Origin of the sequence: Brevibacillus sp. HB1.4B (assembly GCF_013284285.1) — a bacterium.
Lineage (GTDB): Bacteria > Bacillota > Bacilli > Brevibacillales > Brevibacillaceae > Brevibacillus > Brevibacillus porteri.
Map to the genome: position 1 here is coordinate 115,343 of NZ_JABSUT010000011.1, position 115,343 is coordinate 230,685.

Consider the following 115,343-nt stretch of genomic DNA (forward strand, 5'->3'; position numbering starts at 1 on the left):
AAAATTCGCCAGGCGTTTTCGTATTCTATCAACCGACAGCAATTGGTGGATAACATCCTGCAGACCGGTGTCCCGCCCGCTTATGGCTGGGTTCCCGTCTCCATGGGGTTGAATCCGGACGGCTACTTTAAGGAGGATGTGGCGAAGGCCAAGCAGCTCTTGGCAGAAGGCATGGAAGAACTCGGGCTGTCTCAATTCCCTAAAGTCACGTACTACTATGACACCGGAGAAACGGACAAGAAGTTGGCTCAAGCACTCCAGGACGAGTGGAAGAAAACACTGGGAGTCGACATTGACATTCGCACCTCAGAATGGAAAGTGTTCAACGAGGATGTCCAAAATGGCAAGTATGACTTCGGCATCTGGCTATGGGGAGCCGATTTCAACGACCCGATCAATTTCCTCGAAATGTACAAGGACTTGGGTGGCAACAACGTCGTTCGCTTCAACAACAAGGAGTACCGCGATCTGCTGAATAAAAGCTACTATGAGACCGACGAGCAAAAGCGCAAGCAGCTGTTGTTTTACTCTGAAAGAATTCTCATGGAGGAAATGCCGCTGGCACCACTGCACTTCCGCGGCAACGCTTATGTGAAAAACGACAAGGTGAAGGACTTCGTGATCTTCCCTCTCGGCGGTTCCTACTTTAAATACGCGTATATTGAACAATAATAGAGCGCGGGCGTCCTCTCTATGCGAAATAGATAGAGAGAGATGCCCGCGCTTCCATCATAAATACCGAGCGATCATCCGAACTAACTTTGCAGGGAACTCATGCAAATTGGTAATATCCAAAAATCTTTCATTCCCATAGATTTCACTTATCACATCCTTGTCTTGACCGATTGCCGCTGCTAGAAAAGTAACTCCTTTTCGTTCATATTCCTGTATGGTCTGTTTCATATCTGTAACAGCGTAACTTCCGGTATAGTCATCCATTGCTTTCGGTTGTCCGTCACTTATGCTAATCAACAGTTTTGTTTTTTGGGGGGACGCGGCTAATCGTTCCGCCATCAATCTAAGAGCCATTCCATCGCGATTATTACTTCTCGCATGAATTCTCATTAACCTGAAGCGATCATTGGCATCCGTTTTATCGAAGTCGGCATAGGCAAAGATCGACATTTGCTCTAATCTGGAAACATCCGCCGTATCGCCGTAGATCAAAATGGGGATATGACAAAGCTGACAATATTCATATACGGCGATCACTGCTCGTTTTGCTGCTTCTAATCTCCCGTAAGCTGACATCGATGCGGATTCATCAACCCTTAGGCCAACCACAAGCGTAGGGGATTCCGTTGGAGGGCGTTTCTTGGCAAAATACTTGTAATCCCTGTAAGCAACGCTGTCTGCTTGAAATTTGCTGCCATAGTAACGATTCCTCGCAAAGTCGGAAGATACCTCATGTTCCAGGTACGGAAGTGTCTTTCTGGCAATCTCTTGCACGATAGGCATGAGTCCTTGGCAAAGACGAACATATTCTTGTTGGTTTTCCTCATCGTAGTCTGGACGGTGAACAATGAGCTTTACTTTTTTATGAATCGAATCGGAAATGACCTCTCTTGCCTCTCGATTCAGCTTTTTACGGAAATCGCGTTCCTTTTGTTTCGCTTCCTCTGACATGGATTCAGGATTTGCCTGATGATAGTTAGGAGAGCCATCTTCCCCCAAACCTGAACGCTCCATATGGGTAGAATCATCTGAGACACGGGAAGAGCTTTCGTCACTATCGGCAGATTTTTTCAATGCAATTCCCTTTTCCTCTCCATGGTTGTCTTTGCCAAAACCAGTGTCGTCTATATCTCCCCATGTCCTGATCTCTATGGCGTCGTCAGATTTTCGTTTTTTTTTTAGCTCAATCTCGGCTTCTTCCAAGCTGGCAAACAAACCTTGACTTTTTAGTGCTTCTTCCAAAAGCTTTATTTCTTCCGAATCGGTTGTGATCTTGTAGATGACCTTATGATAAAGGGATTCTTTTGCGGAAGCTCCTCCAGCAATTGCATCTGCCCAGTAGAAAAAGGAACGCATTCCAGCCACGCCCTTGATCGCATTGGCCCGCGCTGTTCTGTCTAAAACCATAATCATGTCCGCTAAAATACCCATCATCTTTCCATCTTGAAAACCAGTTTTGGCTATGACACGTTCGATCATGATTTCTTTGGTCGGCAGGTCCATCTTTTCCGTATGCTGAACCCTGTCGCGCAGCGCTTCGTTTAACGGTCTGGTTCCCGCATAACTGCGGTTTGTTGTGATAACCGCGATGAAGTCTGGGTGCCTGCGTATGATCTCGGTGGGAAGATTGATGCTGCCATCCAGCTCCAAGGCAGAGTTTAATGCCATTAACACCGCAGCATCACGAATCACGTTTGGTTCTTGGATTTCCAGAAGATAACCCTTTTGATAGGCTCTGACGATCTCCGAAGGGTAAAATCGATACTCAATCGCTTCACCATCGGTGTTTTCCGCTGCTGCAAGCTTCAGTAATTGCTTCATTTTTAAAGCTGCCTGTTCCTGTGTAATTCCCAGTGCATCCATTAAAATTTCAGCTATGCTTTGAAACCCATCGCTTTCATATAAAGCTTTCCATACCGTTTGCTCGGCAGGCTCCATTTTCTCTATACGTTCAGAAGAAATTACGGGCAAAATAGCGCCAATAATATCCGATTTGTCCATATCAGCAAAACAAGTCACTTTCGTATACGGCAACCCGAAATCAGCAGATAATGCTTTGGCTAGTTGTGTTTTCCCAGAACCGGCGTCACCTTCTAATAATATATTGGCGATTTTCATTTCCCCGCGATTCCAGTTGCGTTTTATTTCTTTACGAATGCGCTGCTCTTCTTCACTGACCTTATGAGTGGAAGGCTTTTTCCAAACAAGCTTTTTTTCTGCATCCGTCAGCTGTCTTTCGGGTGACAAATCATATTTTTCATTTTCAATCATCACATTTCTACTCCCCTCATAGTGCTGGCCCACTTTGATCTTTGTTCCTTTTCTCACCAAGAAGAGGAAGCAGCAAAGACGCACCGATCATAATCAACACACCGCTCACCACATAGATCCCAACCAACGAGAGCGTCTCCTTCAGATAGCCGGATAGAAACATACCAATCACCATCATCCCCATAAAAACTGGCGTGATCGTACCAGATACCCGGCCAATAAATGCCCCCTCCGTGTTACGTACAATCAGCGTCTGGATTCCGCCTTGAATAAAAGGGAAGAAGAAACCGCTGATCACTAATAGAACAATCATCAACCAAATCGTTGTGGTAGCGCCTACTACCATCGTACATACGGCAGAGACAAGCAAGCCTACTATGAGCAGCATCTGTGGACGTACCTTTTTGGCTATCCCGATTATGATTGCTCCTCCTGCCAACATGGCTAACCCATTGGTCATTACCAACCACTGCAAAAATTGTTTGTCCTGCCCCAAATTCTCGATGACAAGAAAAATCTGAAGCGGTTGTGTCAGACCTGACGCCAATCCGACAGCAGAGAAAGTCAAACAGAGTGTGCGTAAGGATTGATTGGTCCCAATATAGCGCAGCCCCGCCTTCAGCTCCTTTATGAAGCCGCCGGCATAATCAGACTTCGTTTCCTCCGCGTCACGGGGAAGCGTCGCTAATACAAGGGAAGACCCTAAGAACAGAACAGCAGTCAAAATCAGAGAGGCTGTAATTCCAAACTGGATGAAAATAAACGTACCGATGACCGGACCTAAAACCGTAAAGACAGCGACAAGCGTTTGGGACATTGCCATCACGCCTTGTAGTTGTTCAGTTGGCACATGCCTCTTGTACAGTTTCATGGCTGAGGGTTGGGAAAATTGAGACAGGCTGGCGGAAATAAATGTTCCGATGAGAAGTGCCATCCATCCACCATTCATGAGTGCAAGCAGCACAGCCCCGACGGACACGGCAGACAGCAGATCGCTCCAAACCATTGTCCGCTTCGGCAGCCATCGATCCGCAAAGGTCCCACCAATAAGGCCAAATAGAAAGATCGGTGCGAATTCCGCAACCGAAATCAGTGATACATAAACCGGATTATTATTCGTCAATTCGCTAACGAAAAGAAGTACGGCATAATTCCGGATCCAAATCCCCAAATGCAAAAGCACGCGGGAGAGGATAATCGTACGAACATAACGATTGGAAAACATTTCAATACCCCATATCCTTTAATAGTTTTGATAATGTGCGCAGACGTTCGCCGATCATCTCATCGTCGTTGCTCAGCCCTTGGCTAAACAGCTTAATGTCTTCATGAAGACTCTCATTGTCCGTGCATATCGCCACGGTCATTGCATCTCCTTGCAGGGCAACCCGGTCGATGACAGGCTCCTGCGGGTCATAATAATGCTCATATCTGTATGCGTCGCGAAAATGGGCCAACGACCGACAAATCAGTATGGACATATCAAGAACACGATGGAGAGGCAGTTCCTCCGATTGTTTTGACCATTCTTCTCCCGTGTATCTCCATACCTTGGCAGATATATCGACCTTTCTTCTGGAGTTGCCCTCTGCCACTCCCAGAGAAAGTGCTTTCGCATCTGTGTTCCTGGCTAATCGGCCATCAACGCGCTCATAGTTATCCGACACGACAACAGGCTTATGGTTCAAGTTCGTAGGTATTTTCATTTTCTTTCCCTCTTTTCGTTTGATTATTGTTCTTTCTGTTTTTCCTGGTTGTATCCGCGCTCTCCGTACGGCTGGAGCTGGTCGAGCCATTTTTGTTCCAGTTTCTTCAGGGCATCCTTTTCATCAAAGTATCCGTCTTCCTTCTTTTTCAAAATCTCCAACACTTCAAAGACGAATGCCTCTTCTCCGTATTCATTCCATTCCTGTTGAAGCTGCTTGTTTATATGCGAACCCATTTTGAGACTGAACAGCTTTCCGTTCATCGTCTTCAGGTTGCGGGTGGCGCTGATCCAGATTTTTTGGTTTTGGGTGTTTTTGATCTGATACACCCCTGCCTGCGTTTTCGATTCTTTATACAGTTGTTTCAGTTCTTCTCGATTCATGGTTTCTCCCTCACTTTTCCACCGACTAAATTAATAAACAAAATTCATTTTCGTTTGTTATTTAATAAACATAATGATTCATTGTCTTTTAATTGTCAAGTAAACAAAAAAGCACCGGAACATGTCCGGTGCCTAATTTGGGTCGGGTAACAACGAGTACAGGGCCAATGAATCTCCAATAAACAATAGAGAGAAATGTCTACGCTTATGCTTGTTAACTGGATGAAAACCGGTACGTATGGTACGGCGTATTGCAAGGTTGACCCTTGGACAATTCAAACTGTCCTTCTGTCAGATTCATCACGATGGAAAATAACGTGCGACCGACCAGCTCTTCTGCTCCAGTCGACTCCACGTCTCCATGTCGGCATATGGCTTCGGGAAAACTCATATGGTCACGAAAGATCTCCTTGATATGGTCAGCTTCGATCTGTCCTTGCGCTGCCGCCAACAGCTTCAGGGCCCGCCCCATTCGCAGATGCGTATCGGCTTCCCCCATTTTCGCTTGATCATCTACAGCTATACGGGACCCGACAAAATGATTGGCATGCGCGATATACCCTTCCATTGGATAGAGGACGTCGTGCGCTCTTGAAGTCGCTTCCACATCCACCGTCTCTCCTTCCCGATGCGCAAGCAAATAATTGGCTGACGTGCCACGTGGTAGACGGGTGATTTGCCGGATGGCTTGTGAGAGCGTCCCACTATTCAAGATTCCCCGCAATACGATATGAATAGGAACCCCGACGGTTCGCTCCGATATTCGCAAAAAATTCAGACAAACACCCATGCCTTTGTCGTTCATTCCGATCTTACCTACGATCCCCGCTTCGGTAATCATCAAAATGTTCGGACGTGGCTGTTGCTCGATCTCCAGTACAACAAGCCCCTTTTCCATGAGGTGTATCCAATCCCAGTTTTGCCCGATGATGGTCTCTTGGTTTTTCGTCACAGGAGGGACAGCCGCCACACTCGTGCACCCATCTGTTTTTCCAAATGGATCGCCTAAGTTGGTCATGATTTCACTACGAACATTGAGCGTCACAATATCAAGCAGATCCCGCTCCGCCCCTTCGCTAATTCCTCTGATTTCCTCCATAATCTCCTGGTCATACCGCTCGATCCAGGGGATGAACTGAGTAGCATATTCGGTTGCGTCCTTCCAGTGAAGACCTGCTCCATCTCGAAAGGTTCTTTCGTACGCTTCGAGATTGATCCATATTTGCTCTTTGGTGAGTTGGCCCATTTGTTGTCCCCGTTCTCGCGCTGTCCCCCTGATCCGATAGACAGGAAACCGTTCCATCGTAAGCGACTCCCCTCTATAGCGTTTTCACCATATAATAGCGATCGTTTCCACTACCATATTCCGCAATCCGTGTCTCGATAACCGCAAAGCCTGCTTTTTGATAGAGTCCGACTGCACCAGTATTATCAGGGCTTACGGTCAGGCAAATCTGACGAAACCCATCCTCACGCAGCTGCTCTAGCAATCGGTTCAAGAAAGAGAACCCATACCCCATCCCTTTACGATCTGCTCGGATGTAATACCCATACATGTAGCACTTGTCCGGCTGACGAAAATCCCTCAGGAGCTGACATACCCCTACAGGACGCGCCTCCTCTGCTTCCATGAAAAGAGCGACGCAGCCGTGTCGCACAAGCGGTACGAGCACCCATTCATCAATTGCTCCCTGTACGCCAAAAGCCTCCTGCTCCATTGCCTTGATCATCTGAAGCTGGTCTTCCGTCAATGCCTCGACGATTTCTACGCGCGTATTTTGCATTCAGTCCTCTCCCTATACGGGTTGCCGCTTCGCTCCGATGACCTGCTCTGACCTCTCCGTTATGTCGGCAAGCACCGCTTCGTCTAGCTCTACACCTAACCCTGGCTGATCTGACACGACAATTTGACTTCCGTGAACCATAAGCTGGGCTACGTCCCGCGAAATGATCGCTGGTCCTGCCAATTCGTTAGAAATGATGTTCTTTTTCGCAAGCGACAAATGTGCACCAGCTGCACTGCCAATCGAAGACTCCAGCATCGAACCAATCTGACACTCCATCCCGGCCATCTCCGCCTGGTTCACCAATTTGAGAGCAGGATATATCCCTCCACTTTTCATCAATTTGATGTTTACTTTATCTGCAGCTTTCTTCGCGATGACTTCTCGCATTTCCTTCGTCCCGTGCAGTCCCTCGTCTACCATGATTGGAATCGTTGTTTGCCTGCGAATTTCCGCGAGAGCATCGAGATCATCAGCCAGGACAGGCTGCTCCATCCAATCAATGTGACAATCCTCGATCTGTTGCAAAACAAGCAAGGAGTTCGCACGGTTCTCCCAACCTTGGTTGGCGTCCACCCGCAACCCTACGCTAGGACCAACTGCCTGCCGAACAGCCCGGATTCGCTGGATATCTGTCTGAAGATCAGCTCCCACCTTTATTTTGATCGAGCCATACCCAGCTGCCACTGCTTGCCTAGCTTCAGCTGCCATAACCTCTGGCTCTAAAATACTTAACACATATGGGAAGGAAAGAGTCGTGTGATATTTTCCGCCCAAGAAATGATAAACAGGTTGACCAGCCGCCTTTCCCATCAAGTCATAGCAGGCAATATCAATGGCGGCTTTTGCTGCTGGGACTCCCCAAACAGCCTGGTTCATCTTCTCATGGATTCTCTCGATATCAAACGGATTCTCACCGATCACAACAGGCGCCAGATTATGAACGAGCATCGTATAGGTAGACTCCCACGTCTCTCCGGTGACATTTTGATCCGGTACCGCTTCGCCTAGTCCCACCAATCCATTGTCTGTCTCCACTTTTACAATAATGGACGGCATATCCTCATAAGAGGCGTACGCGATAATAAATGGGCGTTTTAGCGGCAGCTTAATGGCATGAACACAAACAGACGTTATTTTCATACTCGACTCTCCTCCGCAGCTGCTACTCGTGGAATGATTCGATAATAAAGGGACATGGCAGTGACAGAGCCGTCTTCGCCTGTTACAAAGCCAACTGTCAGCTCGCTTCCCTCCCTTTCTGTGATAAATTGATGCTCTCCAATTGGTCGCAATAGATAGTTCAGTTGTTTTCCACCAAACGCATCCAACGTCTTATCTATCATCATCAGGACATCCTCTACCACATATACGATGATATCCATTCCTTCCCCACTAGCGTATCGACCGACATACTCTTCTAATTGGGAAAGAGGGACGCTATATGTCTCGAATTGGTACTGTGGCGTATTCAGTGGACGTCCTTCTACGGCATGGAGTGCTGTCAGTGTGGCTTTTTCGACGGGACTTCCGGTTAAATTGGCCAAGGCCATGGATGTAATCCCCCGCTCCGGAACAATCGCTAAATGGGCGGCGACACCTTTGATCGCTCCACCGTGCTTGATCAAGGTACCCCCATAGTAGTCGGGTTGAATGGATAAGCCATACCCGTAGTACCTGCTGTAGCTGTTCTGAACATGCGGATAGATCATTTGTTTGACGCTCTCCTCGGATAAAATTCGTTCCTTACCCACGCATCCGCCCGTACGGAATATTTCAGCATAGTTTAACATGTCTCGTACAGTTGAATTCAAATGCCCCGAGGCGGCTACCAGTAATCCGTCCTCCCACAGTGGATCTGGGTAAATCTCGGACACTCCATTATTCTCTTTCAAATGGTAGATGGTGGTGACATCCGGCAAGTGAGGCAGATCGCTCAGAAGAAAGGTACTGCTCTTCATGTCTGCTGGTTCCAAAATATGCTCTTTGACATAAACGTCATACGACTTCCCACTCACTCTGGCTATGACCGCTCCCAGGAGAGAATAGCAATCATTCGAATAGCTGAACAATTGTCCTGGTGAGCCCACCAACTCATATTCCGCCAGAGCAAGAGCTTCCATCAGCTCTTCGAACGTGTAGATCGGTTTCTGGTACTCCTTTTTCAAGTAACGGTGAATCGGGTGATCCTCTTCAGCCATGTCTTCAAACATGGAGTTGCGGATCGCCAGGTGATCAATCGGCAAGGGCGGAATGCCCGTCGTGTGCGTCATAAAATGATGAATCGTCATCTGCTCCGTTTTTTGACGATCCGGGGTACGAAACTCAGGGAGGTATTTGATCACTGGATCATGAACAGAGAGCTTCTTCGCTTCCTGTAGCTGCATGATCGCCATGCATGTAAAGGACTTCGTAACGGAGGCCAAACCCATCACCGTATCAGGAGTGATTTCGAGCTCCTTTTCACGATCCCGGTAGCCAAAGCTTTTGCGAAACAAGCTCTGCCCATCCAGATTCACACCCATGACGAAACCCGGAACGCTGCCTTCTCTCATTTCTTTTTCAACCAGGTCTTCCCATTCTACTGACCAGCCTTGCTGTCTCATTTCTTCCACCTCTTTCGAATGTTGTCATGCCATGCCCTACTCGTTCACCCACATGTCCTGAATAATCAAGGATGCTAATGGATTTGGCTTGACGCCTTGAATCCGGTTACTGACGACCACGAATGTTTTTGCGGAATAGAGCGGAATCCAATAGGCCTGTTCCACGACTCTTTTTTGAATGTCTGCAAAAACCTGCTGTCGCTGCGCTTGGTCTGTTGTCGTTCGTCCTTTATCTAGCAGGCTATCAAGCTGTTGATCACTGAGGCGAAAGAAATTCAAGCCCCCGATCTGACTCGAATGCAGTAACAAGTGCAAAATATCTGGATCGACACTGCCATGACCCGTTGAGAACAAATCGTACTCGCCCTTCAGTGCCTGTTCAAGAGCTGTCGCTGATTCATACTTTTGGATATGCAATTCGACACCAATCTCTTTGAACATGCTTTGCACCAGCTGATGCCCGGGATTTGTATCTTCGATGAGCATCGTCAGGCTGAGCGTTTTTCCATCCTTTTCCCTTATCCCTTGCGCGTTTGGCTTCCATCCTGCCTCTTCCAGCAGTTGTCTGGCTTGCTCCGCATTGTACTTGTAGCCGTACTGCTCTACTGCCGCATCGTATCCGATCATCGTTGGTGGGATCGGTCCGTAGACAGGCACCCCCTCTCCTTGCAGATCTGCCATGATCAATGCGTCTTTGTTGATCGCCAAGTTCAGTGCTTTTCTCACGCGGACATCCTGCAAGATTTCGTTTTCCAGATTCATCCCGATGAAATACTCTGCAGGCTGCATTCCTTCCAACACCGTAAAATCTTTGTGATCCTTGTATTTCTTCGCGTCTTTCGGGGGTACAGTGGCAATATCAATCGTCCCACTGTCGAGAGCAGCCATCATGGTCTGGTTGTCTTGAATAAATTTCAGAACGAACTTGTCGGGTCTTACAGGTCCTTGATTCAGAGCAAAAGGAGCTGCCCACTTATACTCGTCGTTTCGTACCAGTGTGATCGATTCGCCTGTTTTCCAGCTTTCGAATTTCCACGGACCTACCCCGACAGGATTGCGTCCCAGCTCATTTCCGTATTTATTTCGTGCCTCTATGGAAATGGGTTGCTGGTAGCCGCTATATGTTAAGTTAGAAAGTAACGAAGCGGAGGGCTCATCCAAATGAAAGATCAATGTGGAATCATCAGGAGCTGAAATGGATTTGATCGCAGATACATCCGGTCCCGTAACCGGTGAGGCTGTTTTCGGATCGAGTGCGCGTTCATAGCTTTGCTTAAAAACTTCCGCTGTGAGCGGTGTTCCATCATGGAACTTCACGCCAGGGCGTATCTTGAACGTCATGGTCTTGCCGTCTTCCGAGATCGTGTACGATTCAGCCAGATGCGGCTTCAACTCAAACGTAATGGGATCGAGGATCAGCAGAGCTCCCCCCAACATGCCCCCAACAAAATTTCCCGCTGGCAACGACGTCTTTTGCGGGTCCAGCGTATCTGGCTCCATCTGGTAGCCCATGGTGATCGTCCCACCCTTTTTGGGCTGGGAGTTTTTTGCTGGTTGATTTGCTTGCTTCTCGTCTGTAGGCGGAGTGGAAGCAGAGCTGCAGCCAACGATGGAAAAGACGAGTACACACATAAGTAAAACACTGCGAATTTGGCTCTTTAACCGTTCTGATAGCATGTCGCGACCTCCGTTTTTCGAGTCATTTCCATTTGAAGCTTGCTTTTGTCGTTATATAGTCGCTAATTAGGTCGGATTGCTTCTTACATGAGGGATGTGGGGGTCCCGGATTGCCTTCGCAAACGGAAAACCGGGACAGGTTGATGTTACATGAGGAGAGTCATGAATAATTAAGACGATACACAGCCCGCGGGCGTCCTTGCTGATACGGCTGTTCTTCTCCGACGACCTCTACGACCTGATGATCGATCAGTTTTTTCAAGGTTCTTTCTGAACTGCGGCGACTGATCTGGAGGTACTCGGCTAAATCGGAAGCGGTGAAGCGGTTATCGCGGCGAAGCTTGACATACTGCATGATTTTCGTAATGGTAGCGACACTTGCGCCAGTCTTCTCCGCGATCTCCAGCACTTCCTTGTTCTCGCTTTTTAATTGGAACGTCTTCGCTTCTGTATTCAACGGACCGATCACTTCTTTTTCATCCGTCACCAAATACGCACTGCTTTCTTTTGTTTTCTGGGCATGATAGATCGCAATGCGTGCGTTCGCTTCGGCCTCTTTCGCTGTTAGGCCAAAACCAAACCCAATGGCAACCGTCACTTTGGCAAGCAGATCGACATTGCCCACTACTTGCATGATCTTCCCGTATTCAATCATTTGCTCGATGCTGCCTCTCGTGCCATAGATGATGAATTGATCTAGTCCCAATTTTTGAATGGAAGCGTCCGTCTCTTTGACGAGCTCCAGCAGCTCTTGCAACAAAATAATCGTCGCATCTTGCCATTGTGTTTCTACTGGCGGACCATCATTTTGCTGGATCGCTGCAATCCCCACAGCTATCTGCGAATTTTTGCTAATTTTCAATCGGCCGTAAGCAATAGCTTGATTGACGGCATCGCGAATATTTTTATCGGGACTAACGAGAGAAGCGGAAGGGATATTCATCTCACGTAATCGACTGTATACGTAGTCAACGCCAGTCAAAGCAAAATGGCTCTTTTTCTGTTCCCAGCGCTCCTTGTGGAATTGAATAATCTCCTCCACGTCAAATCTCGTCCCGCCTTCTTCAATAATCTCACTGTAGTCTTTTACATACCATGGCGTAGAAGTAATGCCCAATTCTTCAGCAACCTTCTCAATATACTCCGCTTTTGGCAAATCTATCGAGATGCGGTTCAGTCCTCCTGGAACGTTCAGCAAGGTATGAAACAACGAGAGGGAAATGGTATATTCATCGAGCGGAATGTACACCGCAGGCAGCTTCTTTTGCTCTACCTTTTCCTTGGCAAAAAAATAAGGAAGTGGGCCAGCAAAAAGCAGCACGTCGCAGTCATGGATTTGATCAAGCAACGCAGCACTCTCTTTGGGGTTCTGGTATGTATACGAGGTCAGTTGAATGTAATCGATGGATTGGGTATGCTTCAAGATCCTTGGCAAAAATTCTTCCGAAGAGATTACCGCTATCGTAATGGTCAATGTTCCACTCCCTCATCTCTCTATGATTTCCACACGTCCTTGAACACGCGAATGAAGTTTTTGCCCAAAATACGCTCAATCGCTTCATCCTTGTACCCTCTTTTGGCAAGGGCACGCGCAAGCTCCGGAACCTTGGTATGTCCTTTTACGACATCAAAATCTTTGCGTCCTGCTTGAATAAACGCATCGGGAGAATCGTATTTCATAAATGGCTCGATGATGTCCAGACCCAGTCCGACGTGTTCAATGCCAACCAGCTTCACGATGTGATCGACGTGATTGATCATGTGCTCGATATCAGCCTGGTCATCTGTGTCCGCTACGAACAGATTGACACCATTGATGCCGATTACGCCGTTGGTGAATGCGATCGCCCTGATTTGCTCATCCGTCAGATTGCGCATGGAACTCGCTAATGTCCGGCAATTGGAATGGGAAGCGATGATGGGCTTTCGTGCTACCTCGATCAGATCCCAGAAGCCTTCGTCATTCAGATGACTGACATCAATGATGATTCCCATTGCTTCTGCCTCTTCGACGACGCGGATGCCGAACTCGGTGAGCCCGCCCTTGCGCCCTTCTCGTACCGGACTAAAATGACTACCGTCTCCAACGAAATTCCGCCTGCTCCACACAAGTCCCATTAGGCGCACGCCCAGCTCGTAAAAAACACGGAGCATACTCAGATCATTATATAACGGTTCCGCGCCCTCCAGAGAGAGTACAAAACCAATTTTCCCCATTCGCTTCGCGGTCTCGATGTCTTCCACACTTTTGCAAACCATAATCTTCTCAGGCGATTCATTTGCTTCCGCGTGCAACGCGCTGATTTGTTGCAGTGCTTTTCTCAAGCCCATCTCCGGCAGGAATTTGTTGTCGATATAAATCGCTGCGACAACCGTCTGCACCCCGCCCGCCACGAAATCAGGTAAGTATTCCGATTCTATTACTTTTCGCCTGCCGTGCTCGCGTTGAATAGCGACATCTAGCAAAAGGTCAAAATGCGCGTCGATTCCATGTGTCATGTCTCATGCTCCTCCTACTCTTTCAAGTTTTCCGGATTAAGTGGTGCAAGCTCTGGCAAGAGAAAGCGTCCGTCTCTGCGAATCAAATGGTCATCGAACCAAATCTCACCGCCACCGTACTCTGGGCGTTGAATCATGACCATGTCCCAGTGGATGTTTGATTTGTTACCGTTGGATGCCTCGTCGTAGCATCGTCCCGGGGTAAAATGGAAGCTGCCGTCGATTTTTTCATCGAACAAAATATCCTGCATGGGCTCCCGAATGAACGGGTGCACCCCCAAAGCAAACTCCCCAATGTACCGGGCACCTTCATCCGTATCCAAAATGTTGTTCAAGCGCTCCGAGTCATTGGCTGTGGCGTTAACGATTCTCCCGTCCACAAACTCCAGCCGTACCTTTTCAAAGGTAAAGCCTTGATAAGGCGAAGGCGTGTTAAACGATATGACACCGTTCACCGAATCGCGAACAGGAGCCGTAAATACTTCACCATCTGGTATGTTATAGTGCCCCGGACACGGAATCGCAGGAATACCTTTGATTGAGAAGGTCAGCTCTGTGCCAGGTCCCGTGATTTTCACACGGTCCGTTCGCTCCATCAGCTCCTTGAGCGGCTGCATGGCTTTTGCCATTTTGGCATAATCCATTGTGCAGACATCGAAGTAGAACTGTTCGAACGCTTCTGTACTCTTATTCGCTAGCTGCGCCATCGAAGGCGTCGGATAACGGAGATAGACCCATTTCTTTTTGAGACGCACGATACTTACTTCTTTGAAAAAGGACGTAGCCAGCTTCATCTGCTCATCAGGGACATCAGACACTTCATTGATGTTCAGCCCACCCTCGATAATGATGCACGCTTGCATTTTTTCCATTCGCTCTTTGTCCATCTCTGTTTCTAAACGGAATTGCTCCTCTGTTCCCGCTAGCAATAACTGACGGCTAATCGAGGATTCACGCAGGTTCACAAAAGAATGTCCGCCTGCTCGCGAAACAGCTTTGACAAGCTCCTTTATCAGAGCGGCGTCCACCTCCATCGCATCGATCAGCACGTTATCTCCCGGCTGCACATTCGTCGAGTAATTCACCAGCACATTCGCCAGCTTCGTAAGACGTGGGTCCAACATCTATCTATCACTCCTGCTCCCTTATTTTGTATAGAGATGACACGCAACCAGTCTGCCGTCTGCTTCTGTGAATGGAGGGGCTTCTGTCTTGCACACGTCCATACACGCCCAACAGCGCGGGTGAAACTTGCAGCCCTGCGGCGGATTCGATGGAGACGGCAGATCCCCCGTTAAAATGATCCGTTCTTTTTTCTCGTCAGGATCAGTGATGGGAATGGCGGAGAGAAGCGACTGAGTGTAGGGATGCATCGGGCGCTGAAACAGCTCTTCTTTTTTCGCCAGCTCAATCACTTCTCCCAAGTACATCACCGCTACTCGATCGGCGATATGCTCGACGACACTCAAGTCATGCGAGATAAAAAGATACGTGAGCGAAAACTGCTCCTGCAAATCCTGAAGCAAATTGAGAATTTGCGATTGGATCGATACATCCAGGGCGGACACAGGCTCGTCAGCTATGATGAGCTTTGGCCTGAGCATCAAGGCGCGAGCGATCCCGATTCTTTGCCTTTGTCCTCCGGAAAACTCATGGGCGTATCGCGACAAATGACTTTTGTTCAAACCGACGATCTCCAGCGTCTCTTCGATCATGGCTGCTCGCTCGCGCTTTGGGATACCATGGGCAATTAATGGCTCTGACAAAATGTGCTGGATCGTCAGCTTTGGATTGAGGGTGTCAAATGGATTTTGAAACACCATTTGCATATCACGCCGCAGCTTTTGCATGTCTGCCTTCTGTAAGCTGCGGATATTTTGACCCTCGAACACGATCTCGCCGTCTGTCGGCTCGATCAAGCGCAAAATGCATCTGCCCAGTGTTGACTTGCCACAGCCTGACTCTCCCACGATTCCCAACGTTTCACCTGCGTTGACAGTCACGTTCACCCCATGGACGGCATGCACGTAACTCGGCTGCTGGAACCACCCTTTGCCGACTAGGAACTTCTTATTCAGGTTCTTCACTTGCAAAAGAGGCGTCTTCATCCATTCACCGCCGTGCTTTCCCTGTTCTCTCGATACAGCCAACAACGGCACTCCGACTGTTGATCCACATCCAGCAACGGGGGATTTTGCTCCAAACAGACAGGCATCACCTTCTCGCATCGCGGTGCAAAACGGCATCCCTTCGGATAATGATCGGGGGCCGGCACACTTCCCGCGATACTGTGCAATCTCTTCTGGCCTTTGGCATTATGTGGCGTTGACTTGATCAAGCCCATGGTGTACGGATGCTTGGGGCTTCGGAGCAGTGTGCGAACGTCCGCCGCTTCAATGACCTGCCCGGCATACATCACCAGTACCCGGTCACATGTCTCAGCGACGACGCCCAAATCATGCGTGATCATGATGAGCGACATGCCCAGCTCTCTTTGGATTTTTTTCATGACATCCAATATTTGCGCCTGGATTGTTACGTCTAGGGCAGTCGTCGGTTCGTCCGCTATCAGCAGCTTTGGATGACAAGCAATCGCCATCGCGATCATCACGCGCTGTCGCATCCCCCCTGACAGACGATGCGGGTACTCATGATAGATTTCATTGGCACGTGAAATACCCACCTGCGTCAACAGCTCGAGCACTCTTTGTCTCGATTGAACTCGGTTCATGCCCTCATGCTTTTCCAGTCCTTCGCTCAATTGCTTGCCGATGGTCAGTACCGGGTTTAGCGAAGTCATCGGCTCCTGAAAGATCATAGCGATCTCTTTTCCTCTGATCTTCTGCATCTCTTTTTCGCTATAGCGCAAGAGATCGGCTCCGTTCAGTTGAATACGGCCTGCAATGCTTCCGTTTTTACTGAGCAAGCGCATCATGGATAGAGAGGCAACGCTTTTTCCACATCCTGATTCTCCGACGATCCCGACCGATTCACCTCTTTTGACCTGTAAGCAAAGATTGTCCACCACCTTGAAAGCCCTTTCATTTTTTGAAAACGTGGTAGTCAATCCTGTCACTTCCAACACATTCGTCACGTTACTCACTCCTTTTTCGGGAACGGAAGCTCGCCAACTATGATTTGGGATCAAAGATATCCCGCAAAGCATCCCCGAGCAGATACACCGTAAAAACGACTGCCGTAATCGCAAGACCGGGAAACGTAGCGAGCCACCAAGCTTCTCGCAAGTAATTCTTCCCTTCATTCAGCATCGTTCCCCACTCCGGTGTAGGAGGCTGGGCACCCAAACCGATAAAGCCCAGTGCCGAGGTCCCCAAAATGGCACTGCCAATAAACATGGTCGTATAGACGATCAGCACGTTCGAGATGTTCGGAATGAACTGACGCGTAATGATCCACCAATTCGAGCTGCCGATGGAGCGACTTGCTTCCACATAGCCGGATTGCTTGATGGAGAGTGCCGCACCACGAATCAGAATCGAAAAGGCCGGAATCGATGATATTCCGATCGCGATCATCGCATTTTCCTGACTCGGTCCGAGCACAGCTACAATGGCTAGAGCAAGCACAATACCGGGCAACGCCAGCATGATGTCCATGATTCTCATGATCAGATTGTCAACAATTCCTCCGAGGTAAGCGCATGTCACACCTATCAGCGTTCCTGCTACAAACGTCATGACAGACGCTAGCACGGCTACGGTCAGTGTCACTCGTGTTCCGTACAGCATCCGGGATAAAATATCGCGGCCAATCGCATCTGTCCCTAGCCAAAAGTCTTTCGACGGCCCTTGCATAAATGCTTCGTAGTACGTTTTCGTAGGATCATGTGGAGCTATCCACGGCCCGATGATTCCCAGCAAAACGATGCAGAGCATCATCAGGAAGCTGTATTTCGCTTTCTTTTGCTGCATGATCTTCTCCCATAATTCCAAACGAGGCATGGACCATTGCTTGCTCCAGAACACGCTACACCCCCTCCTTCGCGGCGTAGTCAATACGAGGATCGAGAATCGCGTACAAGACATCAATCAAAATGACAACGAGGACATATACAGCTCCAATAAACAACGTCGTTCCTTGAATCATCGGAAAATCCCGCGAGCTAATCGCTTGAATCGCCAAAGTACCCACTCCCGGCCAGCCAAAAACCTGCTCGACAATCACAGCCCCACCCAGCAAGCCAGCCAGCTCCAGGCCAATGACAGCCACAATCGGAATCATCACATTGCGAAAAGCGTGCCGCAGCAGCACAATTCGTTCATTCATCCCTTTCGCACGTGCTGTTCGGATATAGTCATTGGACAAAACCTCTACCATGCCAGCACGAGTGAGTCGGCTAAGTGCCGTCGCCATCAATGTCCCCAAGGTAAACGCTGGAAGAACCATGTCTTTTAGCCCCGTCCCTCCCGCAATCGGAAACCAGCCCAAATGGACGGAGAAAACAAGGATAACGAGTAAGCCCAACCAAAAGCCGGGTATAGACATACCAAAGGTGGAAAAGGTCATAATCGCTCCATCAATGGGTGTATCCTTGTATTTCGCCGCTAGGACACCCAGCCCGATACCGATCACAACTGCCACCACGAGGCTGGCTACTGCCATTTTTGCTGTCGCGGGAAAACGATCAGCAATTTCTGTGCTGACAGGCCGGCCCGTTTTCAGGGAAGTGCCGAGATCCCCTTTCAAAACGCCAGAAGCATAGTCGAGATACTGGACGACCAAAGGTTTGTTCAAGCCCAGCTCTCCGCGAAGCGATTCGATTTGTTCCACAGTCGCCCGCTGCCCTAGCATGATCCGCACAGGGTCACCCGGGATGAGATGAATGAGCAGAAATGTAAAAACGGAGAGTCCAAACAGGACAATGATGCCCGACAATAAGCGCTTCACTATATACTGCTTCATGAGGTCTTCACCCAGATGTGAGAAACGGTATGAACTAGCTTCTTCCTGTTGCGTTCCGGCACTTTGTTCTCCTCCCTTTTTCATCACTAACGACACTTGTCGTTATAGTGTCGTTATTAGTTAAAAATAGTCTATTTCAAATTTACAGAAAGTTCAACTTGTTTTTTTCTTACTTCATTCAAAAAGAGCATGGTCCCATTCTACCATGCCCCTTCTGAAGAATCGTTCCGTCCTCATTCCTTGCCGTACCTCATCTGTAGCAATACATTTGCCGTTAGCTGTGGATGACTGAGCGGAAAATGATGCGCGACGGAGAGCCTTTCGATCTCTACATTTGCTCCCCTGAATGCATCCTCTGTTTCTTTTGTCAGCTGATACGTTTTATCCTGTGTTCCCCATACGATCTGGACTGGAAAAGGGAAAGGCTGTGTCGCTCCCATTTGCCGGAATTCATTCATCAAATAGCGCAGAACGTCTGTATGTGTCTTGCTGATGCGTGGGGATTGCAGGAGCTTACCTGCCCTGTCTACATAGCCTTTTGGCATTTCCTCCGTGGACTGAAATACCCCTTGCTCAAGCATTGCTTTTTCCAATTTGGCTGGCGTTACCTGCTTTTGCAAAAAACGCTGAAGGAGGGCTGGACTTTTTCCCAATCCCGCCAGCAGCAAAGAATACTTCGGCGCATGCAGGGGCGGCTGCAAAAGGTATAGCTTCTCGATTTTTTCCGGTACTCGCTTTGCTGCCTCCCACGCCAAAAACCCGCCAAATGAATGTCCTGCAAGATGAACCGGGGACGGTAGCTGCCGTAATGCCTCGGCCACTGCCTCGATAAAGCCCTCGATCGGTTTTTCGTGATGGTGATAGGGTGATCTGCCAAACCCGGGCAAATCCAATAACCATACTGCCTGTTCGCCCAGCTGTTCAGCGAGCGGAAGTAAATCGCTCATCTCACTGAAAAGCCCATGCACGAGCAGCCACGGAGTACCCGAGCCTTCTTTCTTGTACGCGGCCATGCCTGCGATTTGCTCTCGGTGAAAGTGAGGAGGCACTTTCTGATCCTTGACCGACAAACGATAGTCCAGATCGGCAATCACACTGGGAAGATAAGCCGCTACGTCGTAATCATCGAGGCCTTTTTTCGCTTTCATTTGCTGAAAGGGAGCGAGCGGGAAGTCTTTCTTTACGATAAAATCCATCGAATTGGCAGGTACCCCGAGCAAGCGGTTGCCGCCGTTATGGAGAATTTTTTTCAAGACCGATACCGGGAAAGGAATCACTGGTGGCTTCATCCGTAATTCTTTGGCCATCAACAAAATTAACTCCGAAAAAGCTGGCGTCGCACTACGCTCATTTAAGGCGTAATACGTTTGATGTTCGATGTAATTTGCCTCTACAATTCCCACAATGACCTCGGCTAAATCGTCGACGGCCAGCAAAGGCAACCACCACTCCTTGCCACCGGGAAGAACAGGGAACTTACCACGCCGCATGGAGCTGATCACGAGCCCCAATCCATCTGTTTGTTCTGTGGTCCCGGTGCTTCTTGGGCCTATGATCGTACTCGGATTCACCACGACCAGCGGCATTCCTTTTTGGTACGCCTCTTGTCTAAGGTATAGATCGGCCAGAAACTTGTATTTCTCGTAGCCCCCTGCCTCTCGTAAAAGATCGGTTGGCGCAAAAACATCTGTCCCCAACTTCCCGCTCTCATCGTCAAACGGACTCATGTAGCCAACGATATGAATCAGCTTTTGCAGACGCTGTTGTTTATGCAATTCGTTTGCTACTGCTGTGAGATGAGTTACTCCTCGTAAAATCACGTCTCTCCCCACCGTTTCATCCATCGAAATATCCATCGGGACACCTGCATGGATGATGACAGTTGCGCGCAATACCTGGCGGTAATCGCTCGCTGATAATCCCAAGCCCTCCTTTCGCAAATCACCCCGCACGGCCTTGCAATTAGACCTCTCTGTAGGTGTCATCTGCATCAGCAATTCATCCCACTTCTCAGGCGAACGAACCAGCGCCAGCACGGTATGACCAGCTCGTGCCAGCTGTTTTGTTACCTCCTTGCCGATAAATCCAGTCGCACCGGTTACAAAAACGACAGCCATTGTTTCTGCCTCCTTTATATTTATAGTACTAATCAGTACTAATTCACTTCAAAAAAATCCTACACTTGAATCAAGTGCAGAAGTGTCTGACCTGCGCCTATGAGTACCTGTGCATGACCCTGCGATTCAGCCATGAGCATCGCTCCCTCCACAATGGTCACGAGCAAGACTGCCGTTTGCTGAATCGAGATATTTTCCTTGAATTCCCCACGGGCGATTCCCTCCACGAGCAGCTTTTCCGCTAGGTTCTGCCATTCGATCAGGAACTCGTTGATTCGCGCTTTGACCTCCGGTATTTGTGCCGACAGCAAGGAAAGGATCGGACAGCCTCCTACACAGGAGCGGCCCTCCAGTTCTTCTGCGATGGTGGTAAAAATCAGCCCTACCCGTGCGGAAACAGACAGGTCTGTCCGTTGCAAAATGGCTTCCAGTGCTCCTCTCAGGACGTTGATTCTGTAGCCGAGTACAGCTACGACGAGCTCCTCCTTGCTTTTGAAGTGGTAGTAAATGTTGGACTTGGAGACTTTGCTATGTGCTACGACGTCATCCATGCTGGTATTCATGAGTCCTTTTTGCAAAAACAAATTGGATGCAGTGGCGATGACATGGTCACGGTTTGAGGTTCGTTTCATGATTAGAACTATATAGTACTAACAGGTGATTGTCAATCAGTGGAGGAGAAGAAAAAGCGCAGTTCTCTTCGACTCTGACACGCCCGCAAGGGAGATTGACTGTTCGTCTCCACTTCAAAAAGGGGACCGTCGAGCCAAAGCCACCCTACGGGCGGAAGGTTCTCGAAGAAGAAGTGTTCGACAAGCGTGGTCCCCTTTTTGAAGTTCCGACTGGGTAGGTGTTGTCAAGGTCTGCGAGCCCTGCGCTTTTTCTTCTCACCAGCTTTGTTGGTTGACCGCTACTTTTAAAACTTAATATAAAAAAGAAAAGGTTGATACCGTCTGTCACGGTATCAACCTTCATCCATTACGTGATCGCAAATCTGTTACATTTCGTTACGGCAGTAAGCATGGCAGCCGCCAGATCATTTTCCCGGCTATCTCGTGCCCTTCTTAGATAAAGACAGCGCAGAAAGTTCTTGCTGTTCACTCTAGCGATAACTTGAGCACGACTTTTTGGAAGCTCGGCACAGCTTGCTAAACTATTGATCCAGTCAGCGAGCTCCTGCTCGGTAAGCAAACCTTTGTCTATCATGATATCTACGATGCTCGCGAGTCGTTCGTCCTCTTCCTCATTGAAAATGTGCTTTTCGTTATGCAGCACGCCCTGGATCGCACGAAGAACGTCTCGCTGTACGGCTTCATCGCTTTCTGGGCACTGTACCAGCTCTACGAATACGTCTGCACCGTGAGCTGTACTGTGAGCCCAGCCTCCCTCGAACAAATAGCCGCGCAAATCCTTCTCCTCTTGAAAATAGCGGAGCATGGCAGTTCTCACGTGTTGGAAATCAGCTAGCGCCAAAAAAGGCTTCTGTCTGTGACGGCGCAAAATCAATGCAATCGGCAACGAAGAGAATGTCCTCGTAAATACGGCTGGGTCACCATCGCTTCCGATCTGATAGAACAAATGCTTTTCGTCGGTCAGTTCTCGCAGGAGGCTACGCAATTGTGCTTCTGTCAGCTGGTTCTCATCGAGAATCCACTCATAGAATGCCGGGTAGATGAGGTTATCCCGCAATTCCGGGTCAGGGTCACCAATATATTGCAGCAATAGTCCGACGAAATCTTGCAGTTGTTCCCCTTCACGCAACTGGTATTGTTCCTGCTCCAATCTTTGCAGATCCAGCATGAGCTGGGTTCTTGTATCGCTGACGTGTTCAACCGCTCTCAACATGATCAAGATTTCCTCGATCACGATATCTGGTTCATCGTGATGAATATAATGCCCGCTGCGAGTAGCCATTCTTTGCTTGCTTGAGGTTGAAAGTCTCTTGAAATCGGCTTGCAGACGTTGTTCAATGGTTAAGATTTCCTCGTTCGGCCATTCCTCGTCCCACACGTCCGGTAAGCCTCTCGTGATAATCGAGACAGGTATGTCACTTTGCCGAAAATAGTCTACGATCTCTTGATAGCTCCGTATCTTATCGATCTTTTCTCGATTGAGCATCGGATTCTCATAATATTCTCTATTGGCTGCGATCAGGTTGTCAGGCAGAACCTTTTCATATGCGAGCTCCTTATATTCGGGAGCAGCATCAACCAAAACTATCCCTGAAACAAGCTGCGGATATAGACTAGCAAACAGTCTAGCGACCAAACCGCCAAAAGAATGTCCGACTAAGATACAAGGCGCCTCCACCTCAATCTCCTGCAACAAATCGTATAGCTCCTCCACCAGATCGCGACAAGTCCGGGGGACGACCGCTACCGCTGGACTCCTGCCAATACCCGCCCGATCGTAGGATAAGGTAGACGCTTCCTGCGAGATGCGGTCTTGAACGATCTGCCATGTCTCACCGCTATCGCCCATTCCTGCTAAGAAGATCACACAAGGTGCTCCACTTTTTCGCGAATATAGCCTATGTATCCGTCGACACATGATCCCAGTCATCCTCCATGTAACGAACCAGCCAATTCAATGCTCTGTGTCTTTCTACGACTACTTCGTCATTCAAACCGCCTGCAACCGTGCGATTGTTGATGCGCGCATCCACGCATGCCCAGTCATAGCGATAGATTAAATCTGCTTGGTCGAGAATCTCCTGTTTGCTTCTCACCACCGCATTGCCGTAAAAGGTGTCATAGTCACCTGCGCTTCTGAGAGCATCAATCGCGGTGTTCACATCACAAATTTTATCAGGGAAATGGAGCTCTTCCACATACCCGAGCGCCCACAGCAGTACCCAGTAGCATTCGTACATCCATACCATCTGAATCATATCGGTTCGGTCTGGCTGAGGATCCTTCAAGAAGTCTCTCTCTTTTTCCGTAAAGAATTCAGCAGCGCCAAACTGCTCAATAATTCCCTCGATGAACTCCCGCTCTTCCTTGATTTGTCCGTTTTCGGCGATCCCTCCGGCATATACCGCAATCAAGCATAGAGCAATCGCTCGCTGGACCATCTCATCCTTGCTCCTGATGACAGCGTCCTCGTCGCCTACGATGACAGGAAGATGCTGGATGTACGGAATGCCTTGCTCCTGCAATAGCTCGATGCTCCGCTCCTTGCGCGCTTCTCCTGACTGGGAGGGCTGAATATGTCCATCGATCAGGTCTACGCTGACCGTCACCAGAAAATCGTCCACTTCGGACTCTCCTGCCGTATTGAGAATCAACCTTCCTTGCTTATCGAGCATGTCTCCGGTAGGGAGAAAGACGATCCCGTGTACTTCTTCGGCAATCGCCATAATGGCCGCAAACGTCTTCTGGTCGATTTCCTTACTCGCTACAATTCCTACCGCCACATTGAGCGCTGTAATTTGGTACAACAGCTTTTGCTGGACCTTCTCGTGGGCCGTTTCAATCTGTGCGAAGTAACCGTACATCCCTTTTTTCATCTGAAGAAAGTCTTCTTGGTCATCATCCTCGCGCATAAGATTGAAGGTGATCTTGCTCTTGCTAAACCATTTTTTATCTGTCACGGTCACGGCCCGCTCGTCTGCGGATACCTCTACCAATTGATCACGAAAAGCCTCGACAATCGCAGCGACGACTTTCTCGCATTGTTGGATGGAGACATAGATGGTGCATTGATTCATCTGGCAACCTCCTTTGCTGAGCAAACATTTTCAAGGTGCTGAATTTTGTAATCAATAGTCAATTATGGTATTCTAACCCTGTTTAATCAAGCACGAATCTTTATAGTTATCGGCGAATCTACCACGATGATTGAAGGTGAAACCTATGAAAAACATCCTATTAGAGGAGTTCTCTCCCATTTGTCCGATTCAAGCTTTTGTCGAAGAGGATGAGAACGGCGTCTTTTTTTATTTGTGGGATTATCCCGGTGAGGAGCATGCCAGCATTCGCTCTTATTTGTGGGATTATCCCGGTGAGGAGCATGCCAGCATTCGCTCTTGTTGGGTAAGAAATTACGGACCTGCACCGGACTCGATCGATTTCGATGCCATGCAGGATGGTCAAGCTCCCATGCTGCCACGCGATTGCTGCGCTCATCCGGATGGAGCAGACAGGCTGGACCCGGAACGGCTCTCGATCGTTTGGCTGGAGGAAGGTGATGCAGCGGCACTTTTGTATGAGGATGAGGTGCTGTGTGTGATTCCCAGCTGGGCTGGCCCTTCCCCGGACGGCTCGCACTATCCTTCGTATGCACGAGATTGCACCGGAGAATCTCATTTATGCTTTCCACTGGGAACACCAGAAACGAACGCCATGTTTGCCCGTATCGAGGCTGCCCAGCATTTTTGGACGAGCTGGGATGGCAACCCTTGGCCTGACATCCAGCAGCAGTTCATGGACGCGATTACCTCGACTCTCGGCCCAGTTAAACAGTATTACGGCATCGACGGCGGTCACTGGCCCCCGAAAGCATTGGTAACCATCGAAAAAGGTGAAGTTACCTATGCGATGACCCTTGGCGTGTCCATATTGCGCCAGCCAAAAGTCGAGCAGTATACAGAAGAGCCAGAGCAATTACGCCGATTCGAGCTAGCCTTTGCCTGCGAAACCAAATGGCTTGCCCAAAACGAACAGCAATTGCTGGCCTACATCAGTGGCCAAACCTCTCTGCCGTGGTCGTATATGACCTTCCTCGCACAAGGTCACACCATTCCGTGCCAGGAAATCAGTCAAATCAACAGCCGCTTCTCCTCCATGCTGCTCGCAAAGCCTGAGGATGCACCAACCATTCCACTTCCGCTCATGGCAGGCGATCCTGTGAATCTGTTATGGATGATCCCGATTACCGCAGAGGAACAGCAGTATGCAGAAATGAACGGTTCTGAGCAATTGTTTCAGCGCTCCGCGGGAGATGGTGCGGAATGGATTTTTAATGGGGTAGCGAAATTTATGAAGTAAGCGTGAAGCTTGAAAACAGTTTCTGCGGAATACATTCTGTGGGGACTGTTTTTTGTTTTCTCAACACTTTGAGACGGGAAGATATTATATGAATCCCCGTGAATCTGCTTTTAAGATGGTTCACAAAAGCCGCATCAGAAGAAGCGCATTTCCAGTCGAAGCGCCTCTGGAGCCCGCCCCAGCGCAGGAATAAATGGCGGGGGTTTTCAGCTTCACTTATGGAATCCTGCATCGAATATTCTACGTTTGAAGCGCTCCCGCCATTTATTCCGGAGCGGACAGTCAATCCCCCCTTGCAGGGCGTAGGCCGAAGCGTAGACTGGAAATGCGCTTCTTCCCCCACAACAGCTACTATTATCAAAACAAAAACCACCCTATTCAGGTGGTTCCAGTAACTACAAATCAAGCAACTCCATTCTCTCCATCTCTTTCTTCCTCTTCGCCTTCATCGCTCTTCTGCCTTCCGACCAAGCCAATGATAGAATCGCGATCCCTCCAATTGCTACCAAGATCAACGTCAGTTCACTGCCTTCTTTAAATAAACCAGTAACATAACCGTAGACCAGGTACGCCAAAAAGAAGCCTGGGAAAATAGCCCCCCAATAAGCGTGATTCAGTCTGCCGAGTAAATTTTGCATCCCCACAATACCGAGCCCAACCAAAAATTGAATCATCCCCGTACTCATCTGTTTTCATCTCTTTCTTGTTTGTATTTTTCAATAACGAGCTTGGCTACCTCTAAACTCATCCGTTCGTCAATGACCAGGTTTTTGATCATTTGCACGAACTCTACTTCCGCTTCCTTGCTATGTAATTCGATCTTTTTAATGATTCGGTCGAGCTTGGCCCTCACTGTTGGGTACGATACACCGTACTCATCAGCCATACCCTTGAGAGAGCCCGAACTGATAATAAACTTCCTGATAAATTCGAGGGTCTCCTTGTCCAGAGCTAACACCCAAGATGGAATTTCGTCGCGTTCCATGAATCGCCTCGCCTCCTGTCTTTCATTATATTAATGAAAATATAAATTTTATTCAAGTATTTTTTAATAAAATGAAAATCAACCATAAAAAAGGAGCATCCTCACCTGATGCTCCCGCTCGTGTCCTCATCCTTCTATTCAACCTTCGTTAATCGAATATCCAGCCAATGTGCCCAACTCTCATTATTGCCCAAATACATTGAGTTCGGCCGCACTTGTCCATGGGTTATTGTTTACCTCGCTTAAGGCACGCAGTTTAATATAGCGACCTGTCTTGGCTGCAAAGCTGACTTCTTTTAACGTCGTATCATTTGCAAAGGTACCTGTGGCTACAGCTGTTCCCCAATTCACTCCATCACTACTGACGTAGAACTCATAGTTCTTGATCGTTCCGTTCACTTGACCATCTTGTCTGGGCAGGTAACTGAATTTGGAAATGCTATACGTTGCACCCAAGTCAATTTGAATCTCGTGCGGCATTGGAGCTACGGGGCTCCATTTCGTGTGCCAAAACGTGCTGTTGTTTCCATCAAAGGCTTTCGGGGCTTCATTGTACAATTCATCGCTGTCTACATATTTTAGCGTCCAATTCGTTTGCGGAATCAGACTAGCTTCTCCTGCTGTGACTGCCACATTCACATTCATGGCAGAATTACTTGTGCTTGTCGTCGTAATCGTTACTCCCGATTTTTCTCCAGTGTAGGTATTACTGTTCGGATTGGTGTCTGGACTAAAGGAAGCAGCATGATTATTATTCGTGTAATAGAATGGGTCTTGGTATTCGCTCACGGATTGCTCTATGTCAATGAAAGGATGAGGATCATTCGTGTTATTATTCATGGATTCATCAATGTGCCAAACCGCGATGCCACCAGAATCTGTTTGCAAGCTAGCATCATATCCAACTTTTTCGCGATTCTCAACTAAAAAATACGTATTATCCTTTAAAGGAACCTTTAAAACATTATAATGATTCGGGATGGCTTGTAGCGTAAAATTGTTAGTGGCATTTACTACAGTTGGTGTGACAAATCCTAATTTTCCTTTTGACCAGGCATCCATATGAGTAGGTGTAGTTCCAGGATCTTCCCCTTGGAGATTATTCCAGGTTCCATTTGCCATTATACTTAGACCACCCACATGATTATTAGCACCATAGAGATCTGGAAGGCCCAAGGAATGACCCAATTCATGAGCAGTGATACCCATCGTTGCCATATGACCAAATTGTTTTTCACCCTGCGTCGTATACATACCTGATACTGTAACACCATCATGATTTGTGTTGGGAGCATACCACTGATGTGCCCAAATATTTGGCACTGCACCACCACTAGCCTCTTCATTACCAGCCAGAACAGTTACAATGTAGAAGCCATCTTTGGAGTCGATGACTTGATCATTATTGGTATCAAAACTAGCAAAGTTCACCTGAGGATCTGCTTTATCCAGTGCATCTGTTATAACCGTCCTAATGTCTTTTCCCGATGTATCCGGATGAGCGTAATCTAATCTTACTTTCACAACTCCATCATTTTGCGTACCATATATTTCGGATGCTGGAGTGATCTGTGCTTTTCCATTACTCACTTCATTATAGTAATGCTTTACTGACTTTTGATTTGCAGAAAAGAATTTGTTGCTCCAATCGTTGGCGCTATATGCGATATCAACATCTGTAAACCCAATTAACAAAACAAGCAATTTTGGGGTTCCTGAAACTGGCGTGACACTTCCGTCAATATTCTCTGGCAATCCCGAAAATTCATTTTGCAGCTCATTCATGAACTCCTGTTTCTTATTTGCTTGAGGGTCGTACTTATTTATCCATTTCATCAATTTGTTCTCATTTACCGCTTTTGAAGGCTTTTTGTCAATTTTATATTTTTTCCCCGTCGATTTCAGATCATCTGATGTAAGTTCAGCGTAATTCCAATACCCCTCCTGATCTTGTAAAAGTACATCGCCATCCTTTGTGCTTGCCCAATGGAACCATTCATCTCCATGCATCACGGCTTGAAACGATTCACCTGACGGTTGCTTTATTTTGACAACTCCATCGTATGCGGGTGCGGCAAAAACATCCGTTTGAAAGTACAAAACACAAATCAAAGAAAAAACAGACGTGATCAGGTATTTAAAACTTTTTTGCATAGCCATTCCTCCTGTTTTAGAAGTTGTTCTCCTGTGGGAATGGTTCCCTCTATAGATTCATGAAGAACACCCCCCTTTCTATGGCAGGCGGAAAATTCTGTTGATAACTGCACCAGATTCATACATAGGATGAATGGACAGATCATCTATACAGAACAACCAGAATACCCTTACCTACAATATTGGTAAATTTTGTCAACATGTTAACTTTTTCTATAAATCGGGGATTTTTTTATAATTAGCCAATAAAACGGAATTGATGGAGCATGCTTGCGGCACCCCATATAGAAAAAATCCCGCCCCTCATGATGAGAAGCGGGATCACCTATCATTATTTGAATGCCTTTCCTGTTACTGCATCCAGCCTAAAGCCAGAAATCGTGTCCACCGTATAAACCAGAAGTGGCTTTTGTTGCAGCTTCCCATCTGCTACTGGAAGCACATACCCCAATTCAACCGGATGACTCTGCAAAAATCGCTTGGCTGCTTCTTCCCTCGATAGGACTGTATCCAATTCCGGGAAGGATTCAGTCGGACTCGTGAAGTAGTCCATGAAATTGACAATCTCCCCGTTCTGCCCATCCACATTGACGAGGTAATGCTGGTCAGCAACGATCACGCCATTATGAAGGGCGTAAAAAGTGAAGCTGTAAGCCGTTGCAGAAGGCATCGACATCTGGGTCTCATCGATTTTCAGTTCCTTCACACTGCTGTCCAGATAAGGCTGCAAAAACTGAACTGCTTTTTCCTTGGCCTCCTCATAGCTAAGCTGGGCATTTATTGGATGGTTCTGATGCAGTGTGGAGCTGGCCGTCTCTTTACTGCGGCGCACCTGAAAGCCTGTGATTACCCCGTCGTTTGAGTAGACAGTGACTCTGCCTAGCCCTTCCTTGGCCTTGTAGGTCGTCATCTGCTCGCCCTTCATCGTCTTCCTACCACCAGTGAGGAGAAATCCGTCCAGATTCACCTGAAACTGTTCCGTCACAGCCTTCGCCACTTCTTCCTCTGTTTGCACAGCGACCTTCTTACTTCCAGGCGTTACCGGGATGGCAGCGGAGTACCGGCTTTTATGTGACGCTTCCCCCCATACTTCTTCTCCTGTCACCGCATTCACATATCCAGTCGTCTGGAGAGAAAACGTCAGCGATGGCTTCCCATTATGTCTCGAACTCGCAAAATAGGTAAGCTCCATGAGCGACGCCACTTTCGCTGTGATTTCTTCTTCGGACAATACAGCGTCCGGTTCAGCAAACGACTTCGACGATATTTGCAGTGGCGCAGCTTCGAACGTATTGGCATATGTGACGATATTACTGTTGACGCCAACGACGTATCGGTCCGAGAAAACGGGCAGCCCATTTGCATAGCGCGTATAGGTCACCGCATCCCAATCATTGCCGCTGGTCTGACTCGATTGGTACTGTTTGAATTCGTCTCCCAACAGCGCTTGTAAAAAGGCAGCAGATACTTGCTTCGCTTGTTCTTCTGTAGGCGAAGGTGCCCCTTCATTCAACGCTCTCTCATTTTCGTAGCGGCTCATTTTCCCCGTGGCTGCCACCATCTCCACAGATGCATACCGTTGTTCCTTTCCTTGCTCCTTTTGATAGAAGACAATTTCATAGATCCCATCTTCTTTTCCGATGACGTTGGGTTCCATCGTCTTTAGTTCCGGAACGAGATTGAACAGCTTTTCCAAGGTTTGCTTCGCGGCAGGGGATACTTCCGCCAGCTTCAGCTGCTGACCTTTCAACACGAGCGGAACTTCTGGCTGCGTCGTCATGATGGATTCCGGATTGGTAATCAGCCGGGTAAAAATCGGCGCCAGCAAAAAGACTGCTAGCAGCACCGCTGCGGATAATCCCAGTCGAATTGTCGTGCGTCGCGTTTTGCTTCTGCTGCGATGCTGTTGATCGACCTCGACCAGCTTTCTTTCCAATGTGTGCAAAAACTCGCTGCGGGGGACTGCATCCGGTCTGTTCCGAAATTCCTGTAACACTTCTTCATCGCTAGGAAATTTCATGCACACCATCCCCCTTTTCATAAATGTGTAACGCCGTTTCTTTTACCATCTTCATCGCGCGGTGAAAGTCTACCTTGACCTTCGCCTCTGTGCAGCCGAGAATTTCCGCTGTTTCCTTCACCGTATACTCTCTAATTCCCCGCAATACGATGACGTTTCGGTACTTGGGCTTTAGTTGCAGTAGCGCTTTTTCAAAATGAGTACGTTCCTCTTTATCCTGAAACTCTTTTTCCGGCAACCCCTCTGAGCTGGGCAACAGCTTTAGCAATGTCCCGGCAAAAATCGTTTGCAGCCGTTTCTTTCTGTATTCATCGATGGCGACATGCTTGGCAATATGTAAAATCCAAGTGCGCATACTCGAGCGCTCCTCAAATCTGTGCAAGGATTTAATGACGCGTACAAACACTTCTTGGGTCAAATCCTCTGCGGCTTCCCGACTTCCGATAAAATGATAGAGATACTGATAGACTTCTTTGGAATACATCCTGTATATCCCTGATATGTCTTGCTGACCTCGATCTTCTCGAGCATCCAAGGCTTCCTCCTCCTCTTCTCGCGACAGGACATGATGGAATCCCGCCCCTCATAATGGGAAGCGGGATCGAATACGATTATTTGAATGATTTTCCTGTTACCGCGTCAAGCAAGAAGTAAGAGACCGTGTCGATAGAATAAACCATACTTGGCTTTGCTTGCACCTTCTCGTTCTGAACAGGGAACATGTACCCGAGCACAGCTGGTCGGTCTTTCAAAAACTGTTTGGCGGCTGCTTCTTTGGAAATGGCGGTCTTTTTGTCCGGGAAAGGAGCAGCAGGCTTCGTAAAGTAGTCCATGAAATTCACGATTTCCCCGGTCTGTCCGTCTACGTTGACGAGGTATTGCTGGTCTGTCACGACCACTCCGTCATGCAGGGCGTAGAAGCTGAAACTGTATGCCGTTGCAGAAGGCATCATGATCTTGGTCTGATCGATCTTCAGCTCTTTCACACTAGCGTCGAGGTACGGTTGCAAAAACTGAACCGCTTTTTCCTTGGCTTGCTCGTATGAAAGCTGGGCATTCGCCGGTTTGTTGCCATGCTGTATGGTATGGGCCATCTCGACTTTTCCACGGACCTGGAAGCCGGTCACTTCGTTGTTGTTCGTATAGACCGTGATACTGCCATCTCTTCCCTTGGACTTGTAAATCGTTTCCCCTTCCCCTTTTATTTCCGCTGGGGTATGTGTATCCGTCTCTAACGCGATTCCATCCATTTTCATTTGAAATTCTTCTGTCAGCACCTTCGCAGCTTCATCGGCATTGTTGACTGTGAACTTCTTGCCGCCTGGCTTGACCCCTATGACATCCGAGTAACGGCTTTTAAGGGAAGAGGCACTCTCGATTTCTTCTCCTGTCACAGCATCCAAGTATCCGGTCGACTCCAGCGAGTATTTCAAAGTCGGCTTTCCTGTCTCCTTTTTATGAGCGGAATAAGTGAGCTCCATGAGCGCAGCGACTTTCCCCGTCACTTCTTCTTTGGACAATACCTTTCCGGGCTTGGCAAACAAGGAGGAGGCTGCTCGGAGCGGGGCACCTTCAAACGTGTTCACGTACATGACACTCGAACTGTTGACGCCAACGACATAACGATCGGTGAAAACAGGTACACCATGCTCGTGGCGCGTGTAGGTGACAGCATCCCATTCTCCCTTGGTTGTCTGAGTGGCTTTGTACTTTTTGAAATCATCGCCCAGGAGCTTTTGCAAAAATGCCGCAGATTTTTGTTTGGCAACCGCCTCCGATGGCTGATTGTTTTGCTTCTGCATTTCCTGTTCGTTTTCGTAGCTATGCAAAGCACCTGTCGTTGCATCCAGACCCACCATGGCATACAGCTCCATCTTGCCTGGGGCAATTCCTTTGTCAAAGCGCAGCTCGTACACACCGTTTTTCGGTCCGTTAATCTTTTTGTCCATGCTTTTTAATTCAGGCTGGATGGCGTAGAGCGTCTGGAGTGTTTTTTCTGCTGCTGGTGAGAGCTTCACTCCCTGTCCTTGATTGGTCGCAGCTTGTACGATCATTATTGGATGTTGCAGCCACAGCGGAGTTGTCGCCAACAGACTTGCCATGAATAATGTGCTTGCCAATTTCTTTGTATGTTTCACAGTTGTTCCCTCCCAAGGAATTTTGTGTTTGTTTTTTGTCCTATGTAATAGTCGAAAAAACCACAGGGAGGTTACAAAATAAAAAAACCACCCTTTCAGGTGGCGATTTTCATGACCCGTGAGCAGTAGATAGAGACTCTCCTGTAGCATCTGTTTGAAAATGAGCTCCCCACTCTCGCAAATACTCAATGACAGGTCCCAAGCCTTTCCCTAGCTCGGTCAGTTCGTACTCTACTTTTGGCGGAACGACAGGATACACTTCACGCTTGACGATTCCTGCTTCCTCCAACTCCCGCAATTGTTCTGCCAGCATTTTATGATTCACACCGATTATATTTTTCTTTAACTCACCGTACCTTTTTTTCCCTCGGAGCAACTGACAAATGATCGATATCTTCCACCTTCCCGCAAAAACCGAGACGGCAAGCTCGATCGGGCAAGGATATTCCTTGCCATTTAATAGGTACATCATCGCTGGCCTCTTCATCCCACTCACTTCCCTTTTCGTAAGTATTAACCGAAAAAGTGCGTACTTACTTTTCTTTAGTGTATTCGGTATGCTCAGTTTTGTAAAACACCCATTTTCTATCAACGGTTTCATAAACTTATTCGAAAGTAGGTATGACATCATGCGTAAAGATCAAATCATAGAAGCTTATCAATTCAGACATGCCTGCAAGGAGTTTGATGCAGCTAAAAAAATTACGAATGAAGACTTTGATTTTATTATGGAGACTGCTCGCCTGTCGCCTAGCTCCTTTGGCTTTGAACCATGGAACTTCCTCGTGCTGCAAGATCCGGTTCTTAGAGAAAAGCTGTTACCCGTCACATGGGGTGCGCAAAAACAACTGCCAACTGCAAGCCATTTCGTCATCGTACTGGCGCGGACCAAACAAGAAATGACCGCTGATTCCGAATATATCCAGCATATGATGAAAGACACGCAAGACTTGCCAGAAAACGTCGTACAACAAAAAGGCACTGCTTACGATCACTTCCTGAAAAATGATTTCGCCCTGTTTGATGACGAGCGAGTCATGTTCCAATGGGCATCCAGACAGACCTACATCGCACTTGGCAATATGATGACGTCTGCTGCCATGATCGGCATTGATTCCTGCCCCATTGAAGGCTTTGCAAAAGAAAAGGTCGAGGATATCCTAGCAGCGGAGGGACTCCTCGACAGAGAGCGTTTCGGCGTCGCCTGCATGGTGGCTTTTGGCTACCGGAAAAATGAGCCCCGTGCGAAAACGAGACAAGCGAAGGAAGAGATTATTCGTTTTATCGGGTAAAATCAATGATTAGCTTCACGTAAAAAGCATTCGTATTGCGAATGCTTTTTGTCGTTTTATATAAATTTCAGTGAGTCTTCCTTATCACTAAATGTGAAAGATTAGTGAACATGACTAACATATATTTACAATTATCCAAATAATTGATATCTTGTTCTTGTCCCAAATTTTACATACTCAGGAGGAATTTACATGAAAAAGTTTGCTACTACTGGTCTACTTGCCCTAACACTCGTATTAAGTGTATCTGCATCCGCATTTGCTGCCGTATACCCTGATAATGAACCAAACAATACCAGAGACACTGCAAATGTTTTTCATGTAGCTGATGGAAACCAAATTAACGGTAAACTGGATAGACATAACGGAGACCAGCAAGATTACTTCAAGTTTACTCCTACCGTAAATCAAAAAGTCCGTTTTCAAATCGCCTACTCCAAAGCTAATAAGCAAGAATTCAAACTAATATTGGGTTCAAACGAGACTACTTTAACGAAAGACTATTTCGATGTAAATTTAGTTGCTGGAAAAGAATACACTTTTAAAGTTGAAGGACACTCTTACGATTACGATAATAACAACTTCAACTATTCCGTATATACTTACGTGTTGCCAAACTAATAAACATAACAAAGTCGCCAGCAATGGCGACTTTGTTTCATATGAAACATAAAAACAACCATCGCACAAAACGACAGCTGTCAGGTTGATACTTAACCTTATTCCCCGTACTGAAAGCCTACAATACGACCGGCTTCATCCACAGAAATGGTGATCCCCTTGCCATCGGCTGGACGGAACGTCACATCTGCTGTCACAAAGCCATAATCGTAGGCTTCAAAAATGGCACCACCACCGCCCTGCTCGACCTTTACCTCTACTTTATACTGGCTCGCTTGATCACCCACCAGCTGTTTCAGGAAAGCGGCTGCTTTCTCTTTTGCCACCTTCTCGGCAGGGAGCTTTTTCGACACCCAATCTGGATTTTGGATCATTACTTTACTCAAATCGTTTGTACGGGTATCCATGATAACGAAAGCTTCTGCTCGAGGGGTCGGACTGTACACCCGTTTTTGCGCTTCAAACATTTTCAGGAGCTGCCAGTTACCGTCGATGCCGTAATCATCATAATCGGAAAACTTTGCAGTGTCTGGGAAAAGCTTCGTCACCTCGACTACTACCTTTTCCACCTCAGGGGAAAACTTGCGCTGCTCCACACCCGCTGGAATGCTCACTTCGAATGTTTTCTCATCGAAAACGGGTTGGAAATCCACCTTGTCTACGGTGTACGAAAACGCTTGCGCTTGATTGTGGATGAAGGTGCGTTTGAGCAGCAGCCCTGTTTCTTTATCGATCCACAGGTCATCCTGGTAATGGTGAAGCTTGCCATCGATTTTCGCCTCTTCTTTTTTGACCACGTGATACACGGCTCGATTCAACAGTTGTGCTTCCTTCACAGTGATCGCCACCTTCGAATCTGGCAACGCTACTTTCAAGCGCTGTAGCTCTCGCTTCGTCTTGTTGATTTCATTATCGTATGTGCCAATGGTTGCGGAGTGGACAAATCCTCTGCCGCCTTCCTGATACGCCGCCACCTGTCCTGACTTCCCTACGGCATGCTGAACCCTTTTCCCGTCTGAGATTTCCTCTCTCCATTCTCCTTTGATCGTGTTATCCCATGTTTTTGCCTTTTGGGTCTCGGTGCCCTGCTTCGCTTTCGATGTGTGCGTGGATTCGATGTACATGGAGACAGGCTGTTTTTTGTCCATTTCTTTGACGAGCTGATCAAAAGTGATCGCTTGCGCTGTATTCGCAGCGACTACCATGTTAGTTTGCGCTTGTGCGCTCCCCAATGGGGATACCGCTGAGAGAAAGAGTACTGCCATGCTAACGGTAACAAGTGCTTGCTTTTTCATGTCCGTTCATCCTTTCGACTCGTTGATTGCTGTTCACTTGTTACGATCCTTGTCATGCACAGCTTGTGACACAAACCCCTAAATAAATATGTTTTTCAAATTTCTGTCACGTTTTTCTCCCCGGCAGGATCATCCCTTTTAGCAAATCGCTAGAATACATAGGGAGAACAATTCACATGAAATTTCAAATGGTCAACCACGCTTCATTTCTATGGGAACACGATTCCATCAAATTATTGACCGATCCTTGGCTTACGGGAACTGCCTTTGATAACGGCTGGGGCTTGTTAGCCAAGACCCACTTCACCTCTGAGCATTTTGCCGAGATTACGCATATATGGTTTTCTCATGAGCATCCGGATCATTTTCATCCACAGAGCCTGCGAACCATACCCGAGGAGTATCGCAAGCGAATCACAATCCTCTACCAGCAGTCAGCCGATAAAAAAGTAATCGAATGGTGCCGTGCTTTTGGCTTTCAGCAAGTCATTGAGCTCTCCCGGGACGAATGGTACTCCTTGTCCGACGATGTCTCTGTCTTGTGTCGGCCGTTTCCTGTCGGCGATTCGTGGCTATGCATCAAGACGGCTGACATGACGATCTTGAACCTGAACGATTGCGAGGTCAGCACCACACAAGAAGCCAAGGATATCCTAAACCATGTCGGTGACATCGATCTATTATGGACGCAATTCTCGTATGCAGGCTGGGCGGGGAACAAGGAAGACTTCCTACTCCGTAAAAAACGAGCCATGGAAAAGCTCGCCCGGGTGAGAAAACAGGTGGAAGTCCTTCAACCTCTCTACGTGATTCCCTTCGCCAGCTTCGCCTGGTTTTGTCACGAGGAAAACTATTACATGAATGATGCAATCAATAAAGTAGACACTGTGTACCGCCTCCTGCAAGAAGAAACGGATGCCGAACCCATTATTTTGTATCCCGGGGATACGTGGACGCCACATGAAGCTCATGATCCTGCGAAGGCGCTCGCCCTCTACGCACGAGACTATGAGAAGATGGCTTCCTCTCCTACTCTTCTTTCTTCTGTCAAAATCGAATGGGACAAGCTCACGCGTGCTGGCTTGGACTTCAAGCAACAGATTCGGAAAAATAATCATTCGCTGTTTCTCTCTATCGTTAGGCCCGTTACCTTTTATTTGTCAGACTATCAAAAGACCTTTCGCTTTTCCCTAGCAGATGGGTTGATCGAATCCCCATGCGATCCAGTCAATTGTGATGTGGAACTGTCATCTGAGGCCCTGCATTATTGCTTCACCCATTTGTGGGGTTGGAGTACGCTGCGCATCAATGGCAGACTACAAGCGCCGAAAGGTCGGAATGCCTGTTTTAAGCGCTTTGTCTTGCTCGGACATGTTGCACAACTGAACAATTTCGGTATTTATATGGGATGGAACTGGGCATTTGTCCGTTTTGCGGTTCAATATTTGGGAGAGAAGATTCGTAACCGCTATATTACGACAAACAATATATGAAAATAGGAAAATACACCCATTTTATTTTTGTTTGAATGGGTGTATTTAGTCCTAGTACCCTTGATTATGTAAGAGAGGAGGTTTTTGTTGGAATATTCACAATTAACCTACCCTATTTCCAGTATTATACACCCCATGATAGAATCGGAAAGGAAATTCCGTAGTTTTCCAATTATGTATAAAAAGGTGGATCTATTCAGATGAAAAAACTAGTATCCGTAGCTTTGTTGCTCTCCATTTTGGCTGTCTCTGCTTGTTCGAACAAGCCAGCTGATACAAAGCCAGCTGAGCAAAATGCAGCACAAACCACAGAAGCCGCTAAAACAACTGATGCTCCAAAAACAGATTCGGCTACACCAGCGCCAGCTGCAACAAACGACAAGCTGGAAGCGAAAAAGGTTCTGAACGACAAAGTGGAAATCTTGATTCCAAAAGGCTTTACTGTCATGTCCGAAGAGATGGCAAAAGCAAAATACCCAACGGAAAATCGTCCTTCCTTGATTTATACCGATGAAAAAGGTTCCATTAACATTGCGTTTAGCCATACAGAAACACCTATTCAGGACAGCCTTCTCAAAGACATGAAGGACCCAATGAAAGAAGCGTTCTCCAACATGTACCAAGATGCGACCTGGTATCGCGATGAAGTCATCCAAATCAACGGGAAAAACGTTGGTGTGTTCGAGATGCTGACTCCTGCTGCTGATACGAAAATTTACAACCTCATTTTCTTTACAGAGCTCGATGGCAAAATGCTGATGACCACTTTCAATTGCACCGAAGCACAAATGGAAGAGTGGAAGCCGCTTGCGCAAGAAATTTTGATGTCTTATAAAGTGCAATAAGGAAACAACGATTCCCCCTCATAGAGTAAAAGCACCCTTCCATGGGTGCTTTTTTAGTTTTTTCTTTTTGCTGCATCCAACTCTTTCTTCCGACGAAGCAAAGCCTCCCGAGAAGGATACGGATTGGGAAACTGCAATGCTCGCTCGATGGATTGAAAAGCTTGAGCATGCATCCCTGCTTTTCTTTGCGCGTCACCTAGGTAGTACCAATACCTCGCCGAATCGCGCTCTTCTAGGACAGACTCATAGTAGGTAACCATCTTCTGAAAATAATAGGGATAGACATCGTCTGCGATTACCAAATTTCCTGCGTCCCACCTATACACCTCTACTTGAAACGCTTTTCCGCTATCATGTAGCCACAGCGCAAGCTCAGCGTTGCCATCCGTTCCATTAACCCCCGGCATGTCTTCCACCTCAACCCTGCTTGCTCGAGTCTCCTGATGGAGCATGTGCATAAATCCATTCGCCGTCCACTGCAAAATATCTATATTCGACCATACCCCGCCTATTTGCCACCCAATCAATAAGCTATTCATTTGGGCATCGACAATGGGAGCAGCCAATAAATCGGAAACCGTATAACCTTGTCCTTTGAAATTGCCGATTGGATGCCAGCGATTCTCATCCTGCTTGGCGACCATGACGTACATTTCGCCCTGGTTGCGATAAACACAGGCTATTTCCTGATGATTATCTCCATCGAGATCAGCGATGATAACAGCTGGTTGATCGTGCGGCTTTGGCATGACTACTAGTTCTGCCGTAGGAGGTAACAAGCTCTTTATGATGCTCCAATGCTGCGTTCCGATTCGCTTCATATTGGTCTCACCCATCTTTCCAGTCTCATCAAAATATATGCTACTTTTTTCACCACATGCTCTCAGTATCCACGCTTGCACTCGCTCACAAATAAAAATAGACATTTCATTTAATTGTCTATTATAATCAAAACAATAATCGCTGACGTTTGCATTTATTTTAAAGGAGGCCTATCATGAACCAGTTTGAAAACAAAGTAGCCGTTATTACTGGAGCCGCCAGTGGTATTGGTCGCGCATTGGCAATGCGCTGTGCTGAGGAGCAGATGAAGGTTGTTCTTGCCGATGTAGAAGTAGCGGCGCTCCAACGAGTAGAGCAGGAGTTAAAGGCAGCAGGAGCAACTGTCCTCGCCGTTATAACGGACGTTAGCAAAGAAAAAGATATCCAGGAGCTTGCACAGAAAACGCTAGACTCGTTCGGTGCTGTCCATCTATTGTTCAACAATGCAGGGGTTGGGGCAGGCTCGACAATCTGGCAAAGCACCGTCGCTGATTGGCAATGGGTCATGAATGTGAACTTGTGGGGAGCTATTCACGCTACACAAATTTTCGTACCCATGATGTTAAAACAAGGGACTGAATGCCACATCGTGAACACCGCCTCTCTCGCTGGCCTTGAATCCGGACCAGGGAATAGCATTTATCGTGTAAGTAAGCATGCGCTAGTCAGTCTGTCGGAAACCCTCTACCACGAATTGAAAATGATCCAAGCCAAAATCGGTGTTTCCGTTTTATGCCCCGGCTTTGTTCAGACGCAAATATGTGACGCCCATCGCAATCGTCCAGCCGAGTACAGCAAACCAGGAGATATCGTGGAGCCCTCACCAATGACTACCGCCATCGACCAGTTCATTCGTTCAGGTGTCGAGCAAGGAATTTCTCCGAAAGAAGTAGCTGATCACACCTTCCTGGCGATCAAGAGCAATCGCTTTTACATTTTGCCAGATCCCTCGTATAAAGAGACTGTGCGTCAGCGAATGGAAGATATTTTGAACCAGCATAACCCGACATTCGTGATTCCCTCGCATATTTAACTCCCAACGAAAAATGCGATTCAAACCAAAAAGCCACGCTCTCAAAGGAACGTGGCTCTAGTTTTACCTATTCTGTTAATTCTCGATCCCGTAAAGAAACCAAAATCACGAATCCAATCATCACCTCTGTAATGTTAAACGCTACCTGCTGACCATTCCATACTTGTGATTGCCACATGGCGAACCACTCTGCACCCACAATTGCAAATCCGAAAAACCAGATACAAAAAGCAACCATGTAAGCGATGTATGCGAATGTTTTAGAGTTATTGAACGTTTTTGCATCCTTCTTTACATTCCGCAGCATATTTCCTGTAGCGATCCAACCAAAAAGTGAGAACAATCCTTCTGCAATGATGATTCCGATATAAGCTATGGTGTGAGCAGTAGGATCAGTAATCGCTCGCCACATAAGTGCGTTACCCTCAAACGTGGTATCCATGGACAGAACATGTTGAACAAATTGATAATTGGAATGGTAGTCCATAAGATTCCCTAAGAAAATGGACGTCCCAAATGCTGCGGATAGTGCTACAACTAAAACCTTTACATACCGTAACGTCAAATTACTCAATGCTGATCACGCCTCTTTTCCCTCACTTTGTGTCTTTACTCATTCTCGATTGGATTGACACACCCTTTCTCTTTGCAAGAAAAATCTATCTATTTTCATCACGAGTATTCATCACCACCAGATGGAAACCTAATCATACTCATTCGGAAATGAAACCATCCAATTCATCATTTTTTTACCCATCCATGTTCAACAGTTTGGAACGGTTTTGTCACATGTATTTTTCTTAACAATGTTATGATGAAATGGATTCCCCCCATATAACAAACAATGAATATGTGCAAGGTTGTGATTATCATTTGGAAGCCTGATCGGTCGAGCAGTCAAACACTATACCACCAAATAGCCGATGAGATTGAACGCAGAATTTCATATGGAGAGTTCCCCCCTGGGAGCCTGCTCCCTTCTGAGAGAAAATTGGCTGAGCAATTAGGGGTAAACCGAAGCACTGTTATTTTAGCGTACGAGGAGCTTCGGGCATTAGGCATCATCGAGAGCAGAACAGGAAGCGGTACTCGTGTGAGTAAAAATAAATGGGAGGCAACTCCGAAGCATACACCGAACTGGCATCGATATGTAGAAGGTGGTCAATTCCTCCCGAATTTGTCTTATCTGCGGCGGATCAGAGAGGCCTTGCAAAAAGACAGCAGCCTCATCGATTTTGCGAGTGGAGAATTGTCTTCCCAGCTCTCACCAGGCACGGAAATCAGTACCCTGATGAAGGAAAACCCCTTCACCGAATATTTGGGATACGACAATCCACAAGGCTTTACGCCTTTGCGTGAAGAGCTGGTCTCGTATTTGTCACGATATCGGAATGTGCAGACAACCGACTCTTCCATTCTCATCACGTCGGGTTCTCAACAATCTCTGTATTTGATCACACAATGTCTGCTTGCACCCGGCGATGCAGTTGCCATCGAAGATCCCTCTTATTGTTACTCGTTGCCTATGTTTCAATCTGCTGGCCTTCGTCTGTTCCGCCTTCCTGTCAGCAATAACGGTATCGATCCAGAAGATATTCGTGCCTTGTATAAAAAACATCGGATCAAGATGATCTTTATCAATCCTACTTTTCAAAACCCGACAGGGGTTTGTCTTGATCCCACTCGGCGCACGCAGCTGTTGGATGTAGCAAGCGAACTCGGTCTTCCGATTGTCGAGGACGATCCTTTCAGTCTGACTTCCTATGACGGCAAGCCTCCACTGCCACTCAAATCATTGGATCAGCTTGGCTCCGTTGTCTACATTGGTTCCTTTTCCAAAATTGCTGCATCCGGTTTACGCGTCGGTTGGATGGTAGCACCTCATTCCGTTGTCGAACGTTTGGCAGATGCCCGCCAACAGATGGATTTTGGCCTGAGCGTGGTGCCACAAAAAATCGCGGCCCAGTTTTTGCATTCCGATAACTTCCTGCCACATTTAGAGCGGTTACGTATGCATCTACAATACAGAAGAGATTTGCTTGTGGAGGCACTGCAAAAAGAGCTGCCCAATGAGCTGTCTTTCACCGTTCCCCAAGGCGGATTACACTTGTGGTGTAAAATTAACCCGGATGTGAACGACAACCACTTATTTGAAGAAGCCCTTCGCAGAGGCGTCGTCTTTGTGCCAGGCAGTGTGTATGGTTCAGACTCCGGCTACATTCGCTTTACCTATGCACGACCAAAAGAAGAGGAAATTACGCTTGGTGTCACTAAATTTGCGGCTGCTTTGAAGGCTGTTTTGACATAAAGATGGTGGTCCGCCAACGATTGTGGTCGGGGGAAGCCCTGCCACATGTTTTCCAGTCGCCTGTATCCTCTCTACGTTCGGGCGGTCTCCTTCCAAACATGTGACAGGACTTTCGTACAGCTTTTGTTTCTTTCAAGCTATTAGAGTGTAGTAAGTTTTAATTCTCTTTTTACTACTTGGATTTACCTTAAAGGATATTTGCCAAAGCTACGCAGGAAGAAGCGCATTTCCAGTCCAAGCGCCTCTGGAGCCCATCCCAGCACCGGAATAAATGGCGGGGAATTTCAGCTTCACTTATGGAATACTTCTTCGAAACTTCTACGTTTGAAGCGCTCCCGCCATTTATTCCGGTGCGGACAGTCAAATCCCCCCTTGCGGGGCGTAGGCCGAAGCGTAGACTGGAAATGCGCTTCTTCCCCCACCACAGCAACTACAAAAAAGACCTCCACCGCTTGTATCAAGCAAATGGAGGTCTTTTTATACTATATAAGCTCTACTTCATCCACTTCACATTCTCTTTTTTCTCTTCATTCACCAACAACGTAAAAACATCCGGTCGCGAGTAATGTCCAACGACATCAAAATCGAATTGGCTATAAGCGATATCGCGAATGTCCAGATCAGCGTAGAGAATCTCCTCCCGACCAAAAACAGGCTCGACGATATAGTCACCCAAGGGCCCCACAATCGCACTTCCACCTCTGCTCATCTCGTCTGGCGAAGAGGCAAGATCTTCGTAGCAGGCCAAATCAGTTGGATACATATCTTTTGTTACGTACTGATTGCTCGATAAGACGAAGCATCTGCCTTCCAATGCGATATGGCGGATGGTAGCTTGCCACGCATCCCTCGCATCAGCTGTAGGTGCGATATAGATTTGAACGCCTTTTGCATACATCGCCGCTCGTGCTAGCGGCATATAATTCTCCCAACAAATCAGGGCCCCGATCTTACCGTAAGGAGTATCGAATACCGGCAAAGTACTTCCGTCCCCTTCGCCCCAAATCAACCGTTCGGATGCAGTCGGCTTCAGCTTGCGATGCACGCCGAGCAACTCACCATCAGGACCAAAAAATAAGACGGAACAATATAAGGTGCCGCCGCTATTTTCATTGTCTCTTTCGATCACACCAATGACGAGATACACGCCAGCTTTGCGTGCTGCCTCCCCGAGCTTGTCTGTCTCTTCACTCGGGACGACAATCGAATTGTCCCAATAACGAAACCAGTCTTTGCGACCTTCTGGAGAACGACTGCCTACCTTTGTCCCAAAAGTAAGGCCTCTCGGATACGCCGGGATAAAAGCTTCGGGAAAAACAACGATTTTCGCTCCTTTTTCGCCTGCTTCCAATGTCAGTGAAACCGCCTTTTCCGTACTTCCATCACGATCCATTATGACCGAAGCAGCTTGAACAACTGCTACTCGTACGTTATGTTGCTGAATTGACATGTTACATCCCCTCCCAAATAGAGCATCTGTCTTGCTTTCCTATTATTCGGCGTACCCGACTGACTCCCCTACTCCTGCAACGCTTTCATATCCTCGATAATTTGATTGTAAGGCACGTCCGTCATTCCTTCATAACGGTTAACCACTATTCCCTTTTGATCGACCAAGTATAAAAACGTGTCGTGGACGATTTGATCGGAATTAGGGTCCTTTTCTATCGGAGTCTTGAATGACTTGAGAATAAACGTTTTGATCTCATCAAATCCATAGCCAGTCAATGCATGCCAATTGGAGAAGTCAGCATTGAATTTACCCAGATATGACTTCAATGCCTCCGGCGTATCTCTTTCTGGATCAACCGAGAAGGAAACAAACTCCACATCAACGCCAGCTTCTTTTGCTTTTTTCTGCAATTCAGCCATGTTTGCGGTCATCGTAGGACAAACGGTTCCACAATAAGTAAAGACAAAGTTAGCAACCCATACCTTATTTTCCAGATCTTTCGATGAAAAAGGCTTCCCTTCCTGGTCCGTATAAGCAAATTCATTAACCGGATAGTTGTAATCATATCTTGCTGGACCACACGCAGTTACCAAAATCATCAGGATACTGAGCATGATCAACCAAGCTGTTTTTTTCATTATACCGCTCCTCTCCTATTCCTTTTTCTCAGAGAGCCACTTCGCTAACTGGCCGATTTCTTCGGCGCTGAGTACATTTTCATAACCAGGCATGCCATTTGCGCCGACCGTAATTATTTCAACGAGTTTTTCCTCCGTCATTTTCGAGCCAACTTGCTGCAAGCCTGGACCCACCCTACCGGATAAATCGTTACCGTGACAGCTCATGCAATTATTTTTGTATAGCTTCATCGCACTTTTATCTGCATCTGCAACTTCTGCTTGTTCTTCTGTTGCACCACTGCCACATGCAGTTACGAGCAAGAACAGAGAACTGATCATTAGATACTTGATAGCTTTCATGGAACTCCCTACCCTTCCTACGGGAATGACTATCCCTTACAAAAAGGGACGGCCTGTCGTATCCATTACCATGCACACAAACACAATCATCAAATAATGAATCGAGATGAAAAAATTCGTCTTCGCCCATTTTTCCGTATTCTCCGACACAATCCCAATAATCGTATGCCCCATCCATACCATTCCGAATAGGAAGGAAACAGCGAAAAAGATAATCCCTACGTAACCCAACACATACATAATCGTTACCGTTGGCAATAGCAAAACCACGTACGGAATCATTTGCAGCTTGGTCCGTTTGATCCCCTTCATTACCGGGAGGAGAGGAAATCCAGCTGCTGTATACTCATCTACACGTCTAATGGCAAGCGACCAGAAATGAGCAGGCTGCCACAAGAAGAGCAAAGCGAACAAAAGCCACGCTCCTGCGTCAATCTCATTCGTATAGGCACAATATCCCATCACAGGCGGCATTGCCCCGGACACTCCACCAATGGACGTGCTCCAAGTGGACGTTCTTTTGAGCCACATCGTGTAAACAACTACGTATACGAACATCCCGAATAATCCGAGCCAACCTACTAACGCATTGACTTTATAAAATAGCACCAGCTCTCCCACAAGACCGAGAACCAGGGCGTACAGCAGTACGCCCCCAGGTTTCAGTCGTCCAGTAGCAAGTGGCCGGTCTTTCGTACGAGTCATTTTTTGGTCAAGCTGCCAGTCCCAAATGTTATTTAACACGCAGGACGAAGCCATTGTGAGTGTGGTTCCAATCATCAGCCATAACAAAAGCATCCAATCCGGCTCCCACTTACTCGCTACCCAATACCCACCGAATGCTGCTACCAGATTGAGTTGAAGAATGCGGGGCTTGGTCAGCTGTATCCAATCTGCTAGCATCTCCATCCCCCCGACAAAATGTTGGTCATTATAGGGCGACCATGTTGTACATCATGATCCAAATCGAACCGATCACGATGAGGAATACGATAAACAACCCGAGTAAGAGCGACATCAAGTTGTAACGAGGTTTATCCTCTTCTTTCAGATGCATGAAGAAGAATAACTGGACAATAAACTGGAACAGAGCCGCCACTAAATAGATGATGATTCGCTTATCGCTATCCAACCAACCGTTCTCTAGGGCTAGAATGGGAATGATGGTGAGTACAAGCGACAAGACGAAACCGATCACATACGATTTCAGGGAACCATGACCGCCGTGTTGTTCTGTCGTGCCATGCACAGATTGCTTGCTCAATTAATTCACCCCCATCACATACACGATGGTGAAGACGAAAATCCAAACAATATCAAGGAAATGCCAGAACAAGCTGATAATGTTTACTTTTCGTTTCGTTACGGGTGTAATGCCGCGCTTCGCGATTTGCATGATGACGATGATCATCCACCCTATTCCGAGCGCCACGTGCAAGCCATGCGTTCCTACCAGCGTGTAAAAAGCAGTCAGGAATGCACTCGTGCTAATCGTTGCCCCTTCGCTTACGAGGTGCATGAACTCGTTGATTTCCAGGAACAAGAAGGATGCTCCCAAAAATACGGTAACTCCCAGCCAGTTCATCAACGCAAGACGATTGCCTTTATTCATCGCGAGAATGGCAAGACCGCTCGTAAAGCTACTGGTCAACAAAATAAACGTACTCGCGTAAATACCATTCATTTGAAACAAATCTTTTGGACCTGGTCCACCATCCGTATTTCCTTGCAGTACGATATACGTCGCAAACAAGGTAGCGAATAAGATAACATCCGTCATGAGGTAGATCCAAAAGGCAAACGTGCGCAATTCCTCTTGGTCTGGATGATGATCATGATGTCCAGCATTCACATTAGCCATTACGTAATCACCCTCCCTGCTTCAGCCTCTGTACGTTTAATCTCTTCCACCGTAACGTAATAGTCCGTGTCGTAGTTAAACGAGTGAACAACCATACACGCAAGTACCCCGATAAACCCTGGTACAGCCATCCATAACCAGTCAAAAATCAAACCGAATCCGACAAAGAACCAGAACATGGACATCACGATTGGAATACCGGAGTTTTTCGGCATATGAATCGGTTCCAACTCTACTTTCGCCGGCTTTTCCAAGCCTTGCTCGATGCGCAGCTTTCTTTCATGCCAATCATCTTGAGACGTTACCTGTGGCATTACGGCAAAGTTATAGAACGGAGCTGGAGAAGGAATCGACCACTCCAATGTACGAGCATTCCATGGATCTCCTGTTGTATCTCTCTTCATGTGCTTGAGGCTGTGTGCAATGTCCCAAATTTGGACAAGGAAGGCAGCTCCCATGATTACGGCACCGATCGTCGATACCAGGTTCATTTCGAACCAACCTTTGTCCCATCCGTACGAATAAAGACGACGCGTCATTCCCATCAAGCCCAGCGCGTATTGCGGCATGAAGCACAGATAGAACCCGATGTTCCACAGCCAGAAAGCCCAACGGCCAATACGCTCATTCAGCTTGAAGCCGAAAATCTTCGGCCACCAGTAATACAAGCCCGCGAAGAATCCAAACACGACACCCGCAATAATTACCTGGTGGAAGTGGGCAACGAGGAAGTAGCTATTGTGATACTGGAAGTCAGCAGGTGCCACGGACAGAAGTACACCCGTCATCCCACCGATGACGAAGTTCGGGATAATACCGACCATCCACAGCATCGGCGTTTCAAACGTAATTTTTCCTCGGAACATCGTAAACAACCAGTTAAACACTTTCACACCCGTCGGAATCGCAATCAACATCGTCGTGACCGCGAAGAACGCATTGACGTCCGCACCGGAGCCCATTGTGAAGAAATGGTGCGCCCATACGAGGAACGACAGAACGCTAATGATGATCATGGCAAACACCATGGATTTGTAACCAAACAGTTTTTTCCGAGAGAACGTCGCCACGATCTCGGAGAAAATCCCGAACGCTGGCAGAACGATAATGTAAACTTCCGGGTGACCCCACATCCAAATCAAGTTGATGTACATCATCGGGTTACCGCCGCCATCCAAGGTAAAGAAGTGCCCACCCAAATAGCGGTCGATAAACAGCAGTGCCAATGTAACAGTCAAGATTGGGAATGCGAAAACGATTGCGATACAACTCGACAAAACTGACCAGGAAAACATCGGCATTTTCATCAACGTCATACCAGGAGCACGCACTTTCAAAATCGTCACAATAAAGTTAATCCCGGTCATCAAACTACCTATACCCGAGATCTGAATTCCCCAAATGTAGAAATCCTGACCTGGTCCCGGGTTAAAAGCTAACTCCGAATACGGCGGATAAGCCAGCCATCCTGCATCCGGGGAACCCCCAATGACGAAGGACAAGTTAAACAGCATCGCCCCTGAGAAAAACAGCCAGAAGCTGAGCGCATTCAAAAACGGAAAGGCTACGTCACGTGCACCGAGTTGCAGCGGCACGATGACATTGAACAAGCCAAACATAAGCGGCATCGCCATAAACAGAATCATAATGACGCCATGCGTCGTAAAAATCTGGTTATAGTGATCCCCACTCAAAAACTGCATATCAGGCATAGCGAGCTGAGCCCGCATCAGGAGAGCATCTACCCCTCCTCGAAACAGCATGAGAACGGAAGCGAGAATGTACATGATACCGATCTTCTTGTGATCGACAGTTGTCAGCCATTCGCGCCAGAGCCATCCCCATTTTTTAAAGTAAGTCAGCACCGATACGATTGCGATGATACTAAGCACAATGCTGACGTCCGCACCGTAAATAAGTGGATCGCCTGTTACGAAAAATTCAGAGGCGAATTCTTTCACACTCTCCCACATCGTTGTCTCTCTCCTCCCTCTTTCAATTTCAACCGACTATTCTTTCACCCGCGCTGGCGGTTGCACTCTCGTAGATAAGCCGTGATTGTGTGAAGCAGCATACTTGGTCACAGTCATCTCGTACAATCCTTCAGGGAAAGCGGAGAAATAGCGTACGTCCGAAGTTCCTTGTTTGGTCAGCTCTTTGTAGCCATCCAACGTCAGCCCAGGGGAAGTATTTTTCACCTGATTCACCCATTGATCAAAGTCTTCTTGGGAAGTCGCATTCGCTGTAAAGAACATCTTCGCAAATTCTTTTCCGGTAAAGTTCGCACCAGATCCCATGTACTCACCCTGCTCATCTGCTTGCAGGTAGAGAGTCATAGACATGCCGGACATGGCATAAATCTGACCGCCAAGCTGTGGAATCCAGAATGAATTCATCGGGGCGTCAGATGTCACTTCAAAGCGTACTGGCGTATCCTCTGGGAATTGTACATAGTTCACAGTGGCAATGCCTTGTTCAGGATATTGGAACAGCCACTTCCAATCCAAATTCGTCACTTGAATCGTGATCGGTTTCTTCTCGGATTCCAACGGTTTCGATGGCTCCAAAGAATACGTGTACTGAACTGTCACGATCCCAATTAACGCAATAATGATGATGGGAATGCCCCACCAAATGATTTCCAGTTTCGTACTGTGTTCCCAATTCGGCGTGTACTTCGCCTTTCTTCCTTCTCTGTCACGGTATCGCCATACAATGACAAAAGTAAGAATTAGTACAGGAACAATCACAATTAACGTTAAAAGCGTGGATAAAATCATTAAGTCCTTTTGCTGTTCACCAATGGGTCCTTTCGGATCGAGCACGATATAGTTATCAGCGCAACCGGTCGTCAAGAACAGCAGGATGAACATGAACAAAAATGACATACAGCGTACTGTCTTGGACGTCTTCATGTCCTTGTCCTCATCTCCTATCACCATGCACGGGGTACTATTGAAACAAGTCTTACTCTAAAGCCGGACCAATGGAGTGTCACCAGCCAATGACAAAGTGGATCAACCAGCCATGTTCAATAATCCGCTACATTTTGGACAATTTTTAGACACAAAAAAACCTTCTCACGAAAAGAAGGTCCTTCTCTAGTCGAATGGAATTGGAAATCGATGGGTACCCTAAGATCACTTCCATCTCATTACTGATTAGGTGAAGCGACGTGATCAAAAAGTTTCGGAGAAAGCTATCCATCCATCAATTCAAACAGAACCAGGAACCACAAGAAACTCCCCTCCAGGAGGATCTTCAAGCAAATGTGACCACTGTTCGGAGTCATTTTGGTTTCACGAGTGATCTAGCCGTCCGAACCATTTGGCTTGGGACAAATCCATCACAACAAGCATCTTTGCTGTTCCTGAAAGGTATGTCGAATCAAGACGTAATGGATCGGGATGTCATTAGACCGCTGATGAATACCATTGGCGATCTCCACGAGGACATGATTGATCATATTATGAATGCTGTTCTGCATGTCTCTATGGCGTGGAAGGAAAGCACACTTGAAAAAGTGCTCGAACAGCTTGCCCGCGGATATATCGTGCTTTTTATTCATAACCAACAACAATGCATTATTATCGGAGCCAAATCGCTTGGACAAAGAAGCGTGGAAGAGCCTGCCAAAGAAGCAGTCATTCGCGGTCCACGCGAAGGCTTTATTGAAACGATTGACACAAATCTCTCACTGATTCGCAAAAGATATCACAATCCCAATCTCCAAATTGAAACCTATTGGATCGGTACACAATCGGATACTAGGGTATGTCTCGCCTACGTCCGAGGAGTTGTGAAGGAAGAATTGGTCGACGAGGTGAAAAAGCGTATATCCGCCATAAAAATGGATGCCATCTTGGACTCCGGCTATATTGAGCAATGGATCGAAGACGAGCCTTTTTCCATTTTCCCAACCATCTTCAACAGTGAGAAACCGGACATCCTGGTAGCCAAAATTTTAGAGGGGCGTGTCGCCATTTTGGTGGACGGCAGTCCAGTTGCCCTCATGGTACCAGCTACGTTTCAAGAGTTTTTTCAAAACCCGGAGGATTACTATTCCCGCCCTTTCTATGCCAGCTTATTGCGCTTGCTTCGCTATGCAGCTTTTTTTGTCTCAGCATTTCTCCCGTCTCTCTATATATCTTTCGAAAATTTCCACAAGGACTTAGTCCCCCCCACGTTGTTGTTCAGCTTTATCAATGCCAGAGAAGGGGTTCCGTTCCCTTTGCCCATCGAGCTGCTTCTTATGGCGATCGTGTATGAATGGCTGCGTGAGGCGGGGGTCCGCATGCCTCGCCCCATCGGACAAGCTGTCAGCATCGTAGGAGCTTTAGTCATTGGTGAGGCGGCCGTTAGTGCGGGATTAGTTGGGGCGCCGACCGTTATTATCATTGCCGCGTCAGCCATCACTTCGTTTATTTTCCCTGCCATTTCTGACGTGGTAGTCATTCTGCGATTTGTCTCGATTTTTGCCGCCTCGGCGCTTGGACTGTACGGCAATTTTCTCGTCTTTTATCTGGTTGCTATCTATTTGTGCGATCTGCGTTCGTTTGGGATACCTTATCTTGCTCCTTTAGCTCCTTTGAAACTGCAAGATTGGAAGGACTTCTTTATTCGCTTTCCTCTTTGGTTCATCAAACTAAGCTCTGGTGCTACCCCTTTCCCACTGAAGAAGCAAAAGGGAGAATGATTGATCATGAAGACGCTAACCGCTGTGATAGGCTTGCTGACTGTCATTTTAGGGGGTTGCTGGAATAACATCGAGCTCACTGAGACAAGATTTGTCACGGCAATTGGAATCGACTTGAACGAGGAAGGCCGTTATGTCCTTACTGTGAACGTCATGAAGCCAAGCAGTGGAAAAACGGATGGAGGCTCGGCGGAAAAAAGCGCGATTATCCAATCGACAGGCTATACCATGTTTGACGCAGCCCGAAATATGATCGAGTACTCGGGGTACAAGCTTAGCTATCATCAAATGCAATACGTAGCGATTGGCACGGACGCAGCCAAAAAGGATATCATTGGTCCCCTTGATTTATTTTTTCGCGATCAGGAATTATCCGGGCGTCACTGGGTCATTTATGTCGAAGGGAAAGCGGAAGCTCTCCTGCACACAAAAGGAAATACGAACGACATCCAGCCTCTGCAAATCAACGAGAAAATGATAGCCAGTCGAGCCATTGGCAAATATCCACCCGTACGTTCACTCGACCTTATGCGCATGATGGCGAGTAAAGAGAAAGTAGGCTATCTGCCGATCAGTCATCCCATCCAATCAAAGAAAGAAAGCCGTGAAGCTGGAGCTGTCATTATCAAAGGCGGAAAAGCTATCGCTTCGATCAATGAGACACAGGCGCGCGGATTACTGTGGACAACGGGGAAAATAAAAAGCACGATTGTCATCGTTCCACTCAAAAAGCAGGGACAATACGCATCGATCGAGATTATAGGCTCCAAAACAAAAATCCGTCCCGTTCTCGAAAATAATCAGTTATATATCCAGGTGACTGTCCATCCACACGGATATATTGGAAGTCTTAATCATCCCATTCCAATGGACACAGAGACGTATAAATCGTTGCAGATAAAAGTCAATCATGTCATTCGAGATGAAATCCATGAAGCTGTAGCAGTAGCGAAGAAAAACAAGGCCGATATTTTTGGCTTTCATGAATATGTGCATCGCGCGTATCCACAAGTGTGGAAAACCTGGGAAGAACAATGGCCCGCTCACTTTTCAGAGCTAGACGTAAAAGTGAATGTTCAGAGCAAGCTCCTCTTAAATGGACTTCTGGCAGAGCAACTTGGCGAAAAATAAGGAGTGGGATGGTTGGACGTCCGCACGATTTCAAGATTTCAGTGGGTCTCAATCCATGCATTAAGTCTCCCCATCATGGGACACGTCTTCCTAATCGAACCACTGATTCATACCGCTGGCAAAGACGGCTGGATATCTGCTTTGATCAGCATTCCTTGTGGCATTCTATTCGTCCTGCTGTTGAGCATACTGCGAAGTAAACTTCAAAACACCTCGTTGCTGACGGGAACAGAAGAAAAAGCCGGTAGAGCACCAGCTGTCATTTTGTGTGTAATCTTACTCGCCTATTTTCTGTATGCTTCTGCTACGACGATGCGTGGTCTGGAGGAATTCGTCAAAATAACCTTTTTGCCAGAGACGCCTCTCTGGGCAATCGGCACGAGCTTCATCCTTCTCATTTGGTTCAGTCTGCAAAGAAACATCGAATCCATCGCTAGAATTGCCGTGATCTTTTTTTTGATGACGATGATAACGGGACCGATAGTTGGACTGACACTCATGCAAGAAAAAGATTATGCCCGCATTTTGCCGATCCTCGACAATGGTTGGGGACCTGCTCTGGAGGGCTCGCTTTTCTATATTGCCTTGTGGGGGGAACTGATCTTAGTCCTCCTGCTTCAGACAAAATGGGTCGGAGTGCGTCATGATTTCAATGGTTTCTCCTTTCTTGTGTTATTTAACGTCTTTTTGGGCGCCTCGATGCTAATGGGTGCCATTGCTGTATTTGGGCTGCCTCTCTCGGAAAAATTGGACTGGCCGGTACAAAATACAGTCAGACAAATAAAGATGGGTTTTATAAGCCGGGGAGACATTTATGGTTTATATACGATGACAGCAGGCTGTTTCATCCGGGTAGCTGTATTTTTATATGCCATCTGTGAATGTCTTGCCTTTCTCCTTTCCACCACTTACAAAAAGCTGAGCTTGCCCGTCTGTTTGGTTACGCTTTTGCTGTCTTTACTCGTCTTTTCCAATCATCAACAACTCTTGCAGACTAATCACGTCTATTTTAAGTATGGATACGTACTCCTGCTGCTGCCGATTTTTTTGCTGATTCTCTTCCGGATCAAAGGAGGAAAGGCGGTAGAGAACCCTTAAGTAAGCAAAAGAAAAAGGCCACCCCAAGGCGGCCTTTCCTCCTATGATACGCTACGGTTTAACGCAACGGCAATTTGTGCAGCGAGCTTTGCATTATTTTTCACCAGAGCAATGTTCGCCTCTAGGCTTTTTCCGCCTGTTCGTTCTTTTACATTCGCTAACATGAATGGCGTTACTTGCTTGCCAGTGATTCCTTGGCTTTTCGCATCATGCATCGCTTGGAGAATAATCGCTTCGATTTCATCGTAAGGGATTGCATCCGCTTCGAGGATTGGATTGGCAATCACCGCTCCGCCCTTCAAGCCGAGTTTCCATTTAGCATCTAGCATCGCAGCTGCCTCTTCTGGCGTATCCATGCTTACAGACACATCGAATCCACTTTGGCGGGAGTAAAAAGCCGGGAATTCGGTTGTTTGATAGCCAACAACGGGCACTCCGAGCGTTTCCAAGTACTCCAGTGTTCTTCCGATATCCAAAATGGATTTGCAACCCGCACATACGACTGCCACATTTGTCTCTGCCAGCTCCGTCAAATCAGCAGACACATCCCACGTCACTTCCCCGTCACGGTGAACACCGCCAATCCCACCTGTTGCAAACATGCGAATGCCTGCCAACTCAGCACCGATCATCGTCCCCGATACGGTTGCCGCTCCTATTTTTTTCGAGGCTAAAATATACGGGATGTCTCGGCGGCTAACCTTGGCCACATTTTTATTTGTCGCGAACTCTTCCAGCTCACTCGCACTCAAACCAATCTTAATTTGCCCGTCCATAAAACCAATCGTTGCCGGAACAGCACCATGATTGCGAATGATTTGCTCTACGTCATTCGCCATTTCTACATTTTGCGGATAAGGCATTCCATGGGAGATAATCGTCGTTTCTAGTGCAACAATCGGTAATTGATGATCAAGTGCATGTCTGACCTCTTCCGAAAAGCTGAGATATTGTTTCATAGAATTCTCCTCCAATGCCTGGTTGTTTGGTTATTCCTTGATGACGCGTATCGTTTGTAGCGTGGGGTCTTCAAAGCCTTGTACAGGTAAACCTGCCTCTAAGTTTTTCTTCGTATAGATGAGATTCTCTTCCGAAATGATCTCACCCGGGATAAAAATCGGAATACCAGGTGGATATACCATGACAAACTCCGCGATGATTCTTCCCACGGATTGTTCGACGGGAATCATCTCCGTCGGTGCGTAAAATGCATCGTGCGGGGTGACAGCCAGTACCGGTATTTTGGGAAGCTGCATTTTCGGGCGGCTTTTTCTGTTTCCTTGATCCCCGGCCCCAGCAGCCAGCTCCTCCAAGGCATAGACAAGGATTTGCAAATCTTCTTTCGTATCACTTGGTGTGATAATACAAACGATGTTGTACAGGTCAGATAGCTCTACTTCAATGTTATAGCGATCACGAAGCCATTTTTCAGCTTCATACCCCGTAATGCCGAGGTCTTTTACCGAGATGACCAGCTTGGTCGGATCATGAGCAAACGCTCCATTTGTCCCGATAATTTCTCTTCCGATGCAGTACAAATAATTAATTTTATTGATTTGTGCTCGTGCTTCGTTTGCCAGCTGAATCGTTTGATCCAATAGCGCTTTCCCGGATGTCACCAACCGCTTTCTCGCCACATCGAGCGAAGCGAGCAGTAAATAGGAGGTCGAAGTCGTAGTGAGCATGCTATAGATAGCTTGTACACGCTGAATCGAAACAAGATTTCCCTGAATGTTCAACAACGAACTCTGCGTCAGAGAGCCTCCTAATTTATGCATACTGCTTGCTGCCATATCTGCACCAGCTTGCATCGCTGATAGTGGAAGCTTGGGATGGAAGTGAACATGTGAGCCATGTGCTTCATCTACGAGTACGGGCACTCCTCTGGCATGCGCAATTTGAACGATACTCTTCAAGTCACCGGCAATTCCGAAATAGGTTGGATTGATGACTAGAACTGCCTTTGCATCAGGATGCTGTTCCAATGCTTTTTCCACAGCTTGCGGTGTGATTCCATGCGAGATCCCGAAGACAGGGTCTATTTCTGGATGTAAAAAGATAGGAGTCGCACCGGATAAAACAATTCCGCTCATGATTGATTTGTGTACATTCCGTGGCACGATGATCTTATCACCGGGATTACATACCGCCATAATCATGGTCATAATGACTCCGCTCGTGCCTTGAACAGAAAATATGGTGTGATCAGCGCCAAAGGCTTCAGCAGCCAATTCCTGCGCTTGCTTGATAATTCCTTTTGGTTGATGCAAATCGTCTAATGGTTCAATGTTAATCAAATCGATGGAAAGTGCATTTTTTCCCATGAACCATCGAAATTCAGGATCCATCCCTTTTCCTTTCTTATGACCTGGTATATGGAATTGGATTGGATTCTTCTGGGCATGCTTTCTCAGCCCGTTAAAGAGCGGCGTTTGCCCTTGAATCAACATTTTTCCCACCTCACTATCCTTCCGTGTTGTTTGAATGAGTGATGTTTCTGGGCTGATTATAAAATAAGCGGCTCCTTCCTTCATGATCCAATCTTGACTTTTATGAACCATCCAATTTGTGTCCATCCTCGTAATTGGTCTGTTTCATCTTTCGCGAATTGGCTGGTTACACTGTTGGAGATTTCACTTACAGTGTTGCTACCATGAAGTTTTGGAGGCCATATAGATGAAACAACTGCCCACGACACAATCGCGAAAAGCATTAGAAAAGATACAATCCTATCAACCTGGAATGCCGATTTGGGAGATTAAAAAAATGTACGGACTCTCTTCTATCATTAAATTAGCCTCAAATGAAAATCCACTCGGCCCATCCCCTAAAATCATCCGCGCCATTCTCGGTGCGCTCCCAGAGCTGCATCGTTACCCGGATGCCCATACAACGACGCTGAAAGAGCACTTGGCTGATCATCTTGAGTTAAGTCCGGAGCATTTAATCGTCACAAATGGCGGTGACGAACTGATCAAGCTCATGTCCGAAACCTATTTGGAGCACGAGGACGAAATCGTCGTGCCTTCGCCGACCTTTAGTGAATATGAATTCGGCGCACATCTCATGGGGGCTGTCATCAAAACGGTTCCACTTGAGGCCGATTATGCCTTCAATGTTTCCGCTATTTTGGCAGCCATTACGGCTCGAACAAAGCTAATCTACCTTTGTTCCCCTAACAACCCGACAGGCACCTATTTGTCTCGTCAGGACTTGACGGCATTGCTAGACCAATTGCCAGATGGGGTGCTTGTGGTACTCGACGCTGCTTACAGTCACTATGCAACGGCTGACGATTACACATCGGGTATTGAATTTGTCCGCCAAGGATATCCTGTTCTCGTCTTGCAAACCTTCTCGAAAATTTACGCGCTTGCCGGTATTCGCGTCGGATTTGGTGTCGCTCACCCATCCGTGATCCAAAAAATCCTGAAAGTAAAAGAGCCGTTTAACGTCAATTCTTTGGCACAAACAGCCGCAATTACCGCCCTTGGGGACGTGGAGCATTTTGAAAAATCCCTTACGGAAAACACCAAAGGCCGCAAGCAACTTTATGATGCATTCGATGAAATGAATATCCCCTATACCGTGAGTATGTCTAATTTTATCTTGGTAAAATGGGGGCCAAATGCGGGTAGGATTTATCAAGAGCTGCTGGAAAGAGGAATCATTTTGCGTTACGGAGACACTTGGGGGTTACCGGAGCATATTCGAATCAGTGTAGGTACGCTGGAAGAAAATCAAATTCTCATACAAAACCTCCGTGAGCTATTGCTTATCGTAGGAAAATAAACCAAAAACACCGGATAGAAAATGTCCGGTGTTTTTGCTTTTGCAAAGTGTTTATGAAGCTGGATTCTCCTTGTGTTTACCCGTCACCAATACTATACTGAATGAAAATTCCCCAGTCATTTCCATCAGAAGGGATGACTGAAATTTCATAACTTCACGAAAGCTTTCTCTCCATAGAAAGGTGGATCAGATGTCACTCAAACCTGAAGATTTACAAAGCTACATCGACTCCCCAGATAAACAGCAAAGATTATACAAACGAACGCTCTGGATTGTAGTCATCTCACAAATTTTCGGCGGTGCAGGACTTGCGGCAGGTGTCACCGTAGGTGCTCTCCTCGCTCAGGATATGCTCGGTTCGGAAAGTCTCGCGGGCATCCCTGCCGCATTGCTCACGCTTGGTTCTGCTGTCGCTGCATTGCTGGTGGGTCGACTCTCTCAACGCTTTGGACGCCGTTTCGGTCTCGCTAGCGGATTCTTAGCTGGGGGTATTGGCGCAATTGGAGTGGTTATCGCAGCCGTTGCAAACAGTATTGTCCTTCTGTTTGCTTCCTTAATTCTGTATGGGGCTGGCACCGCTACTAACCTGCAAGCCCGCTATGCAGGCACAGACTTGGCAAAGCCTAAACAGCGAGCGACTGCCGTAAGTATCGCAATGGTCTCCACTACATTCGGGGCTGTCGCAGGACCAAACCTAGTGGAAGTCATGGGACGATTCGCTACATCCATCGGTGTCCCCGCACTGGCTGGTCCTTTCATCTTAGGTGCCGCAGCCTTTATCCTCGCTGGTCTCGTATTTTGGGTATTGCTTCGCCCGGACCCGTTCATCGTTTCGAAAGCAATCGCCGAAGCACAACAGATGAATCAGAGCTCCCCGTCCTGTCTGAATGAGAATCAGCTTGCAAGCAATAACCGGGGAATCATCGTGGGAGCCACCGTCATGATTTTGACGCAGATCGTCATGGTCGCCATTATGACGATGACACCTGTACATATGAAGCACCACGGACATGGTCTCTCTGAAGTAGGGATCGTCATCGGTTTTCATATCGGTGCGATGTACCTCCCCTCGCTCTTGACGGGGGTACTCGTTGACAAGATCGGTCGCACCACAATGGCTTATGCTTCCGGTGTCATACTGCTTACAGCCAGCATGACTGCTGCTTTTGCGCCAGCCGATTCGATGCCGCTACTCATCACGGCTCTTGTGTTGCTCGGACTGGGCTGGAATTTTGGATTAATTAGTGGCACAGCACTCATCGTGGATGCAACGCAGCCCGCTACTCGTGCGAAAACGCAGGGAACGGTCGATGTCTTGATTGCCTTGGCTGGTGCATCCGGTGGAGCCCTGTCTGGTATGGTCGTCGCCAATGCCAGCTACGCAACACTTTCACTTGCCGGAGGCGCTATAGCACTGTTGCTGGTTCCTGTCCTGGTATGGTCACACAGAAAAAGCAAACACAGTGTAGAGATTTCCCAAAACTAAAGCCACCTTCATCAGGTGGCTTTTCCTCTATCCCAAGTACCCCGAAACAAAAAATAACACTGCTCACAGGCAGTGTCATTTTCCTCCAACCACTTTATTATCATGTCGCTCATTCGGACTATGTTCATCTACAATCTGTTTTAAGCTAGCGAAGCCAGGAGTAAATTTGCTGTTGGGAATCTTCTTCTTGGAAGAGAGATTTTTCGAGTAAACAGCAGTTTCGTTGCCTCTTTTCGCGAAGAACTCAGCTAATTTCATCGTATCCCACTCCTAACTAGCTCTCTTTAAGGTTTTGACCTTATTCACAAACTTGGTAACAAATCCTAATAATAACATATACGTAGTCAACCGCTCGAACTCCTGCATATTTTCGGGAGTAAATGTGTCATTCTTGTAAACAGCGACCGCGAATCCAAGTCTGAACTTTCCGAAGTTTTTTACAATTGCAAATTGTTCGATGTCCGTGTTTTGAATACGTCCCTTTACTTGTTTATCGGCAATTCGGCAATCCTCTTGAAGCATCGAAGACAGTAATAGAGTACGTACTGTGTCAAAATCTTTCAACTCGGTTAAGTAAAACACTTCAAACTGCTTGTCATTATTCGTAGGTACGATCCAATAACAGCATAGCTCGTCCGGTTTCAATCCATAAATCGTCTTTACTTCCATTTCAAATGCCTTCATGAACGTGATCGCATTCGCATTAATAATAGCTGTTGATTGACCGCTGCCATCCAAACTGTAAATCGCATTGGCCAATTCTTTCTCACAATATTTCACTTCCATCTGGAACTCGATCTCGTTCCCTCTAAGCTTATCGCAGATGAACAAAACGATGAATACCATTCCTGCCAAAATGGCGGAATACAAGATAGACAGGCCTAGAACAGAGCCTAATGAAGCTAGCTTGTTTTCCTCATGTGGCGGTGCTAGGATAAACAGCCATTCGATCGGTTGAAACATCCACTTATGTATGACTGCTATCAAATCTGGCAGCAAACCTTTTAACAATTCAAATACGAGCCATGAGACCAGAACGAACAAGATGCCAAGAACAGAAAAAACAATTTTTACATTGCTCTGCATGAGATTCTTTAGCACCTCTAACCTCTCCTTCTGGTAAAGTTTTACATTATTTTAACATTTTATTTAGATTCTACAAATAGGAAAAAACTACCTACATTTAGGTAGTTTTTTAGGCGTTTCTATCGTAATCGTACTTACTTTTTGATTTCCTATGTACTGTATCGTCTGCTGTACAATCTTGCTGTTCTCTTCAATTCTCTTCAGTGGTTTAAATGAACTCAACAATTGCACGTTCCCCCTATCGGTATACTGGGTGTAATTCGTAACGTAATGCTCCCTTATTGGTCTGCCCATTTTTCACCGCTATCAAACACGGAATGCTCATCATGACCTTCCAACTATCTTGCTAATACCCCATACCTTATGCCGTTCTGATTTTGTTTAGACCCTCTTCTGGGTGCTGCTTTTCCACTGTTAGTGACGGTTTTGTTACAGACAATGTTGCTCCCATTGGCACAATTGACTTCCTCAATTCTTGCCATAATAAAGGATAATCCGAACGAAAAGGAGTTAGTCAGAATGAATTCAGTGATAGCGAAGAATGAAACCATTCTTTCCTATATCATTGCCATAGCGCTTATCTTGCTCATGGTAGCCGCTTCCGTCATACTCGATGATCCCGAAGTGATTCTACCAGAAATTGCAGCGATGGCGATTGGCATATGGGTATACCGAGAACCAGGATGGATCAGACAGCCCTCTAGAATTTTTGTGGCTCCGTCGATTACGGCTGCAATCGGATTTGCGATAAATCAAGTAGACTTGCCATACCTTGGAAAAGTCAGCATCACACTCGTACTCATGATGCTCTTTTTACGAATCATCCAATCGAATTTTGGACCATCCCTTGCCACTGGCTTATTACCTCTGGTCACGAATGCCGTTGAATGGTCTTTTATGATCTCCGTCGTCATTTTTTCCTTTCTCATCATGCTCGGCGTTCTCGCCTTCAAATGGAATGACGGCCTGGAGAAGAAAGTGAAGATACCGTATCAGTATATGCTCGTGTTCTTGATTTTGATATTCGTGTGGATCGGTTTATGTTGGATGGCTGGTTACCCACAGGTAGCAGTTATTCCGCCCATACTCGTCGTTGTCTATGAATCTCTTCACAAGCCGATGTTCAATGGCAAGATGGCCTTTAAGCTGGGCCTGGTGTTAACCATATCGGCTACAGTTGGAACGCTGCTATCCTTCGCGATTGATTCGTGGGTGTTAGTCACTTTGCTTGATATGATTTTGGTGCTTATTTTGTTACGTATCCTAGGTATGCGTGTCCCGGCAGCATACGCTTTTCCACTGCTTCCTTTTGTCTTCCCTGATGAAATTGTAGTCATGCTGCCCGTCAGTGCGCTCGTTGCTTCCATATTCTTGTTTGGCTCCGTGCTTTTGTACAAGAACTGGGAGAGAAAAAGAAGTCAGCTTCATGCCCCGAGGAATTAGCCCATAATAATAGAGCCACCCGTCTTGGGGGTGGCTCTTATCCTTACTTCGCCTTTGGGGTTACCTTTTCCACTTTGTTTTCGCCCATCTTCACTTTGAATAGTTCTTTTTTATCATGATCGGAAGCTTGAGAGTCGTAAAAAAAGATGAAATCTCCCCCGATGTTTATTGCTTGACTGGAAATGCTACCTAATGGATACAGCGGGGTTGTCTTGCCGTCCGCCATATTCATTCTGCCTACCGTATGTGCGTCCTTTATTTCTGAGATGTAGTATAGATGCTTCCCAGCGACAATGATCGGATTTTCTGCTGGAGGCAACCCTTTCTTGACGAGAGCGGTTTTCCCATCCTTTAGTCCGATTTTATAAACATCGACGACGCCTGTATCGTTTACCCATTTTGTGTAGTAAATGAAATCACCAGACAGACCGATAAGGGTCAGTTCTTTGTCTTTGCTTACTACCTTTTTCTGCGTTCCATTCCGCTTCATTTTGCATAGTTGACCACTCTTATTGGTGTAAAAAATCCAATCCTGATAGAAATAAACTTCCTCAAAATCATCAAGCAGCTTCTTTTGATTTTTGCCGTTCATGTCCATCCTGTACAAACGACCGGAATCATCCGCGTAATAAATGATATCTCCCACTACATACAATTTCTGTACGTTATTGGGGTCCCCTTCCGTAAGACTACTGCTCTTGATAACTGTTTTCGAACTGCCATCTATCTTAATTTTCATGAGCTCCATCACATCTTCATACGTACCATTGATATCGTAAGCGGGCATCTCAATCTGATAGATTTCTTTAAAAGGCTTATTGCGCGTATAGTAAATCCAGTCACCTACCACATTCAGATTATCGGCCCAATCACTGCTCAACTTTTGAAGGGAGCTTCCATCCTTTTTGATTTTGTATAAGCCATCGTTGTTATAAAAAATCCACTCTCCTTGAACGGCGACAAAGCTTCGGTGTGAATTGATATTGACAGGATCGCTGCCAAAAACATTTATCACTGATTTTTTGGTTGGCGCAGTCGCCATTGTTTGTTGACTGCCAAAACCAAAGACCACAATCAGACACACCGCCATCGCAATGGTGATTATCCATTTTCCTTTATGTTGCACCATGCATGCCTCCCGTTCATAGCCTAATATAACCATAGCGGAGATATCCCCCATTCCGATACAATCCGACAACACTGATTTATATATACCAAAACAAACCCATTTTTTCTAGATATATATGTAATTTTTGTAAAATTATATATCAAACATATATGAACAATGGGACGAGTTTTATTTATGATTTCCAGGAGGGAGAACCGTGTCACAAGCAAATTTGCCGAATATTACTCCAACCATAACACTCACACGTGATGACGCGATTAATATGCTATTGTCCTCTATTGCTATAGAAGAGCTGGCGTTAGGACATGTCATTAACGCGGAAGGGGAAAAGCTTCCATCTATTCTTCGTACGATTCCAGGGGGTACTGGTCTGGCAGGTGGACCTACTGGGGATACCGGAGCTACTGGGGCAACCGGAGTCACTGGGACTACCGGAGCTACTGGGGATACCGGGGCCACCGGGGCCACCGGGGCCACCGGGGCCACCGGGGCCACCGGGGCCACCGGGGCCACCGGGGCCACCGGGGCCACCGGGGCCACCGGGGCCACCGGGGCCACCGGGGCCACCGGGACAGCCGGAGCCACTGGCGCTACAGGGGCTACTGGGACAGCCGGGGCCACTGGCGCTACAGGGGCTACTGGGACAGCCGGAGCCACTGGCGCTACAGGACCACAACTGACCAATAGTGCGCATGTCTATAATTTGACTACGATTATAACAACCTTTGCTAATCAGCCTGTCGCCCTCAGTAACAACGGCGTCATAACGGGAACAGATATTACCCATGTTGCGGGCTCACCTGATATCGTACTGGCAGGTGGCCATACTTACTTTGTCACTCATTCAGTCAATATGACGAATAACACACCTCCTGCCATCTTTCTCACACTGAATGGAGCTCCGGTTCCAGGCTCTGGATATACGACTATTGCGAAAACACCCCTAGCCTCCACCTATTCCGCTATCATAACGACTCCTGCTGGGGCACCCAGTGTCCTTAACCTCGTGGCGGCAATCATCGGAACGGTCTTTTTTGCAGAACCATTCCCTCCCCAAACAGCCAATGTCAGTATTACCGTTATCGAGTTGTTTTGAGAATAGAAGAAGCCACCCATCTTGGGTGGCTCTTTCTCTCTATGCTAAAGGAAAATGACACGCGACCTGCCGATCCTGCCCAACCTCAATGAGCTCGGGAATCTCCTTGCTGCATCTCTCCTGCGCCATTGGACAACGAGGATGAAAACGACAACCTGACGGCGGATTGGCCGGAGATGGTACATCCCCTTGCAGGACGATCCGCTCTTGTCGCCGATGCGGAGTAGGCTTCGGAATCGCCGACAACAATGCCGCCGTATACGGATGCAGTGGCTGTGCAAACAAGTCATCCGTTCGTGCAATCTCCACCATTTTCCCCAAGTACATCACGCCTACCCGATCAGAAATATGGCGTACCACATTCAGACCATGCGCGATAAATAGATAGGTCAGCCCCATCTCTTTTTGTAATTTCATCATCAGGTTCAAAACCTGTGACTGTACGGACACATCCAGTGCAGAAACAGCTTCATCCGCCACAATAAACCGTGGAGAGAGGGCAATCGACCGCGCAATGCCGATCCGTTGCCGCTGTCCGCCGGAAAACTCATGCGGATACCGATTTCTCCTCGAAGGATCGAGTCCCACCAGACTCATCAGCTCGACTACCCGCTCATCCATTTCCTTTGCAGATGCACGCAGATGAACCCGTAACGGCTCTCCAATAATATCACTTACCAAGAATCGCGGATTCAACGAACCAAATGGGTCTTGAAATATAATCTGCATATCCCGTCTCAGCTTCAAATTCTCTTGTCTGTTCACCTCATGGATATTGGTTCCGTCAAACAGCACTTCTCCGCTCGTCGCCCCTTGCAAATTCAGCACAACACGCCCCAACGTCGACTTCCCGCAGCCTGATTCTCCTACGAGACCGAATGTCTCCCCTGGCCGAATTCCGAAAGATACATCGTCTACAGCTTTTACATGACCGATGACACGGCTCAATAGGCCAGCCTTAATCGGAAAATACTTTTTGATTTGTTTTGCTTCGATCAAATATTCCCGGTTCATTGGCGGTTCACCTCTGCTTTGCTTCCAGCGACTGCATTGGCACGCTGATTTATTCTGAAGTGATTGCTGACATCTTCATTCAACCAGCAAGCCACTTGTTGTCCCGTAACAACCTCGCGCAAGATGGGTTCCTCTTTTCGGCATTTGTCGATCGCATGCGGACAACGCGGGTGAAAACGGCAGCCCGTCGGCAATTGGGTAATGCTCGGGATGGTACCTTGGATGGTGTACAATTCTCCGCCGCGCTCCCCTTCAAATCCGGGAATAGATTGTAGCAAGCCGATCGTGTAAGGATGCCGGGGCTCGTCAAATATGCGTTCGACCGTTCCTTCCTCCACAATCGTTCCTGCATACATCACCGCGATACGATCCGCCATCTCTGCTGCTACCCCCATGTCATGGGTGATCAGTAATATTGACATGCCCAATTCCTTTTGCAGCCGTCTGAGCAAATCCAAAATTTGCGCCTGAACCGTTACATCAAGAGCAGTAGTTGGCTCGTCTGCTATCAGCATTTCCGGTTTGCAGGCCAAGGCCATCGCGATGACAACACGCTGGCACATCCCACCAGACATTTCGTGCGGGTACTGTTTCACTCGTACTTCCGGCGCTGGGATCCCAACCAGACGAAGCATCTCGATCGCTTTTTGGAACGCATCTACCTTGCTCATATTTTGATGCAGCATCAAGCTCTCCGCAATTTGATCGCCTACCGTAAACACCGGATTGAGAGCCGACATCGGGTCTTGGAAGATCATCGCGATTTTGTTCCCGCGAATGTGCATCATTTCATCCAAGTCCTTTGCCGCCAGATCCTGACCGTGAAACATGACGTTCCCACTCTGAATAAATCCGCCCGCATAATCAATCAGTCGCATGACCGCAAGTGACGTCACACTTTTTCCACTGCCGGATTCCCCTACCAGGCACACCGTCTGTCCTTTGCCAACGTTGATACTCACTCGATCCGTAGCCTTGACCGTACCGTCATCCGTAAAGAAGCAAGTGGTCAAATTTTTTATTTCGAGGATGTTGCGATCCACTTGTTCAGCCTCCTTTTCGGGTTCTTCTTTTTCTTCCGTGGGTCGAATGCATCGCGGATGCCGTCTCCGACGAAGTTAACCGCTAGCACCACGAGCAAAATACAAAGACCAGGATAAAGTGCTTGCAAAGGATCGACCAGCATGAATTCCTGTGCCTTGCTCAGCATTAACCCCCAGCTTGTTTCAGGCGGTTGAATCCCCAAGCCTAAATAAGAAAGACCTGACTCTGACAGAATGGCCGAGCCAACCATGAGAGTCGCGTACACAATGATGGGAGCCATTGCATTGCGTACCAGGTGGCGCGTAATAATGCCCCAGTGCGAAACGCCGATCGCTCTCGCTGCTTCTACATACTGCATTTCCCGTAGCTGTAGGAACTGCCCGCGCACCAGACGTGCCACACTTGTCCAGCTCGTCAGCGACAAAATCAGGATCATGTAGATAAATTCCGCTCCGAAGAGAGCCAGAACTAGAATGTTAAAGAACAGACTCGGAATGGAGTTCATCACGTCAACGAGACGCATGAAGCATGTATCAATCCAACCGCCGAAATAACCAGAAATCGCTCCAATCAGTGTCCCAATGACAACCGCAGCAAAAGCAACGCTGAAGCCGACCAGCATGGACACCCGGCTGCTATGAATGAGGCGGGACAAAATATCACGACCGAGCTCGTCTGTTCCGAGCACATGCCCTTCTGTTCCAGGAGGCAGATTGGTAATCATAAAATCAACCTTTGCCGGATCATGCGGTGCAACCCAATCGGCAAACACAGCAATCCCAATAAAAAACAACAGTACGATCAGCCCACCAACAGCATATGGATTTCGCATAAACTTTTTGCCCGCTGTTGCAAAGAGCCCAGGAGGTTTTTGACCAACAGGATTCGTCGGGAGATGTCCACCCGGTCGATTCGTTTCAACGACAGTGTCATCTTGAAGCTGTACTTGACTCATGCTGCCCTGCCTCCTTTGCGTCCAAGCTGCACTCGTGGGTCAACCAGTGCGTAGATTAAATCGGCAAGCAGGTTTCCGATAATTACCATCAGGGAAATCAGCAACGTGATCGACATCAACACAGAGTATTCACGCGCAACAGCCATTTCCACAAACAGACGCCCCATGCCTGGCCAGTTAAATACACTCTCTGTCAATGCTGCACCTGCTACCAGAGTCGGCAAATCCAATCCGATGATCGTTACAACAGGAATCAGTGCGTTCCGCAGAGCATGGCGGAAAATAACGCGTCTTTCCTTCATCCCTTTGGCACGTGCCGTCCGAATATAGTCTTGCTCCAAAACCTCTAGCATACTGGCGCGCGTATATTTGACATAGGCTGCAATGTTCACCAGTGTTAACACCGTAACAGGGAGAATCAAGTGCAAAATGAGGTCGCTTACTTGTCCCTCATTCCCCATCGTGTACATGTCAGATAGTGGGAGCAGATTCAGCTGCATCGCGAAATACTGCTGTAGCATAATCCCAAACCAGAAGGTCGGCATCGCGAATCCGAGATAGGCAACGATGGATGCGATCTGGTCAGATAGACCGTATTGCTTTGTGCTGTTGTAGATCCCCCACGGGATGGCGATCAGCATGGAAAGCCCCCACGCTACAGACATGAGCACAAACGTATTCCAAACCGTCGGCCACAAAATATCACCAACAGGAACGTTATTTTTAAAGGTATGGCCCAAATCTCCTTGCAGCAAATTACCGACCCATTTCATGTATTGAATATAGACTGGCTGATCCAACCCCATATTCTTCATTTGGATGAGCTGTGCTTCAGGAGACATTCCCGGTGAGAGCATGACTTTTAACGGTCCTCCGGGTGCTGCATGCATGAGTCCGAACGATACCACTGTGATCAAAAATAAAACAAGCACGGCTTGTAGTACGCGGCGTACTAAATATTCAGTCAATCAGCATCCTCCTTTCGTTTGAAAGGGGAAGGGACATAAGGCTGCCCTTCCCCCTTTTCATTTTGCTAACCGCTACCAGCCGAGCTTATTTTTTAGTATCGTCAATCCACCAGTTCAGGAAGCCAAAGGTCTCCCCATATGGAATCATGGATACTGGTTTAAACTCATCCTTATATTTGACGCGAGAAGTCATGCCTCGTGGCGTTCCGTACTGATACATGAATACGTATGGCAGGTTCGTCGAGATTTCTTTTCCGACTTCTTTATAGATCGCTGCGCGCTCCTCTTTTTTAACCGTGGATACAGCTTTTTCCCAGAGCGCATCCAGCTTCGGATTGTCGTACCAGCCAGCGTTGTTGCCAGGCGGGAATGCCTTTTTCCCGAAAGTAGAAATGCCATCCGGATCTGGGTCAGACAATTGCCATCCGAGTAACAGAACCTGGAATTTACCAGGGTTGGCATACTGATCGACAAGAGCCGAGAAGTCTAATGCTTTTGGCTTCGCTTCAATTCCGATCTCTTTCAGGTTTTGCTGAATAACGACTGCTGCCTGTTCACGACGACTGTTCCCCGAGTTGAAAATGAATTCAAAGGAGAACCGATTGCCGTCTTTGGCAAGGATTCCATCTGACCCGGCTACCCATCCGTCTTCTTTCAGCAATTGTTTTGCTTTCTCTGCACTATATTCGTAATGGACTGCTGCATCGCCCGGGTCTGCCCATGTACCTGGCAGGAACGGTGCATCCATAATTTTTCCGGTTCCTTTCAAGATATTGTCGATAATACCTTGACGATTGATAGCGTGGGCAATGGCCTGACGCGTTTTTTGACCTTCAAACAACCCGTAGTTGTTCGGGAAGTTCTTCTTGTCGAAGTTGAAGGCAAAGTATTCATAGCTAGGACCTGGCTCCGTCGAGATGTTGATCGTTCCTTTCGCCTTCACCGCTTCGAGCTGCGTGACAGGAATGGAATCTACCAAGTCAACGTCACCTTTCATCAGAGCCTGTACTTGTGTGTTTTGATCCGCATAGATTTTGTACACAACCTTTTGGATATGCGGCTTCTTTTCCCCCCAGTAATCTGGGTTAGCATCTAGCACATGGAATTCCTTTTGTTTCCACTCTGACCATTTGTACGGTCCAGAAGTAGGTGTCTTGGCTGGATCTTTTCCGTAAGAATGTGCTTGCAATTCTTTAAACGGTACGTCTTTCAACACGTGGGCTGGTGCCAACTTTTGCATTAATCCAAAAGCAAACGGAGCGTACAATTGAGTCAATTTGATTTCTACGGTGTAATCATCCAGTTTTTTCATCTCTTTAACTTTGTCGTATTTCGTAATTTCTGGTGATCCAGTCTCAGGAGTTTTGATGGCATTAATGGTAAAAATCAAGTCGTCAGCCGTGATTGGCGTTCCATCCGACCATTTCGCATGATTCTTCATCTTGATTGTATAGGTGAGGCCATCTTCGCTTACTTTCGGCAACTCAGCTGCAAGGGACCAAGGGTAAACCGCTAAATCAAAAGCTGGGTTTCGATTGTACAAATACGCCTGGGTGTACTCCATAACGTCGCCAGATGCCGTGTCATTTCCGAAAATCGGATTGATCGTGACGATGTCAGACGTCGTAGAATGCGTGAACGTTCCACCGTCTATTGGCTTCTCATCATCCGTACTGGTCGCCTGAGGAGCCACCTGCTCCACCGGTTTCTTTGTTGGTGCTGGTGTTGCAGTTCCTGGCGAAGCATTGTTCCCGCTTGAGCAACCGACCAACAGCGCGCCGGTTAACGAGAGCAACGCCAACGGCTTCAACCAACCTTTCCCTTTTTTCAAATCATTTCCCCCTCTTTCACATGTTTTTCAAGCCTTTTCCATAATGGGCAATTCATCCCAAGGCCTGTCTTTTTAATATTAAATAATTTTCTGTTATTTGAAAATATTTTCCCTTTAAAATATTTAAAAAAATCAGATGATTTTATATTCTTTTATAAACCTTCATAATAAATCCCCCTTCTAAATGAAGGGGGAGCGTACATGTTTGCTCTACACCGTTTGGAACTGTAACAGTTCACGTACAATGCTTAGCGCCTTGTCGATATCCGCCGTCTCAATACCGGAATGCGTCACCGCTCGAATTCGGCCGTGACCGAGCTCAGCTACGCGCAGCCCATGTGCTTGCGCTGCTTCTATGAAGGTCTGCCACGTATGGATTGGGTGTTCTATCCGGAAGAACACAATATTGGTCTCTACATCTTCCACATGCGTCACGATTCCTGGAATCTCCGCAAGACCACGCACTAAGCGAAGGGCGTTTGCGTGATCGACTGCCAATTGATCCGTCATCTGCTGCAAGGCAACCAGACCTGGCGCTGCAATAATCCCAGCCTGGCGCATACCGCCACCCAGCATTTTGCGAAGACGATACACTTTCTGAATAAAATCTTTTGACCCGACGACAAGGGAACCAATCGGTGCTGACAACCCTTTCGACAAACATATTTGCACGGAATCCGCATAACGCGCAATCTCAGCCGCATCCACGTCAAGAGCAACTGCCGCATTGAACAAACGCGCACCGTCCATATGAACAGGCACAGCCTTTTCGTTTGCAAATGCGCGAACCTCTGCCAAATAAGACAGCGGTAGGACACGTCCCCCCATTCGGTTATGCGGGTTTTCCAAGCAGATCAGGGAGGGCAATGCGAATTGTGGATCTTCTGGCTCCAACGGAAAGACCCGCTCCATATCTGAGATGTCCAGCCTCCCATCTGGCTGCGTCGGAATCGGTTCGTACATAATACCGCCGCACACAGCCGCGCCACCCGCTTCATAGATGTAAATGTCGGTCTCATTGCCTACAATTACTTTGGAACCGCGAGGACAATGCGCCATTAAGGATGCCAGATTGGCCATCGTTCCACTTGGCATGAGAATGGCTGCCTCCTTGCCCAGCTTTTGGGCCGCTTCTTGCTCCAATTGGCGAACCGTAGGATCTTCCCCATACACATCGTCACCGAGTACCGCCTCTTGAATGGCATCCATCATCTGGTTTGTCGGCAAAGTGAATGTATCGCTTCTCAATTCGATCAACGGTTTCATACCCCACTCTCCAATTGCTGACCTACTTGTACCTTTAGGTTGTCATTTACCTGTTGGATCAGCTCAGCGGTCTCGCTGTAATGCTTCCCTTCCACGATGACATAGCCGAGACGATGCGAGAAATTTTGCGGCGGTTGGACGTTTTGACCAATTTTTGCATGAATCGCTACTTCAGCAATCCCCGGCAGGTTGCGAACGGTATCCATTCCATGTATCCTGCTAAAGGTTCCCTGACTCTCAGACACGAGAAAATGAATGCCTGCATATCGTTGCACTTCGACTGTTTGAGACAATTCAGGCGCAAGTCCAGCCGCACACCGAATCTGTTGCAAAAGCAGATCAATCCCTGTTGAACGGCGAACCAGCTCTGGAATCATTCCACCGGCAAGCCTTGCGTTGACCTCGATGACAACACAGCCTGCTGATGTCCACTTCACTTCTGTATGGGCAGCACCGAACTGGTAGTTCACCGCCGCTAACGCCCTTTCCACTGTTCTCTCAATCTCCTTCTTATCTTCTGCCGACAGCGGTGCAGGGAAAATATGCCCTGCTTCCACGAAAAATGGATATCCTGTTAACCGTTTCTGGGTAATCCCGATGACAAAGCATTGCCCTTGCCACGAGAACGTCTCCACGCTAAATTCAGGGCCCTCGACATACTGCTCCAGAAGAACTGTTCGTGCTGTTTCCTGGCCGCGCGCATTGTACGTGATCGCAAGAATTTCCGCTGCCATATGCTCCACTTCATCCCAGCTAAAGCACAGCCGTACGTTATTTGATCCGCTATCATCAGCGGGCTTCACCACGCAGGGCAGGGAAATGAAAGAGCGCGCTTCCATCAATGCCTCCATAGAGCCTATTGCCAAAAATTCAGGCTGAGACACTTGATGCCCCTGAAGCTTCTCGCGAAACATCGCTTTATTTCGGCAGGTCTCAATCGCCTCCAGAGTATTGCCTGTCCAACCGAATTTCCGGGCCAGCTTGGCTACCGATTCGAGGTAATAGTCGCTTGTCGACATGATTCCGGCTATCTCTCTGCCTTCCTTACTCACTTGTGCTACACTGTCAGTCAGCTCTGCTTGGGAATTCGTATCTGTCACGACTACATGACATTCCAACTCATTCAAACCGTGGTAACGTTCAGGCTTCTCTGTGAAAAATACGGGCGTAAACCCCAATTCGCGCGCCTTTTTAATAGCGAGCATACCTGTCCCCGTCGTATTCGCTTCAACGAACAGAAAGTGTTTGTTCATTCGGATACATCCCCATTAATTTAGAATAGGACCAGCTAGTCACGACTGTCTTTGGTTCCACACATTGCGGCGTGTCTGGCAGGTTCGTTTGCATCAGACCTTTGCTCTCACGGTAGGAGTCGCTATAGATCGTATCGACATACCGATCCCCTCGATCCGGCAATATGGCCACGATATTGCACTCACTCCCGACTTGGCTCGCTAACCAATTGGCTACGGCATACACGGAACCCGAGCTGTTGCCAGCAAAAATATGCTCATTACGGGCCAACTGCAGCGTAGCCGCAAATGCCTCCGCATCGTTCAACCAATGAACTTCATCGATCATGGAAAAATCTACATTCTTGGCGACCAAACTGTTTCCCAAGCCACCCTGTAGACGCATAGGCTGATCGGGCTGTCCGAATATCACACTCCCCGCTGCATCAACTGCTACGACGCGCAGCTCCTTATAATGACGCTTCAGCTCTCTGGCGGTCCCGGACAAGGAGCCTCCGCTGCCGACTGCACCAACAAGCACATCAATTCGTTTGAGGTCTTGCATCAACTCGGAGGCCAGCGCAGCATATGCACGCGGATTTTCCGGATTCTCGTATTGTCGAGGCCAGAACGCTCCTGGATACTCCCTCATTAATTCTTGGAGTCGGTCCAGTCTGGCGCTTTGCCACCCTTGTTTTCCCATCTGCGAAACTACGTGAACATGGCAGCCAAGCGAGGTCAACTTGGCATAGGTAATCGGGTCAATTCTCGGATCAGTCACGATGTGTACGTCATGCCCCAATTGGCGCCCAACCAAGGCCAAGCCACACGCCAACGTTCCTGACGAGCTTTCGATAATCGGCATGCCCGCCTGAAGCTCTCCTGACTGTATCGCTGCCAAGACCGATTGCTTGGCTACGCGATCCTTCATGCCGAACGGGTTCATTAACTCGAGCTTTGCATATACAGAACCGACTGCTCCTTCATCAAGCCTCAGCTTGACTAGAGGGGTATCCCCGATAGTATCTGCCAGCTGTTCATACCGCATCTACGCTCACATCCTTCCCTTGCTTGCCAGAAAGAAACCTCTTCATGAACCTCTCCCGCCTTTCTTCGATCGCCTGCAATTGCTCTTGTCGATCCTGCCACTCCCGTTGCAGCTTCTCTGCATGCTCCCTCTGTGCACTCAGCATCTGCTGTACTTCCTCTGGGTTCGTGGAGCCCGTTGATTTCTTCGCGTACAAGCCCCCCTGCACATCGAAGGAAGCAGCGAGGAGCGAAGCCGTATCCGGTACTTGAAAGCCTGCTTCCGCGCAAGCGTTATCGAGTAGCCGTGGATCTCCCGGCTCCGGTGATACACCGTGTTCCAGCGCGCTAACGATGTATCGGCCTGCGATTACCTGTGCTGTGCGATACGGAATCTCATGCTCCAACGTCAGCAAATTCGCAAGAGTAAATCCTCCAAAAAAGTCCCGTTTACATATATGGAGCAAACGATCCTCATTGAATTGCAAATGATCGATCACCGCTTTTAACAGGCGCAACAACGTTTTGGTTTGTTGAAACAACGTCAGAAGATGAGTGCCTGCCTCTTTGGACGTCTCTACCAAATTCGTGAAAGCTGTATTGCGCTGACCTAGCACCATATCCATATAAAATCCGGTTAGATGCGCACTCTTCCCCCGGATACGCTCCAGGATCGGGAAGTTTCTTTTCTGTGGCATGGCAGAAGATATACCTGATAGCTCATCCGGCAATTGGAGGAAGTTCATTTCGCTGCTGCCCCATTGAATCAAATCCGTTGTAAACCGGGAGACCAATACCGAGAAGGTGGACAGCTCTCCTGCCATCCTCAAAACCCATTCCCGAGACGCGACCGCCGACAACGCACTCATTCGAGGCTGTCTGAACCCAAGCAGCTTGGACAACTGTTGACGGTTCCACGGCAGTTCAACTCCAGCCATGGCCCCTGCCCCAAGCGGGCACTGGTTCATGTCGTCATAGATTTGTATCCATCGATTCATGGCTTGCAAAAATTCACCGTTAATAGAGGAAAGATAAAATCCAGGGGTAATCAACTGTGCGGATTGGTAATGCGTATATCCTGGCATGGGAACCGAGCGATATTGAACAGCCAATGTATGCATCGATTGAATAAGCTGTCCCAATTCCCCCATCGTCTCCAGCCATTGCGCACGACCAAACATCACCTGGGCGCACGCTTGAACATCATTGCGGCTGCGATCCATATGCCAACACGGTACTGGTCTCGGGAGTAAACCTTCAATATAACGCTCGAGGGCAAAAGAAATATCAGACATGTTCCGTCCAGGGTCAGGAGCTATTGTTTCTGGTGTAGCACCCTGAAGTGCCTTTGCGATAAGCAAAGCGTCTTGTCGTGTAATCAAGCCCATTCTGACATATTCCAAAAGCATGGCGAATTCAATCTGAATATACCCAGGCAACAAGTAATCGACTTCATATTTGAACTGCGGTTCCAATACTTCATCATGCAAGAGACGGCTTGGTGTCGAAGCAATTCTGCCCGTTAATTTTACACTCATGCAAAAAATACACCTCGCTTCCGACTGAGTAACGATCCAACCAGGAGTTGCACTAAAGAGAGATTCCCCCTGATTTCTGTTCCGCATAATCGTAGTGATGTTCTTTTTTCATTCTCAAGTGTGGGTTCATCAGCATAAGAACCACAATGAGAAGTCCCGCTCCGCCAATGATTCCAAATATCGTAAAGATGGAAACAAGACCAGTAGTCAGACCTACCAGGAATACGGAGACTGGCATGGCGCACATAACCATTACACTGATCAAGCTCGATGCTCTTCCCAAGACTTCCTTAGGCACCATCAAGGTAATCAACGTGCTCATTTTGATATTGACGAATGCCGAGCCTATCCCATTCACGAATACACATATGACTTGCCATACAAGTGGAATACCAAACGCAAACATTCCGATTCCGATACTGAACAGACTAATGCCGCAGCAAATGTAAATAATCGCATCATATCGATTCAAATAATTAATACATAGCGACCCAAGCATAATCCCGATAAAAAAACTAATCTCGAGCATGGCTAATTCGGTAACATTGGTAACGACCAGTGGCAGCAAGATCGCTTCTGGAGCCGTCAAAAAATTGAGGATGGTGAAATAAATCATGCAGTTTCGCAAAAAATCATGCTTCGTAATCGCATGGATTCCATCCTTCAAATCCGTCATGATCATTCTTGCTGTAAACTCACTGACAGATGAAATGACAAGCTCCTTCTCGTTTATCCATAAAATAATCAGTGCACCTAACATATAGGTGACGACATTCAAAATAAAAGCATATTCCATTCCAAACGCGATCAACCCCGCTGCCAATGCCGGAGCCGCCAAACTGACAATCGTTTGAATCATCTGCGATAAACTTTGGGCTTGCGTCATATGTTGTTCGGGAACCAACGTCCGTATCGCTACCGTGAGTGCTGGCCTGAAGAAGGCACTAACCGTAGTCAGCAAAACGGCAATGATGATCAGTACAGCAGGATGCAGCATGTTAAACAAGAACAACAGGACGATGCATAAAATGAGCGCAGCTCTCAATATATGCGAAACGACCATGATCCTCTTTTTATTTCCTCGATCAACAAAAACGCCCGCGAACAATCCGAATATGATCAATGGGATGGTCTCCGCTGCCAATAAAATCGCCATTAACAAAGGACTTTCCGTCAAAACCTTCATTAGCCAAATAAGCGCTAATCGATATACTCCATCTCCCATGTTCGAGACAAATTGCGAAAAGATTAAATAGCGATAACTTTTCAAACCAAGCAACGCCCGAAAAGATACCTTTTCATTAACGCTTACTGGCTGTTCCATCTCGATAATCCACTCCCAATACGAACGAAATCAATTTTTGGGGAAGATGACTTCCGAGCATGCCAGAAGCCATCTCTTGGATCTGATCCTCTAGGTGTGGTACACATGCACTTCTTTATTCAGTTCACTTAACCATCTATACCCCAGTTCCAGCTTTTGATAGAAATCAGGTTCTTCTTTCAACAATAAAATACCGAGGCTGGTCCCACTATGTGCCACAACAGTACCTAACCCGCCAATTTTCTCGTTGATCTCCATGACTTCCGGCAATAATTTTTTGGGCAGAATCTTTTGATTCAAGATCGCACTTCGGGAAGAGACGGCACCTATCATGTGGACATCTCTTTCTCTGATTGCTTTCGTGATTTTTTGTAACAACACGCTGTACTCCATCTTGTCTTCTTGGGTATAGGGCTTTGTTCGCTTATTGAACTCAACGGTATCGATGGTTCCTCCCTCATCAATACTTAAAATGCATAATGCCGGCAGTTCCCCGATGTATTCTCGCAATCTGACTTCTTTATGGTAGTAAGAAACCGCCCCCTCATACATAACGCCATCCGTCGGCTCAATACTCGACAAAAACCACTCTAGTAAGGAAGGCTCAATGCTTATATCGAAACAATTTCCAACCGCTCTGGAGGCAGCCACCAAATCTGCTGATGAGCTTGCCAAGCCTTTTCCAACCGGAAGTTCTGAGTTGATCTCTAAAATTCCACCTGCCGGCAATCCATAGTGCTGAATGATTTTTTCCGCCAACCTTTTTGATTTTTGCTTGGAGCGTGGCACGATGATGATCTCCTGTAAGGTTGGAATCGAATAAAAAGTAGCGTAGGATGCATTTTTGATAGGTAAAGTCACCAGAAAATCCAGATTATTTTCCTCTAGAATCCCCTGCAGTAGTTCCCCAAAAGTACCGATAGATACACCGATTCCTACGTCATTCGTATTAGGAAAACGACTAATGGAACTAGTCTTAATCATGCTCATAGTGGCCCCCCCGTTTACACGAATATGATTTACATGATGATCGCTTCCGCAGGACGATAGCGCTTCATGAAGTAATCGAAAAATTCAATTTTGTTGAATTGACTTTTATTTGTACTAACAAAGACCCCCATTTGTTTTTCTGGCAGGAACCACATAAAGGAGTTAAAGCCTATGACCTCGCCTGCCTTCGCCAAAATATTCTCATGTACGTATTCTGGGTGGAATTTTACCGTAAATCCATACCCTGTATTTGCCCCTGTTGGATGAGGTACTGATTTACTGGAGAACATTTTGTCTATCGAATCCGCCTCTAAAATTGATCCTTTGCCATCAGCGCCTCCACGTAAGAGAGCCAGCATGAATGTGGCGATATCGTGCCCCGTGGAGAGCATGCTGCCGTCTGGTGAGATTGCAGGGCTGAAATCGTACTTTTGTACGGCCTGATTTTCCAGATCATAGCCTGTGGCCATCTTCGCCTCTAATTCTGGTTGTAGTAGAAAACTGCTGTCTGTCATTTCGAGAGGCGTAAAGAAGTGCTCTCTTACATAGCGATCAAAGGAAACTCCCGTCACTCTTTCCACCAGATACCCCGCCAGCATAAAGGCAAAATTCTCATTCTCATATTGTTCGCCAGGCTTGTAAATCACGGTTGGCATATAGCGGTGAATATACTCTCGTAACGTTAGGGAGTCACGCCCGCCAAAATGATAGCTTTGATCATTTCCCGCGTCTGGCGAGTCAAACCCTGTTGTGTAACTGAGTAAATGTTCTACCGTTAGTGGGCCCTCAACCCTTCTCGGTATTTCCATATCGAGGTATTGCTGAACATCCTCGTTCCATCCAATCAGACCTTGCTCCACTAGCTTCAAAATGGCAGCGACTGTTACGAGTTTGGAAATCGAACCTACCTTGACTACGGTTTCATCTGCACTCATGGGCACTTTCTCTGATAGATTGGCGTAACCGTAAGCCTTCTTTACTTTCACTTGACTGTGTTGGACTACCACCGCAATTGCGCCAGGAAGATCACTCATCGTAGAAGAGTCGAAAAATCCGTCTATCACTGCTTCGAAGTCCACCCATTCTCCAGCGATTTCGTGGTCAGGATTGTTGCGCAATTTCATCATGCAGTGTTGGAGGACTTCCCTAAGACTATCCTGAAGGCATGCAGTAAGTCGTTCGATGGTTTCCGTTTTATACTGTGCCTCGCTGTAAGCTACCATAAAGTGAAAGCTTCCATTCAACACCACGCACTCAATGTCAATCTTGCATTCCCGGAACTGCTCTAGACTCATTGATTCTCCGCCTGAGAATGTGGACAATTGAATGTCGTCATCCTTTTCTTTTCGATCCATATCAAATTGTCCCAAATAATTAAAACTGACTTCAGGATGTACATTCATGGTGGTGTTTGGCGATTTTGCAGACAAATATTTCAATATACCGTAGTGAATCCCTTTATGTGGTATTCTTCGTACATCTTTTTTGATTTTAGGAATGATAGCTGACGGATTCATTTCGTTCCCGACATCTACCATCACTGGATATTCACTCGTGAACCATCCCACTGTGCGGTTAATGTTCAGATCTGGTAAAATCGATTCCCTACCATGCCCTTCCATATTCAAGACGACGCGATCGATATTTGCCCATTTTTTAAAGCCCATTCCAATAGCAGCCAACAAAAGTTCATCGATTTCCGTCTGATAGGCGCGATTGGCTTGTTTTAGCAATTCCTCGGTTTGCTGCTGATCCATCATGACCGTTTTCGTCCTGGTTGTTTTCCGAAGCGGTTTTTGCTCATCGTAATCGGTTGGCAACGATTGAGTGTCCCTTTCCTCGATTCGATTCCAATATTCACGCTCTTGCTCGAGCCTTTCGCTATTGGCATACTCGTTCAATTGTTGCGCCCATAATTGGAAGGAATCACTTTTTAAAGGGAAACGAATCTCTTCATTACGGAGGAGCTGCCCATAAGCTGTTTTGAAATCGTCGATTAAAATGCGCCATGATACCCCGTCTACGACTAAATGATGAACAGCAATAAGCAAGTGATCGCCATCCGAGCATTGGAATAACCCTAGCCTCATTAATGGGCCATCAAAAATGTTAAGCCTCGATTGAATTTCACTGCATTTCAAGTCCATCGCTTGTTCGATCTCAGACCCATTCTTGTTTTGATAGTCCCAAATCTCCAGACGATACATGTCGCTAGTGTTGACGCCTCGATTATTAGCCTCATAACCTGTCTCTGTTTGGCGGAAAATCATTCGCAGTGCATCATGGTGCTGTACGAGCTTATCGACGACTTTGCGAACTATCTCCTCGTCAAACCGCTCTTTGCGGTACAACACAAAAGATTGGTTATAGTGATGGAGATGCTGACTGTGTTCTTGTATCAACCAATGCTGAATCGGGGTCAGTGGTACAACGCCTTCCACATCCTTTTGGTCAATTTTCCTATTCATCAGTTTCAGTTTTGTACTCAGTTCTGCGATCGTTGGATATTTGAAAAGATCTCGAATCTCCATCTTGTATCCCAAAGCTGCTAATTGCGATGAAACTTGAATCGATTTGATAGAGTCGCCACCAAGTTCAAAGAAATGATCCAAAGTCCCAATCTTTTTCTCATGTAAAACGTCTTGCCACACAGCTACCAATATCTTCTCGTTGTCCGTTTGGGGCTCCACATATTCCATTTCACTCTGCAAGACGATGTTGATATCCACTAACGCTTTTCGATCAATCTTTCCATTCGGCGTTACTGGTATTTCATCTAGCTGAACAAAATGGGCTGGGACCATAAATGCCGGTAACGACTTCCGCAGCGACTCTCTCAATACGTTCGATTCCACAGCTTTTACAGCTACAAAGAATGCAACCAGCCTTTTTTGACCGGATTCATCCGCTCTTGCGATAACGACCGCGTCGCGAATATCGCCCATTTTTCGTAATTCTGCTTCGATTTCTTCTAATTCGATTCGATTCCCACGTATTTTTACCTGATTATCCAATCGCCTTAAAAATTCAATATCTCCGCTGGGGAGCCATCGAGCCATATCCCCTGTCTTATACATGCTTTCACCGATACAAAACGGATTGGGAACGAATTTTTCATTTGTCAAATCTGGCCGCTTGAAATATCCTTTTCCTACTCCCAAGCCTCCAATATACAGTTCTCCTGGGACACCCACAGGCTGCACATGAAGATTGGCGTCCAGAATATACATCTTCACCCCTGGCAAAGGCTTGCCAATCGGCAAAAATTTGTAATCTTGCTGTTTATCTCTTTCATAATAGGAGGAATCAATGGTAGCCTCCGTCACTCCATAGCTGTTTAAGATTCTCATTGTGCTTCCGTATCGATCGACAAGCTTGTGAAAGGCATGTAACGGGCATTGATCCGAGCCAAGAATCAATATTTTCATGAAGTCTATGTTGAGCCCATTTTCATAGAGATAGTCCATGAAAGGAATCACAAGGACGGGAGTCGATTCAAACAGATTAATCTCATGCTTTTCCATCAGGTAGTAAAGGCGCTCCAAATCCACTCTCGCATCTTTTGGGCAAATAACCAGTTTCCCACCGTTTAACAGGCATCTCATATAATCACCCGTAAACACATCAAAAGAAAAACTTGCCCATTGCAAACTTCTGACGGGGAATTCATCCAGCTTGTATTCTTGTTTCCATGCCTGCGCAAGCGAATGAAGCTGTCGGTGTTCAATCATGACTCCCTTTGGCGTTCCCGTAGTGCCTGATGTATAAATCACATAAGCAAGCTGATCAAACTGAACAGGTAACCCGAGATTCGTATTCTCCTGATGATAGGACTCCTCATCGTCAAGCAGGATCATTTTTTTGTCAGTATTCACTTTGTTGCGTACCGACTGATGCAACAGCAAAACTTCTGCTCCCGAATGTTCCAGCATGTACCGTATGCGCTCTTCCGGATAATCAGGGTCAATGGGGACGTAGGCTCCACCCGCTTTCACAATCGCCAATACGCCAACGATCATCTCTATGGACCGTTCTGCGATGATCCCCACCATTTGATTTGCATGGACGCCCGCAGCTACCAATGTCCGCGCCAGCTGATTCACCCGTTTATTCAGTTCTGAATAAGACAGTTCTTGCTCTTCAAAAGCGAGAGCAATGCGATCCGGGGTTTTCTCTGTTTGCTCCTCGAATAGCTCGATGATTGTTTTATGCTCATCCCCATTGGTAAAAGAAACTTCCTTATAGGCAGAGATCATTGCCTGTTTTTCTTCCACTGACAACAATTCGATATGCTTGAAATGGATATCTGGTTGATTGGCTACCTGTTCGATGATGTTGCCCAAATATTTGAGCATCCGTTGAACCGTTTCTGGCTTAAATAAATCCGTGCGATATTCGACAGTCAAACCCGCTCCATTTTCTAGGTCCATGCATACGAGCGATAAATCGAAATTCGTCATGGAGTTATAGGATTCAACAGCTGTCATTTCCAAGCCATTTATTTCATTTTCCTCTTCCGTTTTTTCAATATATTGGAACATGAAAGAAAAAATAGGATTGCGGCTAACATCTCTTTCCGGATTAATTTTTTCGACCAATTTATCGAATGGATACTCATGATGCATGTAAGACTCCAGTGCTTGCTGGCGCCAAACGTGTAACGCCTCGATGAAGGTATGCTCCTGATTGACTTCTAGTCTCAACGGGAGTGTGTTAATAAAAAATCCAATGACCTGTTCAATATCCATGTGGTTCCGACCAGCCTCCGGAGTACCGATGATGATATCCTGTTGATTGGTTAGCTTGGACAGCCAAATGCCTATCGTTGATAAAATCACCATAAACATGGAGGCATCATGTTGCTGAGCAATCTCTTTCATGCGGCTAAACGCTTTTTCCGGAATTTGATAAGATTCCGTTGCCGAAAAATACGTTTGTGCAGGCTGTCGCTGGAAATCTGTCGGCAAGTCCAATACTGGGATCTCTTTTTCGAATGTCTTCAGCCAATACGCTTCTGATTCTGCCAGCTCTCCATGATGAATCGACTGATTTTGCCAGACTGCATAATCTTTATACTGGATGCTCAACTCCGGCAATTCGAGGTCTATCCCTTGATGCAAGGATTCGTAGATGGTGCCTAAATCCTTCATCAATATCCCCCACGACCATTGATCACTGATCATGTGATGCATGTTCATTAACAATACGTATTTTTCTTCCGCAGCCTTGCATAACTTCACCCGAAACAATGTATCCCTGTCAAAATCAAAGCTGGTTTCCGTCTCTTTTTGGATAATCAGATCAATCGCTTCTTGCTTCGACGCTTCTGACTCCTTGGAAAGATCGACAAATGCATAGGTGAAGTCATTGCTCGGCAGCACCTGTTGAACGGGGCGTCCGTCTCTTAACAGGAACTTTGTTCGCAGCACTTCATGTCTTTTCACGAGCAACCCGAATGCCTGATGCAGGACACGCTCCTTCAATGGTCCCGTGATATGGTAGATCGTCGGCATATTATAAGCCGTATTCTCAGGCTCTAGCTGCTGAATGAAAAACAGTCTCCTCTGCGCATGTGACACCGGGTAATACGCTTGCTCTGTTGCCTTGGGGATCGTTGATCGATCATGTTGCGTATGGAGCTCACCTGTGGACAGCGCTTCCTCGTGATGAAACAGGGAGGATAACTCCCGAATGGTTCGATGCTCGAATAAGTCCTTGATGGTAATTTCTATGCCCATCTCTCTTTTCATGCGCAAGCGAACCTGAATCGTTTTCATAGAATGCCCGCCAAGCTGGAAAAAGTCATCGTCGATCCCGATGTCCTCTATGTTTAGCACGGTACGCCAGATAGCTGCCAAGCTTCGTTCCAGATCGTTACGAGGAGCGACGAATGCTTCAGACTTCTTTTGAATCACGTCTGTCTCTGGCAATGCTTTTTTGTCTACTTTTCCGTTGCGATTCAGTGGCATTGCATCCAGAATGACGATTCGCTCCGGAACCATATACTCCGGCAAGATCGTTCTGAGATAGGCTTGCAGCTCATGCTCGCTCTGCTGTTCATGTGTGACCACATAGCAAACAATTCCGTTCTGCCCATTTTCATCTTCCCGTGCAACCGCTACACACTGTCTCACCAGCGTGTGACGTAAAAGGGCATTTTCTATCTCGCCGAGCTCTATGCGATGTCCGCGTACCTTCACCTGAAAATCAGCACGCGTAACAAATACGAGTCTCCCATTTGACAAATAACGTCCCAAATCGCCTGTTTTATATAGCCGTTCTTTTCTACCCTGCAAAAATGGATTTTCTGAAAATGCTAGCTCAGTGCGTTCAGCATCATGGAGATACCCCCGCCCTACGCCAGTTCCAGAAATGTAGATTTCCCCGACACAACCAACCGGAACGGAGCGCATCCATTTGTCCAGCACATAGTGCTTCATATTGGCGATCGAGCTTCCCAAGGCCACATAAGGATAATCATCATGCGCATACGAACGATCAATGATTTCATGCATCGTATCATCTGAGCACTCCGTAGCTCCATACGTGTTCACTACAATCACATCGGGATACAGGCTTTGCCACTTTTGGCACAGGGTTACTGGCAATCCTTCACCAGTAGAAATCATATATTGCAATTGAGGTAACACATGCTGTTCCGGTGGAAGAGTCAGTGCAGCATTGTGCAATGCTTCTATCATCGCTGGGACCAGCTGAATTACGGTGACACCATCTCGATTCAAGGCTTGGAGCAATGCATCCGGATCAGTAGCCGTCTCGTTGTCGTAAATCACTAGCTTACCCCCTGCCATCAAGGGAGCCAGGAATTGCCACACCGATATATCAAAGCAATGAGAAGCATTCTGCGCTACGATGCTATCTTCATTCAGTCCAAGGACATCCATTTTGGCGTAAAGATGATTCAGCATGCCGCTATGCTCGATCATTGCCCCTTTTGGCATACCAGTGGAGCCTGAGGTAAAAAAGACGTTTGCCAAATCATCATGCGCATGGATGATCTCTGGATTCGATGTATCCGACGCTTGCAAGGAAGAAATGTCCGAGCTTGTCCCGTCCCCTTTGTTCAGGCAAAACACAACTGGCTTGTGCTCCAATCTGTCTGCCAAGGCCATGCTACGCGATTGGAAACGCGCCTCGGTCAGTAAAACCTTCGCCTTGCTGTTATCAAGAATCGTAAGGAGTCGTTGATCGGGATGGGCTGTATCAAGCGGGACATAGGCCCCTCCTGCTTTCAGTACAGCCAGAATACCAAGCAGCATGTCGACGCTTCTCTCAGCAAATAGGCAAGCAAGATCATTTCGGCCAAATCCTTGTCTTCGCAACCAATGCGCCAATCGGTTCGAATCCTCATTCAATTCCCGGTAGGTGATGGATTGCTTCCCATCGATAGCAGCAACAGCGTCAGGATTGCGCTTGACCTGCTCTTCTATGATTTGGTGCGCAAATTGCTCCATACTGCGATTCGACTCCGCGAAATTGCCCATCACCTTCGTCATGATCTCTTGTTCTTCATCCGTCACGATGTTCAGATCGCTGATGTTCCTGTTTGCCTCTGAGCAAATCTGCTCGAGCATATGGATGTAATGGGACTGCAATCGTTCCAGATCGCTCGTAGAGGACGCATTCATATGGAAAATTTGAATTTTCATGAGCTGCCCGACCGTCACCACTATCTCCACTGTTTCGAGGCCGCCACGATAAAGCATGGCAGATTCCTGGTGATCTTCTGCACCATTCCGTATCGTCAATGTCGTTCCAAATATAAGATCAGTTTCTCGGATGCCTGCATAGTTACGGACCATGTCTAGTGTGGCCATATCATTTTGCTGTAGTTGTTCCCAGCTTTCCTCGACATCCTTTACGACATCACGCACTTTTTGATTCGCATGCACGGTCTGGAAAACAGGTAAGCTGTGAGCCAGTGGCCCAATAATGGTATTCGCCTCTTTCCATGTTTCCGGTCTGCCAGAGACGGTAACCCCAATGACCAGCTTGTCCTCGCCACTGTACATATTCTCCAAGAGGAGCCAAGCAGCCTGAAAGATGGCCTCTATGGATACTCGCTGCTCGAATGCCATCCTTCTGATGGACGTGGTTACCGCTTCGGAAAGAACAGCGTTGCAGGTGATCGGATGGCTCGCATCCTTCTGTGCCCCTTGTACTGGATAAAACACATTCTCGCTTTCATAGCCTTGGAATTGATCTGCCCAAAAGCTTTTGACTTTGGAGCCATCTTGGCTTGACTCCCAAGCAACATACTCTTTGAATGAGGCCCGCTGGTCGGCAGATGGCTGATTACCCCGTACCCGTTTCAGCCATTCCGCTACAAGAAGCTCGCGACTGGCATCGTCCATACTTAATGCATGATGAGTCCAGATGAGGACGGATTGATTGGCGTCCATCTGCAAAATCGATACCCGGATCAATGGCCCCTCCTCATACGGAATGGGCTCCTGATGGGCTGTAAGTGTAGAGAGATAGACTTGCTCTTGCTGTTCAGGAGATAATTCCCGTACATCGTGCCAGTCAATAGGAATGGGTAGCTCCTTCAATACGACTTGTACATGTTTATTTTTAAGCTGGCGGAAAACTGTTCGCATCACCGGCGTCTGGCTAATTAATTCCTTCCACGTTTCTTGAATGCGTTCCAGTTCGAGACGGTGCTCGATGAGATAGCGCATGGTTGTCATCTTGTCAGGACGTAATAATTGCTTTTGCACCATGGAAAGCTCTATGACTTCCAGTACGTTCTCTTTTGTTAAATGCTTCAAGCCAGTGCACCTCTTTCGCTACAGAAATAATTGTTCAAAATCATCACTGGTTAGAAATTGGCTGTTCAGATGACTGACAATCTCGCGGATTCTTTGATGCGACTCGGCTGTCACGCTTTCCAACAAGTATTCATATTGGGTGCAGATCCGTTGCACTGTCTCCCTCTTGAATACATTCGATTTATAGGTAATGGCGCCATGTATGTGGTTGTTAGTTTTATGGATGCGGAATTGAAAATCAATCGTGGAGGGATATTCATTCTTACTCATTTCAAATAAGAGTTGAGGCTCGTGAGTGTTAGGAAAGGACGCTTGATGATAATGGGCTTCTTTTAACTTGCTTTGTATTTGCAAAACCAAATCGCCAAGTAGTGGATTGCCTGTCAGATCAGCTCGTAAAAGCAGGGCGCTTGGGACATCCTCGCTCTCGTCCCACCCCGCACGAAATGCCAAAGCCAAATCCTCCTTCTCGGTTTCTGCGTACAAAAGTACGAGAAATACGGTCATGAATATCGCATAGGAAGAGGCATCCCAAACTTTAGCCAGATGAGATATCCCAACCTCCCGCAAGCATGTCCATTCAAACGTCACTTCCTCGAACTTTACTGAGTCGGTAGAGAGTGGGATGACGTCCTCTGGCAATATCTTGAGGGAAGGCAAAGTGGAAAGACTCTCCATCCAATCAGCGGGCTTGCCTGCATGTGCAGGGATGTTTTCACCATCATTTTTCAAAAGAGAAAGACTGGTGCGTTCAAAGTCGGAAACCCATTTGGCAATGGTTTCTTCATCCAAAATATCTGAATTGTATTCGAATCCTGCCAGTATGTCATGATGGTTGTCCTTTTCAACGACCAAACATAAATCATACTGGGATACATCTTTGCCAATCGGATAGGTGCTTACGGTAAGGCCATTGCTATGAAAAGTATTTTGCGCATTGCCCAGCATAATCGCTGCATCTTGCTTAATCGCTTTTTGATGGACGAAAGCCGTTGAAAAAAAGGAAGCATATTTTTTATCGCGCTCATATTGCAATTCAGCTGTAATCAAAGAGATTGGATAGTTTTGATACTGTGAACATAAAGACAATTCTTCATGAATCTGCTTTGCCAATTCACGAAGCGAGCTGTTCTTAGGAATTTTGATTCGCAGGGGAAGCATTACCATACACGGTCCCATGATCGTATGAAACTCTCTTTTTGGCCTGCCGTATCTCGGTACGCCAACAATGATGTCGTCTTGCCCAGTTATCCGATAAAGAAAAGCACTAAAAAGGGATAAATAAATGACATCCGTAGGATATTTGTGATGTTTATGATAAGCAATCAACTCATCCCGGAGTTGGCGGGTAAACGTAAAGAATGATATCCCCCCTTTAAACGAAGGGGTACTCGGACGCTTTTTATCTGGCGGTACTTCTACCCGCTCAAGAGTCCCACCCAATTTCTTTTTCCAAAAACCTCTCGCAGCTTCGCCTTCTGGGCTCGCTATGTAATTCTGTTCCCACTCCACAAAGTCTGCGTATTGGTGTATTTGTGGTTGCAACACGTGATCATTGCCCGTGATCAGTAGTTGGTAGATCATCGTAAATTCATCGAGGGTGAGCGAAACACTCCACCCATCAAAGCAGATATGGTGATACTTGAAACATAAAATACTGCCGCTTTCTTTATAATCGAGCAATCTGCAACTGAATAACGGCCCCTCTTCCAGCGTAAAAGGCTTGCTGAACTCCTCATTGAAATATTCTCTAATCATCGTGTCGTCCCAGGTAGCGGAAGACACATGTTCAAAATCCAATATGGGCTCGCTATATACTTTTTGGATGGGCTCGTCTTCCAAAACAAAAATGGAACGATAGATTTCGTGGCGTTTCACGATCTCGTAAAGTGTACGGATCGTAACCGATACATCCAATCGACTTTCGAAGTGGAATAGATACTGCTCCTGATAATATGGACTCATTGGATAGACTAAATAGTGTAGATAATAATCTTTTTGAGCCTCAGACAGAGGGATCGTTTTGATAAAAGTTTTATCCATCATTCGTAGTCTCCCCGATACGCAACTGCGTAATGGTTGGGCATGCGGCTCTCACCAGCATGCCCCAACAGCCATAAACTAGTTAGCTGAATAGTTCATTGAAATCATATTCTTCCACCAAGTTTATTTGAGACAAGCGCTGCATTGGATTGTCAATCATTTGGCAAATGACATGCTTTAACTGATCTAGTAACGTATCCATTGCATTTTCGCTGAATGCTTCCGTGTTGTAATGAGCAGTTAACATCAGTTGGTCATGACGCGTGGACAAAAATAACATCATATCCAATTGATCGTCTTGAACAAAGTGACTGCCTTCATATGCTTTGATAATCGTTTCATCCAGAAAACGACGTAACGGACATTCTGTAAAGGTCATTTCATCTGATTCAGGCTGATTGTTCGATACATGTTGTCCAATAAAAACAAGGGAATACAAACTCTTCTTATCGCCTGTGGCAGCTAGTTGATCCTCTACAACCAAATTGTACGGATACTCTTGATTCTCGTACGCACCATATGCGGTTTCTCTTGTTCTGTTCATCATTTCCAATACAGTCGGGTTGCCAGACAAGTCTGTACGCATGGCGACCGGATTGATGAGCGGTCCAATAATTCCTTCTAGATCCGTCTGCGTGCGGCCAGATAATGTCGAGCCGACAGTTATGATGGTTTGATCTGTGAGGAGTGACAGCCAAATGTTGATCGCCGCAAGCAAGCTCGTATAGACGGTACCACCAGCCATTCGAGTCAATTCTAAAAGCGATTGTCCCTTCACTTGCTCGATTGGAAGCGAAGCTACGTTTGAAATTCGGTTGCCGTGTGTGTACGATTGTGTCTCTCGCGGTATGAACGGTGCATCTACATTTTGTTGCAGTTGTTTTAACCAATAGTCCCGTTGTCGGTTCAGTTCTCCATTTTGCAACCGTGCTTGCTGCCACAAGGTGTAATCCATATAATCCAATGGTTTGGAAAACTCCTGTTGCACCCCACTCTTTACTTGTTGATAAATGCCCGCGAGATCATTCATAAACACATCTAACGACCAGCCATCAAATCCAATATGATGCGCGCTCAAGATGAAGAAGTGCTTCGTTGATGAGATTCGATACAAAGTCATCCGGAAGAAAGACTCTCGCGAAAAATCAAATGGCTTGTACAGAGCAACTTGCAAATCCATTTTGATACGCTGCTCGCCTTCCGTCACAGATAACGAAGACAAATCTACAAACGCATTCTCCACCTCAAGGTCGTCATGCACTTTTTGATACAATTGCCCTTCGTTTTCTATAATCGTCGTGCGCATGATTCTGTGACGTTCAAACATGAGGCCCATAGACCTGTGCAGAGAATGACTGTCAACGGGACCGTCTACTTCAAAGAGGTAAACCCCTCCTACTGCTTCTTGGTCACTGAATTTTGCATGGAACCATTGTCTTCTTTGCCCATGGGATACTTCGAATAAGGAGACATCTGTCTGATTTTCCACGCGCGATACTTCATGGATGCGGGTATTCGTCTCACTGCCTTGCTTAATCTCAGAAATACGGGCGGCAATCGCTTCAATGGTTGGAAACTCAAAAATCGTGCGCAAAGGTATGTCCATCCCCAAAACATTTCGCATGCGGGAAATGACTTGCGTAGCCAATAAGGAATGTCCACCCCTATCAAAGAATGAGTCCTTGATCGAAATCCGATCCACCTGTAATATATCGCACCAGATGGAGTGGATAAGTTCTTCAGGTATCGTGCGCGGCTCAATGATCGAGAAATCGCTTGGTTTCATGACTGGTAATTCCAGTCTATTTCGGTCAATTTTTCCACTCGTGGTTTTAGGAATGCTGTCCAACTTCATGAAATAAGTTGGAATCATATAAGCAGGCAAATGCTCCTTCAGGAATGCCCGCCATTCGTTTACATCCCCGTCCCCCACGATATAAGCAGCCAATTCGGTAGCTGACCTGTCGTTTTTCACAGAAATAACGGCTGCTTCACGAACGGACGGATGCCTGCTTAATGTGGATTCAATTTCACCCAATTCAACCCGCATGCCTCTAATCTTGATTTGATTATCTTGTCTGCCTACGAATTTAATGTTGCCCGAAGGCAGGAAGTACCCCTTGTCGCCGGTTCGATATATTCTTTCCCCAGGTACAAACGGATTCTCCATAAATACTTCTTGGGTTTTCTCGCTATTATGCAGATAGCCTCTGGCCAATCCAAGGCCCCCAATATAAAGGTCGCCAATGACGCCAATTGGGACAGCCTTCCTATTTTGGTCAAGAACATAGACTCTGTTGTTATCAATCGGCTTGCCTACACTCACACAATCCTTTTCCAGCACGTCCATTGGTGAGCATGTGTAAATGGTGGAGTCGATCGATACTTCTGTGGCCCCCCACGTATTATGGAGTTTGGCATTTAGCTTTTTAAAGAACTTGCCTACTGTTTCGGGTAAAAGCGCCTCCCCACTGGAGATGACATTTTTTAATTTGTGCAAGTTGGATGCATCCTCTGGAGAAAGGGCGTCCACAAACATATTGAGCATGCTCGGTACAAATTGAATGCACGCAACTTGATAGTGAATAGCAGCCTGGATAATCGCCTCAGGGTCCCGATGCAGCCATGGTTCCAAGAGTGATATCCGTCCCCCTACAGACAATGGCCAAAAAAACTCAACAGCTGCATCATCAAATGTTAAGGTTGTTTTTTGCAGAATAGACTCTCCCTGCCCCAAGCCATGTTGTCGCTGCATCCATAACATGCGATTTACCCAGCCATAATGGAGGTTTTCAACGCCTTTCGGATTTCCGGTCGAACCTGACGTGTAATAAATCGAAACTAAATCTGTCGGTTTTACGGTTTGCTCCGGCAATCCCTCCGGCATGCTTGCTATTTTTTCTTTTTCCGCTTGGGAATCTATACATCTCACAGGAGTGGCTTGTCCAAACAGGTTCATGAACTCCGGCTCGGATATACAAATGTTGGTTTTGGAGCTTTCCAACAGTTTCGCCATCCTCGCTTGCGGCATTTCGGTATCCAAGGGGAGAAATGCTCCGCCAGCCTTTACGATGCCGAGAATCGAAATGACAAGCTCGATGGAGCGATTCATACATATCCCGACAGGCGTATTGGGTCCAACACCCAGCATAATCAGGTAGTGCGCTAACTGGTTAGAACGTCTATCCAGTTCTTGATAGGTCATCTTTTCACTGCCATATTCAGCTGCAATGAGTTCCGGTGTCTTTTTGGCTTGTTCGATAAACAAATCATGCAGGCATGTATTCTCTGGAATGGCGACTGCTGTATCATTCCACTCCACGAGGATTTTGTGACGTTCTTTCTCGCTCAACAATTCTAGCAAGGCCATCGGCACGTCCGGTGCATTCACAAGCTCTTGCAACCAATTTGCGAAGTGCTCTGTCATTTTTTCAATCGTGGATGCATCAAATAGATCCGTGTTGTAGATCATGTTCATCACGAGACCGTCCTCAGACTCACCCATGGATAACTGAAGATCAAATTTCGCCACATTGATATGAACCGGCATTTTTTCTAATTGCCCACTGAACGAATGATAGACATCCTCTTTCATTTCTGCCCATGTGAACACTGTCTGAAATACCGGGGAGTAGCTTGTATTGCGTTCCAATTGCAGCATTTCTACGATTTTTTCAAACGGGACATCCTGGTACTCCTGTGCCTGTAGAGCTTTTTCTTTTACTTGGGCAAGGAATTGCTGGAACGTTGGATTGTCTTGGAAGTTCGCCCGGTAGACGAGCGTATTCACGAAAAAGCCAATCAATCCTTCGATTTCCTTTACATGTCGGTTCGCTATGGGGCTTCCCACCAAAATATCGGTCTGTCCGGTATATCTGGATAAAAAGCCTTGGTACGCGGCCATCAGGGTCATAAATAAGGTGGTATTCTCTTGCCGACTAAACGCTTTCAGCTTCTCAAGCAATTCGGATGTCAGCACCATCTTATGCATACTTCCGGCGTAGGTTTGAATGCTTGGTCTTGGTCGATCAATCGGCAATTGCAAGACAGGAAGCTCTCCAGACAACTCCGCTTTCCAATAGTCCAGTTGTCGGCCCATCACTTCATCCGTCAGCCATTCACGCTGCCATACCGCGAAATCAGCGTATTGAATCGGCAATTCTGACAGCTCCGCACGTGCCCCGCTCTCTGCTTCCTCGTAAAAGGCCAACCATTCTTCCAATAAGATATCCTCTGACCAGCCATCCGTAATGACATGATGCATGGTGCACAGCAAAAGGAACTGATCCTCTTCGATCACGATTAACCTGGTTTGAATCAAGGGTCCCCGCTGTAGATCAAACCTTCTGTCTGCTTCCTGCATGATAATATCGTGAATTTGCTCTTCTTTTTCGGAGGCAGGTCGATCGCGTAGATCAGTCACTGGTAACGTTCGAGACACATGGGGTTCAATGACTTGGAAAGGTTGACCCCCTTCATTCGAAAACACAGTGCGCAAGATGTCATGACGTTGAAGAAGCGCATTCCATCCCATTTCCAACGCCTGCGCATTCCACTGCCCTGTTAAGCGCCACATGTGAGGAACATTGTACGCCGTACTCTCCGGTTCTAATTGATGTAAAAACCATAGACGCTGCTGGGCATGCGATAACGGTAGCTTTTCAAGATGCGAGGCCTTCACAATAGCTGGTGTCCGTTCTTTTTTTCCATCCCGGCCAAGCTCCATCATTTTGGCATCTAGACTTGCGATGGTCGGGCATTCAAACAGGATGCGCAACGGGATAGATAGATGAAAGGCTTCCTGCAAGCGGGATATGACCTGCGTCGCAAGCAACGAGTGTCCACCCAAATCGAAAAAGGAATCGTGGATACTCAATCGTTCCGTTTCCGTTTTTAAAACTTCACGCCAAATCTCTGCGATCCTATTCTCTGTATCCGTACGTGGTGCGACAAATTCGTCCTTCATCGTGCGCATTTCTGGAAGCGGCAATGCTTGACGGTCCACCTTCCCGTTAGCTGTAAGTGGGAAAACGTCCATTTTCACAAAATAGGAAGGGACCATGAAAGATGGCAATTGTTCACTCGCATACCGTTTCCATTCATCGACATCCCCGTCTCCCGCGATATAAGCAATCAGACGTTTATCGTCCGCTCCATATTCATGTATAAGGACGACGGCGTCTCTTACGCTCTCATGCTGACTGAGGACAGCTACAATCTCACCGAGCTCAATCCTGTTCCCTCTTATTTTCACTTGATTATCTTTTCGACCGATAAATTCGATTCCTCGCCCTGGCACATATTTCACCAGGTCGCCCGTCCTGTATAATCTCGCTTCAGAGTCTTGTTGAAAAGGATGCGGAATAAACTTCTCTTGGCTCATTTCCGGTCGGGTCCAGTATCCGAAAGCTAGTCCCTTGCCTCCCACATACAACTCCCCCACGAGACCGTCAGGAACTACCTTTAACATTTCGCTTAAGATATACACCTCCGTATCATTGATCGGTCGACCGATCGGAACGGAGTGCTGGATTTCGCTCTTATTTTTTATAGGATAATAGCAAGTAAATGTCGTGTTTTCTGTCGGGCCATACCCGTTAATCACCAATGTATCTGGTAACATATCCAAGGCACGTTGCGCATGCTTGGCGGACACGATGTCGCCGCCAGCCAACAATTGACGCACCCCTTTTAAATACTCGATCCGGTAATCGATCATTTGATGAAAAACGCCTGCGGTTAGCCATAACGTGCTGATTTCCTCGTCACGCAGCACTTGTCCCAACTCTTCAAGAGACAGGCCGTGAAATGGATAAATCACCAATTTCGCGCCATTTAGCAGGCTCCCCCAAATTTCGAAGGTAGCTGCATCAAATGAGATCGACGCGAGTTGCAGCATGGTTTCTTCCGGTGTGAGTGATACATAAGAGGCATGCTTCGTAAGTCGGATCACCCCTCGATGAGGGATGAGTACCCCCTTCGGATTTCCTGTCGAACCGGACGTATACATCAAATAGGCTAGACTTTCCGAAGTCGTACTCTCGCCTAGATTTGTATCTGATTCCTTGTTGATCTCACGAGCTTGCAGGTCGGGACAAACGATTTTCAATCCATCTGGCAGTCTGGACATCAAGCTTTCTTGTGTCAGTACAATCGAGATGCTTGCATCTTGCAGCATATAAAGCAAGCGTTGCTCAGGGTAAGCAGGGTCAAGCGGAACATAGGCACCGCCTGCCTTTAAAATAGCAACCATACTGATGATCATTTCAAACGAGCGATCCATGTACAAACCAACTCGGCTATCTGCTCCTACTCCGCACGATTTTAAATAATGCGCCAATTGATTCGCTCTGCTATTAAGCTCTCTATAGGACAGGCTCGTACCTTTGTATGCTAATGCAGTGGCGTCAGGATAAAGCTCCACTTGTTCTTCAAATAATGTGGAGATGGAATCTTGCATAGAGACTGTAGCCCCATCATTTTTTCCAAAGTCACCACTAGTATGATTCCATTCGAGTAAGAGTCTGTGACGTTCTTCCTCAGTCAACAATTCCAGCAAGGCAATCGGCACATCCGGTGTGTTTACAAGCTCTTGCAACCAATGCGCGAAGCGGACTGTCATTTTTTCAATGGTGGATGCATCAAATAGATCCGTGTTGTAGATCATGTTCATCACGAGGCCGTCTTCGGACTCACCCATGGATAACTGAAGATCAAATTTCGCCACATTGATCTGAACCGGCATTTTTTCTAATTGCCCACTGGACGTGCGATAGACATCCTCTGTCATTTCCGCCCATGTGAACACCGTCTGAAATACCGGGGAGTAGCTTGTATTGCGCTCCAGTTGCAGCATTTCTACGATTTTTTCAAACGGGACATCTTGGTATTCCTGTGCCTGTAGAGCTTTTTCTTTTACTTGGGCAAGTAATTGCTGGAACGTAGGATTGTCTTGGAGGTTCGCCCGGTAGACGAGCGTATTGACGAAAAAGCCAATCAATCCTTCGATTTCCTTTACATTACGGTTCGCTATCGGGCTGCCCACCAAAATATCGTTTTGCCCGGTATATCTGGATAAAAAGCCTTGGTACGCGGCCATCAGGGTCATAAATAGGGTGGTATTCTCTTGCCGACTGAACGCTTTCAGCTTCTCAAGCAATTCGGATGCCAGTACAATTTTATGCATATCTCCGGCATAGGTTTGAATGCTTGGTCTTGGTCGATCGATCGGCAATTGCAAGGCAGGTAGCTCCCCGGACAACTCCGCTTTCCAATAGTCGAGTTGTTGGCTCATCACTTCATCCGTCAGCCATTCGCGCTGCCATACCGAGAAATCAGCGTATTGAATCGACAATTCTGGTAGTTCCGCACGTGCCCCGCTTTCTGCTTCCTCATAAAAGGCAAGCCATTCTTCCAATAAGATATCTTCAGACCAACCATCCGTAATGACATGATGCATCGTGCACAGCAAAAGGAACTGATCCTCTTCGACGACGATTAATTTGACTTGAATCAAGGGTCCTCGCTGTAGATCAAATCTTTTGTCTGCTTCCTGTTCGATATAGTCGTGGATTTGCTCTTCTTTTTCGGCAGCAGGTCGATCACGTAGATCGATCACTGGTAACGTTTGATACACATAGGGTTCAATAGCCTGGAAAGGTTGACCCCCTTCATTCGGAAACACAGTACGCAAGATGTCATGGCGTTGAAGGAGCGCATTCCATCCCGTTTCCAACGCACGCACATTCCACTGCCCTGTTAAGCGCCACATGTGAGGAACGTTGTAGGCCGTACTTTCCGGTTCCAATTGATGCAAAAACCATAGACGCTGCTGGGCATGCGATAACGGCAGCTTGTCTCGATGAGAGACTCTCGCAATAGCTGGTGTCCGTTCTCTTTTGCCATCCCGGACAAGCTCCATCATTTTGGCATCTAGGCTTGCGATTGTCGGGCATTCAAACAAGATGCGCAACGGGATCGACAGATGAAAGGCTTCCTGCAAGCGGGATATGACCTGCGTCGCAAGCAGCGAGTGTCCACCCAAATCAAAGAAGGAGTCATGGATGCTAAGACGCTCCACCTTTAAAATTTCATACCAAATCTCTGCGATCCTCTTCTCGGTATCCGTACGTGGTGCGACAAATTCATCCTTCATCGTGCGCATTTCTGGCAACGGCAATGCTTGACGGTCTACCTTCCCGTTAGCTGTAAGCGGGAAAGCGTCCATTTTCACAAAATAGGAAGGGACCATGAAAGGCGGCAATTGTTCATTCGCATACCGCTTCCATTCATCGACATCCCCATCTCCCGTGATATAAGCAATCAGGCGTTTATCATCGGATCCATATTCATGTACAAGGACGACGGCTTCCCTTACGCGCTCATGCTGATTGAGAACAGCTACGATCTCACCGAGCTCAATCCGGTTTCCTCTTATTTTTACTTGATTATCTTTTCGACCAATAAATTCGATTCCTCTGCCTGGCACATATTTCACCAGGTCACCCGTCCTGTATAATCGCGCTTCAGGGTCTTGTTGAAATGGATGCGGAATAAACTTCTCTTGATTCAACTCCGGTCGATTCCAGTATCCGAAAGCGAGTCCCTTTCCCCCCACATATAATTCGCCCACAAGACCAACAGGAACGAGCTTTTGTTTATCGTTTAGGATAAAGACCTCGGTATCATTGATCGGTCGGCCGATTGGAACGGAATGTTGAATCTCACTCTTCTCTTTTATGTGATAGTAGCACGTAAATGTCGTATTCTCTGTCGGACCATACCCATTAATCACCAGTGTATCTGGTAACATGTCTAAAGCTCGTTGCGCATGTTTGGCGGACACGATGTCGCCGCCAGTCAACAATTGACGCACTCCTCTTAAGTCTTCGATCCGATAATCGATCATTTGATGAAAAATGCCTGCGGTTAGCCATAACGTACTGATTTTTTCGTCACGCAGCACTTGTCCCAACTCGTCAAGAGACAGGCCGTGAAATGGATAAATCACCAATCTCGCGCCATTGAGCAAGCTCCCCCATATCTCGAAGGTAGCCGCATCGAATGAGATCGACGCTAGTTGCAATATCGTTTCTTCCGGTGTGAGTGATACATAGGAGGCGTGCTTCGTAAGTCGGATCACCCCTCGGTGAGGGATGAGTACCCCTTTGGGATTTCCTGTCGAACCGGACGTATACATCAAATAGGCTAGACTTTCCGAAGTCGTACTCTCGCCTACATTCGCATCTGATTCCTTGTTGATCTTGCTAGCGTCCAGATCAGGACAAACGATTTTCATTCCGTGTGGCAGTCTGGACTTCAAGCTGTCTTGTGTCAGCACAATCGAAATGCTTGCATCTTGCAGCATATAAAGCAATCGTTGCTCAGGGTAGGCAGGGTCAAGCGGGACATAGGCCCCGCCTGCCTTTAAAATAGCAACCATACTGATGATCATTTCAAACGAGCGATCCATGTACAAGCCAACTCGGCTCTCTGCTCCAACCCCGCACGATTTTAAATAATGGGCCAATCGATTCGCTCTGCTGTTAAGCTCCTTGTAGGTAAGGCTTGCATCTTTGTATACCAATGCAATGGCATCAGGATGAAGTTCCACTTGTTCTTCCCATAATGCGGTAATGGAATCTTGCATACAGCACCTCCTAATGATTACTCCACATTTCCAGCAGTTGTTTTTCTTCCTCTTCTGAAATCAATCGCAAGCCTTCTATTGACTCCTCAGGATATGCCATCACTTGTTCGAGCCAATTCACAAAATGTCCGATCATTCGTTCTATGCTGGACGGATTAAATAGGTCTGTATTGTAGCCGAATGAAATCGTCAACGAGTGCTCTGAATTGACTTCTATTGAAATGGACAAATCAAATTTGGCAACCTTGATGGTGCTTTTCACTGGCTCAATTTTTCTATTTGGCCATTGCTTTACGTTTCTCAGGTGGGTTTGCATCGTAAAAATCGTTTGGAAAACAGGGGAGTAGCTTGCATTTCGCTCTGGCTGGAGAGCCTCTACTATTTTTTCAAAGGGCACATCCTGATTTTCTTGCCCGCGCAATGTTTTTTCTTTGACTTGGGCGACCAATTGCCTGAAGCTTGGATTGTCTTCGACGTTCACTCTGTAAACCAGCGTGTTTACAAAGCACCCGATTAACCCTTCCATTTCTTTTCGAGTGCGATTCGCAACCGGGCTTCCTACTAAAATGTCTGTTTGTCCGGTATACCGAGAGAGAAAGCTCTGATAGGCAGCTAGTAATGTCATGAACAGGGAAGCGCCCTCTTGCTTGCTGAAAGCTTTTAGTTTTTCTAATAATGAAGGGGCCAGATCGATATGCTGCATGTCTCCTGCATACGTTTGAATGGCTGGTCGTGGACGATCGAATGGCAACTGAAGCACCGTAAGATCGTCTGCAAGTTCATTTTCCCAATACGCCACTTGCTCTTTCATCGTCTCATCTGATAGCCATTGTCTTTGCCAGACAGCAAAGTCCCCGTATTGAATGGATAACGGTGGCAGATCAGCAGGTGTTCCGCTGACTGCTTCTTCATAAAATGCCATCCACTCGTCCAACAAGATATCCTCTGACCAGCCATCGAATACAATATGATGTACGGTACAAAGTAGAACATACTCCGATTCATCCTGCTTAATCAGCTCGGCTTCAATCAACGGTCCTTGGCTCAAGTCAAATACGCGATCAGCACTCTGTTGAATAGAATGCTGGACCTGCTTTTCACTTTCATCCGCGGAGAGACTACTTACATCTATGACAGGCAATGATCTTGATTGATGCGGCTGAACGAGCTGTACAGGGACGCCATTTTGTTTTGCGAATACGGTACGAAGCATTTCATGACGTTCAACCAATTGGTTAAATCCTTTTTCTAATCCGGCAACATCCCATGAACCGCTTAAGCGCCATACATAAGGAATGTTATAGACGTTGCTTCCTGGCTCCAGTTGGTCAAAAAACCACAACCGCTGCTGCGCAAAAGATAACGGAATGGGTTCCGTTCTATCCACTTGTAGGAGCGCAGGCAGTTGAACCATTTTTTCGCCTTGTCGCAATTCGGTTAGCCGCTTAGCCAACCCCTCAATGGTCGGGCAATCAAAGATCGCTCGGAGAGGTAGATGTTGACCAAACACTTCTCGTATGCGCGATACAACCTGTGTTGCCAACAGGGAATGCCCGCCCAATTCAAAGAACGAATCAAATACCCCTATTTGGTTTACTCTTAAAATTTCACTCCATATGAGTGCGAGCAATTCTTCCGTTGAGTTTCGCGGCGCTGCGTAGTGATGGCTTACTATGTGGATATCAGGCAGTGGCAATGCTTTACGATCCAATTTGCCACTCGATGTGAGCGGCATTTCACCCACCCGTACAAAATAAGAAGGAATCATATAAGGCGGTAACTGTTTCTGTAAATGGCTTTTTACTGTCTCGGCCTCTGATGCCCCACTGTAATAAGCAATTAATCGTTTATCCCCCGGCTCATATTCATGGGCAATGATTGCCACTTCTCCTGCCCCTTGCTGCTTCCTCATAACCGCTTCGATTTCACCTAATTCAATCCGATAACCGCGAATTTTCACTTGATTATCCATACGGCCGATGTACTCAATATTGCCGTCTGGCATCCACCGAGCGTAGTCACCTGTCTTGTATAACCTTTCAGATGGATTGCCAAAAGGATTCGGGACAAAACGTTCAGCTGTTAACTCAGGCTTTCCGATATACCCTCGTGCAAGACCAATGCCCCCAATAACCAATTCGCCCATCACGCCTATTGGTTGCAGGTCCCCTTCCTTATTGAGGATGTAGGCTTGAATATTATCCATAGGCTTACCAATGGGGATTACCTTGCTATCGGCCTGGCAATCATAGTAGGTCACTTCAATAGTCGTTTCCGTAGGACCATACAGATTAATAAGAGTCGTATGATTCCTTTGCCCGATTAATCGATGAAAACGTTGAACCTGTTCCGCACTCAAAGCTTCCCCGGTTGTATAGACTCGCTGTAAAGTTTTGATTTCCTCTGCGCAATCCACGTTTTCCAAATGGTCTAAAAAGATGCTGAGCATAGATGGAACAAAATGAATATAAGTTATCTGATGCTGGGCAACCGTTTTGACAATAAGCTCCGGGTCTTTCTCTGCATGGGGAGCGAGGAAACATAATTTACTACCAGTGAAAAACCATAGGACTAATTCCGTTACGGAAACATCAAAACAATAGGGAGTCTTTTGCATGATGGTGTCATGCTCGTTCATTGGGTAGCGATGGACCATCCAGTTCATCCGATTGACAACCGAGCAATGCTCGATCATGACTCCTTTTGGTGCCCCCGTCGAACCTGAGGTATAGATGACATACGCCAAATTTTTCGAATGGGCAACGGACTCCAGATTCTCGCATTCTACATCCTGATCCGGCCTATTCTCTTCCAATAACAGGACGGGTCCATTGAAATCGATCGCTGTCTTGAATTTCTCTTGCATGACGACGACCTTCGTATCGCTATCCCGGAGAATATAGGACAGTCTTTCTTTCGGAGCCACTGTGTCCATCGGCATATACGCTCCACCCGCTTTTAGAATGGCAAGAATACCAATCATCATGTCGGGAGAACGCTCACTCAGTAACCCTACTAATGTATCCGGCTTCACTCCCTGATTTCGCAATTTGCTTGCCAAGAAGTTTGCCCTGTTGTTTATTTGCCTGTAGGTCCATTGTTCGTTGCCGAATACAACCGCCATTCGCTCTGGCGTCCGGGCAGCTTGCTCTTCGAATATTTGATGGAGCGTTTTTTGATCCTCAAAAGCAACATCCGTATCATTCCACTCTTGGAGAATTTGGTTCTCTTCAGAAGCGGTCAGCATAGGCATGGAATGCAACGTCCGGTCACTGTGCGTAAGAACGCTTTTCAGCAATTCAATATAATGCGCAAACATGCGGCGCATCGTAGATTCGTCATACAAATCCGTATTGTATTCCCAGTCAAGGCTTATACTTCCGTATTCATCCTTTGTTAAAAGAGAAGAAGAGAGCTCCTCATGATTCGTCACCACTACGTTGATATCAAATTTGGCCGATCCGTTGCTAATGCCTTCAGTGAGTTGAATATTCAGATTGGATACAGGTAAATGCGTGACTTTTGCATCCTGGAAACTAAACATGACTTGGAATAGAGGGTTACGGCTTTGATCACGCTTCAGTTTTAAGGCATCGACTACTTGGTCAAAAGGAATCTCTTGATTCTCGTACGCTTCCAAGGCCGATCTCTTCACATCTTGCAATACATCCTGGAACGTCATATTGTCGGTAAATTGCGTACGGATCACAATATTGTTGACAAACATCCCGATCAATTCTTCCGTGTCTTTCCAGCGGCGATTCGCGATACCCGAACCTACAATAATGTCTTCTTGATTGGAATAACGATGGAGCAAGGTTTGAAACGCAGACATCATGACCATGAATAAGGTCGTGTTTGTTTTCATGCAGTAATCACGCAATTGAAGATACAGTTCTTCCGGTATTAATTGGGTAAACATATTCCCGTGAAAGGTTTGATTTACTGGTCGTGGCCTGTCAGTGGGTAGTTCCAGAACCCCATTGGCCCCTTGCAGTAGATTCTTCCAGTACGTTAACTGCTTGTTTTCCTTGCCGCGCTTAAACAGCTCATTCTGCCATACGCAATAGTCTGCGAATTGAATCGGCAACTCAGCCAGTGGAGATGGTTTCTTTTCAAGATAGGCACTGTATAGCGTAAACAGTTCTTTTAAAAATTTGCGGAATGACCATCCATCATGAATCAGATGATGCTCCACAAACAAAATGACAGACTCCAACTCAGAAATCTTATAAACAATCCATCGCGCCAATGGCAGCTGTGCGATATCAATCGGATTTTTGATCTCCATTTGAATGAGTCTTTGGACTTCGGCGGCACGATCACTCTCAGGTAAGTGCGAAACATCTATAACAGGCAATTCCACATCGAATGGTTCATAGATCACCTGATAGGGTTGTCCATTTTTCTCATGAAAAACGGTTCGGAATATTTCATGTCTGCGAACAATCTCTGTAAAACACTTATTGAGTATGGGGAGATCCAGCATCCCCCGCACTTTCATTGTGGCTTGAAAAATATAAGCCAAATTATTCGCGCTTAACTGTTCTAAAAACCACACTCTTTCTTGCGAATAAGAAAGCGGCAATTCTCGATCTCGTGATACCCTCTTGATGGCAGGTAACGCATCCACTGCATCTACCTCATCTGCGGCAGTTACGATCGGCACGATGCTCCGAATCGTCGGATGGGTAAACAGAGCAGACAACGGAATCTCTTTCTTGAAAAGAGCACGGATTCTGGCAATAACCTGAGTCCCCAACAGCGAATGTCCGCCTAATTCAAAGAAATTATCCTCGACTCCAATCTCATCGTATCCGAACAAATCCATCCAAATGTCCAAGAGCTTCGTTTCCCATTCTGTTTCCGGTTTTACATATTCCTTCGAAACATGCGGACGACTATTACCTACCTCTGGCAGTGACTTCAGGTCAATTTTTCCACTGGGAGTAAGCGGGAAAACATCCATTTTCACAAAGTAGGCCGGAACCATGAACTCTGGAAGCTGAGCCTTCAGATAATCACGCCATTCTGTTACCGTTCCAGACCCTATCACATAAGCGATCAGCTTGTTATTTTCATAGGCGTCTTTTTTCGCGACAATGATTGCTTGCTCAACAGTCGAATGATTGCCTAAAGTGACTTCAATTTCCTCCAGCTCAATTCTGTACCCTCTCACTTTTACCTGGTTGTCATTGCGCCCGATATACTCCAAGTTTCCGTCGGCCAAGTACCGAACCAAATCTCCCGTTCGATACAAACGCGAGTCTGATTTTGGACAATACGGGTTGGAAATAAAGCGTTCCTTTGTCAATTCAGGACGGTTCAAGTAACCTCTTGCTACGCCTGATCCGCCGACATACAGTTCTCCGGCAACTCCGACAGGTTGCATTTGCAAATGCTCGTTCAACACGTATAACTGTGTATTGGCATTCGGTTTTCCAATGGGTATTTGCGCGTGTTTTTCATCTGGATGGCATTTGAAGCTGGCAACCTCGACTGTCGTCTCTGTCGGCCCATATGTGTTGTATAAGGTTGTACCATGAGGAATGGTCAACAGATCGGTACATTTCGTAACAACAGGAGGCGGAAGTACTTCCCCTCCAACTGTGACGTATTTCAAGGAGGATAATGCAGCAGAAGAACCATGATTTTCTATAGAATCCAATACAGCTTTCAACATAGATGGCACAAACTCGAGATGGGTAATTTTATGCATCTCGACTGCTTTCACAAGCAAGGCAGGGTCTTTCTCATCGCTGTTCGGGAGGATGTACAAGCTAGCGCCTTTCAACATCCACCAAAAGAGTTCCCAAACAGAAGCATCAAAGGAAACAGACGTTTTTTGTAAAAGCCTGTCCGTTTGTAAAAGTGGACTGCGACTCTCCAGCGTTTGAAGAAAATTCATAACGGAATGATGCTCAATCATTACCCCTTTCGGATTTCCTGTCGAGCCGGAGGTATAGATGACATAAGCAAGATTATGGCCGTTTACTTCCATTGCAGGGGGCTCCGTGCTTTCATTCGACAAAATTTCGCAATAATCCGACAATTTTACCACTTTTATTCCGTCAGGTACTTTCGTCGCGGACGCTTCATCCGCAATCACTACTTGTAAAGCAGCATCTCCCATAATATAGTGGAGTCTTTGAACGGGATAAGCAGGATCGATCGGTACATAAGCGCCTCCTGCTTTCAACACACCTAATATGCTTACGATCATTTCCATGGAACGCTCTTGGCATATTCCCACCAGCACTTCACTCGTTACACCAATCTTTCGGAGGTAATTCGACAATTGATTTGAGCGGAGATCCAATTCCCGATAGGTCATCTTCTCTTGCTTAAAAACGAGCGCGATGGCATCGGGATTCCGATTGGCTTGGAAATCAAAGGCATTCAAGATTGTGTCAGGAACATTCGTGGGTTCATCATTCCTGCACCACTCGTCTACCAGTTCTCTCTCTTGGTTTTTGGTTATTAGTCTCAATAAATCGATAGGAGTTTCGACATCCGTGATTACTTGTTCGATCCAGTTACAAAAGTTCTCGATCATTCGTCGTATCGTCTGTTGTGTAAACAGGAAGGAATTATATGTAAAAGTTATGCGCATTCCCTCAGCTTCTTCGACATCAACACGCAGCTCTACATTTGCTATTTGGGAATCGACAAAAAGTTTGATATCCCCATCCCCAGCTTTTCCCACTCTTAAAAAGGTATGAAATAATTTCGTAGTTTCGGAGTTGCTGGTAAGCTTCTCCTCCATCCCATTCTCTTTGACCTCGTTCAACAGCTGCTTAAAATTCGTCGTTCCACCCATAATCACTCGACTTGCAAAAAAGGCAGAGCTATCACCCTCTATCGCACCAATCCGAATGTCGTTTTGCCCCGTATATCTGTAAAGATAGCTATGGTATGCAACCAAGAATAGCGTAAACATGTCGGTCTCTTCTTGCATGCAAAGCAATCTTGCTTTTTCCCCCACCGGTTTTGACAGATCAATCGATTGCCACTCTTCTTCATAGCGAACATTTTTTTGTCTGGGGATATCAAACGGAAGCTGTAGCAATGGAGCCTCTCCTGCCAATTCTGAAAGCCAATGATTCACTTGATCTTCCATGGTCATGGTTATCCTCCCTTTTTGAGCTTGATAATGAAGGGGGAACCCTCTAAAATTATGAAGTTCCTCACCCGCTCTGCTTGATCAGACTTTTAAAATGGATAGTAGTCGGTAAGCCTCCCCCTCCTTTACAAAGTAGGCGTTGACTCATCGAATCGTCCACGATAAAGACTGGACACCCGATTAGTTAAGGTGAAGCAAATAGAAAAAGGGAAAAACATAGGAATAGTTGACCAAACAAACATGTTGCTTTCAAATTTTATCGTGCATGTTCAAAGCGGCTACAAACGAGATGTGAAAGGGAAGGTAACTGAATCGAATTGCTATGAATTCGCGAAAAAAGTGGAGTAGTGTTTGAATACAGTTGAGTATGAAACACCTATGCAGGGAAGCCTTGCAATTGAAAGGTGAATTGTTCTTTCGAATCGTGGAAAGGCAGCTTCAGATTCTACTAGGAAGAGGGGGTATTTTAGAACAATTACCTATTAAAAGCATAAAATGTAATAGATTACCATTTAAGAGCATTATATCATATCTGAATTTTATGTCAAATATTAGCCTAGACATTGGTTTATCATCAAACAAAAATAGACATGTTTACCTTCTCGGGTAGGCTGGTGTAGAAATTGATCGATACCTGAGAAGGTTGAACATGTCTATTTTTCTTTGTAGAAATTTGCTTACTCGATACGTTAAATCATTACCCTTGGAAAAGGGTATACCCTCCTACTACTATCGAGACTGCAAATAAAATACCGAAGTACCACTTCGTAAACCGAAGACTGAACCACGAGCCTTCCCACCATAAAATACCAAAGAAAATAGCCCCAATCATCATGCTAGTGACAAAAGCAATGGATGCGTTTTCCATATTTCTTCACCTTTGAAAACAGGATGGAAAAGAGGCTGCCCTCCATAGTAGATCGAACAGCCCCTTTTCATTTACCAGACCGTAATGTTAATCGTAATGGTCTCGCCGCCGTATTCCACTGTAATCGTTGTTTTACCAGATTCCAGTGCGGTCACGACACCATTTTCTACAGTCGCAATCTCTGGATCTTCCACTGTCCATTCGGCATCCTTGGTGACGATCTCCTCGTATCTATTTTCATAGACCGCATACAGGACGATCTCTCCAGTATTGTCTGCCTTCAAGCGCAGCGAAGAGCGCGATACTCGCAAATCTTTTACTTTCTTTTCCTCTACTACGAGCACACGATTGGTTACCTTTTTACCGCCATATTTCGCAGTAATGACAGCCTTCCCTTCAGCCAGCGCTGTCACTTTTCCCTCTTTTGTTACTTCGATGACCTCTTCGTCGCTTGAGGACCAAAATGCTTTTTCTGTCACCTCTTCGGTGTTCTTGTCACTGAAGACGGCTGTCAGAGTGAGCTGCTTCTCCTCATCGATCTCCAGCACCAAATCCTTGAAGGAAGTCGTCAACGAACGAATCGTTTTCTTAGAAACCGTCACCGGAATCTCCAGTTCTTCGCCCATATAGCGAACGGTAACGATGTCTTCTCCCTCTTCTTTTCCTGCTGTAATGCGGCCCTGCTTGACGGTAACCAACCCGTTTTCCGTGTCGTATTCAACATTTTTGTCTCGCGTGATGTCTTTGCGTTTTTTGCCTTCTACTTTATAAAGGCGTAAGGTCGTGGTTCCCTTTGGCTTCATCCAGAAGGACGGCTCGTTTGTTTCCAACTGGAAGGTGGCTATTTCCTTAACGGTTACTTCCACCGAATCGGTTTTGTTCCCATCCTCGGTCGTCACTGTAATCGTCGCGGTCCCAGGAGCTACAGCCGTGATCTTGCCTTCCTTATCTACCTCGACGATCTCAGAGTCGCTGCTTTCCCACTTGACTCGTTTGTTGGTGGCGTTCGTTGGTTTTACAGTGGCACGAAGGCTTTCTGTATCGCCAACACGCAGCGTTAACTCCTCTTCCTCCAACTCAACTCCGGTGACCGGCTCTCCCGTTGGCGGATTCGACACATATAGCTCAATGGAATCATCCAGTTCGACGGTGTTTCCTGCCTGGTCGCGAAGCTGGATCAGAACTTTTTTCGTGCCATTGCCATACGGCAAGTTCCACGGCACTGTTCCCGTCACTTTTTCCCAGCTGCTCCACTTGCCTTGGTCATTGGAGATGCGCATCTCTACATCTCCCAAATTGTCCGTGGCAGTAACATGCAGTCTCACGCTGGTGGAGCTGGTTAGACGATCATCATTGTTGATGACGAACGTTCCCGTTGGTGCTGTCTTATCCAAGGTAAACGTGATCTTGGTTTCGTTTCTGGAAGCATCTACGACCCGCAGTTCATGCTTGCCTTCAGTTGTTACCTGGTCGCCACTTGCGAACGGAGCACTATTCAACGTCGCGGTTCCTTCATTGAAGGTGATGGTCACGTCATCTTTGTAAATGCCTTTGTCCTCGACTCCTGTAACAACTGGCGCATCTGCATCCAGCTCGATCGTATCGGAAACAGTTGTGATGTGCCCAGCCTTGTCCGTAATCTGCATTTCGACGGTCTTGGTTCCATCACCGGACTTCAATTGCCATGCTTTGGTCGCAGTTACTGCCTCCCAATCGCTCCAGTCGTTGTCACCATTGGCGAAGCGAATTTGCACATCACTCGTACTGTCATTCGCTGTTATGGCGAGCGTAACATCACGGGACTTGGTGTAGTTGTCTCCGTTATTAATCGTGATAGATCCAGTCGGCGCCACCACATCTAGCTCAATCGTATCGCTTAGCTTTGTGACGTTCCCCGCTTTGTCCCGCAGCTTGACATAAACCGTTTTGGTGCCGTTTATACTGCCATCAGCCAGCTTCCATGCTTTTGACTCTGCGAAACGCTCCCACGTACCCGAATTGTCATCCGCGTTAGAGATCAGCATTTCGATATCGTCTGTATTCCCTGGGGAAGTAAGGTGTAACGTCACATCTTCTGTTTTCGCAAATTCGGCTCCGTTATCGATGCTGAGCGTTCCTGTCGCTGGTGTTTTATCCAGCGTAAAACGAATCGTCGTGCGATTTTGTGCCTCATCTGTGACGACCAACTCATACGATCCTTCCACAGTGACGACAGAACCGCTCGTAAACGGACTGCCATTCAGTAATGCTGTTCCCTCGTTGAAGGAAATCGTTACATCGCTCGCATAGACACCATTCTGGGCGACTCCCGTGACGACTGGTCCAGCTGAATCCAGCGTGATTTGCTTTTGAAGGGCCAATTGGTTTCCGGCTGGATCCCTCAGCTCGACATAGACCGTTTTGGCTCCATCAACACCGCTCAGCTCCCATGGAACGTCGCCTTTTGATGGTGCCGTTTTCCAATCGCTCCACGTCAGGTTGTCATTGGACAAGCGCATTTCCACACCATGAGCATCAGCCGACTCCACACTCAACGTAACCTTGCTCGAGTTGGTATACAACTGGCCTTGATTGATTTCGAAGGCACCCGTAGGGTTGGTCATATCGAGTGTGATCTCATCGGTAAAGCTGGCAATATTCCCTGCTTTGTCCTTTACTTCCATGTAAACCGACTTGGTTCCGTCCCCAGTCGGCAAGGTCCACGCCTTTGTCGTGGTCAGCGTTTCCCAGGAAGTCCAATTGGCTGGATCACTCGTATCATGGGAAAAGCGCATCTGTAGTTCATTACTGAAATCGGTAACGGCAATTTGTAATGTAGTTGCCAGTGTATGGGTATAATTGGCGTCACCATTGATCTTGAGACTGCCTGACGGCTTCGTTTGATCGATGGAAAATGGAAGGATAGTCGTATTGCCCGCTTCATCTGTGACAATCAGCGTATAGGCTCCATCCTCATTGACGATTTCTCCGTCAGCTATCAGCTTTCCGTTCAAGGTCGCCTTTCCTTCGTTGAAGCTGATCGTAACACTCTGATTGTACAGCTTGTTGTTCTCTACCCCTGTGACAACAGGTGCAACCGTGTCGAGTGTAATCGATGCCTGTAAATCATGGGTGTTGCCCGCTTCGTCGATCAACTGTACATAGACCGTTTTCTGTCCATCCCCAGTTGTTAACTTCCAAGCCTTGGTGGTCGCAACATCCTCTGGCGCACTCCAGCTGGTGTTATCGTTGGACAGCTTCATTTTTACCTTGCTGGTAGCGTCAGTGCCATCGATTTGCAAGATGACATCCTGATTATTTGTATGGGTGGCTCCGTTATTGATCGCAAGAGTTCCAGTAGGCGCGGTTTTATCCAGGGTAAAGGCTACCGTCGTCGTATTCCCCGCTGTATCCGTCACGACCAACGTGTACTTGCCCTCCACACTCACCCTTGTGCCGCTGGCAAAAGGAGCACCATTCAATGTTGCTGTGCCATCGTCAAAGACAGGGGTGACATCCGCCGTGTAGAAGCTGTCATTCGCAACCCCCGTCACAATAGGCGGCGTTTTGTCTAACACGATGGTATCGGATATCGTAAACAGATTCCCTACACCATCACGGAACTTCGCGTAGACTGTTTTTTGTCCGTCTCCACTAGCCAAGTTCCATTCCAGCTTGTTATTGGCTGGGATTGGCAGCCAACTGCCTGTAAAGTTGTTATCATTCGACAACATCAATTCTACCGGGCCGTTCGCATCGCTTCCCTGAATGGTAAGCTCTACCTTTTCTGATGAAGTGGCTACGTTCCCGTTATTGATCTCGATTGTCCCTGTCGGAGGTGTCGTATCCAGCACAATGCTATCCTGCGCTTGCAAGACAGTTCCTGTTCCGTCACGCAACTCCATGAAGACCGATTTGGTCCCTTCTCCTGTCGTGAGGGTCCACGTTACAGGTGTCACAAACGACTTCCATTCGCTCCAAGGACCACCTTCCACGTTCGTCAAACGGTACTCGGGCTTGGCCGCGTCAGGGTCATCATGGGTCATAGTGAGCGTCACATTTGCTGAATTCGTAATCGCAGCACCGCCATTGATGGTAACCGTCGCCGTCGTAGGTGGTTCATTTACATCTGTCACCTGGATGGTCATCATCTTGGTAAAGAAATTGCCAGCCGAGTCTGTTGCGGTTATCGGTACGAAATAAGTCGACTTCGTTTCAAAATCAAATTTTTCCGTTACCTTCAGTTGATTTCCCTCAACAGTAAATGGCACCGGATTGTTTAGAATGCTGAACGTAACAGTATCTCCTTGATCAGGATCTACTGCCGACAGCGTACCAACTACCGCTCCTATTTGATTGTTTTCAGGAATCGAATTGGACGATAAGAGGATATCGGTTGGTGGAGTGTTAGCAGCATAAGTGATTTCCAGCTGAGAAGCGTAGCTAATATTTCTTTTGTCATAGAAAACGATTTGAGGCTGATACAAAAGTGGTACTGGCGGCGCTGTTTGCCGTCCTCTTAAAACAAAGGTAGCTTTTTTGTCTGGAATCTGGCTCTTAACAAAGCTGGTTACATCAAACGATTTCCACCCTGTGAAATTACTGGGGAGCATCTCATTTGGTATGATTCTTTCGTGATGCATAGGTATCGTCACCGTAGGATCATCGTTCCAGCTGTCATCAGACGAGCCCCATAGATCAATAAAGGGCATATCTCCGCCTGTTGCTTCTACCTTGTGCACATAAATTTTCAGGTTGGCGGACTCAATTTTCTTCTCACTTTTCACGCCGCTCAGGTCAAAACGCAGGGCAGCATTCGCAGCCCCATAATCCCCGCCCGAGTCTCGCGCATAGCCGACGATCAACGCGTTCGGAATCAATTCATACTGTATTCCCTCTGGATAGGCACCAGACGCATCCACGAACTTGTCTGCCTCTACTCTAATCACATCTGTAAGATTAGCTGCGTTCACTTTTTCTTGAATAAACACAGGTTGGACAATTGCAAACAGCAAAGTAAATACCAACAAACGAGCAATCATTCTTTTCATCAATAACACCGTCCTCCTTCCTTCTTCATTTGAACTCCCCCTACTGTCGACACACTCCCCTAGCAAAACATCTAGGTGAAACAAAAATATGGTAACAACAGTCTATTGCAAAAAATACTAACTAAAGTTATGTCTTTTCGTGATTATTTTCTTCCCAATAAAAAGCCCCACCGTAAACATGTGCCAAACAAAATAAAAAGAACCCCAAAAATGAGGTTCCAATTGAGCGTGCGTTATTTAAGGGTTAACTCCTTCTCCCATGTCTTTTCATTGCCTTGCTCATTTTGAAAGACCAAAATCAATTTCCCCTTTTCCCCCTTCAACTCATCCTTGTAAAAGAAACCAGTGAACTGTCCATTGCCACTGATGTAAAATCCATTCCCACCAGGGATACCTTCTGTGTCGTTTTTGATCGCTTGCTCTATCGTGCTTACGATGTCAGTTTTCTCAGACTTCCACTGCATGCTAGCTAACGAATAGCCGGCAGGTACCTGTTCGATAAAGAAATCGAAGCTATTCCCATCGATGGGTTTCGGTTCTTGGTCGACCACGACGAGAATTTCTTTTTCCTGCTGTTCTGCGGCCATGTCTTGTGCAACGTTCTCCGGTTGTTTCTCCTTGTTTTCTTTGTTTTCCTGAGGAACTTGCGGCGGCACTTGAGCAGTCGATTCTGGAGGAAGCGGTGTGCCACAAGCACTCGTAACGAGTGATAGGACCAATACAGCCAGTAAGCTTTTCATTTTATTCTTTTTCAGATTCATTGTCATTTCCACCTTTGTTTTCATTTTCAACCAACGTGAAGGAAAAAGCGACTCCATTCACGGTATTTTCCGCACCATAATCACTGCCATGCAGATCGAGAATATGTTTACAGATCGCCAATCCGAGACCCGTGCCGCCAGATTTCCGCCAGCGAGAGCTATCTACTCGATAAAATTGCTCCCATATCCGCGTTAGTTGATCGTCTGGGATGTGCGCTCCTTCATTTTCGATTCGAAACCGGATGCAATCCCGCTCGCGGGCCCCCGTAATCCGAATCTCACTTGATGGATTGGCGTGCCGGACTGCATTGCCGAGCAAATTCACGATCACTTGCTCGATACGTCTTGGATCTGCCCATACGTTGTTCTCTTCAGGTAAGACGAGACATAGTCGTACCTGCTTGTTTGCCAGCTGTAGTTGGAAGGAAGCGGCTACACGATCTATTACTTCCGATACGGGAAACGATTGTCTACGAAGCAAAATGGCTTTGGCTTCGAATTTGGACAACTCCAGCATATCCATAATGAGCTCGTTCATCTTGTCGACTTCGCTTAAAATGACGTCCATGTATCGCTCCCGCTTTTCATGTGCGACATCATCTTTTAACCCTTCCGCAAAGCCCTTCACAATGCCAAGCGGGGTCTTGAGTTCATGAGAGATGTTTGCAATCAATTCTTTGCGAAGCTGCTCCATTTTTTCCTTATGCTCTAGATCCTCGCGAAGAGTGACGTTGGCATTCGTCAGGTCTTTTAATGTCTGATCTAGCTTGCCAGCTAACGTATTCAGATGGCGAGAGAGCTCACCGAATTCATCCTGAGAATGAATCGAAGCATGTTCTGTGAAGTCCAGATTAGCCATACGTGAAGCGGAATGATTCAGCGTAACTAATGGTTTCGTGATAATCTTCGAAAAGACAAAGGACAGCAGCAATAAGATGACGAGGATGACTGGCGTCGCGTATAAGGAATAGCTGGTCAGCATACTTACCGCATCGCTCACTGGTTGCAACGTCGTCACCGCCAGTATGAAACTCGCCCCGCCCTGATAGGAGAACCGATGAATCACGATGGCATAGTTTACACCACTCCACGGATCAGTCCACTTCCGCTGGATGAATGATCCGCTTTTCATCTGTGTAATCTCGTCGTATTGCTGCTCCAGCCATGGTCCGATTTGATCCGCTACGAGAGAATCCTGATAAAAAGGGTTATGTGCCCGTTGCTGACTAGGCAGCATGAGTTCAGAAATAACAGCCGTAACCCGGGTTAGTCCATTTTCGGACACATTTGTGGATGGACTTTGCCTTGCAATCCGTATCGGCTTCATGATCGTATCGTTCTCATCCATATAGATTCCGTCGATGGTAATCGTGTCTCCAACATGGAGTCCTTCAGGGAGATCGGTGCTTTGCATTTCTTTTAGCGGTAAGGTAATCACTTGATTTTTATTTGCTACTTTTATTTCTAGAAAATAGGGGGTGAGATTCAATTGCCTGAGTTGCTCATCTACGATCGCGATGCTGGCATCTGTGCGATTCATCAATGTACCCACCAGCTTATCCAGCTTGTGCTTGTCGGGAGGGAGTTTGGCGTACTCATCTGGAAAAGATACCATTGCTTGTGAGAGCTCGCTTACTTTCGCATTTAAATAAAAGCGCTCGAAGAAAAACTTTTCCCCTATCAATATCAAAGCGTAGAGCAAAAAGACAAAAACAAAAGTGGCGGCAAATAATTTTGTCACAACGTTAAGTCGAAGGCGTTTCATCGTTTTGCCTCAAACTTATATCCAAAACGGATCATCGTCTGAATCAGATGCTGCTCTGTATCCAGCTTGGCACGCAGTTTTTTCACGTGGGTATCAACGGTGCGATGGTCGCCAAAGTAGTCCATCCCCCAAACCCCATTCAAAATGCTATCTCGGGACAAGACCGTCCCTTCATGCTTAATGAAGAACAGAAGCAGCTCATACTCTTTTGGTGTCAATGAAATCGGGACGCCTGCAATCGTAACGGTGTGAGCTCGTTTGTTTACCGTCAATGCTCCAAACTGAGCGATATCATCTCCCCTCCCGATGCTCCCCTCTGCCCTTTTCATCAGAGCTTTGGCACGGGCCACTAATACTTTTGGGCTAAACGGTTTGGTGACGTATTCGTCCGCGCCAAGCTCGAATCCCATCAACTGGTCATCATCGTCTACTCTTGCTGTAATGATCATGATGGGAATGTCGGATTGTTGGCGGATTTTTCTGCACACCGACCAGCCATCCATCTCGGGCATCATAATATCTAGCACAACTAGATCGACAGGGTGCAGAGCGAAAAGTTCCATCGCCATTTTTCCGTGCTGCGCTTCGTACACTTCCCAAGCTTCTTTTTTAAAATAATCCGATACAAATTCACGTATGAGCTCGTCGTCCTCTACGAGTAACACTTTCCGTTTCATTTCCGCACTCCTTACTCGTGGTTGTGCATTTACTGCATAGATTACCAGTTTATTGCGAAACTTACGAATCCATATCTCACCGTCGCCATTCCGATGACCGCCAACCTTGGTTTTACAAGATGAGTATAGATGGCTGATGTGACCGTTGTGTGTACATGAGATGGATTTGTAAAGAAAACAAACACCCGAAAATGGCTGAGGCCACTGAAAGAGTGGACTTTTTCAGTGGCCTCCGTATAGGTGATTCTAATGGTCGATCTCACTTTCTCTTAATCTGACGATGGCTTGTGCCCGATTTTTCACCTGGAGCTTGCTAAAAACTTGATGCACATGCCCTTTTACCGTCCCCAGTGTGAGATGCAGCTTGTCCGCAATCTCCGAGTTGGATAACCCTTCACCGATCAGTGCCAGTACTTCCGACTCTCTTTCCGTCAATTTTTCCAATGCGGGGGATACCCGGATTTGAATATCTAGCGTAGGAAATTCCTTCTCTACACTTTTGAGCAGCATCGAAAGATAAGCCATCTCTTGCTTGGATACGTTTTTGCTTTTATAGAGCGAATAGAGCATTTTGGCAGCGCCAGGGCCTTCATCCAAAAAAGTGCGTACATAGCCTTCTGGCGCAGCTAACGTTACCGCCATGCGCATACACGCCGTCGCTTCATGATGCTGTTTTTGGATCATGTATGCTTGGCTGAGCAGAAGAAAGGCTTCAATCCTACTCCCGAGCCGATCCTTTATTTCCGCTTCGTGCTTTAAGCTGGTTAGTAGCATGATGGCTGCACTGTCGTTTTTTAAATAGATGTATACCCGGGCCAACGTCATTCGCTCAAATTCATGTCGGGAAGCGACAATATCGACATTCATTTTCGTGTAGGGCTCGGCCCATTTTTCTATTTCTTCCCGTCGATTTTCTTCGATCCATAATCGGACGCGGAATGTTTCTACAAAAGACATCCAATGGGGAGGCGCATCGTGCTGGCGGCATAGCAATGTGATTTCCTCCATGGCCAGCCACATCTCTTCGTGACGATGCTCTGCTTTTCTCCATCGGGCCAAAGTCAGATACACGGGGACCAATACGCCAAAATTCAAGGAGATGGTACCTAACTGGATTGCTCGTGGTACGAAATATTTTAATTGCTCAAAATCATTTTTCTCATAATAGAGCTCAGCCATCACGATGGAACCGTAGGCTAATATGCCAAGACCACTGTGCTTCCAGATCGCCCGTAGTTTTGGATAGTATTCATTCACGTTGGACAAATACCCGCTCAAGGCCACACGACTACGCAGCACGTACGGCTCATCTGAATTCAGCTCTATGCCGACGATGAAGTAGCGGCTGAATTTTGGCTTCATTTGAACTGATTCTTCCATATATTTGAGGGAAAGATCTACATTTCCCCGCATCACTTCGATATATCCCCGAAGCACACACATTTCTACTCGACAGTCGTCAAAGCTCCCATGGTTGGTCCGTGTTGCTTCGTCAGCCAATTGAAGGAGGATTTCCGCCTGATCAATTTCGTTGGATACAGCATACAGCCAAGCAAAAGCG

Annotated in this window: 78 protein-coding genes and 1 pseudogene (2 of these 79 running past the window's edge); 15 read left to right on the forward strand and 64 right to left on the reverse strand. The window is 46.9% G+C overall.

The genetic code is table 11. The features are described 5' to 3' along the window. Window positions 1-672: the final stretch of a peptide ABC transporter substrate-binding protein gene (locus HP398_RS24105; protein ID WP_173623863.1), read on the forward strand. 960 nt of this gene lie to the left of the window's left edge; only the last 672 of its 1,632 coding nucleotides appear in the window; the start codon falls outside the window, past its left edge; its stop codon occupies window positions 670-672. 57 nt (window positions 673-729) lie between these two features. Here HP398_RS24105 and HP398_RS24110 read toward each other — a convergent pair whose 3' ends face one another. From HP398_RS24110 to HP398_RS24210, 21 genes and pseudogenes are all read right to left on the reverse strand, one after another. Next, window positions 730-2,946, reverse strand: coding sequence for an AAA family ATPase (locus tag HP398_RS24110; RefSeq protein ID WP_173623864.1), 2,217 nt, complete (start codon window positions 2,944-2,946; stop codon window positions 730-732). Between the two features lie 16 nt (window positions 2,947-2,962). Continuing rightward, window positions 2,963-4,171: an MFS transporter gene (locus HP398_RS24115; protein WP_017251774.1), complete on the reverse strand. Its 1,209-nt coding sequence runs from the start codon at window positions 4,169-4,171 to the stop codon at window positions 2,963-2,965. A 1-nt stretch (window position 4,172) separates the two neighbouring features. Further along, window positions 4,173-4,652: a DUF6530 family protein gene (locus HP398_RS24120; protein ID WP_017251773.1), complete on the reverse strand. Its 480-nt coding sequence runs from the start codon at window positions 4,650-4,652 to the stop codon at window positions 4,173-4,175. Window positions 4,653-4,675: 23 nt separating this feature from the next. Further along, complete coding sequence (locus HP398_RS24125; protein ID WP_017251772.1) at window positions 4,676-5,035, reverse strand: GIY-YIG nuclease family protein; 360 nt, start codon at window positions 5,033-5,035, stop codon at window positions 4,676-4,678. Between the two features lie 214 nt (window positions 5,036-5,249). After that, window positions 5,250-6,338, reverse strand: a complete 1,089-nt coding sequence (locus HP398_RS24130) for a C45 family autoproteolytic acyltransferase/hydrolase (RefSeq protein ID WP_173623865.1) — start codon at window positions 6,336-6,338, stop codon at window positions 5,250-5,252. Between the two features lie 16 nt (window positions 6,339-6,354). Further along, window positions 6,355-6,819: a GNAT family N-acetyltransferase gene (locus HP398_RS24135; protein ID WP_017251770.1), complete on the reverse strand. Its 465-nt coding sequence runs from the start codon at window positions 6,817-6,819 to the stop codon at window positions 6,355-6,357. A 12-nt stretch (window positions 6,820-6,831) separates the two neighbouring features. Beyond that, window positions 6,832-7,962 carry a mandelate racemase/muconate lactonizing enzyme family protein gene (locus tag HP398_RS24140; RefSeq protein ID WP_173623866.1) on the reverse strand — a complete coding sequence of 377 codons (1,131 nt, stop codon included), beginning with the start codon at window positions 7,960-7,962 and terminating at the stop codon, window positions 6,832-6,834. Then, a complete protein-coding gene (locus HP398_RS24145; protein WP_173623867.1) occupies window positions 7,959-9,425 on the reverse strand; it encodes a serine hydrolase in 1,467 nt (488 codons plus the stop codon). The genes HP398_RS24140 and HP398_RS24145 overlap by 4 nt, the downstream gene beginning before the upstream one ends. A gap of 36 nt (window positions 9,426-9,461) precedes the next feature. Then, the gene (locus tag HP398_RS24150; RefSeq protein WP_173623868.1) at window positions 9,462-11,102 is read right to left on the reverse strand and encodes an ABC transporter substrate-binding protein; all 1,641 of its coding nucleotides are present in this window, start codon (window positions 11,100-11,102) and stop codon (window positions 9,462-9,464) included. A 160-nt stretch (window positions 11,103-11,262) separates the two neighbouring features. After that, complete coding sequence (locus tag HP398_RS24155; RefSeq protein ID WP_173623869.1) at window positions 11,263-12,576, reverse strand: helix-turn-helix domain-containing protein; 1,314 nt, start codon at window positions 12,574-12,576, stop codon at window positions 11,263-11,265. Between the two features lie 20 nt (window positions 12,577-12,596). Continuing rightward, window positions 12,597-13,601, reverse strand: a complete 1,005-nt coding sequence (locus HP398_RS24160) for a dipeptidase (protein WP_173623870.1) — start codon at window positions 13,599-13,601, stop codon at window positions 12,597-12,599. A 14-nt stretch (window positions 13,602-13,615) separates the two neighbouring features. Beyond that, complete coding sequence (locus HP398_RS24165; protein ID WP_173623871.1) at window positions 13,616-14,725, reverse strand: aminopeptidase; 1,110 nt, start codon at window positions 14,723-14,725, stop codon at window positions 13,616-13,618. A gap of 21 nt (window positions 14,726-14,746) precedes the next feature. Then, window positions 14,747-15,709: an ABC transporter ATP-binding protein gene (locus tag HP398_RS24170; RefSeq protein ID WP_017251763.1), complete on the reverse strand. Its 963-nt coding sequence runs from the start codon at window positions 15,707-15,709 to the stop codon at window positions 14,747-14,749. Next, the gene (locus HP398_RS24175; RefSeq protein ID WP_017251762.1) at window positions 15,706-16,695 is read right to left on the reverse strand and encodes an ABC transporter ATP-binding protein; all 990 of its coding nucleotides are present in this window, start codon (window positions 16,693-16,695) and stop codon (window positions 15,706-15,708) included. Before HP398_RS24175 ends, HP398_RS24170 begins: the two co-directional genes overlap by 4 nt. Window positions 16,696-16,732: 37 nt before the next feature. Then, complete coding sequence (locus tag HP398_RS24180) at window positions 16,733-17,587, reverse strand: ABC transporter permease (RefSeq protein ID WP_017251761.1); 855 nt, start codon at window positions 17,585-17,587, stop codon at window positions 16,733-16,735. Window position 17,588: 1 nt separating this feature from the next. Then, window positions 17,589-18,524 (reverse strand): nickel ABC transporter permease, encoded by a 936-nt coding sequence (gene nikB / locus HP398_RS24185; protein ID WP_026043338.1) that lies wholly within the window; start codon window positions 18,522-18,524, stop codon window positions 17,589-17,591. A 233-nt stretch (window positions 18,525-18,757) separates the two neighbouring features. Beyond that, window positions 18,758-20,641: an alpha/beta fold hydrolase gene (locus HP398_RS24190; RefSeq protein ID WP_173623872.1), complete on the reverse strand. Its 1,884-nt coding sequence runs from the start codon at window positions 20,639-20,641 to the stop codon at window positions 18,758-18,760. A gap of 59 nt (window positions 20,642-20,700) precedes the next feature. Next, on the reverse strand, window positions 20,701-21,273 hold the full coding sequence (locus HP398_RS24195) for a TetR/AcrR family transcriptional regulator (RefSeq protein WP_173623873.1): 573 nt from the start codon (window positions 21,271-21,273) through the stop codon (window positions 20,701-20,703). Window positions 21,274-21,619: 346 nt separating this feature from the next. Beyond that, on the reverse strand, window positions 21,620-22,441 hold the full coding sequence (locus HP398_RS24200) for a DUF2785 domain-containing protein (protein WP_173623928.1): 822 nt from the start codon (window positions 22,439-22,441) through the stop codon (window positions 21,620-21,622). Window positions 22,442-22,477: 36 nt separating this feature from the next. Next, window positions 22,478-23,191, reverse strand: a pseudogene (locus HP398_RS31025) (alpha/beta fold hydrolase); the annotation flags it as partial. Further along, entirely contained in the window at window positions 23,172-24,350 is a 1,179-nt protein-coding gene (locus HP398_RS24210; RefSeq protein ID WP_017251756.1) for a DUF4272 domain-containing protein, read from the reverse strand. The pseudogene HP398_RS31025 and the gene HP398_RS24210, both read right to left, overlap by 20 nt. A 145-nt stretch (window positions 24,351-24,495) precedes the next feature. Between HP398_RS24210 and HP398_RS24215 the strand changes: the two genes are divergently transcribed. Further along, the gene (locus tag HP398_RS24215; RefSeq protein WP_173623874.1) at window positions 24,496-25,629 is read left to right on the forward strand and encodes a suppressor of fused domain protein; all 1,134 of its coding nucleotides are present in this window, start codon (window positions 24,496-24,498) and stop codon (window positions 25,627-25,629) included. Window positions 25,630-26,024: 395 nt separating this feature from the next. On the opposite strand, the gene HP398_RS24220 is transcribed toward HP398_RS24215, so the two are convergent. The 7 genes from HP398_RS24220 to HP398_RS24250 all read right to left on the reverse strand — a co-directional run bounded on the left by HP398_RS24220 (window position 26,025) and on the right by HP398_RS24250 (window position 33,398). Then, complete coding sequence (locus HP398_RS24220; RefSeq protein ID WP_254476338.1) at window positions 26,025-26,303, reverse strand: hypothetical protein; 279 nt, start codon at window positions 26,301-26,303, stop codon at window positions 26,025-26,027. Between the two features lie 8 nt (window positions 26,304-26,311). Next, on the reverse strand, window positions 26,312-26,614 hold the full coding sequence (locus tag HP398_RS24225) for a DUF2089 family protein (RefSeq protein WP_017251752.1): 303 nt from the start codon (window positions 26,612-26,614) through the stop codon (window positions 26,312-26,314). A gap of 183 nt (window positions 26,615-26,797) precedes the next feature. Then, entirely contained in the window at window positions 26,798-28,768 is a 1,971-nt protein-coding gene (locus HP398_RS24230; RefSeq protein ID WP_173623875.1) for a M6 family metalloprotease domain-containing protein, read from the reverse strand. Between the two features lie 331 nt (window positions 28,769-29,099). Continuing rightward, window positions 29,100-30,788 (reverse strand): YcdB/YcdC domain-containing protein, encoded by a 1,689-nt coding sequence (locus HP398_RS24235; RefSeq protein ID WP_173623876.1) that lies wholly within the window; start codon window positions 30,786-30,788, stop codon window positions 29,100-29,102. Then, entirely contained in the window at window positions 30,775-31,323 is a 549-nt protein-coding gene (locus HP398_RS24240; RefSeq protein WP_173623877.1) for an RNA polymerase sigma factor, read from the reverse strand. Before HP398_RS24240 ends, HP398_RS24235 begins: the two co-directional genes overlap by 14 nt. A gap of 76 nt (window positions 31,324-31,399) precedes the next feature. Beyond that, window positions 31,400-32,926 carry a YcdB/YcdC domain-containing protein gene (locus HP398_RS24245; RefSeq protein ID WP_017251748.1) on the reverse strand — a complete coding sequence of 509 codons (1,527 nt, stop codon included), beginning with the start codon at window positions 32,924-32,926 and terminating at the stop codon, window positions 31,400-31,402. Window positions 32,927-33,035: 109 nt separating this feature from the next. After that, window positions 33,036-33,398 (reverse strand): winged helix-turn-helix transcriptional regulator, encoded by a 363-nt coding sequence (locus HP398_RS24250; protein WP_017251747.1) that lies wholly within the window; start codon window positions 33,396-33,398, stop codon window positions 33,036-33,038. A 157-nt stretch (window positions 33,399-33,555) separates the two neighbouring features. Here HP398_RS24250 and HP398_RS24255 point away from each other — a divergent pair, with 157 nt between their 5' ends. Together HP398_RS24255 and HP398_RS24260 are read left to right on the forward strand one after the other, a co-directional pair. Beyond that, complete coding sequence (locus HP398_RS24255) at window positions 33,556-34,218, forward strand: NAD(P)H-dependent oxidoreductase (protein WP_173623878.1); 663 nt, start codon at window positions 33,556-33,558, stop codon at window positions 34,216-34,218. 192 nt (window positions 34,219-34,410) lie between these two features. Then, window positions 34,411-34,839: a hypothetical protein gene (locus HP398_RS24260; protein WP_017251745.1), complete on the forward strand. Its 429-nt coding sequence runs from the start codon at window positions 34,411-34,413 to the stop codon at window positions 34,837-34,839. Window positions 34,840-34,937: 98 nt separating this feature from the next. Here HP398_RS24260 and HP398_RS24265 read toward each other — a convergent pair whose 3' ends face one another. Further along, entirely contained in the window at window positions 34,938-36,134 is a 1,197-nt protein-coding gene (locus tag HP398_RS24265) for a hypothetical protein (RefSeq protein WP_173623879.1), read from the reverse strand. Between the two features lie 176 nt (window positions 36,135-36,310). Between HP398_RS24265 and HP398_RS24270 the strand changes: the two genes are divergently transcribed. Together HP398_RS24270 and HP398_RS24275 are read left to right on the forward strand one after the other, a co-directional pair. Then, window positions 36,311-37,627 (forward strand): MBL fold metallo-hydrolase, encoded by a 1,317-nt coding sequence (locus HP398_RS24270; RefSeq protein WP_173623880.1) that lies wholly within the window; start codon window positions 36,311-36,313, stop codon window positions 37,625-37,627. Window positions 37,628-37,827: 200 nt separating this feature from the next. After that, complete coding sequence (locus HP398_RS24275; protein WP_017251743.1) at window positions 37,828-38,472, forward strand: hypothetical protein; 645 nt, start codon at window positions 37,828-37,830, stop codon at window positions 38,470-38,472. A 53-nt stretch (window positions 38,473-38,525) separates the two neighbouring features. Here HP398_RS24275 and HP398_RS24280 read toward each other — a convergent pair whose 3' ends face one another. After that, a complete protein-coding gene (locus HP398_RS24280; RefSeq protein WP_173623881.1) occupies window positions 38,526-39,308 on the reverse strand; it encodes a tetratricopeptide repeat protein in 783 nt (260 codons plus the stop codon). A 161-nt stretch (window positions 39,309-39,469) separates the two neighbouring features. On the opposite strand from HP398_RS24280, the gene HP398_RS24285 reads away from it, so the two are divergent. Then, window positions 39,470-40,327, forward strand: coding sequence for an SDR family NAD(P)-dependent oxidoreductase (locus HP398_RS24285; RefSeq protein WP_017251741.1), 858 nt, complete (start codon window positions 39,470-39,472; stop codon window positions 40,325-40,327). Window positions 40,328-40,394: 67 nt separating this feature from the next. Here the strand turns inward: HP398_RS24285 and HP398_RS24290 are convergent, their stop codons facing one another. Next, the gene (locus HP398_RS24290; protein WP_017251740.1) at window positions 40,395-40,901 is read right to left on the reverse strand and encodes a DUF2165 family protein; all 507 of its coding nucleotides are present in this window, start codon (window positions 40,899-40,901) and stop codon (window positions 40,395-40,397) included. 270 nt (window positions 40,902-41,171) lie between these two features. Here HP398_RS24290 and pdxR point away from each other — a divergent pair, with 270 nt between their 5' ends. Next, window positions 41,172-42,635: a MocR-like pyridoxine biosynthesis transcription factor PdxR gene (gene pdxR, locus HP398_RS24295; RefSeq protein ID WP_173623882.1), complete on the forward strand. Its 1,464-nt coding sequence runs from the start codon at window positions 41,172-41,174 to the stop codon at window positions 42,633-42,635. A 493-nt stretch (window positions 42,636-43,128) separates the two neighbouring features. On the opposite strand, the gene HP398_RS24300 is transcribed toward pdxR, so the two are convergent. From HP398_RS24300 to cyoA, 8 genes are all read right to left on the reverse strand, one after another. Further along, window positions 43,129-44,085 (reverse strand): carbon-nitrogen hydrolase family protein, encoded by a 957-nt coding sequence (locus tag HP398_RS24300; protein ID WP_017251738.1) that lies wholly within the window; start codon window positions 44,083-44,085, stop codon window positions 43,129-43,131. A 68-nt stretch (window positions 44,086-44,153) separates the two neighbouring features. Beyond that, complete coding sequence (locus HP398_RS24305; RefSeq protein WP_173623883.1) at window positions 44,154-44,726, reverse strand: SCO family protein; 573 nt, start codon at window positions 44,724-44,726, stop codon at window positions 44,154-44,156. A gap of 15 nt (window positions 44,727-44,741) precedes the next feature. Then, window positions 44,742-45,068 (reverse strand): c-type cytochrome, encoded by a 327-nt coding sequence (locus HP398_RS24310; protein WP_017251736.1) that lies wholly within the window; start codon window positions 45,066-45,068, stop codon window positions 44,742-44,744. Between the two features lie 36 nt (window positions 45,069-45,104). Next, window positions 45,105-45,971: a heme o synthase gene (gene cyoE, locus HP398_RS24315; RefSeq protein WP_173623884.1), complete on the reverse strand. Its 867-nt coding sequence runs from the start codon at window positions 45,969-45,971 to the stop codon at window positions 45,105-45,107. A gap of 28 nt (window positions 45,972-45,999) precedes the next feature. Further along, entirely contained in the window at window positions 46,000-46,332 is a 333-nt protein-coding gene (gene cyoD, locus HP398_RS24320) for a cytochrome o ubiquinol oxidase subunit IV (RefSeq protein ID WP_017251734.1), read from the reverse strand. Continuing rightward, window positions 46,333-46,929, reverse strand: coding sequence for a cytochrome o ubiquinol oxidase subunit III (gene cyoC, locus HP398_RS24325; protein WP_017251733.1), 597 nt, complete (start codon window positions 46,927-46,929; stop codon window positions 46,333-46,335). It abuts the gene before it with no gap. Continuing rightward, the gene (locus tag HP398_RS24330) at window positions 46,929-48,902 is read right to left on the reverse strand and encodes a cbb3-type cytochrome c oxidase subunit I (RefSeq protein ID WP_017251732.1); all 1,974 of its coding nucleotides are present in this window, start codon (window positions 48,900-48,902) and stop codon (window positions 46,929-46,931) included. Before HP398_RS24330 ends, cyoC begins: the two co-directional genes overlap by 1 nt. Before the next feature lie 36 nt (window positions 48,903-48,938). Then, window positions 48,939-49,844: a ubiquinol oxidase subunit II gene (gene cyoA, locus HP398_RS24335; protein ID WP_017251731.1), complete on the reverse strand. Its 906-nt coding sequence runs from the start codon at window positions 49,842-49,844 to the stop codon at window positions 48,939-48,941. 260 nt (window positions 49,845-50,104) lie between these two features. Here cyoA and HP398_RS24340 point away from each other — a divergent pair, with 260 nt between their 5' ends. From HP398_RS24340 to HP398_RS24350, 3 genes are read left to right on the forward strand one after another with little or no spacing between them, the layout of a single operon-like run. Next, window positions 50,105-51,625, forward strand: a complete 1,521-nt coding sequence (locus tag HP398_RS24340; protein WP_017251730.1) for a spore germination protein — start codon at window positions 50,105-50,107, stop codon at window positions 51,623-51,625. Between the two features lie 6 nt (window positions 51,626-51,631). Further along, on the forward strand, window positions 51,632-52,756 hold the full coding sequence (locus HP398_RS24345; protein WP_173623885.1) for a Ger(x)C family spore germination protein: 1,125 nt from the start codon (window positions 51,632-51,634) through the stop codon (window positions 52,754-52,756). A 3-nt stretch (window positions 52,757-52,759) separates the two neighbouring features. Beyond that, the gene (locus HP398_RS24350) at window positions 52,760-53,854 is read left to right on the forward strand and encodes a GerAB/ArcD/ProY family transporter (protein WP_238144539.1); all 1,095 of its coding nucleotides are present in this window, start codon (window positions 52,760-52,762) and stop codon (window positions 53,852-53,854) included. Window positions 53,855-53,895: 41 nt separating this feature from the next. Here the strand turns inward: HP398_RS24350 and HP398_RS24355 are convergent, their stop codons facing one another. Continuing rightward, window positions 53,896-54,813 (reverse strand): pseudouridine-5'-phosphate glycosidase, encoded by a 918-nt coding sequence (locus tag HP398_RS24355; RefSeq protein WP_173623886.1) that lies wholly within the window; start codon window positions 54,811-54,813, stop codon window positions 53,896-53,898. 30 nt (window positions 54,814-54,843) lie between these two features. Next, window positions 54,844-56,301 (reverse strand): aminotransferase class I/II-fold pyridoxal phosphate-dependent enzyme, encoded by a 1,458-nt coding sequence (locus tag HP398_RS24360; RefSeq protein ID WP_173623929.1) that lies wholly within the window; start codon window positions 56,299-56,301, stop codon window positions 54,844-54,846. Between the two features lie 229 nt (window positions 56,302-56,530). Between HP398_RS24360 and hisC the strand changes: the two genes are divergently transcribed. After that, complete coding sequence (gene hisC / locus HP398_RS24365) at window positions 56,531-57,646, forward strand: histidinol-phosphate transaminase (protein ID WP_173623887.1); 1,116 nt, start codon at window positions 56,531-56,533, stop codon at window positions 57,644-57,646. 190 nt (window positions 57,647-57,836) lie between these two features. Then, on the forward strand, window positions 57,837-59,132 hold the full coding sequence (locus tag HP398_RS24370; protein ID WP_017251724.1) for an MFS transporter: 1,296 nt from the start codon (window positions 57,837-57,839) through the stop codon (window positions 59,130-59,132). Window positions 59,133-59,207: 75 nt separating this feature from the next. On the opposite strand, the gene HP398_RS24375 is transcribed toward HP398_RS24370, so the two are convergent. Then, window positions 59,208-59,390, reverse strand: a complete 183-nt coding sequence (locus tag HP398_RS24375; RefSeq protein ID WP_007723975.1) for a hypothetical protein — start codon at window positions 59,388-59,390, stop codon at window positions 59,208-59,210. Window positions 59,391-59,402: 12 nt separating this feature from the next. Then, complete coding sequence (locus tag HP398_RS24380) at window positions 59,403-60,233, reverse strand: hypothetical protein (protein WP_017251723.1); 831 nt, start codon at window positions 60,231-60,233, stop codon at window positions 59,403-59,405. 504 nt (window positions 60,234-60,737) lie between these two features. On the opposite strand from HP398_RS24380, the gene HP398_RS24385 reads away from it, so the two are divergent. Next, the gene (locus HP398_RS24385) at window positions 60,738-61,661 is read left to right on the forward strand and encodes a hypothetical protein (RefSeq protein WP_173623888.1); all 924 of its coding nucleotides are present in this window, start codon (window positions 60,738-60,740) and stop codon (window positions 61,659-61,661) included. Window positions 61,662-61,704: 43 nt separating this feature from the next. Here the strand turns inward: HP398_RS24385 and HP398_RS24390 are convergent, their stop codons facing one another. Then, window positions 61,705-62,790, reverse strand: a complete 1,086-nt coding sequence (locus HP398_RS24390; RefSeq protein WP_173623889.1) for a DUF5050 domain-containing protein — start codon at window positions 62,788-62,790, stop codon at window positions 61,705-61,707. A gap of 196 nt (window positions 62,791-62,986) precedes the next feature. On the opposite strand from HP398_RS24390, the gene HP398_RS30730 reads away from it, so the two are divergent. Next, entirely contained in the window at window positions 62,987-63,886 is a 900-nt protein-coding gene (locus tag HP398_RS30730; RefSeq protein ID WP_217368856.1) for an alpha-helical endospore appendage domain-containing protein, read from the forward strand. Between the two features lie 39 nt (window positions 63,887-63,925). Here HP398_RS30730 and HP398_RS24400 read toward each other — a convergent pair whose 3' ends face one another. The 20 genes from HP398_RS24400 to HP398_RS31300 all read right to left on the reverse strand — a co-directional run. Beyond that, the gene (locus tag HP398_RS24400; RefSeq protein WP_069851634.1) at window positions 63,926-64,900 is read right to left on the reverse strand and encodes an ABC transporter ATP-binding protein; all 975 of its coding nucleotides are present in this window, start codon (window positions 64,898-64,900) and stop codon (window positions 63,926-63,928) included. Further along, window positions 64,897-65,943 (reverse strand): ABC transporter ATP-binding protein, encoded by a 1,047-nt coding sequence (locus HP398_RS24405; protein WP_173623890.1) that lies wholly within the window; start codon window positions 65,941-65,943, stop codon window positions 64,897-64,899. The genes HP398_RS24400 and HP398_RS24405 overlap by 4 nt, the downstream gene beginning before the upstream one ends. Beyond that, a complete protein-coding gene (locus HP398_RS24410) occupies window positions 65,919-66,899 on the reverse strand; it encodes an ABC transporter permease (protein WP_173623891.1) in 981 nt (326 codons plus the stop codon). The genes HP398_RS24405 and HP398_RS24410 overlap by 25 nt, the downstream gene beginning before the upstream one ends. Beyond that, the gene (locus HP398_RS24415) at window positions 66,896-67,867 is read right to left on the reverse strand and encodes an ABC transporter permease (RefSeq protein WP_017251715.1); all 972 of its coding nucleotides are present in this window, start codon (window positions 67,865-67,867) and stop codon (window positions 66,896-66,898) included. The genes HP398_RS24410 and HP398_RS24415 overlap by 4 nt, the downstream gene beginning before the upstream one ends. An 85-nt stretch (window positions 67,868-67,952) precedes the next feature. Further along, window positions 67,953-69,698 carry a peptide-binding protein gene (locus HP398_RS24420; protein ID WP_017251714.1) on the reverse strand — a complete coding sequence of 582 codons (1,746 nt, stop codon included), beginning with the start codon at window positions 69,696-69,698 and terminating at the stop codon, window positions 67,953-67,955. A gap of 210 nt (window positions 69,699-69,908) precedes the next feature. After that, window positions 69,909-70,964 carry a low-specificity L-threonine aldolase gene (gene ltaE, locus HP398_RS24425; RefSeq protein WP_173623892.1) on the reverse strand — a complete coding sequence of 352 codons (1,056 nt, stop codon included), beginning with the start codon at window positions 70,962-70,964 and terminating at the stop codon, window positions 69,909-69,911. After that, the gene (locus tag HP398_RS24430) at window positions 70,961-72,217 is read right to left on the reverse strand and encodes an ATP-grasp domain-containing protein (protein WP_173623893.1); all 1,257 of its coding nucleotides are present in this window, start codon (window positions 72,215-72,217) and stop codon (window positions 70,961-70,963) included. Before HP398_RS24430 ends, ltaE begins: the two co-directional genes overlap by 4 nt. Continuing rightward, window positions 72,192-73,244 carry a PLP-dependent cysteine synthase family protein gene (locus tag HP398_RS24435; RefSeq protein WP_173623894.1) on the reverse strand — a complete coding sequence of 351 codons (1,053 nt, stop codon included), beginning with the start codon at window positions 73,242-73,244 and terminating at the stop codon, window positions 72,192-72,194. Before HP398_RS24435 ends, HP398_RS24430 begins: the two co-directional genes overlap by 26 nt. Next, window positions 73,234-74,760, reverse strand: coding sequence for an argininosuccinate lyase (locus tag HP398_RS24440; RefSeq protein WP_173623895.1), 1,527 nt, complete (start codon window positions 74,758-74,760; stop codon window positions 73,234-73,236). Before HP398_RS24440 ends, HP398_RS24435 begins: the two co-directional genes overlap by 11 nt. Before the next feature lie 52 nt (window positions 74,761-74,812). Continuing rightward, the gene (locus tag HP398_RS24445) at window positions 74,813-76,084 is read right to left on the reverse strand and encodes an MFS transporter (RefSeq protein ID WP_173623896.1); all 1,272 of its coding nucleotides are present in this window, start codon (window positions 76,082-76,084) and stop codon (window positions 74,813-74,815) included. 90 nt (window positions 76,085-76,174) lie between these two features. Continuing rightward, a complete protein-coding gene (locus tag HP398_RS24450) occupies window positions 76,175-77,074 on the reverse strand; it encodes a GHMP family kinase ATP-binding protein (protein ID WP_069851614.1) in 900 nt (299 codons plus the stop codon). 29 nt (window positions 77,075-77,103) lie between these two features. Continuing rightward, on the reverse strand, window positions 77,104-85,866 hold the full coding sequence (locus HP398_RS24455; RefSeq protein WP_173623897.1) for a non-ribosomal peptide synthetase: 8,763 nt from the start codon (window positions 85,864-85,866) through the stop codon (window positions 77,104-77,106). 18 nt (window positions 85,867-85,884) lie between these two features. Beyond that, window positions 85,885-87,912: a condensation domain-containing protein gene (locus tag HP398_RS24460; protein WP_173623898.1), complete on the reverse strand. Its 2,028-nt coding sequence runs from the start codon at window positions 87,910-87,912 to the stop codon at window positions 85,885-85,887. A 79-nt stretch (window positions 87,913-87,991) separates the two neighbouring features. Next, window positions 87,992-97,558 (reverse strand): non-ribosomal peptide synthetase, encoded by a 9,567-nt coding sequence (locus HP398_RS24465; protein WP_173623899.1) that lies wholly within the window; start codon window positions 97,556-97,558, stop codon window positions 87,992-87,994. Window positions 97,559-97,568: 10 nt separating this feature from the next. Continuing rightward, the gene (locus tag HP398_RS24470) at window positions 97,569-104,684 is read right to left on the reverse strand and encodes an amino acid adenylation domain-containing protein (protein ID WP_173623900.1); all 7,116 of its coding nucleotides are present in this window, start codon (window positions 104,682-104,684) and stop codon (window positions 97,569-97,571) included. Between the two features lie 936 nt (window positions 104,685-105,620). After that, window positions 105,621-110,579 (reverse strand): Ig-like domain-containing protein, encoded by a 4,959-nt coding sequence (locus tag HP398_RS24475; protein WP_173623901.1) that lies wholly within the window; start codon window positions 110,577-110,579, stop codon window positions 105,621-105,623. Between the two features lie 233 nt (window positions 110,580-110,812). Further along, on the reverse strand, window positions 110,813-111,340 hold the full coding sequence (locus tag HP398_RS24480) for a hypothetical protein (RefSeq protein WP_017251704.1): 528 nt from the start codon (window positions 111,338-111,340) through the stop codon (window positions 110,813-110,815). Beyond that, window positions 111,321-113,081, reverse strand: a complete 1,761-nt coding sequence (locus HP398_RS24485; RefSeq protein WP_371736783.1) for a sensor histidine kinase — start codon at window positions 113,079-113,081, stop codon at window positions 111,321-111,323. The genes HP398_RS24480 and HP398_RS24485 overlap by 20 nt, the downstream gene beginning before the upstream one ends. A 20-nt stretch (window positions 113,082-113,101) precedes the next feature. After that, window positions 113,102-113,782 (reverse strand): response regulator transcription factor, encoded by a 681-nt coding sequence (locus tag HP398_RS24490; RefSeq protein WP_017251702.1) that lies wholly within the window; start codon window positions 113,780-113,782, stop codon window positions 113,102-113,104. 246 nt (window positions 113,783-114,028) lie between these two features. Beyond that, on the reverse strand, window positions 114,029-115,343 hold the 3' portion of the coding sequence (locus tag HP398_RS31300) for a winged helix-turn-helix domain-containing protein (protein WP_173623903.1). Its footprint extends 1,256 nt past the window's final position; only the last 1,315 of its 2,571 coding nucleotides appear in the window; its start codon lies off the right edge, out of view; its stop codon occupies window positions 114,029-114,031.

Bases quoted from the DNA above. Each gene is read 5' to 3' on its own strand.
- HP398_RS24110 (WP_173623864.1), bottom strand. From the start codon at position 2,946: ATGATTGAAAATGAAAAATATGATTTGTCACCCGAAAGACAGCTGACG.
- HP398_RS24115 (WP_017251774.1), bottom strand. From the start codon at position 4,171: ATGTTTTCCAATCGTTATGTTCGTACGATTATCCTCTCCCGCGTGCTT.
- HP398_RS24120 (WP_017251773.1), bottom strand. From the start codon at position 4,652: ATGAAAATACCTACGAACTTGAACCATAAGCCTGTTGTCGTGTCGGAT.
- HP398_RS24125 (WP_017251772.1), bottom strand. From the start codon at position 5,035: ATGAATCGAGAAGAACTGAAACAACTGTATAAAGAATCGAAAACGCAG.
- HP398_RS24130 (WP_173623865.1), bottom strand. From the start codon at position 6,338: ATGGAACGGTTTCCTGTCTATCGGATCAGGGGGACAGCGCGAGAACGG.
- HP398_RS24135 (WP_017251770.1), bottom strand. From the start codon at position 6,819: ATGCAAAATACGCGCGTAGAAATCGTCGAGGCATTGACGGAAGACCAG.
- HP398_RS24140 (WP_173623866.1), bottom strand. From the start codon at position 7,962: ATGAAAATAACGTCTGTTTGTGTTCATGCCATTAAGCTGCCGCTAAAA.
- HP398_RS24145 (WP_173623867.1), bottom strand. From the start codon at position 9,425: ATGAGACAGCAAGGCTGGTCAGTAGAATGGGAAGACCTGGTTGAAAAA.
- HP398_RS24150 (WP_173623868.1), bottom strand. From the start codon at position 11,102: ATGCTATCAGAACGGTTAAAGAGCCAAATTCGCAGTGTTTTACTTATG.
- HP398_RS24160 (WP_173623870.1), bottom strand. From the start codon at position 13,601: ATGACACATGGAATCGACGCGCATTTTGACCTTTTGCTAGATGTCGCT.
- HP398_RS24165 (WP_173623871.1), bottom strand. From the start codon at position 14,725: ATGTTGGACCCACGTCTTACGAAGCTGGCGAATGTGCTGGTGAATTAC.
- HP398_RS24170 (WP_017251763.1), bottom strand. From the start codon at position 15,709: ATGAAGACGCCTCTTTTGCAAGTGAAGAACCTGAATAAGAAGTTCCTA.
- nikB (WP_026043338.1), bottom strand. From the start codon at position 18,524: ATGAAGCAGTATATAGTGAAGCGCTTATTGTCGGGCATCATTGTCCTG.
- HP398_RS24190 (WP_173623872.1), bottom strand. From the start codon at position 20,641: ATGGCTGTCGTTTTTGTAACCGGTGCGACTGGATTTATCGGCAAGGAG.
- HP398_RS24195 (WP_173623873.1), bottom strand. From the start codon at position 21,273: ATGAAACGAACCTCAAACCGTGACCATGTCATCGCCACTGCATCCAAT.
- HP398_RS24200 (WP_173623928.1), bottom strand. From the start codon at position 22,441: ATGCTGGATCTGCAAAGATTGGAGCAGGAACAATACCAGTTGCGTGAA.
- HP398_RS24210 (WP_017251756.1), bottom strand. From the start codon at position 24,350: ATGAATCAATGCACCATCTATGTCTCCATCCAACAATGCGAGAAAGTC.
- HP398_RS24215 (WP_173623874.1), top strand. From the start codon at position 24,496: ATGAAAAACATCCTATTAGAGGAGTTCTCTCCCATTTGTCCGATTCAA.
- HP398_RS24220 (WP_254476338.1), bottom strand. From the start codon at position 26,303: ATGATTCAATTTTTGGTTGGGCTCGGTATTGTGGGGATGCAAAATTTA.
- HP398_RS24225 (WP_017251752.1), bottom strand. From the start codon at position 26,614: ATGGAACGCGACGAAATTCCATCTTGGGTGTTAGCTCTGGACAAGGAG.
- HP398_RS24230 (WP_173623875.1), bottom strand. From the start codon at position 28,768: ATGCAAAAAAGTTTTAAATACCTGATCACGTCTGTTTTTTCTTTGATT.
- HP398_RS24235 (WP_173623876.1), bottom strand. From the start codon at position 30,788: ATGAAATTTCCTAGCGATGAAGAAGTGTTACAGGAATTTCGGAACAGA.
- HP398_RS24250 (WP_017251747.1), bottom strand. From the start codon at position 33,398: ATGATGTACCTATTAAATGGCAAGGAATATCCTTGCCCGATCGAGCTT.
- HP398_RS24255 (WP_173623878.1), top strand. From the start codon at position 33,556: ATGCGTAAAGATCAAATCATAGAAGCTTATCAATTCAGACATGCCTGC.
- HP398_RS24260 (WP_017251745.1), top strand. From the start codon at position 34,411: ATGAAAAAGTTTGCTACTACTGGTCTACTTGCCCTAACACTCGTATTA.
- HP398_RS24265 (WP_173623879.1), bottom strand. From the start codon at position 36,134: ATGAAAAAGCAAGCACTTGTTACCGTTAGCATGGCAGTACTCTTTCTC.
- HP398_RS24270 (WP_173623880.1), top strand. From the start codon at position 36,311: ATGAAATTTCAAATGGTCAACCACGCTTCATTTCTATGGGAACACGAT.
- HP398_RS24275 (WP_017251743.1), top strand. From the start codon at position 37,828: ATGAAAAAACTAGTATCCGTAGCTTTGTTGCTCTCCATTTTGGCTGTC.
- HP398_RS24280 (WP_173623881.1), bottom strand. From the start codon at position 39,308: ATGGGTGAGACCAATATGAAGCGAATCGGAACGCAGCATTGGAGCATC.
- HP398_RS24285 (WP_017251741.1), top strand. From the start codon at position 39,470: ATGAACCAGTTTGAAAACAAAGTAGCCGTTATTACTGGAGCCGCCAGT.
- pdxR (WP_173623882.1), top strand. From the start codon at position 41,172: ATGAATATGTGCAAGGTTGTGATTATCATTTGGAAGCCTGATCGGTCG.
- HP398_RS24300 (WP_017251738.1), bottom strand. From the start codon at position 44,085: ATGTCAATTCAGCAACATAACGTACGAGTAGCAGTTGTTCAAGCTGCT.
- HP398_RS24305 (WP_173623883.1), bottom strand. From the start codon at position 44,726: ATGAAAAAAACAGCTTGGTTGATCATGCTCAGTATCCTGATGATTTTG.
- HP398_RS24310 (WP_017251736.1), bottom strand. From the start codon at position 45,068: ATGAAAGCTATCAAGTATCTAATGATCAGTTCTCTGTTCTTGCTCGTA.
- cyoE (WP_173623884.1), bottom strand. From the start codon at position 45,971: ATGCTAGCAGATTGGATACAGCTGACCAAGCCCCGCATTCTTCAACTC.
- cyoC (WP_017251733.1), bottom strand. From the start codon at position 46,929: ATGGCTAATGTGAATGCTGGACATCATGATCATCATCCAGACCAAGAG.
- HP398_RS24330 (WP_017251732.1), bottom strand. From the start codon at position 48,902: ATGTGGGAGAGTGTGAAAGAATTCGCCTCTGAATTTTTCGTAACAGGC.
- cyoA (WP_017251731.1), bottom strand. From the start codon at position 49,844: ATGAAGACGTCCAAGACAGTACGCTGTATGTCATTTTTGTTCATGTTC.
- HP398_RS24345 (WP_173623885.1), top strand. From the start codon at position 51,632: ATGAAGACGCTAACCGCTGTGATAGGCTTGCTGACTGTCATTTTAGGG.
- HP398_RS24355 (WP_173623886.1), bottom strand. From the start codon at position 54,813: ATGAAACAATATCTCAGCTTTTCGGAAGAGGTCAGACATGCACTTGAT.
- hisC (WP_173623887.1), top strand. From the start codon at position 56,531: ATGAAACAACTGCCCACGACACAATCGCGAAAAGCATTAGAAAAGATA.
- HP398_RS24370 (WP_017251724.1), top strand. From the start codon at position 57,837: ATGTCACTCAAACCTGAAGATTTACAAAGCTACATCGACTCCCCAGAT.
- HP398_RS24375 (WP_007723975.1), bottom strand. From the start codon at position 59,390: ATGAAATTAGCTGAGTTCTTCGCGAAAAGAGGCAACGAAACTGCTGTT.
- HP398_RS24385 (WP_173623888.1), top strand. From the start codon at position 60,738: ATGAATTCAGTGATAGCGAAGAATGAAACCATTCTTTCCTATATCATT.
- HP398_RS24390 (WP_173623889.1), bottom strand. From the start codon at position 62,790: ATGGTGCAACATAAAGGAAAATGGATAATCACCATTGCGATGGCGGTG.
- HP398_RS24400 (WP_069851634.1), bottom strand. From the start codon at position 64,900: ATGAACCGGGAATATTTGATCGAAGCAAAACAAATCAAAAAGTATTTT.
- HP398_RS24410 (WP_173623891.1), bottom strand. From the start codon at position 66,899: ATGAGTCAAGTACAGCTTCAAGATGACACTGTCGTTGAAACGAATCGA.
- ltaE (WP_173623892.1), bottom strand. From the start codon at position 70,964: ATGAAACCGTTGATCGAATTGAGAAGCGATACATTCACTTTGCCGACA.
- HP398_RS24430 (WP_173623893.1), bottom strand. From the start codon at position 72,217: ATGAACAAACACTTTCTGTTCGTTGAAGCGAATACGACGGGGACAGGT.
- HP398_RS24435 (WP_173623894.1), bottom strand. From the start codon at position 73,244: ATGCGGTATGAACAGCTGGCAGATACTATCGGGGATACCCCTCTAGTC.
- HP398_RS24440 (WP_173623895.1), bottom strand. From the start codon at position 74,760: ATGAGTGTAAAATTAACGGGCAGAATTGCTTCGACACCAAGCCGTCTC.
- HP398_RS24445 (WP_173623896.1), bottom strand. From the start codon at position 76,084: ATGGAACAGCCAGTAAGCGTTAATGAAAAGGTATCTTTTCGGGCGTTG.
- HP398_RS24450 (WP_069851614.1), bottom strand. From the start codon at position 77,074: ATGAGCATGATTAAGACTAGTTCCATTAGTCGTTTTCCTAATACGAAT.
- HP398_RS24460 (WP_173623898.1), bottom strand. From the start codon at position 87,912: ATGATGGATAAAACTTTTATCAAAACGATCCCTCTGTCTGAGGCTCAA.
- HP398_RS24465 (WP_173623899.1), bottom strand. From the start codon at position 97,558: ATGCAAGATTCCATTACCGCATTATGGGAAGAACAAGTGGAACTTCAT.
- HP398_RS24470 (WP_173623900.1), bottom strand. From the start codon at position 104,684: ATGACCATGGAAGATCAAGTGAATCATTGGCTTTCAGAATTGGCAGGA.
- HP398_RS24475 (WP_173623901.1), bottom strand. From the start codon at position 110,579: ATGAAAAGAATGATTGCTCGTTTGTTGGTATTTACTTTGCTGTTTGCA.
- HP398_RS24480 (WP_017251704.1), bottom strand. From the start codon at position 111,340: ATGAATCTGAAAAAGAATAAAATGAAAAGCTTACTGGCTGTATTGGTC.
- HP398_RS24490 (WP_017251702.1), bottom strand. From the start codon at position 113,782: ATGAAACGGAAAGTGTTACTCGTAGAGGACGACGAGCTCATACGTGAA.